The sequence below is a fragment of the Vibrio sp. 1F263 genome, assembly GCF_041439035.1.
Taxonomy (GTDB): Bacteria; Pseudomonadota; Gammaproteobacteria; order Enterobacterales; family Vibrionaceae; genus Vibrio; species Vibrio tasmaniensis_A.
Window position 1 is genome coordinate 57,672 of the sequence record NZ_JBGONI010000010.1, and the last position, 84,139, is coordinate 141,810.

Sequence of the window (84,139 nt, forward strand, 5' to 3'; positions counted from 1 at the left end):
ATCATCAAAGAGCTGGATAAACCGGGGCGAGATCCTCGTCCTGAGTTCAAGACGGCAACGTTCGCCGATGGCGTAAATAGCATGTCTGACTTAGAACCCGGTATGATCTTAGAAGGCGTGGTTTCAAACGTGGCTAACTTCGGTGCGTTCGTAGATATTGGTGTTCACCAAGACGGCTTGGTACACATTTCAGCACTGACCGATCGCTTTGTCTCTGACCCACGAGAAGTGGTGAAAGCGGGTGATATCGTGAAAGTGAAGGTGATGGAAGTGGATGTTCAGCGTAAACGTATTGCACTAAGCATGCGCATGAAAGATGAGCCTGGACAAGATAACCGCGCACAACGTTCAAGTGCACCTCGCACACAAAACCGCCCGAACCAAAACTCACAAGGTGGACAACGCCGTCGTGAGGAACCACAACAAAACGCGGCGATGGGTGGTGCATTCGCTGCTGCTTTTGCAAAAGCGAAAAAGTAATCCGTTAACTCGTCTGCAAAACAGATATGCTTAAAACAGAAAACCTGCATCCCTTAGGGTATGCAGGTTTTTTTATTATGTGTTCAAAAAAGACATCGAAGCTTGGTTGTATTCTTCGTGCTTATACTCAAAATAATTGGAGTTGCAGCTAGGCAACAAGTAAGTTCATCCCTATGAGCATAGAGGTTCTATGTGATTAGGGTGAACTTACGCAGTTAACAACGCTGCAGCTTCAAGTATGAAGAGTATAACTATAATACGACTAACATCTCTGACGGAGCATGAGGCGCAACAGCATGACCATAATGATATTTTATGACCTTACGTCGTTTCTCCATCTGTCCCTCCTGAATCGCCGCATCTAAAACATGCTTTGGCAGGCGGAAACGCATGGTATAGCCCTTTCCTTGATCAGCACTGTATGTTCTCAGAGCCAATAAGCTGAACAGCCTGTCAAAAGGATCTTGTGGCTTTTCATGGCTAACCGAATTGGCCTCTGACTCGTTCTCCATTTCATAACCTGGATGGTCTGAAGGATCCCAAGCCGACTGCTGCCTTCGTTTATCGTCTGATTTTACCTTACGCTCTGCATTGGTTCTCGCCAATGCTACTGCGGGAGCAACAGGTTCTCGGACTCTATTATCACGCGCAACTTGCTCTGTTTGCACATTAACGGACGGGGCGATTAGTGGCACACTTACTGCAGTTGCAGGTGACACAATCATCGCGAACTCTCCTCAAGAATCGCCCATCACTGTTGCCATAATGCTGTCGTACTGAGTCAGCACAACAGGCATAGCCCAACTTACCGCAATCAACTCATGAGAGAGTTAGGTCTGAGTATCATGCAATGCCTTGGTGTTATACCAATCGTAGTAAATAACTGCTCATCCTAGCTTGTTAAAATGCTCGATAACGGCGTTAGAACTTTTGATTGTAGAATAACTACTTATCAAAACTACTTGTCAAAAAAAGCAGCCTTGTTCTCAAGCCTTGTTCTCAAGCCTTTTTCCTACGCTATTTTTGAACACTTACTTACTGTGATTGGTATTAGGTTATATATCGACCAATCCGGCAATAAATTTAGTGATTATTTTTGCGCGAAGCTAACTAGTTCACTGCAAAAGGCATCGGCTTCTGTCATAAACGGCGCATGTGAAGACTGCGTGAATATATATTGCTCGGTATGAGGCAGCGCTCTACCCAGATCTTTTGCTACCTTGATTGGCACCAATCCATCCAGTCGCCCGTATAAACGCAGCATAGGCACTGAAATCTCCGGCAGTTGTTCACGCAAGTCAACATCAGACAGCATCTTTAAGCCAGCCAATAATGAGTCAGGATTGGGTAATGGGCGGGACAACACCGCTTGTTTGAGCTGTTTGACATCTTGTCTTGCTGAAGGGCTACCCATAGCTTGCAATGCCATAAAGCGTTCGATGGTGGTTTGGAAGTCTTCAACCAGCTGCTCGGTGAATGCGCTTAATACGTTTGGCTGGATGCCTCGCCATAAAACCGGTTCTTTTGCGGCGGCGAATTTAGGAGAACTGGCGACAGTCACCAATTTGCTTACGTAATCTGAGTGATGGAGAGCCATGTGCGTCGCGACTAAGCCACCGAGTGACCAACCCACCCAAATCGCTTGCTTGGGCGCGTCGACCAATAGTTGCTGAGCAATCTCTTCCAGATCTTGAGCGTGGCAGTGCGCGCTGTGTCCATACCCTGGAAGGTCAACAACATGCACTCGGAAGTCAGCTTCTAAAGCAGTAACCGTTTGCTGCCATACGGCACCATTCATACCCCAACCATGAACCAGAACTAAATCAGGCCCTTGCCCAGAAACATGCCAATACAACGCATCACTCATTCTCACTATTCCCTACTTTTTTCATCGGCGATTATCTGTGCTTTTCAGTATGGTGGGTAAAAGGAACACCATAACCCAAAAGCATCACGAGCTATGTTATCTGATTGGCTACAAAAACACACACCACGTCTGGTCACACCTCAATGCCATCTGTGCAAGCTAGATAAGTCGCACAGTGATGCTCACCCTCGATGGTGTGATTCTTGTCTTAATCTCTTTGAGTCAGTTCCTCGCTGCCAACGATGTGGTTTAAAAACACTGCTCACAGTAGAGCAGTGCGGACAGTGCTTATCTCAACCTCCACCTTGGCATCGTCTCTATTGCGTTGGGGACTACACCTTTCCAACAGCACGTTACATTCAACAAATGAAGTACGCCGATAAGTTTTGGTTTGCACGCGATCTATCAAAGCTATTGGCTTCACGTATCGAGCATCCTGCTCCGCTGATCACCAGCGTACCTCTGCATTGGCGTCGATATATTCATCGAGGCTTTAATCAAAGTCAGCTGCTCGCTAATTACACAGCTCAAGAACTTGGCGTTAAAGATGAGGTGCTGTTCCGTCGAATTCGCTCAACCGCTTCTCAGCAAGGGCTGACTAAATCCGCACGCTTACATAATCTAAAGAGCGCTTTTACGCTTCGAAAACAAGACTTTCAAGGAACTGTCCCTTCTCACGTCGCGATAATTGATGATGTTGTAACCACCGGCAGTACTGTGTATCAATTATGCCAATTACTACTTGAAGTAGGCGTGAAAAGGATTGATATTTACTGCATCTGCCGCACTCCTGAGCCCTCTGGATAAAAGCTGTGAATTGCTACTTGTACAGCAATCCAACAAAAAAGGGCTGAATTACAAATCTGACAGGAGTAGAATGGCGCTAATAACCTACAAATCTACTCAGGTATTCGTCGTGTCAAATATTACTATTACAGAAACAGCTCAAACTCACTTTGCCAATCTGCTGTCACAGCAGCCTGAAGGTACAAACATTCGTGTGTTCGTGGTAAACCCAGGCACACAAAACGCTGAGTGTGGTGTTTCTTACTGCCCAACAGATGCTATCGAAGCGTCTGACACTAAGCTTTCTTTCGACGCTTTCTCTGCTTACGTAGATGAGCTAAGCCTACCATTCCTAGACGAAGCTGAGATTGACTTCGTAACCGACAAAATGGGCTCTCAACTCACGCTAAAAGCGCCAAACGCTAAAATGCGTAAAGTATCAGACGACGCAACTCTGATAGAGCGTGTTGAGTATGCAATCCAAACACAAGTGAACCCACAGCTTGCTGGCCACGGCGGTCACGTTAGCCTAGTAGAGATCACTGAAGAAGGCGCAGCTATCGTTGCATTCGGCGGCGGTTGTAACGGTTGTTCTATGGTTGACGTAACGCTTAAAGAAGGCATCGAGAAAGAACTTCTTCAACAATTCGAAGGTGAATTGACGGCCGTTCGTGATGCAACTGAGCACGATCGCGGTGAGCACTCTTACTACTAATCATTTTACGACTCAGCACTTTACGACTAGGTACTTCATGATTAACTACTTCACGACCAAGTACCTTACAACTAAGTGCTACTGCGACTAAGTACTCATCCAGTCTTAGCCGGTAGAAAGTTAAAGATTCAATCAAAAGGTTGATGCGCAAGCATCAACCTTTTTTTGTGTTTAAAACAGCAGAGCGCTTTCGAACCGTCTATTTCTCGTTCAATGCCCATAATGACGGGCGCGTTACCATTTGGAGTAAGGTATTCAAGTGATCGCAATCGGTTCCTGATCCAATAATTCTAGGATATGAAAACTCGGATCTAGGAACTCAACTCTATTTCCCCTATATTAGAATGACTTTATAAGAAAGAATTCCAATGAGCTAAGGAGCGAGCGCAATGACAAAAAGGACCAAGCCAGAAATGTTGGGTCAACAAACTGTCGCTCAATCAAAACTATTCTCTATCGAGTCTCTCGATTTACGCTTTTCAAACGGTGTAGAGCGTACCTACGAACGCATGAAGCCCAGCGGCCGCAACGCAGTAATGATGGTTCCGATTACTGAACAAGGCGATATTCTGTTGGTGCGTGAATACGCAGCAGGCACAGAGCGCTATGAACTCGGCTTCCCAAAAGGGCTAATTGATCCAGGAGAGCTGCCCAATCAAGCTGCCGTTCGTGAACTAAAAGAAGAGATTGGCTTTGGTGCCAACAAGCTTACTCCCCTAAAAGAAGTGATCCTTGCACCCTCTTACTTCTCTAGCAAAATGACGCTGTTTATCGCAGAAGAACTCTACCCTGAGAAACTAGAAGGTGACGAACCAGAGCCACTCGAAATTGTGCGCTGGCCACTTGCTCAAGCCGAAGAACTGTTAACGCATCTCGACTTCTGTGAGGCTCGCAGTATTACAGCCCTACTATTAGCCCTTCGTGTATTAAACAATAATTAGAACATTCAGGCTCGCTCGAAGAGTAAGAGAATATTTATGCCAATAACAAAAGATTTGTCTCACCTCCTACCCTCTATCATTGAGATTGCTCGCTCTGCAGGCCAACTCATCTTAGAGATTTACGAGAAAAAGGATTACGAAGAGTTCACTAAGAGTGATGACACTCCAGTAACCAGTGCCGATCTTGCAGCACATAAGCTGATATTAAAAAAACTCAGTGAATTGACGCCTGATATTCCCGTATTATCCGAAGAAGACGCCGACATCAGCCTAGAGCAACGCTCTCAATGGGATCGCTACTGGTTGGTTGACCCACTCGATGGCACGCAAGAGTTCATCGCAAGAAGTGGCGACTTTGCAACAATCATCGCCTTAATTGAGCATAACAAGCCGGTAATGGGCGTCGTGTACGCGCCTGTTTCAGGTGTGAGCTATTACGCTTACAGTGGCAAAGGCGCTTGGAAGATCCCAGACCTCAATGACAGTGTAAAAATCAAAACGCATCGTCACGAGCTGCCAAACCAATCGATCGCGATGGCAATCAGCCGTCGCCAAGACATCAATCGCATCACTAACCGTATGAGCTCTGCTTGGAACTATGATTTGGTTCCTTTAGGCTCTGCTGCGCTGAAGGCATGCTTGGTTGCCGAAGGCGCTGTCGATTGTTATCTACGTATTGGACCAACCGGAGAGTGGGATACCGCGGCAACCCAGTGCATTGTTGAAGAAGCCGGAGGCCGAATCCTAAGCACTCAATTAGAGCCACTCTCGTACAATGAAAGAGAGACGCTTGAGAACCCGAACTTCATTGTTCTTGGTGATGCAGATTTGCCGTGGGCAGAGATCTTACAAGGTAAAGATTAGGCGAGTTTGCTCTCTTTAACCGTCAGGTATCCTCTAGATTCTCAGAACAAACAAAACGGGCACCTCAGTGAGGTGCCCGTTTTTTATAGTTCGCGATTTGATCGCCAAATTTACTTCAGATACTAGCTCTGAAGTAAATACCGGGCTAAAAGCGGCCTTGATAAGTAAATTGGTATTTACCTTGGCTATCAGGATTGCCCAACCACTTAAGCTGACTCTGCATTGCTGGCGGGAATTCAGCGCCTGGCTTAAACCATGCTGCCGAGGTGTAGCGTTGGTTAGGTGTTACGCTCGCTGAGAACTCACTGTCTACCTGATCGCTCTTCTGAGTGCCTTTAGCTGCAATTGTGCTGTCTTCACAGGTTATATCCGCAATCACAGGACCAAGGTCTAACGAGCCAACAGGAGAGTCGACTGCTGCACCAGACCAAGCAAGCGTACCTTCGCCCGATTGGCACCAAGGCTGAGCATTAACCGCATGTTTGATCGTCAGTTCAACTTGCCCTGCAATAGACACAGGCACTGGGATAGCTGGCGCATATTTCATCACGTTGCTGGCTGGCATTGATGCCACTAAGTTTTCCGCGTAAGCACCACTCATGCTATATCCGACACGTCCTTTACCTGATAAGTTCATGTCGCTGTTGCGGCCAAAGCGAACCGCAAGTTCTGCTTTGGCTTGGAATAGTTTAGAGAACTGGAAGTCCCACTGCACTGAGCCGTAATTGACACGCTGCCACGCGATATTGTTAGCGCGACCTTGCCAAACGGTGCCCTCAACACCTTCAATGCTTAAACCACGTACAACGGGCGCATGTTTAAGAACAAAAGAAGCCGGCAAGTGCAGCAACAAACTTACCGAGAAAAAAACGATAAAGATGCTGCTAAATAACAAACCATACTTAAAAGATAAACCGCGTTTCACATTAACCTCATTTAAACTGTAGTCGGTTGACGTCAATAACCCCAAGGCTATCAGAGCGATCAATATCCATAAACTCAACCTCAACACCCTGCTTTTCTTTCAGGTATGTCAGCCAATCAACAAATTGATTAAATGGCAAAGGTTTAATCCACACTTGCAGCATCTCGCCACGTGGTTGCACTCGTATCAATTCAATCTTGAAGCGACGCATAGATGCGGGCACGGATTGATTCAGAGGCTGGCTAGCACTAATGCCACCATTGCCTCTTAGTTCAACCACCTCATTGGCTTTATTGGTAACCCAAGCCAGTAGTTGCTTTTCACTTTGAATGCGACTCTGTGCCAGTTCAGTTCGCTGACTGAGGGGCTGTATTAGCCCCCAATAAATGATACCTACTACCAATAAAATTGAGCAACCAACAACTAATCGTTGCTCTCTTTGACTTATTGAAGTCCACCACGCTTGGAGTGGTTCAATTGTATTTCTCATCACTGATCTCCTTGCGCAGTTACTGACGGGGTTTAAGGGTAAAACTGCCAAATACGGCATCGCCATTACGGTTCAATGGCCCTTGTTCAACGGAAAACTTCTCTTCAAGTTTTACTTTAGCCGTCTCAAAATGTTGAAAATCAGCGCTTTTAGCTTGTAATCGAACTTCAGAACGATTGCCATCATAGCGAATGCTTTCGACTTCGATCGATTTCACTTGTCCTAACGTTTCTGGCAGCAATGCTAACCAACCAAGTAAGGAGTCACCATCGCCTGAGCCGCCGTATTTCTTAGCTTCATCATTCATCTGACGCTTAAGGTAGCTTACTGTCGGAATTCGTTGTTTGCCTGGCAGAACGGCTCTAAAGATACGCTCACTCTCCATGCGATAGGCTTGTGCCTGTGCTTCGTATTGCTGCACCTTCAACACTTGTTGAGTCACAATCACGGCCACCAGCAAGCAAGCAGCAATCGCCACCTTCTGCCATACACGCCAATATTTACTGAAAGAAGATTTGGTTTTAAAGGTGCCCGTCAGTAAATTTACGCCGCTTGTGATCGCTTGTTGGCTCAATAAGGACATCACCAATTCCGCAGGCTTTGCTTGCCATTCCATACCGCTTTGCTGCTGTACATCATCGCTCGGCATTGTGGTATAGCTGAAGATAGTCGTAGGTTGCTCTTCGTCGTCAGCTACAACCCAATCACTTTGCAAAAACATCGCTAACCATGCTTCGCTGATTGATACGGCTTGATAGTTACCTTGACGTTGAGAGTGACCTTGGCGCAATAGCCAATGCTGGTCGATTTGCAACGCACTGATGCCTTGTTCTTCAACAGGCACGGATAATGTATCTGGCAGCACCTTACGGAAAATAATATTGGCTTTGCGAAACTGGTCTAAAGCTTGTTTTAACCATTCGCGATCTACACCACACACAGTAGCGTGCGTTGCATCTTTATCTAAAATGGTTAGATGTAAGTCTTCGATATCTTGTGCCACTTCGTCTTCTAACAAAAATGGCAGCATAGAGTCGAACTGGCGAGCAGCACCTTTCGGAATTTCAACACGCTTAATTAAGCACTCATTTCCCGGCAATAAAGCGATACAGCTACGCTTTTCAGCATAAGGCGTTAACTCATCAAGCTGATCCCAGCTAGACAGCTCACCACTTGCTATCACTTCTTGTTGGCTTGTCGACCAAACCAACCACTGCACTGGGCTTTGTGGTTCGCTATTCAGTCGAACGGTCAGAAACTCGCTCACGGATTCCTCCAAAACGACGGCGAACTACCGTCACTGTTTCTCTATTACTACTATAGAAAAGCGTTCGTATACGTACACGAGACTGCTCAACTAATACCTCTGCATCTAGCTCAAAATAGGCGCTATCTACAGTTAAATATGCTTTCGCTTGTTTGCTGATTTCAGCACTCACACCAACAATAGCAGGCTCAGCCATAAACGCATCCACCGAATCCCAGCCATCAAATGGGCGCTTGTCTATCAGCTGTTTGGCGTCCGATTCACTTAGACCGGGTGTAAACATTGCTTCCAGTAAAGATGCCTGCTTTTCCGAGATGGTATTCACGTTTAATCGGAAATCATCAGTGGGCAAAGCGCAAATAAATGGGTGTACCTTTTCCATTGCCTCACCAGAGACCTGATAAACGGCTCGCAGCTCCGATTCATCTGCTATTAAGCCATTCGCCGCCAAATAAGCTGGCTTCATCGCCTCATAAGTGCTGTCTTCTACACCCGTAGAAGAGGTGGCTCGAGTATCAGAGTCCAGAAATTCCCAACTTGAATTTGCGATAACCTCAGCCTGATAAGGCTCCACATCTTGGTTTTCCAGTAAGGTTTGCCAAACCTTCACTAAATAAGGGGGTTGGTTACTTGATGTCGTCGTAATCCCAGCGAGCGCATTAAGATTGAAACAAGCCTGCGCATCAACGATACGCCCTTTAACTTGGCCATAATCCAATGGGTATACCTGCTCTTCTAACGCCCATGGCTGGCTTAAGTTCACCGTATCACTATCCTTATAACTTTGCCTAATACCGTCTTGGACAAGCGCTTCTACACCAATGCTATACCAGTAAGCCTGTTGGTAATTCAGTTGATTGCCAACGCGCTTGAATTGCGTAAACAGACGCTCCGACATACTGCCAGCTATGGTTGCCATGATCGCCAAAAGCATCAGAATAATGATCAGCGCGACACCACGCTGTTTACGCCCCACAGCAGACCTTGTCAGTGCAGGCTTATTAGTTTGATGAATCATTATTCCCCTCATTACTGCCTGAAGAGTCACTGTTTGAAGAATCATCGACCTGATCTAAGGCGCCACTTGGTGTGAGATAAACACGTTCTATCTCACCGTAATCTTTCAGTGTCAGCTTAAGTCTCACCGCTTTAGGCAGTGATTTATCGGTTTGCCACTCTTTGCCCCAGCGGCTTCCGTCATAAAACTCGAACTCCAGGTTCTCAACATCATCAAGCAGAGGAGTAATCACACCTTGTTGGCCGGCAGGTGTATCGGGGTAACGCCACCATACACGCTCAAGCGTTTCCTCTTTTATGCGGTAGCCTACTTTGGTGACTTCTCCGCGAGGGAACTGCTGCTGTGGGTTGTGCCAACCAAGGCGAGTAAACATGATGCCAACACTGTCGGAATCCAGTAAATACTCTTTCATTAGGATCAGCTTAGATGATGCTTCTTCACCATTGGTACGAAATTGTCGTACCGCCATCTGGCGAAAATCATTATCTAAAATGACTAAACTGCGTTGCAGTTGATTTAAACGAGCACTGCGCTCAATAGAGAGTTCGTTGCTTCGTTGGACCTGATTTACCACCTGATAAGCCGCCATGCTTAACGTGGAAAAGATGGCAATCGAAACCAAAACTTCGATTAAAGTAAAGCCTCTCCCTTTTGAAGATATACCTTGTTTACGCGGCGTATGCTTATTTGCCGACATGCTTTTACTTAGCGATTTGCTCTTCGCTAACGACACGATTTTACTTAACCACACGCTTTTAATTGACCACATAGCTGCGCACCGTGACCACTGGAGAAGCTTTCTTACTTGTTGCCGCACTCACATCAAACGCCTTTAATAAATTATCGCTGGTATCGATGGGAGTCACCTTCCAGAACCACTCTCTTCCTGCTAACTCTTGCGTGCCCTGCGCTTTTTTAAGCTTCTCAGGATGCAGCATGACTAAGGCCATCTGGTTATCAACAACCATCGCCGCGAAGGTTTTTTCTTCTAGATAACTTAGCGTATTGATGTGCTGGGTGACAGCACGAATCACACTGATCGCCGCCGTAGCGAAGATAGCCAGCGCAACTAATACTTCAAGCAGTGTCATTCCTCGAGAACTAAGAGTCATTCCTCGAGAACCAAGAGGCATACCACGAGAACGATAAGGAGAACGGTTATTCCTCTTCATCTTCTTCTCCCGGCTCTAGCAGTCGAATCACACCATTATCCAACACTCGAATACGCCAACCATCTTGTATGGTGTCTCCGGTATTTGGATAAAACGATAATACAAATGGCGTCATTTCAGCACTCGACAAAATGTATATCTGAGGTGGCTTGGGCTTTTTTTCCTCTTCAAGATCCGCAAACATATCTTCATCAAACAAGCTTCCGGGATTGAACAAACGATCATCGTCTTCCCATGCGCCACCACCTAAAGTCAGTGACAACGCGAGTTCTTCCGGTAATTCAGTTGAAGAGGGGATTTTTTCAAATTCGACTTCTTGCCAACCTTCTGACTTAAGCGCCATCAGAACGTAAGTCGATTTCTTTTCATCGACACGAACGCCAAAATCCAAGCCACTCAAAATAGCCTCTTCATTGAGTAATTGAACTCGTTGATAGAAGCTTTGAGCGTATTTTTTAGCGACATCTTTGCTATTGGTCGGAATGGTCGCGATCACCGCGACCGCCGTTACTGACAGTAATACCAACACCAAAAGAATCTCAATCAAGGTGAAACCTGGCTGTGTTTGCTTAGTTTTCACCTTGTAGACTCCATCTGTTTACGTCCTACCATCAATAACGTATCAAGCTCAATAACCTATAAAACAATAAGCCGAAGCTTATTGGAAATCTTGCATGTTCCAGTTACCGATATCCGCAGCGATACCTTCACCACCTTCTTGGCCATCAGCACCAAGCGTAAAGATATCGATAGTACCGTTATCACCTGGGCTTAGGTATTGGTACTCATTGCCCCATGGGTCGTTAGGCAGACGCTTAATGTAGCCACCGTCACGGTAGTTACGAGGCTCTGGACTGCTTGGCTTAGAAACCAATCCATCAAGGCCTTGATCCGTTGTTGGGTAAACACTATTATCCAGTTTGTACATATCTAGCGCGTTCTCTAGCGCCACGATATCCGTGATGGCTTTCTGTTGATCCGCCTTCTCTTTGTTACCCAAAAGGTTAGGAACAACAAAGCTAGCTAAAACACCAAGAATAACCACAACAACCATCACTTCCAATAGAGTAAAGCCTGACTGTTTTTTCATTTTATTTTTCATTATTTTCTCCAAATTACAGATAGCGAGTTGAAGGTAATAATGCCCTTCTTCTCGATAATCCAAAAACTAACGCCTGATGAGCAGTACGTTATCCACTCATTAAATTGTTCATTTCAAGCATCGGCATCAGCGTCGCCATCACGATAAACAGCACCAAACCGGCCATCAACGCGATAAGCGCTGGGGTGAAAATGCCTAACGCGATATTGACCGTCGACTCAAAGCTTTGATCTTGGTTGTCTGCCGCTCTTGTCAGCATCTGTTCCAACTGACCACTCTGCTCACCACTGGCGATCATATGCAGCATCATCGGTGGAAAGAGTTTGGTTTGATCCAACGCTTTACGTAAGCTTGCGCCTTCTCTAACACTGTCTGAAGCCTGTAATACTTGCTGTTTCACATGTTGATTCGACATCACATCAACCGCGACCTTCATCCCTTCAAGGATTGGAATCGCACTCGAGGTACAAATTGAGAGTGTTCGTGCAAAACGAGAGGTATTGATCCCTTTCGCAATCTTGCCGATCAGCGGAATACTCAATAGTTTGCGATCCCAGCTCATGCGAACACCCGGCTTTTTGAGCGCGCTCTTAATCAACACAATCACACCAATGATCAACAACAGTAATTGGATGCCCCAATTCTGGATAAATTCACTCGAGGCTAATAAAAATTGTGTCGACTGAGGAAGCTCTTGGCCCATTTGGATAATAGGCTCGACGATCTTAGGTACCACGGTTGCCAACAGGAACGAAACAATCGTCACCGCAAACACCACCAGCACCACAGGGTAGATCATCGCTTGTAGCAGCTTAGAGCGCATCTTCTGACGATTTTCTGCATAATCGGCCAGTCGCTCCAATACCGCATCTAAGTGACCAGACTTCTCACCCGCCGCAACCATGGCCCTAAACAGCTCATCGAAGATGTGTGGATAATCAGACAAGCTATCCGCTAGCGAATAACCTTCTGTCACTTTAGATCGGACTGCCAGTAACATAGTTCGAATACGTGGCTTTTCAGACTGCTCAGCGACCGCTTTCAAGCACTCTTCTAGCGGCATGCCTGATTGAACGAGCGTGGATATTTGACGAGTAATCAACGCAAGATCTGGCGTACTGATACCACGCTTAAAGTTGGTCGAAGGCTGAGTACCTTTCGCATTTTTCGCCTTAGCTTCGGTCATCTCAACCGGCATTAAACCTTGTTCTTTTAAACGTTGGCGAGCCTGACGAGCATTATCCGCTTCAATCGAACCCTTTTTGCTCTTACCTTTGGCATCCAGCGCTTTGTATTCAAATGCCGCCATACTAGACTTCCTTAGTCACTCGCATCACTTCTTCTAAGGACGTTACCCCTTTCAGAACTTTGCTCAAGCCATCATCTCGAATACTTGGGGTTGTGCCACGAATCGCTTTCTCAATTGCCTGTTCTCCAGCTTCACTGTGAATCAGCTCTTGTACCGAATCGTCAATCATCAGTAGCTCATGAATACCGGTACGACCTCGATAACCTTTATGGCCACACTCTTCACAACCTTTTGCATGGTAAAGTGTGAGGCTCTCTTTCTTCTTCATACCAAACAGCTTTTTCTGTTCTTTATCTGCTTCGTAAGGTTCTTTACAGTCGTTACACAGAGTACGAACCAAGCGCTGAGCCAAAACACCCAGCAGAGAAGAAGAGATCAAGAAAGGTTCAATGCCCATATCACGCAGACGCGTGATCGCACCGATTGCCGTATTGGTGTGAAGAGTCGACATGACTAAGTGACCCGTCAAAGAGGCTTGAACAGCGATCTCAGCAGTCTCTAAATCACGGATCTCACCAATCATTACCACATCGGGATCTTGACGAAGAATCGCACGTAAGCCGCGCGCAAAGGTCATATCAACCTTAGGGTTTACCTGTGTTTGACCAATACCATCAATATCAAATTCGATTGGGTCTTCAACGGTAAGGATGTTGCGTTCGTTACTGTTGAGTTCTTGCAGGCCAGCGTACAAGGTCGTTGATTTACCCGACCCCGTAGGACCAGTAACCAAGATAATACCGTGTGGACGCTGAATAAGTTTACGAAAGTTCTCGTGGTTCTCTGCCGTCATACCCAAACTGTGTAGATCTAGGCGAGTGGCGTTTTTGTCCAACAGACGCATTACTACACGTTCACCGTGTGAAGAAGGCATGGTAGACACACGCACATCAACCGCTCGGCCACCGATACGTAGAGAAATACGACCGTCTTGTGGCACGCGTTTTTCCGCAATATCCAGCTTAGCCATAACCTTGACACGCGAAACCAACAGCGGAGCCAATTTACGGCTTGGTGCTAACACATCACGCAGCACACCATCAATACGGAAACGGATCGACAGTGACTTTTCGAAGGTTTCGATATGAATATCCGAAGCGCCTTCTTTAATCGCCTCACCCAACATCGCATTAATTAACTTGATGATCGGTGCGTCGTCTTCTGATTCAAGCAAGTCTTCGTCTTGTGGAAGTTCTTCCGCCAGAGAGAAAAAGTCGTCATTGTCGGCACCAATGTCTTCCATCAGCTGACGAGCTTCCGACGAGTCACGCTGATACGCGTCCGTCAGTTTTTTATCAAATTCGTCTGCGCTGATCGCTTGTGGCGTGAAGCCATTTTTCACAACACGACTCACTTCTATGATCGCCGCCGATTTCAGAGGTTCAACATAATAAAGTACTGGCGCGCGCTCCGGGTGCTGATATTCCAACACCATCTTGTAGCGATTCGCAAAGCTAAACGGCAAGCGCTGATAAGTACGTGCCGCCCCTACCAATTCAGCCATTATTCTGCTTCCATTTGATCGATGAAGGCTTGGATTTCAGCAGGATGATTCATGCTATCGCCAAACTTAGGAAGTACTGGAATATTATCGTTATCCATCAGTTTCAAGCCTTGCTCTGCCTTGTACAGCTGCTCAGCACGAATAAAGTTGTATTTGCGTTGTGTGATACCATCTGCAGTCATGCCATCACGAATAATGGTTGGCTTGATGAATACCATTAGGTTCTTTTTCTCAACCTGAGTACTGGTTGATTTGAACAGGTGTCCAAGAACAGGAATATCACCTAAGAATGGGACCTTAGACTCACTCTCCAGTGCGCGCTCGTCAATCAAGCCACCCAACACCAGCATTTGACCATCTTGAACAATCACTGACGTATTTAGCTGACGCTTAGCAAAACGAACATCTACTGCCCCGTTTGCCCCTAATACGTTCGATACTTCTTGTTCTATTTGCAGTTGAACCGAGTCACCTTCATTGATTTGCGGCACGACTTTTAGCTTAATACCCACTTCTTTACGTTCAACCGTTTGGAATGGATTATCGTTGCTTGAACCTGCTGTAGAACCGGTTAGAACGGGCACCTCTTCACCAACGATAAACGACGCTTCGCCGTTATCCATCACCGTGATACTTGGAGAAGACAGAATGTTTGAGTTTGAGTCGGTCGCGACCGCACTGATTAAGGCAGTCCAGTCACCCATAACGACACTCATTGCAGCGCCATTAACACCAGAAAGTGCAGAAGCCAAAGTTGAATAGTCACCCTTTTCAGTCGTGGTTTCATTACGTAGGAAGTTGTTATCCTTATCGTAAACCGCTTTAGTGGTTGTCGAGTCTTTTGCTTCCTCTAGTCCCACCATCACACCGCCAATCGATGCACCGGTATTGCTGTACTGAATCATGGCACCCGTTTCTAGGTTGCCCCACTGCACACCCAGGTTAACGCCGTCACCTTCAGCCATTTCAACAATTAAGGCTTCAATCAAAACTTGGGCACGACGGATATCGAGTTGAGCGATCACGTCTTGCAGCGCGTTCATGATGTCTGGCTGTGCGGTAATCACCAACGAGTTAGTATCGCTGTGAGCCGAAATCATCACTTGGTTGCGCTGCGATGAACTGCCTTTGGTTGATGTTTGTTTCTCTGATTGCAGGTTGTCAGACACGCCTTTCAGCACATCTACTAAGTCTTCCGCTTTTGCGTATTTAAGGTAGATAACTTGGTTGTTACCCTTAGTCGCCATTTCAACATCAAGCTGTTCAATCAACTTTCTTAAACGACTGCGTACTTTAGGGTCGCCTGAGATAAGAATTGCATTGGTACGCTCATCGGCAACTAATTTAGGCTGCAGGAAGGCAGGGGTGTTTTTAGCATCTGTGGTTTTACTTAGTGCATCGACTATACGCACCATCTCCGCGGCGGAAGCATTCTTTAGTTCAACGACCTCAATCTCTTTATCACCCGCTTGGTCTACACGCTTGATGATCTCTGCTAAACGGTTTACAACCGCCGCACGGCCGGTAATCAAGATGATATTTGCAGGATCGTAGTGCACCACGTTGCCCGCGCCCGCGTTGTCATTCAGTTGACGAAGCAGAGGAGATAGCTCACGAACCGAGACATTACGAACCGTCACAACACGTGTCACAACGCTGTCGCCTGTGATCGAATCACGGTCGCCAACAACTGGGATTGCCGAGGTTTTAGAATCTTTCGCTTTGATGATCTTAAGAACACCCGAGTCCATTTCAACGACTGCATAGCCGTACACTTCTAATACGTTTAAGAAGAAGCTGTAATATTGCTCTTCATTGAGTACGTCGTAGCTGCGTACATCGATTTTTCCGCGCACCGAAGGGTCGACGATGATCGTCTTCTCTAGATTACGACCAACAATATTAATAAACTCTTGAATATCAGTGCCTTTAAAGCTGGCACTAAAATCACTCGCGATGGCGGCGGGTGTGCAGATCAAGCTTCCTGCCAATAACCATGCACTTTTCTTAAACCAATGCTTCACGTACTTCTCCTACACTTTCGTCCTTCGTTAGACGCAAAGTTTTAAAATTCAATAAACACTTCATGTTGTTGACCATCTCTCTCGACGACGAGATTTAGCTCTGTCAGCTCTGAGATAGAACGGAATATGTTGCCCATAGCGGCGGGGTCAGTCAGGTCTTGACCATTTAACTGAGTAGCAATATCTCCGTTTTGGAGCCCTACTGAGTTAAAAAGTTCTGAATCTTTGCCAGGGCTCACACGATAACCAATAACGCTATCGTCGCGCTTCACCTGAGACAGTCGAACATATTGGAAGATTTGTTGCGGATCTTTCATTATCTTCGCTTTAATTTCATCTAGCTTTTGCTCTGCTGAAGCAGGGTTATTACCACGAACCGAAGAAGAAGCGCGAGGTGGCGCAGGGGCTGAGACAGCTAAACGCTTGTACTCAATACCTTCAAGCATCAAGGTTTCGTCTCGACCTGAGTTATCAATAATCACACGATCGACTAATACGGCTTTAAGCTTAGCTCTAGTGCCTTCTATCTCTTCATTAATTCCGTAGGTCGCCTGCGTACCGCGATTAGCGATCACCGCCAAGCTCCGTTTTGGATTAGAACTGGCAACAGCACCGACCAAAACTAGATTTAATCGTGTCTTTGGCGCATCTTGGATAACTTGCTGTTCAACCACAACTGGCGTGGTTGGGTTATAGGCACCAAAAAGGTTGCTCCGCTGCAAAGAAGAGATATCAAGGGTCGATTGAGGAGTAGAAGACGATGAAGCTGTTGCTTTCCAAGGCACGACGGTTTGCTCAGCAGGTTCAATAAACCATGCAAGCTGTCCTAAAATCCATGCGGAAGCTGCAATCAACATACAACACATCGCTAGGCTTAGTTTCTGCTGAAGTACAAATCCATTTTCTAATAAGCGGCTCAACACAGGAGAATTTCCTGCGCGATTCTTGAGCTCTAAAAAGTTCACTTTCCTTGCCCCTTTTCATGACGACAAATGCTGCAAATCATTAAACTTTCAGCTTTTTTATTCATTCGTTCGATACCAAGCTTATTTAAGCATAAGATCCTGAACTATATCATAGCAAATCTATAAAGCGGCATTACATGGCTATTTTGTATTATGACTTGAAAAAAATGCCAACCGCCTCCACTTTAAGCTTCTACTTAATGTAATTAAAAGCATGTTGCGCACTGTTCATTACAGTTAAACCGCATTCATTTCTCACTTAATAAGGCACAGCCCTATATGAAAACTACTAATGAAGCTGTCAGACTCGATAAATGGTTGTGGGCAGCTCGTTTTTACAAAACCCGGTCTATTGCTCGCAATATGGTCGATGGTGGCAAAGTCCACTATAATGGTCAGCGCAGCAAGCCAAGTAAAATTGTCGAACTTGGAGCAGTGATTACCCTGCGCCAAGGTAATGAAGAAAAGACGGTGACAATCGAGAAAATCTCGGCCCATCGTGGTGGAGCTCCTATAGCTCAGACACTCTATGAAGAAACCACCGAGAGCTTGGCAAAGAGAGAAGAGTTTGCAACACAACGTAAACTGAACGCTCATAGCCCAGCACCAGAACGTCGCCCAGATAAAAAGCAACGTCGTGACATAATCAAGTTCAAGACTCAATAAGCTAGAAGGAATAGCCAAATGGCCAACCCAATGTCTACAAGTAATGTTTTAAATCGCTACCTATTTGAAGACCTATCAGTTCGTGGTGAATTGGTACAGATGGACGAAGCGTACCAACAGATTATTTCTAGCAAGGAATACCCAGCGCCAGTACAAAAGCTGTTGGGTGAGCTACTGGTTTCAACGACGCTACTAACAGCGACTCTAAAGTTTGAAGGCTCTATCACGATGCAACTGCAAGGTGATGGCCCTGTATCTCTAGCTGTTATCAATGGCGATAACGATCAGAAGATCCGTGGCGTTGCTCGCTTTGATGGTGACATTGCCGACGACGCTGGCCTGCACGATCTAATAGGTAAAGGTCACCTAGTGATCACTATCGATCCTAAGAAAGGTGAGCGTTACCAAGGTATCGTTGGTCTTGAAGGTGACACTTTAGCTGAAGTCCTTGAAGGTTACTTCGCAAACTCTGAACAGCTAAAGACACGTCTATGGTTGCGCACTGGTGAGCATGAAGGTAAAGCACACGCTGCTGGTATGTTGCTACAAGTGATGCCAGACGGCACTGGTACGCCAGACGACTTCGAGCACCTAGAGCAGCTAACTGACACAGTTAAAAATGAAGAGCTATTCACTCTAGAAGCAAACGAACTGCTTTACCGTTTGTACAACCAAGAGAAAGTACAACTGTTCACACCACAACCGGTTGAATTCTTCTGTGGTTGTTCACGTGACCGAAGCGGTGCCGCTATCATTACTGTCGCTCAAGAAGAGATCTACGACATTCTTAGCACGGAAGGTAGCGTTGCTCTACACTGCGATTACTGTGGCACAAACTACTCGTTCGACAAGAATGATGTTGACGCTCTGTATGCAGAAGCAGCAGATAAAGGCAGCAATACGGTTCATTAATTTACGGCGTACCAAAAACACGTAATTTACCCCAAAAAGGTCAGCGCAACGCTGGCCTTTTTTGTGATCAAAATATCGCAAACTCCGTAACATCTCGTAATAAAATCACCTCTTAATTTTAATCAATTAATAATGTTCTCTCCTCTAGCGCAAAGGTTTGCGTACAGGATAGACTAGTCAGGCCAATATGTGATGAGGCGCTTAAAACCCCATGGTTAATATGGATATTTTTTGAGCTATATCCCTGTTTCCCCCGAGCCTCGTTGCTAGCATGGTGAGCAGATAACAATAAAAAATTAATACAAAATCCCTACAAAATATCCTACAAGGAGCACCTATGACCGTTATGGAACATACTAAGGCTGCACAAATTGATCTAACTAAGCACGGACTGACTGGCGTTACTGAAGTTCTTCGTAACCCTAGCTACGAGCAGTTATTCGTTGAAGAGACACTGCCAGGTTTGGAAGGCTACGAAAAAGGCGTAGTAACGGAACTAGGCTCTGTTGCGGTTGACACTGGTATCTTTACTGGCCGCTCACCAAAAGATAAGTACATCGTTAAAGATGACACCACGCGCGATACCATGTGGTGGTCAGATCAAGGCAAAAACGACAACAAACCGATTACAACTGAAGTATGGGATGAGCTTAAAGAGCTTGTGACAACTCAGCTATCTGGCAAGCGCCTGTTTGTCATTGACGGTTACTGTGGTGCTAACCCTGATACGCGCTTAAGTGTACGTATTATCACTGAAGTAGCATGGCAAGCGCACTTCGTTAAGAACATGTTCATTCGTCCAACAGACGAAGAGCTAGCAACGTTCGAACCTGATTTCGTGGTAATGAACGGTGCTAAAACAACTAACCCTAACTGGGAAAAGCAGGGTTTAAACTCTGAAAACTTCGTTGCTTTCAACCTAACAGAGCGCGTTCAAATCATCGGTGGTACTTGGTACGGCGGTGAGATGAAGAAAGGCATGTTCGCAATGATGAACTACCTACTTCCTCTGCAAGGCATTGCTTCAATGCACTGTAGTGCTAACGTCGGTGAAGAAGGCGATGTAGCGATTTTCTTCGGCCTATCAGGTACCGGTAAAACAACCCTATCAACCGACCCTAAACGTGAGCTAATCGGTGATGATGAGCACGGTTGGGATGACGATGGTATCTTCAACTTCGAAGGTGGTTGTTACGCCAAGACCATTCGCCTATCTAAAGAAGCAGAACCTGAAATCTACAATGCAATCCGTCGCGATGCGCTACTAGAAAACGTAACGGTTCGTGGCGATGGTTCTATCGATTTTGATGACGGCTCAAAAACCGAGAACACTCGTGTTTCTTACCCGATTCACCATATCGACAACATCGTTAAGCCAGTATCAAAAGCCGGTCACGCTCAAAAGGTTATCTTCCTGACTGCTGATGCATTTGGTGTGTTACCACCTGTTTCTAAACTGACTCCAGAGCAAACGAAGTACCACTTCCTATCTGGCTTCACTGCGAAACTAGCAGGTACAGAGCGTGGTATTACTGAACCAACACCAACGTTCTCTGCGGCATTTGGGGCGGCATTCCTAACTCTTCACCCAACTCAGTACGCTGAAGTACTTGTGAAGCGTATGGAAGCAGCTGGCGCTGAAGCTTACCTTGTGAACACTGGTTGGAATGGCACTGGCAAACGTATCTCAATCCAAGATACTCGTGGCATCATCGACGCTATCCTAGATGGCTCAATCGACCAAGCTGAGACTAAGGTTATCCCTATGTTTAACCTAGAAGTACCACTAGCGTTGCACGATGTTGACCCAGCGATTCTTGACCCACGTGACACGTACACTGACCCTCTACAATGGGAAAGCAAAGCGAAAGATCTAGCAGAGCGCTTCATCAACAACTTTGATAAGTACACAGACAACGCTGAAGGTAAGTCACTGGTTGCGGCAGGCCCTCAACTGGACTAACACAACCATCTGCTCGGGCTTAGCCAAAAGCGAACGTCCAATTTAAAGTGATATTTTTGTAGCAAGCCCCTCTTTTGAGGGGCTTTTTTGTTGCTGCTTGTCCCTTTTTGTTCCACTCTGTTTTGAGACAATTGAAATTTAAGGCTTTCAGGGAATGAAAAAGGTATTCATGGTGTTCGGCATTGCGTTGGCTATCGCCGTTGCAACTATCGCAGCATTGCTATTAAGCCTACAAACCCAATACCGTACGGATATTACTAACTTTTTTATCAAACATGCGATTGAACAACGTGTGCTCATTGAAGATGTTGAGTACCAGGCGCCTTATCACATCACCTTAATGGGCATTACCCAAAGCCAACCTGAAAAACAAACACCGCTGTATATCGACAAGATTGACCTTTGGTTCAGCTCTAGCTCGATTACGGAGGCCAAACTGGTCTTTGAATCCGTTTTAATCAGTGGCCTACAGTTAGAAGCCGACGACCTAGAAACGTTCACCTCTTTATTTACCCAGCCAAGCATTAAGATCCACCAGCTGGCCATCAACAATCTCGACTTTTCAACCCCAGACTTTAACGCGCGAGGCATCGATCTTCAGATCTCCGACCCAACGTGGAACAACGACAACTCACTTCTACCTTATGGAAAAACCCAACTTTCTGCCTCACAGCTGTATTGGCAAGGCGAAGCGTTCGATAACCTGTTGATTGATCTAGATCTTAAACCAAGTGATAGCACCCTGTATGGCGCTTCGTTTGACTGGCGTGGTGCCAAAATTTCTGGTCAAGCAGAGCAGTATCAGCAAAATTGGTCGTTGGTGAATGTGACCGTCGATGGCTTACGACTCAATCAGAAACAGACCCAAAGCCTACTAAGCAAAGAATGGGATGTGGCAGGTATTCAGATCAATCACATCAATAGCTTAGATATTCTGCGTAGCGATGTAGAGTGGCAAGACGGCCACCTCGCAGCTTTTGATGCCTCACTAGAAAATATCCAACTGCCTTTTGAGCTGTGGAAGCAACAGAAAGCCATTTTCTCTCTGCAAGCAGAGGGAGTGACCATTGATGATGACATGTTCATAGAGCCAAGTATCAAGCTCAATTTAGATACGAACCAGATTCTGATTGAAGATTTCTATACTCAATTCCTACAAGGCACTGTTCAACTTAATGGCGAAGTAACCCCTAGCAGCATTCAATTAGCTCAGCTCGACCTGCAAGGCATAAAGTGGATTACGGAAAGCCAAGATAGCCCTCCACCCGCCACTCGCTTGATACCTTGGCTCACGCAGCTCCAGAATGTCGAAATTAGCCGAATTAACATAGAACGCAGCCAACTTATCCAACTCGCACAAAAGCCTTACTGGCAGGTCTCAGGATTACATATCGAGGGGTATCAAGTTCAACTTCTACAAGATAGAAAGCTAGGTCTGTGGCAAGGAAAGCTGATGGCCAGCGCGAATGATGCCAGCTACCAAAACATTATTAGCGCTCAACCAGTGGTTGAGATGAATAGCGAGCAAGGAAAATGGACGCTGACACGCCTGTTTATGCCACTAAAGCATGGCTATGTTGAAGCCAATGCGACACTCGATTTTAACCAAATCAGCAAGCCATGGAGCATAGATATTTCTGCCGATGGATTACCGATAGCTCCCATATTACAGCAACTTGAACTACCGCTCGACGCAACCGGTTATGGCGAGTTTGAACTTCAAGCTGCAGGTTTATACGGCGATTCATTAATGCTCGGCTATTCCACAACAGGTCAACTCACTGGTAGCGTTCGTCAAGGTGTGATGACCTTTAATGACAAGCTTTCTGAAACATCGACTGATAACGTATTTGAAATCCCAGAGCTCAATGCGAATTTTGACCGTGGACGCTTCACACTCGAACCAGCGCACATTATTGGTGCATCGGCAGCAGAGCAAGGCGAACAAAGGATTCAAACGTTAAATGGCGAAATGTCTGGGGAGCTCGACTTGCTAAAAGCAGAGCAACACACTCTCTCTATTTCACTATCCGACCCATGCCACCAAATATCAGGAAAGCTCACCCAAGCTGAGTATTCCGAGATTAACGACTGCCAACAAAAAAGCGCCACGCCACAAGAGTAGCGCCTTCTATCTGTATCTTTATCTGCTAGCCATTGTCAGCTATACGCTTACGTTGGAGTCTGTTGATAATCTCTTTTTGTAGTCAGGGATCAGCATATAGGTTCCCGTAAACTCAACCGCCTCCACGTCGCCACTGTTAATGGTCACGTGAATGATGATACGAGCTTTTCTGCCTGACGCGAGGCGATCTAAATCGCCACTGATCCCATCCAATGACGTGGATGCCACTGGGTTTTGCTCAACTGGATGACGATAACGAATATTACTATCTGCTAGTACGATATCACCAGTCAACCCACGCTCCTTCATTAGTAACCAAGTCATACCCCAACCGGTTAAGGTCGCCAAGGTAAAGGCTGAGCCAGCAAACATGGTGTTATGAGGGTTAAGGTTTGGATTCAACTGAGCACTACACTCGAACTGATAACCCGTGTATTGGTTAATCTTGATGCCCATCTTGTCACTGATCGGGATCTGATGCTCCCAGCGCTGTTGAAGCTCATTACACCATTCTGGTTTGCGCAGTACATCAGCCATTGGATCAAGAGGTTTTACCATCTGTTGGTGACGCACAGGCCCACGTTGGTCGTTAATCTCACCACGACGCTCAAACTCATTCTTCTCATAGAATGAGATCGCATCTTCACGTGCATTACACACCAAACGCTTCGCTCCTTCTTGGCGTGCCAGTGACTCTAGCGCAACCAAGATAAGTGAGCCCATGCCTTTGCTTTGGCGAGAGTTCTTCACCGCCATATAGCGAATCTGCCCCTCTAGATCTGGGGTGATATAGAGACGACCAATCGCCATCGGGCGACCTCGACCATCAACAATCATGCGATGGTGACTCATTGGGTCATATTCATCGCGCTCTGAACCGACCGGCATTCGCCAAGGTTCACGGAGCATTTGCCAACGAAAATGGTAATACTTGTTCAGTTGATTTTCGGTGGTCGGGGTTATGAGTTTAAACATGCTTATTCCTTTAAGCCTAAACCTGCAGCCAGAATGTCACTGGGCCATCATTAACCAAAGACACTTTCATGTCGGCTGCGAATCGGCCACGTTCCGTTGGCAACACTGATTCACATTGGTCAGAGAAGTAGTTGTAAAGACGCTCTGCATCTTCTGGGTGAGCACCGCGAGAAAATCCAGCTCGCGTGCCTTTCTTGGTATCAGCTGGCAGTGTGAATTGAGACACCACGAGTACCTTGCCTTCCACCTGCTTCACGTTGAGATTCATTTTATCGTCTTCATCTCCAAAGACACGATAAGTAGTCACTCGTTCCATCAAACGTTTGGCTTTGGCTTCATCATCACCTTTTTCTACACCTAACAGAACTAATAAGCCTTGCTCAATCTCACCCACTACTTCGCCATCAACACGGACGGCAGCTTCACTTACTCTCTGGATCAGTGCTATCACTGTTGTTTCCTTGCTCTGTAATTTTGTCTTTATCCGACGAGTGTACCATTTCTTGAGAGTCACTCCACTGTTCCTGCTCGCCCAACGCGGCCGTCACTTCAGCACCCACTAACACAATCAACCAGCACAAATAGACCCAAACAAAAAGAATGGGAATCGCCGCTAATGCGCCATAAATCAACTGGTAAGACGGAAACTGAGTAATGTAAGCTGCAAAGCCTTTCTTGCTGAGTTCGAACAACAGAGCCGCCACTAGAGACCCAGCTGCCGCATGAGAAAAGTGTATCTTTTTGTTGGGAACCAACAGGTACAGACCGAAAAACGCAAAGAATGAGGTAATCAAAGGGAGCTTGCGAATCACGGTATTAAAAGCACTCGACACGACTTCGTTTTGTAACAAGTTTAATGATGTCACATACGAGGTTGCAGCAATGCTCGCTCCGATCAAAATAGGCCCAAGAGTTAGCACCATCCAATACATCGAAAAAGACAACACAGCACGTCGCTTTTCCGTTACTCGCCAGATGTAGTTTAGGTTTTTATCAATATTGGAGATCAGCATCAGAGCGGCAATGAATAAGAACACACTACCCACCGCCGTCATCTTGCCGGTATTGGCAACAAACTCCAGTAAAGCACCATGCACCGCATCCCCGGAAGCGGGAACAAAGTTGGTAATAACGAAGTTTTGAATCACTAAACCAACATCAGCAAAAACTGAAAATGACGACAAAATAGAGAGCAAAACCGTCAACATCGGTACGATCGAGAGCAAAGTAATGTACGCCAAGTACCCTGCATTCACATTAACTCTATCGTGCGTCATCCGCGTAAGAAGATAGCGGGAAAACTGGATGCTTCCTGTAGCTGCCTTTTTTATCTTCAACTTGTAACTCCCTGGTAACTCGTTCATAGTCCTAATTAATATTCCGTTATATTAATCACAGTAAGTAAATGTTCAAAAATAGCGTAGGAAAAAGGCTTGAGAACAAGGCAGAGTTTTGTGATAAGTAGTTATTCTACAATCAAAAACTCTAACGCCGTTATCGAGCATTTTAACAAGCTAGGTTGAGCAGTTATTTACTACGATTGATATTATTTAACTATAGGAAACTAGGATGCCTTATTTAATAGTTATAGTCCTCTCTATTTTTACTCTTACTGGATGCCAATCAGCTTATTACTCCGCAATGGAGCAAGTGGGTTACCACAAGCGTGACATTATGGTCGACAGAGTGGAAGACGCTAAAGAGTCGCAACAGGACGCTCAGGAAGAGTTTACTAGCGCACTTGAAGCTTTGAGTAGCCTGACTAATTTTAGTGGCGGCGACCTTGAAGACATGTACAACAAGATTAATGATAAATACCAAGACAGTGAGAAAGCCGCACAAAATGTCAGTGACCGCATTGCTGCGATTGAAGATGTGTCGGATGCGCTATTTGCAGAATGGCAGGGAGAGTTGGACCTTTACACCAGCGATTCACTGCGTCGTTCAAGTGAGAAAAAGCTGCGTGAAACCAAATCGTCTTACCAGACCATGCTTTCAGCGATGAAACGGGCTGAGAAGAAAATGGATCCGGTACTCAACACTCTTCGCGACAACACGCTTTATCTCAAACACAACCTCAATGCGAGTGCCGTTGGTTCATTGCAGGGAGAGTTTATGAGCTTAGAAAAAGACATCGCCTACGCGATAACACAGATGAATGCTGCGATAGCTGAGTCGGATAAGTTCTTAGCACAACTCAACCAAAAATAACGCTTCAGAGACAGAACACGATGAAGCCAATCATTATTACTGGCGGCCCCGGAGCCGGAAAAACAACTCTGATTAATGCCTTGGGTGACATAGGTTACCCAACCTTCGCAGAATCCTCTCGCCAATTGATAGAACAACAGAGCCAACTTGAGAACGGTATCTTACCTTGGTTAGACCTACCGGGCTTTGCTCGCTTGTGTTTAGACGTGATGAGCGAGCAAAAAGAGCAAGCGAAGCAGCACCAAATTGCTTTTCTTGACCGTGCGATTCCAGATATCTGTGGTTACTTAGCTCAGGCTAATCTTGAGATTGATGCGAACTACCGAGAAGCGAGCCAAGGCTACCACTCACAAGTCTTGTTCTGTCGTCCTGAGGCATCGATTTACGTACAAGATGATGTGAGACCTTATCCGTTTGAGGAAGCGTTAGACATTCACCACGCGCTAGTCAGAGTCTATCAAGAGCTTGGCTATGAGGTTGTCGAGGTGCCATTTATATCAGTCGATGAGCGGCTTCAATTCGTTGAGCGTTACTTAGGTATCAAAAGCTAGATCCCCAACTCGGTCGTCCCTCCCTCTTGAGGATGACGAATACTTAAACGCCTTTCGTATCTCGCATCTCGTTTACCCGTATCAACTCTAACACCACATAAAACAAAAGCCCCGAGCAGCTAGGCTACTCGGGGCTTTCTTATTTACTCTAAAACGTATTGCTTGAATAGCTAGAAGCTAGTCAGCTGGCGATTAAGCCTTAGCTGGACGTGCTGCACGCTTACGTTCGTTTTCAGTAAGAAGCTTCTTACGGATACGTACGTTTAGTGGCGTTACTTCTACTAGTTCATCTTCATCGATAAACTCAAGAGCTTGCTCTAGAGTGTGCTTGATCGGTGGAGAAAGAACTTGTGCTTCATCAGTACCAGATGCACGAACGTTCGTTAGTTGCTTACCTTTTAGACAGTTTACTGTCAGGTCGTTTGAACGGTTGTGAATACCGATTACTTGACCTTCATAAACTTCATCCGCGTGCTCTGTGAATAGACGACCACGAGCTTGAAGGAAGAATAGAGCGTAAGTAAGAGCTTTACCCGTTGCGTTCGAGATTAGAACACCGTTGTTACGCTGACCAATGATACCGCCTTTGTAAGGACCGTAGTGATCGAACGAGTGGTAAATAAGACCAGAACCAGACGTCATTGTAAGGAATTCAGTTTGGAAACCGATAAGACCACGAGAAGGCATCATGAAGTCCATGCGAACACGGCCTTTACCATCTGGTGCCATATCTGTTAGCTCACCCTTACGTAGACCGATGCTTTCCATGATCGCACCTTGGTGCTCTTCAACTACATCGATAGTAACCGTTTCGAACGGTTCCATTTTCTGACCATCTTCTTCTTTGATGATTACTTCTGGACGAGATACTGCTAGCTCGAAACCTTCACGACGCATGTTTTCGATCAGGATAGATAGGTGAAGTTCACCACGGCCTGATACGCGGAAACGGTCTGGACTTTCAGTTTCTTCAACACGTAGTGCAACGTTATGAACCAATTCTTTTTCAAGACGCTCAAGGATGTTACGTGAAGTTACAAACTTACCTTCTTTACCCGCGAACGGAGAAGTGTTTACTTGGAACGTCATTGTTACTGTTGGTTCATCAACAGATAGAGGTTCCATTGCTTCAACAGTGTTTACGTCACAGATAGTGTCTGAAATTTTCAGCTCACCAAGACCTGTGATTGCAATGATGTCGCCAGCGTTAGCTTGTTCTACTTCGTGACGCTCAAGACCTAGGTAACCAAGTACAGTACCTACTTTACCGTTACGTTTTTTGCCTTCAGCATTCACGATAGTTACTTGTTGGTTTGGCTTAACCGAACCACGAGTAACACGAGCAACACCGATAACACCTACGTAAGAGCTGTAATCAAGTTGCGAAATTTGCATTTGTAGTGGACCGTCAAGGTCAACTGCTGGTGCTTCTACTGTATCAACAACAGCTTGGAACAATGGTTCCATGTTCTCGCCAGTTTCGCCTTCAGTCATTGTTGCCCAACCGTTTAGCGCTGAAGCGTAAACAACGGTGAAGTCTAGTTGCTCATCTGTAGCACCTAGGTTGTCGAAAAGGTCGAATACTTGATCCATAACCCAATCAGGACGAGCGCCTGGGCGGTCAATCTTGTTGATTACAACGATTGGCTTAAGACCGTGTGCGAATGCTTTTTGCGTTACGAAACGAGTTTGAGGCATTGGGCCATCAACTGCGTCAACGATAAGCAGAACAGAATCAACCATAGACATGATACGCTCAACTTCACCACCGAAGTCCGCGTGTCCCGGAGTATCTACGATGTTGATGCGGTAATCATTCCAGTTGATTGCTGTGTTCTTAGCAAGGATTGTAATGCCACGCTCTTTTTCGATGTCATTCGAATCCATGACACGCTCTTCAGCTTCACCACGAGACTCAAGAGTGCCTGACTGTTGTAGTAGTTTATCAACCAAAGTCGTTTTACCGTGGTCAACGTGCGCGATGATCGCGATATTTCTTAACTTATCAATCTGTGGAGTAGACATGGATTCTCGATTCACTCATAAAAGTAGCCGTCACTTATCTCAAAAGTTTGGATAATAACCGCTAGCTTGATTTAAAAAACGGTCAATAATATACCAGATTCTAGACAAAAACCCAGAAATATGTGATCTGAACCAAGGCTTTTTTCTTTATTAGCGATTCATATCCGCTTAACTTTGGTTCCGTACAGTGTCTAGTCGACTAATTCGTAGGGTTATCGAAAAGTATCACCCGCGAAGTGGGCAACCAAATCTCAGGTAAAATAACAAAAGTGGATTGACAACTTAGGCAATTCATTGCTGAATGGTGTTCGCTTATGTCTCATATTGGTGCATAGATAAATAGTTGCACCAATATCGTGCAACCAAAGATCATTTTGGTGCAAAAGTCAGAGCTCGCAAATCAAGAAAACAAGTAAATCATTGAAATTAATGGAATAATTTTTTTGGCACGTTTTTGGCTATAGATAAATCAGCATCGATTAATGCACGTATAGACATTAATCAATGCTGGTTTCAACCGAATCGAGCTAATACCGAATTAATAACACTGGAGGTTATCCAAGATGTCAGTAGAAAATGTACTATCCCTGATCCAAGAGAACGAAGTTAAATTTATCGACTTACGTTTTACTGATACAAAAGGTAAAGAGCAGCACATCTCTATTCCTTCTCACCAAGTTGATGCAGACTTCTTCGAAGAAGGCAAAATGTTTGACGGCTCTTCAGTAGCTGGTTGGAAAGGCATTAATGAATCTGACATGGTAATGATGCCAGACGCAGCTTCTGCTGTACTGGACCCATTCACAGAAGATGCAACGCTAAACATCCGTTGTGACATCCTTGAGCCTGCAACAATGCAAGGCTACGACCGTGACCCACGCTCTATCGCTAAACGTTCTGAAGAATACCTACGTTCTACGGGTATCGCAGACACAGTTCTAGTGGGTCCAGAGCCAGAATTCTTCCTATTCGATGACGTTAAGTTCTCAAACGACATGTCTGGTTCTTTCTTCAAGATTGATGATGTAGAAGCCGCTTGGAACACAGGTTCTGACATCGAAGGCGGTAACAAAGGTCACCGTCCTGGCGTTAAAGGCGGTTACTTCCCAGTAGCTCCTGTCGATTCATCTCAAGATATCCGTTCAGCAATGTGTCTAGTAATGGAAGAGATGGGCCTAGTTGTTGAAGCTCACCACCACGAAGTTGCAACTGCGGGTCAAAACGAAATCGCAACTCGCTTCAACACGCTAACAACAAAAGCGGATGAGACTCAAATCTACAAGTACGTTGTACACAACGTTGCGCACGCATTTGGCAAAACAGCGACATTCATGCCTAAGCCACTAGTTGGTGACAACGGTTCTGGCATGCACGTTCACATGTCATTGAACAAAGATGGACAAAACTTGTTTGCTGGTGATAAGTACGGCGGCCTATCTGAAATGGCTCTTTACTACATCGGTGGTGTAATCAAGCACGCTCGCGCAATCAACGCATTTGCTAACCCATCAACGAACTCATACAAGCGTCTTGTACCTGGTTTCGAAGCACCTGTAATGCTTGCTTACTCAGCACGTAACCGTTCTGCTTCTATCCGTATCCCAGTAGTACCAAGCCCGAAAGCACGTCGTATCGAGCTACGTTTTGGTGACCCAGCAGCTAACCCATACCTATGCTACTCAGCAATGCTTATGGCTGGCCTTGACGGTATTAAGAACAAGATCCACCCTGGCGAAGCTATGGATAAAGATCTATACGACCTTCCTGCAGAAGAAGCAGCTGAAATCCCAACAGTTGCAGAATCTCTACAAGGTGCTCTAGCAGCACTTAACGAAGACCGTGAGTTCCTAACTGCTGGTGGCGTATTCTCTGACGACTTCATCGATTCTTACATCACACTGAAATCTGACGACGTACAGCGCGTGAACATGGCTACACACCCACTTGAGTTTGAACTGTACTACTCAGTTTAATCCTTAGTCGGTTAGCATGTAATTCTTACTGCAGTAAAAGCTATTGCAACATGTAAGAAGCACTAAAAAATATTAGGCTCGCCTCGCAGGCGGGCCTTTTTTCTATTCTCCCTCCCCCTGCTTCCTCGTACCATATCTTAAACAAAGCCCTCAGAGGCTGTTGCTATAAATACAATAAAATCAATAACAAAACTAACGTCAAACGTGAAAACACCTAACGGTGGAAAGAGGCTAACGATATGAAAAACATACTGTTCCTAATCGGATTAACAGTCGCATTCTCGTGCTCTGCTCAAACGGTGTACACCTGGGAAGATGAGGATGGTGTGCTTCACTTTAGTGATACCCCTACCGATCAAGGTGCGGAGGCTCTTCGCCTACCTGACGTACAAGCTTCCGCACCAGCCCCTAAATTTGAGGCCTCAACGCCTGTTGACGCTGCAGATCCCTCTACAAGTAAAACGGCAACACCAGCTCAAGCTCAGAAAAAAACAGATAACACGAAACGAGAGGTACCCGCTCAGTTAGCCCTCAGCATGCTGACTCCAGTTCATGATCAAACCATCCGCAGCAACCGTGGCTTAATCCCAATAAAAATAAAACTCAACCGCAAGCTTGGTATTGGAGAGCAGTTGCAACTGATGCTCGATGGTCGTCGTTATGGCGCTCCACAAACCCAACCTAACTGGGAATTGAAAGGTATCGATCGAGGCACTCACACCATTGCAATTCAAGCACATAGAAGCGGCAAGCTTATTGCATCTACTAGTCCAGTCACCGTGTATTTACATCGAGCGACGCTCAAGTAAGCCAATGTGTTAAAAGAGGCCAAATTACCTCTACTTTTCACCTGTTCGAAGCAGCTTTCAGCAACTCTAATGAATTATCTTTAGCTTCTGGTTGATATGCGCCATACTTGAACTTAGCTTCGCACCAATTTGGTGCAGTGAGAAAAACACCAGTTCAAGGACGAAATAGTGAATCGATCAGCCAAAAGCGACAGCATAGATACACATCATCTTTCCAGCGCCATTCTCGACAATATGGTGACCTCAACATTGATGCTCGATGAGCAACTGTATGTCCGATATGCCAACCCGGCGGCTGAACAACTCTTTTCGCAAAGTGCACGACGTATCGTTGATCACCCTCTGAGCCAACTTATCCAGCACGCCTCACTGGATTTAGCGCTGTTGACTCAACCGCTACAAAGTGGCCAGAGCATTACCGACAGTGACGTTACCTTTGTGGTTGATAACCGCCCATTAATGCTTGAGGTAACAGTGAGCCCAATCTCTTGGCAGCGAGAAACGCTGTTATTGGTTGAGATGCGCAAGATAGACCAACAAAGACGCCTCAGCCAAGAGCTCAACCAACACGCACAACAACAAGCGGCTAAACTATTGGTGCGCGGATTAGCCCATGAGATTAAGAATCCATTGGGCGGATTAAGAGGAGCCGCGCAGCTACTTGGTAAAATGCTCCCTGATCAGTCCCTTAATGAATATACGCAGATCATTATTGAGCAAGCCGACCGCCTGAGAGCTTTGGTCGATCGCCTGCTTGGCCCACAGAAACCGGGGACCAAATCGGAAGAGAACCTTCACCAAATACTTGAAAAAGTAAGGCAACTCGTCGAGCTAGAATCAGGCTCAACACTCATCATCGAACGAGACTACGACCCGAGCCTACCGGACATCTTGATGGATTCAGCACAGGTAGAACAAGCCATGCTCAACATAGTGAGCAACGCAGCTCAGATTCTGAAGGCTCAAGAATCAGGGAAAATCACCATTCGCACCAGAACGGTGCATCAAGCAAACATTCATGGTCAGCGACACAAACTCGCCGCTCGCATTGAGATCTGCGACAACGGCCCGGGTATCCCCGATGAATTGAAAGACACCCTGTTTTACCCAATGGTCAGCGGACGAGAAGGAGGTACAGGGCTAGGGCTATCGATATCTCAAAACCTGATCGATCAACACAATGGGAAAATTGATGTTGAAAGCTGGCCGGGCAACACCACATTCACGATTTATTTGCCGATATAAGCAAAGCTGGGTCTCCCACTGGAAACAACGTTTCATTAGCAACACCGAATACCGAACAATAAAAACAACAATGATTATCACAATAGATTTGGCTGCAAAGGAATTGAATTATGAGTAAAGGATACGTTTGGGTCGTCGATGACGACAGCTCTATCCGCTGGGTAGTAGAGAAAACACTTTCATCTGCGGATATAAAGTGTGAAACATTTGCTGATGCAGAGAGCGTATTACTTGCTCTTGAGCGCGAGACGCCAGATGTATTGGTATCTGATATTCGCATGCCCGGCATTGACGGTATTGAGCTTTTGCATCAGGTTCATCAACGCTCTCCCGACCTGCCAGTGATCATTATGACCGCGCACTCAGACCTTGATGCAGCGGTCAATGCTTATCAAAAAGGCGCTTTTGAGTATCTGCCTAAGCCGTTCGATATCGATGAGACACTGACTTTAGTAGAACGAGCAATCGCCCACAGCCAAGAGCAAAAGCGAGAACAGGCGAGTGAAGCAGTAGAAGACACCAACGCGCCAGAAATCATTGGCGAAGCGCCTGCGATGCAGGAAGTCTTCCGCGCCATTGGTCGTTTGTCTCGGTCATCCATTTCCGTACTGATCAATGGTGAATCAGGTACAGGTAAAGAACTAGTCGCACACGCCTTACATCGTCACAGCCCAAGAGCGAAAAAGCCCTTTATCGCCCTGAACATGGCTGCGATTCCCAAAGATCTCATCGAGTCAGAACTGTTTGGCCACGAAAAAGGCGCCTTTACCGGTGCTAACAGTGTTCGCCAAGGACGCTTCGAGCAAGCCAACGGGGGTACTCTGTTTCTTGATGAGATTGGCGACATGCCACTCGATATTCAGACTCGACTACTGCGCGTGCTGTCTGATGGCCAGTTTTATCGCGTAGGTGGACATTCTGCGGTTAAGGTCGATGTTCGTATCGTTGCCGCAACCCACCAAGATCTTGAGCGCTTAGTACATGACGGTGGTTTCCGTGAAGACCTTTTCCATCGACTCAACGTTATCCGAATCCATATTCCGGCACTGCGCGAACGTAAACAGGACATTGAAAAGCTGACTCACCACTTCCTAGCATCAGCCGCTGAAGAGCTTGGTGTAGAAGTGAAGACACTACACCCAGAGACCATTCTGAAGCTCAATCAGCTCAATTGGCCGGGAAACGTGCGTCAGCTTGAGAACATTTGTCGTTGGTTAACAGTAATGGCAAGTGGTAGTGAAATACTTCCTTCGGATCTGCCTCCTGAGTTGTTGGAAGAGAAGGTTGTGATCAGCGAAGGTACTGATGGTAATTGGCAACAACTGCTGGCTAATTGGGCCAAGAGTGCGCTTGATTCCGGCGAAAAAGAGCTGCTGACTTATGCTCTACCCGAGTTTGAACGTATATTATTAGAGGCCGCACTCAACCATACTAATGGCCATAAACAAGATGCAGCGAAAGTTTTAGGATGGGGAAGAAATACCCTGACTCGTAAACTCAAAGAGTTGTACTGATCTTTATATGCCTCTATATACATATTTTTTAAAGCTAAAAAAGTGTCGCTTGCTTTGAATAGTATCGGTACAATTACAGTACACTATCTATCCAAACTGTAGCTAAAGATGTCTTTGAAAACACAAATTACCTTGAGAACCGCAGTGGTTCTGCCATTCGTGATGATATTTCTCTTCACTATGGGCGTAATGATTTTCACTCAAAAGCAAAGCTACAAGGAGATGGTGAGTGATATTAGTGCGCGCCAACTAACATCACTCACTGATAACGTTCATCAAAGCCTTGCCGATTTTTTAGAAAAGCCATTTCACGCTAACCTTTCACTAAGTCATAACATCGGTTATCACAACCTTTATAAAGAGGGAAATCTTAGTCAGGTTCAAGACTATATTCTTTACAAGTTTTCTGCGCATTTTCAAGCGATCCCTCAGCTTGATGTAATCGGCTTTGGTTCTGAAGATGGTAACTATGTCGGCTTTCGAAAAGAAACAAACCGCGGCTTAACTTTAATGGCCCGGGATGATCGAACTCAAGGCAAACTTGTCATTTATCGTGGTAATACGATTAGCGGAGACATTCGAACCATAATTTCAGGTTATGACCCTAGAGCTCGCCCTTGGTACACTCCAGTAGTGACACAGAACAAGGCTGTATGGTCATCAATTTATGCCAATGCAGATGAACGACAAGAGATCACTTTATCGGCTCTCGCTCCTATCTATAGTGATAACGAGCTCAAAGGTGTCCTCGCCAGCGATATTAAGATCAACACCTTTAATGCTTTTCTCAAGGATCTCAAAGATAAAACGGATGCCTCTGTTTATATTATTGATAAGCAACAGCGCTTAGTCGCTCATTCGGGCGGAGGCAGCGTGGTCTCTTGGGGAACAGGACAAACAGACAAAGGCCAGCGCTTGTTAGCAACAGAGAGTGCTAACGCGGTAATACGTGAAAGTGCCCGTTATGTAGATAAGTTTCATCTAATCGATGATTTAAATGTGCAGCGCTTTAGTTTTAATTTAGATAACGAACGATATTTCAATCAACTTACCCCTTATGAAGATGAGTACGGCATCACTTGGATTATTGGTATGTCGATCCCAGAAAGTAGCCTACTTGGTGAATTACCAAAAAACCAAAGAAACAGTTGGTTACTCGGTCTAACTCTCAGTTGCATTGGTATTATCGCTGGATTAATTGCCTTTAATCGCGTAACTCAACCCATCACTTCAACTGCAGGGGCAGCAAAGCGCCTAGCCAAAGGTGACTGGGAGACGAGCATGCCAAAAACGGGCAACATCTATGAAATTAGCATGTTAACTGCGTCATTTAATGAAATGACCAACAATTTAAAGGCTTCTTTTCAGGCGTTACAGGCTCAACTTACCTATGACTCATTAACCAAACTGTATAGTCGTGAAGGCTTTATTGATACAGCCAAGAAAAACCCTGAAAACGAAAAAGGTACACTTTATTTAATTGGTATTGACCGCTTTCGAGATATTAATGATAGCCTCGGCCATTACAATGGTGACCAACTGCTTATCATTGCGGCCGCTCGTTTAAGAGGTACGCTACCATCGAACTTCCTGTTAGCTCGAACTGGCGGGGATGAATTTGCGATTTACGCTCCTAACATCAATCAAATAGATGACGTTCAACTACTGACGAGTCGCTTACTTCGAATCTTTACCTCCCCATTTGCCATGGAATCAGAAAGCGTGGTCATCAAAGTATCAATGGGGGTCGTGAATGTCTCGAACGTCAACGACATTACACTGCTGCTACGCAACAGCAGTATAGCCTTGAGCAACGCAAAGCAAGACAAAACCAGTGTCAGTATTTACAACCCAGAAATGGGCAAAGCATCGAGATATCGTACCAAGATGCTGGCACGTCTTAACAAGGCAATTGATCTTCAGCAGTTCGAGCCTTTCTATCAGCCTATAATCGACCTTGAATCTGGAGCTACCATAGGTGCCGAGGCTTTGGCTCGTTGGGTAACGGACGAGGGTATAATCTCACCTTTGGAGTTCATTCCTTTAGCAGAAGAAACAGGATTGATCTACGACATTGGTAAGCAGATTTTGCACAAGTCATGTCGAGATACCGCAATTGCGATTGAATCTGGAAAATGGAATAAAGACTTCTCTATTCACGTTAACTTATCTGTCGACCAACTGAGTGAAAGCGGATTTATTGAATTGGTTAAAACCACGCTGCGTGACACCAAATTACCAGCCCAAAACCTGACGCTAGAGATCACTGAATCACGCATCGTCGACAATGACCAAACCATCATCGATAATATGCTGACGCTAAAAGCACTAGGCATCTCGATTGCAATTGACGACTTTGGTACCGGCTATTCGTCACTGGCTTACTTACACAAACTGCCATTTGATTGCTTAAAGATCGATCGCAGCTTCGTCAGTAAGTTGGAAAAAGAGAACCTAGACAGCTCCATCGTCGCGGCCATCGTCAACATTACCAAGGGTTTCAAAGTGAGTTTGGTGGCAGAAGGCGTTGAAACACAACAACAAGCTGAACTACTCAAGCAGCTTCAATGCCCATTAGCTCAAGGTTTCTTATACAGCCGTCCAGTTCCGTTTGACCAATGGCCTACCGACCTAGGCAGTAAGCTAAATGCCAAGTTTAAAACGAATAACAAAGTCGAATAAAACGCAGAGGCTAAACAGGGCACCAAAGAGAGCCTCGCCTAAATCAGGCAGAAACCGAATGAGTCAGATACAAAAATGCCAGCATGATGCTGGCATTTTTTATGTTTCTATTCTCTATCGAGTTATTAGATGACGCGAGAGAATTGCTGTTGGCGAGCCTTGGCACGTAGGTATTTATCAAAACACATACAAATGTTACGGATCAGCAAACGGCCACGCAAAGTTACGCGGATTTCTTTGTCATCAACTTCAACCAACTCATCGTTGATAAAGGTTTGTAGAAGCTCTAAATCTTCTTTGAAGTAGCGATTAAAGTTAACCGAGAACTCAGATTCGATCATTGTTTTATCAAGCTTGAAGTTACAAATCAGCTGCTTGATCACTTCACGACGTAGAAGGTCGTCACTGTCTAGAGCAACACCTTTCCAAAGTGCATGACGCAGGTCATTCACCTGAGCGTAGTACTTCTTCAGCTCTTTCTGATTTTGTGCGTAAGCATCACCAACCATAGAAATCGCAGAAACACCGAAACCAATTAAGTCAGCTTCACCTTGGGTCGTGTAGCCTTGGAAGTTACGATGCAGAATACCTTCACGTTGTGCTACGGCTAGCTCATCTTCAGGTAGTGCGAAGTGATCCATACCAATGAACTGGTAACCCGCACCGGTTAGCGTCTCGATAGTATCTTGTAAGATAGCCATCTTCTCTTTAGCTTCAGGTAGGTCTTCATCTTTTATCTTACGCTGCGCAGCAAACAGTTGCGGCATGTGTGCGTAGTTAAATACAGATAAACGGCCCGGCTTCATTTCTAACACTTGCTTCAATGTTTCAGCGAACAAAGCTTGAGTCTGCTTTGGTAGGCCGTAGATCAAATCCAGGTTAGTTGAACGGAAGCCTAGCTCTGTCGCACGTTGAACCATTGCAATAATGAACTCTTCATCTTGCTCACGGTTAACCAGCTTCTGTACTTCTTTATTAAAGTCTTGCACGCCAATGCTCAGGCGGTTGAAGCCTTCATTTCGAAGGTGGTCAAGTACGTCTAGCTCAATCTCACGCGGGTCAACTTCAATACTGATTTCAGCGTCAGCGGTGAAGTTAAACTCTTCACGCAAAATGCCCATCAAACGAGTGATTTGTGTTTTGGTCAAGAACGTTGGTGTACCGCCACCGAAGTGCAGTTGAGTCACTTTACGGCCATTCAATAAAGAGGCGCGCTGGCGGATTTCATGTTCAATCACATCCAAGTACTCATCCGCTTTATGCGAGTGACGAGTAATGACTTTATTACAACCACAGTAGTAACAAAGCTTATGGCAGAACGGGATATGCACGTAAAGAGAGAGTGGACGCTCAGGGTACTGAGTACACGCCATGTCGTAATCAGCGACGGTAAACGCTTCATGAAACTCCAACGCTGTTGGATATGAAGTGTAACGAGGTCCCGAATAGTTGTACTTGTTTAAGATCTCTTGATCCCAAACGATTTGCTGATTCGTTGTTACTGGCTTGCTCGACATAGCGGTAATTCCAATTTAGATCCGCGAGAACCTAAGGTCTCTCAAATCATTTTACATACATTAAAATATAGACGGGTTATTTTGCCACACGACCAGTAAGGTCGTTCCAAGACAAAATCAATTTTTCAGACAAAAACTCAGAACTGCTAGCTTGATCACTAACAAAGCGTCGGGATTAACGAGACGCAAAAGGTAAGAAGGCTCATTTAACATCGTCTATTAAAAGACAAGGCGACTTAAAAACAAGATGCATTTAAGATGAAAAGTCTTAAAGGCATAGGTATTAAAAGCAGCACGTCTTAAAAATGGAGTGTTCAACAAGCCTCTATATTAAATAGTCTTAGTGACTAGATCATCTGAATGTTGATTTGGTTGTTGAGAGGCTCAACCTTCTCCTGCAACCTTTTCAAATCTTCGATGACCGCATCATTCAAGCGAGTCTCTGCCTTATGGCGCGTGAGATTCTGCTGCATGCGATCTTTCTTCGTCAGTTCCTGTCTTGCATCTCCGCGAGCCATATCTTTTACGATATGGTACAGCTCAGAAAGAGCAGGATACTCAGAATCAAAATCGACACGCTCATCACCCTGAACGTTATCCATAATGATACACACTCGGATACTGATCTCAGGTAAGTCACACTGGCCTTGAATACCCGCTAAGCACAAAGTATTTACGTTTTCGTAAATCGTCGCGTTACGTTTTTCAATGGCAAGTGCTTGATGCTGCTTTTGCAACTCCGTCTGCTTCTTCACTTGAAGTAGAAGGTAACCTGCGTAAGAGCCCAAGCCGAGAATGATAATTCCACCAGCAATTGCTAATAAGGTTACGTTCATTGGCTATTAACCTTTAAAGCTGTCTAAGTCGAAATCTTCGAATTGAGATAGCAAGTCTTCGTCAGAGCTTGCTTTCTTCTTAGAGGCAACAGGTGCTTCTTCGAAGATCTCTTCTTCATCGTCTTCTGGCTCTAGCAGACCTAAGCGGCCCATTAGGTGTTCGATACGATCAAGTTTCTCATCAACAAACTTCTGCAGACCAGCACCTAGGTTTTCACCATTTTCGATACGATCTAGCAATGTGTTCAGTTGAGCATCATTCTCAAGCATCTCTAACTCTTGTTCGTTAGATAGCTTGCGCTCTTGTTTCGTCGACTTCTTCGCTGGTTCAACAATCAGCGGGATTTTTTTCTTGCTGCCTAAACGAGGGTCGCGAGCTAGTGCAGCTTTACGCTGTTTTGCTTCGCTACCATCAGAGTGACGGCTGCCAGACTTAAGGCCTTTACGCTTTTTAACACGCTTACGTTCACGACCTTCAACATCAGATTCACTACGGTTACGAGTAACCATAGGTTCCGGAGCGCCAAGTGCTCCCGGTTTTCTTGATTTCTTACTACGACCCATTACTGCACTTTCCTCAGTAAAATTACATCATTTCCAAAAAATTCTAGTTCGAGCTTATCCCGCTCTGCCAAAAACTGGAATGTTTGACGACTAAAGAAGACGACATGTGTCGGGTCATTCTTGTAGTGCCAACCAGCAAACGCGTCTACGTCTATTACTAGTTTAGTCATAAGACCAATCCAGCCCTTGGGTTTAACTAAATTCAACCATTGCTGCCACACTTTGTCTGGGTGATAAAGATGCTCTATCACCTCCGTGGCAGTCATAAAGTCATACGTTTTTTCCAACACAGAAGCTTCTGGGTGGTAATAGATATCGTACAACTCCATGGTGTGTCCGGCTTCTTCTAACATAATAGATAGCGTAGGGCCTGGGCCACAACCAAAATCCAACCCTTGTGAGTTAGATGAAATTTTGTCTGTTAGTGGATCCGCGATGCGAGATAGAAAACGGCGATAGCCTGCATCACTAGGATCGTTCTCATGGAGATCATAGTGTGCTTTTTCTTCTTTTGCTTCTAACCTTTGTTCAGGTTTAACAAATACCAGTTCACATTGCTGACACTGCAGATAGGCTCTGCGTTTGTCTTCAAAATAGTGATTCACGCCTTGGTGATGGCATAAGGGACAAGTATACATAGCACATCCTTAAACAGGGATGCGAAACATACCAGAAACTGAGTTTATAGTGGAGAGGTATTGGGTGTTTTTTCATCAAATCAATAAAAAAAGCGATAGGAAAACCTATCGCTCTCTAAATCTGCCTATATCGGCCAAAATTTGCATACTCAACTTGGTACACAAATCTCCATTTGTTATTGGTGCTTTCCATGCCAAATTTGTTTGTTGTTCATCGTCCTGATGAGTTTTGGCTATCCTTTTCTAACACCTTGTTGCTGGGCTGTCCTAGCCTGATCCGTTTCTGTCTATACCGTTAGACTAGATGACCATCCGTATCTAAGTCAGCTCCTAGCTGATGGCGGCTACTTTACCTTTTTACAAAAAGACTACAAGAGTGCGAGCTCACACTTTTGTACACAATTCGAACACGCATTGATAAATTAGACATTAACACAAACCGGATATATAAAATCAATACAAAAGAAAACGCCCCAACCATTACTGATCGGGGCGTCTCTTCAATCTCGCTCGAACGTACATTTCATTGCTCTGGCTAAGAGCAAGAAACCGACATATTAGTGTAAACCACCAACGTACTTCGATAAGGTATCAATATCTGCGTCTGTTAACTTTTTAGCTACATCACGCATCATCGCATTCATGTCGTTATTACGGTTACCATCGCGGAATTTCTCAAGTTGAGCCTTGATGTAATCTGCGTGCTGACCTGAAATCTTAGGGAAACCAGAAAGTTCGGTACCATTACCACGAGGGCCGTGACAAGCAATACAAGCCGTTACGCCGCGTTCTGCGTTACCCGCAGTGTAAAGAACCTTACCTTCATCTACTACATTTTCAGGAGTAGAGTTACTAGAGATAGGGAGAGATGCGTAGTATGCCGCTAGGTCAGCCATATCTTCTTCAGATAAAGGCATCGCCATTGCACCCATTACAGGCTCGTAACGACCTTGTTTACCACCACTCGTCATACCTAGCTTAAGCTCTTTTAACTGCTTCTCTAGATACTTCTCATGTTGACCAGCCAGCTTAGGATACTGAGTGATCAGACTGTTGCCGTCAGCACCGTGGCAGGCAACACATGTTTGTGATTTGGCTTTACCAGCTTCAATACTACCTTGAGCCCATACTGAGCAGCTGGCTAAAAGACTCAAAATTAGCGCTAATTTCTTCATGACATTCCATTATAATTATCAAGCTTCCAGTACCACTCTATGTTGCCACTCATGGTACAATAGGCGACCTTATGCCGAGCACGGTTATTTTACACAAATTCACAAAAAAGTAATCAATCGACTACACAAAGTCGAGATGGAGTTAACAGTGAGCGTAAAAATTCATTATCAAAACACGCATTTCATTACCAGTGCACCTGATATTCGTCACTTACCAGAAGACGAAGGGATCGAAATTGCGTTTGCAGGACGCTCCAATGCTGGTAAATCTAGCGCACTAAACCGCGTTACAAACCAAAAAAGCTTGGCGAAAACCAGTAAAACCCCAGGTCGAACTCAGCTAATTAACCTATTTAAGGTTACCGACGGCTGTCATATTGTCGATTTACCGGGATATGGCTTCGCTCAAGTACCGCTTGAGATGAAGAAAAAATGGCAGAAGTCGCTAGGTGAATACCTACAACGACGTGAAAGCCTAAAAGGTTTAGTGGTATTGATGGATATCCGTCACCCAATGAAGGACCTTGACCAACAAATGATCTACTGGGCTATCGATAGCCGCATCCCAGTACAGGTTTTGTTAACAAAAGCAGACAAACTGAAAAGCGGTGCGCGTAAAGCACAGCTACTGAAAATCCGTAATGATGCGAAATCTTTCGGTGGTGATGTAGCGGTTGATGTCTTCTCTTCAATGAAGGGCATCGGCGTTGACCAACTGCGTGCCAAGATGGATGAGTGGTTTGCACCTGTGTTTGCTGATCAGATCATTGATGAGCTAGCGGACGAAGAGCAAAACGACTCAGAGTAATTCTTCTATCTATAGCTTTATCTATAATTAGAAGTTAAAGCACTTACAGCAAGTGATTTAGCCTTATTAATACCCTTCCTTATATAGGTGGGGTATTTTTTTGCCCAAAAATTAGTGAGTTAAACCTAAGTCTTGAGAATTAAAGACAAGATTAATCAGTTAGAAACGAGAGAAGTGAACCATACTAAAAGACACATCTAAATAAACAGAACAATGAGAAAGGAATACTCATGTGGAAAACACCATTGGCCATCATTGCACTTATGTTGATCTCACTGACAGGGTTTGCCTCTGAAGCAGAACAAGAACAAGTCCCATTAATCAATGTCGATATGACCTTAGACCTAGATGGTATGGAAAGGTACGCAAAAGACGCGAGTGAGTCTCTTGAGGTGATATCGCAATCTTTGCAGGCGATAGTCAACAACCCCAACCTCAGCAATGACCAACAACAAGCCTTGAATCAAACCGTTGAAAGCATCAATCAGCTTGCGAGCTCCACCAAGACATCACTCAATCAACTCCCACAAGTCTTAGACCAATCTCGACTCGCCTTTAAGAAAACCAGTCAATTACTGCTAGATGATATCCAAACTAAAATCATTATTGCGTTGGCAGCCGTTATCACTGTCATTGTTATCGCGTTGACCGCTATCTATCTACTTATCCTAAAACCCATGCAGCAAACCTTGGTGGAAGCGACCAACAATATCTCTTCTATGGCGCAATCTATCCAGATCACGGCCGAAGCTCTGAAATACAGCACAGAGAAACAACAGGAAATCATGGACTACATTGAGCATTCACCCACTCAATATACTGATAAATAAGACGTAAACGATCAATGCATTATGAGTCACTTGTAAAATAAAAGTTATTTTCAAGAATAAAACAATGCACTTAGAGACGGATTAAAATTACCAATTGCTGATTGAATTCCAGATCTAAGGCAATCAAGTGTTTATCACGGAGCTTAGGGAAAGCGTAACAAAAGGCACTAAAAATGGGAGATTTTACGGGGGAATAGTAGGTTGGAGATATTTTTCTTTCGCACAAGAAAAAACGCCCCAGTCAAATACTGACTGGGGCGGCTGAATCAGCCTAATCCAATAACGTGAAACAAAAGGTCTGAAAGATAGAACATCTTACCTCTGTACCCTACAAGATTTAATGTACAACAATTGCTCAGAAATGAAAACCATTTTTGTAGTTTTTTTTCATGAACGTTTTATTAAAACACCCAAAATCTTCTTATGACTTAACTTTATTCGAGACAAAAAAAAGCCAGTGTTTGTGCACTGGCTCATACTAATTTACTCAATAAGGTCAAAAACTGATTAGTGGGCTTGATCCCAGTTGTCACCGTGGCCAGCTTCCGCGACAAGCGGTACTTCTAGCTCTGCGGCGGATTCCATCAATTCTTGTACTTTACTTTCAATTTCGGCTAAAGCTGACTCTTCCACTTCGAAGACCAATTCATCGTGTACTTGCATAAGCAGTTTCACACGACCATCGCCTTCCGCTTGAATCCATTCATCAACCAACAGCATCGCTTTCTTAATGATATCTGCTGCTGTGCCCTGCATTGGCGCGTTGATTGCCGCACGTTCAGCAGCCTTACGACGCATGCCATTTCGAGATTGAATCTCAGGAAGGTGCAGACGACGACCGTAAATGGTTTCAACAAAGCCTTGCTCTGAAGCCGCGCTGCGTGTGTCTTCCATATACTGCATCACACCTGGGTAACGCTCAAAGTAAGTATCCATGTAGTGTTGTGCTTCGCCACGAGGAATACCTAGCTGCTTAGCCAAACCAAAAGCACTCATGCCGTAGATAAGACCAAAGTTAACCGCTTTAGCACGACGACGCTGCTCAGTGGTCACACTCTCAATATCAACACCAATGATCTCAGCAGCCGTTGCCGCGTGGATATCTTTGCCTTGTTGGAATGCTTCCAGCAGCGCTTTGTCACCTGATAGGTGCGCCATGATACGCAATTCAATTTGAGAGTAATCGACCGCTAGAATCTTCCAACCATGTTGTGCAACGAATGCTTGGCGGATACGACGACCTTCTTCATTACGAATTGGGATGTTCTGTAGGTTTGGATCAGTCGAAGACAAACGGCCCGTCGCGGTCACCGCTTGATGATAAGACGTATGAACACGACCAGTCTCAGCGTTGATCATCTTCGGCAGTTTATCTGTGTACGTCGACTTAAGCTTCGCAAGACCACGATACTCAATGATCAACTTAGGTAGCGGGTAATCAAGCGCCAGCTCTTGAAGCACTTCTTCGTTGGTTGAAGGTGCACCTGATGGCGTTTTCTTGATAACTGGCAGACCCATTTTTTCAAACAGGATCGCTTGCAGTTGTTTTGGCGAGTTCATATTGAACTCTTGCTCTGCTATCTCGTAAGCTTTCTGCTCTAGCTCATCCAGACGAACCGCAATCTCTTGCGATTGAGCCCCTAACAACATGTCATCAATGAATACACCTGTGCGTTCAATGCGAGACATCACAGGAATCAGTGGTACTTCGATTTCTTCATAGATGGTTTTTAGCTTTTCATCTTGCTCAATGTTTTCCATCAGGCGGTTATGAAGACGTAATGTCACGTCAGCATCTTCTGCAGCGTATGGAGACGCCTCACCCAGTTCTATCTGGTTGAAAGTAAGCTGTTTCTTACCTTTACCTGCGATTTGCTCAAATGAGATGCAGCTGTGCTGAAGGAAACGCAGCGCTAGGCTGTCCATGTCATGCTTGCCACCTACGCTATTGAAAACGTAAGACGCCAACATGGTGTCATGTTTAATACCCTTCATTTCGATACCGTAGCGCGCTAGCACACTCATATCGTACTTCAGGTTTTGACCCACTTTAGCTTGAGCATCATCTTCAAGAATCGGTTTAAGTTGTTCAAGTACCCAATCACGATCCAGCTGTTGAGGTGCATCTAGGTAATCATGAGCAACCGGTACGTAAGCGGCAACGCCCTCGTCCGTCGCAAATGATAGACCGACCAGGTTCGCCACCATGTAATCAAGGCTGTCTGTCTCAGTATCAAAAGCAAACAATTCAGCTGCTTTAAGCTTTTCTAACCAAACATTGAATGACGCTTCATCTAGAATCGTTTCGTAGTTGCTACGATCAATCGTTACGGCAGACGTATTCATCTCTACAGTAGACGTTGCTGAAGAAGCACTGTTGCGTACCGCACCAGCTCCCGCTGCGGCAGATTTCTCAGCCGCCTCAACCACACCACTGCCACCTTCAAGGAGCTCGTTCAACCAAGATTTGAAGACCAGTTGACCGTATAACTTAATCAGCTCATCGATATTGGGTTGTGCTTTTACCAATGACTCAGGCGTCTCTTCAAGCTCAACATCTAGCTTAATTGTTGCAAGCTCGTAGGACATGTCAGCATTGGCTTTATTATCAGCCAGCTTCTTAGCCATCGTCTTCGAACCGCGGAAACCAAGCGCCGCAATATCATCAAGATTCTGATACAACTTTTCGATACTACCAATGCCTTGTAGTAAAGCCGTCGCTGTCTTGTCACCCACACCCGGAACACCAGGGATGTTATCGACTTTATCGCCCATCAGTGCCAAATAATCGATGATCAGTTCTGGCGGGATACCAAACTTCTCAATCACACCTTCGCGATCCATTACCACGTTGGTCATGGTGTTGATCAGAGTAACGTTGTCATCAACTAACTGCGCCATATCTTTATCACCAGTACTGATAAGTACAGGCATCCCCATCGCAGAAGCTTGAGAAGCAAGCGTACCGATCACATCATCTGCTTCAACGCCAGGAATAGAGATAAGTGGCAAACCCATCGCACGAATCACATTGTGCAATGGTTCTATCTGGCAACGAAGATCGTCAGGCATAGGTGGGCGGTTTGCTTTGTACTCTGGGTACATGTCATCACGGAACGTTTTCCCTTTCGCATCAAAAATAACCGCAATACGATCAGAAGCAAATTGACGCATCATGCTGCGTAGCATGTTAACTACACCATAAACAGCGTTCGTTGGGATATCACCATTGCTCATGGTGCCAGGGTAAGCATGGAACGCGCGATATAGGTAAGAAGAGCCATCGATCAGAATCAATGGATTATCAGGAATACGAGCCATAATATTTGTGAATCCAGTAAGTACAGAAATTATCTGTTAAGAATGCCACGTCTGTTGGTTGGATTCCATGTTGTCGATCTGTATCCGTTCACTCGGTTGTATTCGTTATAATCGATTTGTTGTTATTTTTTGTTCTTAGACGCAAGCGTTCTGTGGATAACTCTGTTTATATTATTTATCCACCCTGTTGAGAAGTAAGGTTAACAAATCAAAAAACACCAGCAATACACTGAAAATAAAGAATAATTTTACAGATCGAACATATGATCAACGATCTTTTTACGATCCTGCATTGTGGAAAAGAATGCTGATGGCGTTTTATTCATAAAAAAACGTGCCACTAAATATGCATATTGTTGAATTGGAGGTATAAAAAAAGCGACACCCGAAGATGTCGCCTAGCAAAAACTGGTAAAGCCATTCAAATTGAATACCACAGCTTTACCTAAAAGCTATAAATTACACTGGAAGCAATGTGAGCAATGTCGTGTCAAAAAGAACTTAGTACAAGTTCGCGAGAATTCTGTTGGGTAACCAAGTTGATACTTGAGTACTTAACATCCTTGTGAACATTTCCTCATTCCCTAAGACAGGGTTAATAATAATGATTCTCATTTAATAGTCAACAACTAAATGATAATAAATCTCATTAAATTCATTTTAAATGATTTATCACCCCGATAAAGCAAATCATTAAGCTGATAATTGCTTCACGAAATGGATTCGATTTTCATTAATCTCTTCTTTTTCTTCCAATTTTTCAATTCGATATCCATTTTTCAATAGTAAACACAGCATCGCAGGAAACTGGTTACGAGATTTTACTTTCAGCTGCTCATAACCCCGCTCTTGTGCCCACTGCTCCTGAACATCTAATTGAGCCTGTGCGACCCCCTTATTTCTTGCAAGCGGTGACACACCACCAAACCAACTATAGAAAGTATTTGAGTTAAGCTCATAACCAATTTTAAAGCCGAGTAACACGTTCGCCTCTTCAGCCACTAAGATCAGGCTCTTTTTCCCTTCAAGCCGAGCTGCCAGTGAAGCGACACTCTCTTTTCTAGCAAATTCAGAGATCTGCTCGACAACAGACACAACCTCTCCCAGTGAACCTTCACGTACTATGACTGACATCTTCTTCCATCCTCATAAGCGAAAGGGCTGACACAATGGCCAACCCTTTTACTGAATATCACTTAAGTTAACGTTAAGTTGTTACTTTTCTTTTAAGTGCTTGGCTGCTTGTGCATTGTCTTCAGCAAGCCACTCTGCAACATCTTTAGCGAAGTAAGTCAGAATGCCATCAGCACCAGCACGCTTAAAGCACAGCAGTGATTCCATAACGGTGTCGCGTTCTTTCAGCCAACCGTTTTGAATTGCTGCTTTGTGCATCGCATACTCACCAGACACTTGATAAGCATACGTTGGTGCTTGAAGTTCATGTTTCACACGACGCACGATGTCTAAGTAAGGCATGCCTGGCTTAACCATCACCATATCCGCACCTTCATTAAGATCCATTGCCACTTCGTGAATCGCTTCATCGCTGTTGGCAGGATCCATCTGGTAGTTCTTCTTATTACCACCTTTCAGGTTCGAAGCACTGCCGACTGCATCACGAAATGGGCCGTAATAACACGATGCGTATTTCGCAGAGTACGCCATAATCTGAGTATGAATATAACCCGCTTCCTCTAACGCTTCGCGGATCTTACCAATACGACCATCCATCATATCCGACGGAGCAACCACATCTGCACCGGCTTCAGCATGCGATAACGCCTGCTGAATCAACACTTCAGTCGTTTCATCATTCATCACGTAACCATCTTCATCGATGATGCCGTCCTGGCCGTGAGTAGTAAATGGGTCCAGTGCAACATCAGTAATCACACCCATATTTGGCACGTGCTCTTTTAATGAACGTACCGCACGCTGCACTAAACCTTCTGAATTATGAGCTTCAGCCGCGCATAAGCTTTTAGCATCTTGGTTCACGACCGGAAACAGAGCAATCGCCGGAACACCCAATTTTGACAGGTAATCCGCTTCTTCAAGCATCAGATCGATCGACAAGCGTTCAACACCCGGCATTGACTCGACAGGCTCGCGGCGGTCTTTACCCATCAGGATAAACATTGGGTAGATGAGGTCATCCACAGACAATTGATTTTCTGCCATTAGGCGACGGCTAAAGTCGTGTTTACGCATACGGCGCATACGGCGACCTGGGAATTGACCTTGAATTGAAACAGACACTAGATTCTCCTTGCCTAGTCTAAGCACCGAAATGCTTAGATATGAAAAGTGCTAAATACAGGCAAAAGCATATCACTGATGGCTCAGGACGCTAGCAGTAAAATATAAAACCCACTCAAAAACAGGGATAAATGGCAAAAAATGACCTTCTCCTCACACTGCCGTATACTCATGACAACTCAGTAAAGACTGCTTTCAGGACAAAATAATGATCGACACCCATGCTCATATTTACGCGAGCGAATTCGATGAAGACCGTGAACAAGTCGTGCAACGCGCACTGGCTCAAGGTATTGATACCATTCTATTGCCGAACATCGATTTAGAATCTATCGAGCCCATGTTAGCGACGGAAGCTCAGTTTCCTGATGTGTGTCGTTCAATGATGGGCTTACACCCTTGTTATGTGGATGCGAATATCGAGCAAACCCTCAAAACCATTCGAGCTTGGTTTGATAAACATGACTTTATCGCCGTGGGTGAGATTGGTATCGACTTGTACTGGGATAAAACCTTCAAGGCTGAACAAGAGATGGCTTTCGTGACTCAACTGCAGTGGGCAAAAGATCTAGACCTACCTGTCGTGATCCACACGCGTGATTCCATTGAAGAGACACTTGCCCTGCTTCGCCAAGAACAAGATGGCAGCTTACGTGGCGTATTCCACTGCTTTGGCAGCAGCTTAGAGGAAGCCCAGGCAATCAACGAGCTAGGCTTTCACTTAGGTTTAGGCGGTGTATCGACCTTTAAGAACTCAGGAATGGACAAAGTGATTCCACATCTTGATATGAATTACGTCATTCTAGAGACAGATTGCCCATACTTGGCACCAACACCGAATCGCGGTAAACGTAATGAGCCAGCCTACACGGAATTGGTAGCAAAACGCATCGCTGAATTGCGCGGGATTAGCCTTGAAGAAGTCGATACCACTACTTCAAAAAATGCTAGCGCTCTATTTAATATATAAGACCTTATTCCACATAACACTTTAGAGCTACTCATTGAAATGCATAGGTGTGTGATTTAATATTGATAATTATAATAGATCAAAATTAAATCGAGCTGATTATGTGTGAACACACTATTCACTTACAACGTCAACATCGAACCCTATGGCATAAAATTTTGGGCATCAAAGAGCTCTATATATGTCAGAACTGTGGCTATCAGTTAAAGGTTCGATAAAATCGACATAATAAAAAAGCGGCCTCGGGCCGCTTTTTATTGTGTGATTTTTGCTGAAGGGCTCTAGCAAATTATGTTCTTACAGCAGAATCAAGACTCAGCTTCTTCCTCTTCATCCGCATCTGGCTTACGCACATAGAAACGTGCGAAGAACAGACCAATCTCAAACAGAATACACATTGGAATCGCCAACAGTGTCTGCGAGATCATATCGGGAGGTGTCAGCATCATACCGACGATAAAAGCACCGACAACAATGTACGGACGCTTTTCAGACAGAGCCTTAGGCGTTGTCGCCCCCGTCCAACATAACAAGATAATCGCTACTGGTACTTCAAAGGCAATACCAAAAGCAAAGAACAGCGCGAGTACAAAATCGAGATAACTTGATATGTCTGTTGCGAACTCTACCTGCCCTAAGGAAATAGCCGTGAAGAAACTAAATACCAATGGGAATACTACGAAGTAAGCAAACGCCACACCACAGTAAAACAGCAAAGAACTTGAAGCCAATAGCGGCATGATCAAGCGTTTTTCATGCTTGTACAAACCCGGAGCAACAAAGGCCCACACCTGATACAAAATAAACGGCACCGCGACAAAAATAGACGCGATTAAGGTTAGTTTTAGCGGTGTAAAAAATGGCGATGCAACATCCGTTGCGATCATCGTCGCCCCTTCAGGCAGACGATCTACCAAAGGTGCTGATACGAATTCATAAATATCATTAGCAAAATAAATTAGCCCGACAAATATCACTAGAACGGCGACAATCGCGCGTAGTAGGCGATTACGTAATTCTAGAAGATGGCTAATTAAAGGCTGTGTCTGCTCAGTCGAAGACATGTCAAACCTCTTAAACAGGAAGATCGAAAAGGAGCCGCGCACCTATCTATCCAGTTGAATTGGTATCCACTTGAATAGTTATCTACTTGAATAGCTATCGATTTAAACATCTAGCGACTCAAGCATCTGGCGACTCCTCCTTGCGAGACTATTCGGCTTTCTTATCTGACGGTGCTGAAGCTTCGCTGTTGACCTGAATGGTTTCAGATTCCACAGTTTCCGTGACACTAGGTTCAGTCTCACTTGGCTTATCAGACTCAGGCTTAGCGTACGGACGTTGAACTTGAGCAGCGGACTGCTTGAGTTCATCGACTGACGCTTTTAGGTCTGGAGATAAATCTTCCATACCCATTTTTTCCGCCTTGCGTAGGTTTTCTTGCAGCTCTTGCACCTTAAGCTCGTGAGAAAGTTCATCTTTCACACTGTTTGCCATGCTTTTCGCTTGTCCAACAAACTTGGAAATACTACGAATCGCCACGGGCAAACGCTCAGGTCCTAAAACCACTAACCCAACGACAGATATTAATACCAGTTCCCAAAAACCGATATCAAACACGATTTACGCCTGCTCTTTGTCTTTCTTTGTTTCAGCAGTTGTTTCAGCGCTAGCTTCTGTCTTCTGCTGTTCAATATTCTTTGGTTCAAAGTCTGCATCTTTCTTATCTGCAGGCTTGTCTTCATCGCTCATCGCTTTTTTGAAGCCTTTCACCGCTGAACCTAAGTCACCACCCATACCGCGCAGTTTCTTTGTTCCGAAAAGTAAAATTACAATTACAGCAATGATTAGAAGTTGCCAAATACTGATACCACCCATTGTCATTGTCCTCGGGTCTGTCTACACATAAAAAATATTAAGAGAGTCTACTGTCTAACGACGGTAAGCTCGCCAACTAAGCAACCAAAATGTGACACCTGCGATGCCACAGCCCATAGATAGCTGCTCATAAGGGCTTGAAACTAATATTGCGGAGCATACGACTAAAGTGGCTCCAACGCCAAACAAAAACTTTCCAGTTGCTTGCTGACGCTTACTATCTCGGTAACCTTGATAAAGCTGATCCATTCTGTGGTTCATCGCTTTACCTTGGCGTAAGCTGTCATAAAGCAGCTCTGGCAGCTCTGGCAGTTTTTCTGCCCAGAATGGCGCGCGCTCTTTTACTGCGTTGATCACAGCTTGCGGCCCTACCTGATTCATCATCCAGGTTTCAAGGAAAGGCTTGGCGGTTGCCCACAGATCAAGCTGCGGGTACAACTGGCGACCTAGGCCTTCCACATACAACAAGGTCTTCTGCAGAAGCACCAACTGAGGCTGAACCTCCATGTTGAAACGTCTTGCTGTATTAAATAAGTTTAGCAACACATGGCCAAATGAGATCTCGCCAAGTGGTTTTGCAAAAATTGGCTCACACACCATGCGAATCGCGAACTCAAAGTCGTTGACGTTGGTGTCGTGTGGCACCCACCCCGAATCCACGTGCAGCTCAGCGACTTTACGATAATCTCGGTTGAAGAAAGCCAGCAGATTCTCTGCTAAATAGCGCTTATCTTCACTGTTGAGTGTGCCGACAATGCCACAATCCAAACCAATCCACTGAGGGTTATCTGGATTTTCAGGGTTAACGAATACGTTGCCTGGGTGCATGTCTGCATGAAAAAAGCTGTCTCGGAATACTTGGGTAAAGAAGACCGTCACGCCACGTTCCGCGAGCAATTTCATGTTGGTGCCGTTGGCGTTTAGCGTTTCAATATCTGAAACCTGAATACCATAGATTCGCTCTGACACCATCAAGGTTTCACTGCTTAAATCAGGGATAACCTCTGGAACATACAGCTCTTCACTGCCTTCAAAATTACGTCGAAGTTGAATCGCATTGGCCGCCTCGCGGCGCAGGTCTAGTTCATCAAGTAAGGTTTTCTCGTACTCATGAACGACTTCAACCGGTTTCAAACGACGTGCTTCAGGAAGCGACTTAGCGACTATACGCGCCATTCGGTGCATCAGTTTTAGATCTGCGTCAATCACCGGGCGAATATCAGGTCGAATTACCTTGAGAACAATCTCACGACCGCTCTTTTTAAGCTTTGCGGTATGCACCTGAGCGATAGAAGCAGAAGCCAGAGGCTCGATATCAAAGTCGGTAAACCAGTTATCTAAACTGCCACCGAGCGCCTTTTCCATATCTTGTTTAGCCAATTGACCATCGAATGGCGCAACTTGGTCTTGCAACAGTGCCAGTTGATCGGCGATATGAGGAGGGAACAAATCGCGACGCGTCGACATCATCTGTCCGAACTTGATCCACACAGGCCCAAGCTCTTGCAGCGCGAGACGTAAGCGATGACCCAACTCTTTATCTTGATGCTTGTTCTTAAGCCAAAACAGCGACTTTCGCGCCAGCAAAGGGGCTTTGGTCAATTGGTGCTCTGGCATCAACTCATCAAGGCCATATTCCAACTGTACCTTGATAATATGATAAAGACGTTTCAGTTCTGTTGGGGTCATGCTTTCTCCAACAGAGCGTTCAACTTAGCTTCAAGACGTGCTGCAGAGCTTTTCACGTCATCAACCTGATCGCAAAAGTGCGCGACTTCTAATGGCGCTGGTGCGATCTTCCACTCTTCAGTCAGAACTTGAGCAACATGGCTTTGATGTTTGGTGGCTTGCTTTGCCACAAAACCACCGACGTTTTTAACGCCTTGGACCAAGGTATGAGCAACCACATCACCCGTTACGCGCGATAACCACTCTTCCAAGTCAGGCTTGCAGTCTGTCATCAGTTGAGCGAATTTCTGAGCCAGTTGAATGTCACCCTCTAAGATCAGCTTATCTTGCTTGATCAGCTTGGTGATGTTCGATTGCTCACGCAGTTCCGGTAACACCGATAAATTCAAAGATAGGTAGCAATCAGGCTGCCCTTCGTATTCCGACAACACATCAATTTGTTGGCTGAAAACGAAAGTGAGTGTTTTATTCAACTCTTTCAAATTAACTTGAATGATCTGCCCCTTTAAACGAGACAAACGACGAACCAAAGCTGGATCATCGTTCACGAAAGTATTTAAAGAGGTTTCAATAACCGCGGTGACCAATGGATCAAATGGCATGACTGTCCTTACCTTTGAAAACGGATAAGCCTTAACCTATCCGTTCTGTCTTTATTCTTATTGTTTAGCACGCTCAACGAGCCTGCTACCAAGTTCGACTAGAACTTGTAACCGCGGTGCAGCGCAACAATGCCGCCCGTTAGGTTGAAATATTTAGTATTCTCGAAACCCGCTTCCTGCATCATGCCTTCCAAAGTCTCTTGGTTAGGGTGCATGCGGATAGATTCTGCAAGGTAACGGTAGCTGTCTGCATCGTTAGCAATCAGCTCACCCATTTTTGGCAATAGGTGGAAAGAGTATGCGTCGTAAACCTTTGATAGTGGCTCAAGCACTGGCTTAGAAAACTCAAGAACCAACAGACGACCACCCGGCTTAAGCACGCGGTACATTGAACGCAGCGCTTGGTCTTTATCGGTTACATTACGCAGACAGAAGCTGATGGTAATGCAATCGAAGTAGTTATCCGGGAAAGGCAACTCTTCAGCGTTCGCTTGTACATAGTGTACGTTGCCAACAATGCCGCTATCACGCAGCTTATCACGGCCAACATTCAGCATTGAGTTGTTGATATCAGCAAGAACCACGTGGCCTTTTTCACCAACGATACGCGAGAATTTCGCAGTAAGGTCACCAGTACCACCACCAAGATCGAGGATACGTTGACCAGGGCGCACGCCACTGCAATCAATCGTGAATCGCTTCCACAAGCGGTGAACACCACCCGACATTAAGTCATTCATGATGTCGTATTTAGCGGCTACAGAGTGAAATACCTCTGCTACTTTCGCGACTTTTTGGTCTTTCGCGACTGTTTCGAAACCAAAGTGTGTGGTTTCTGACTCTACTGCTGAATTTGTCTGCACGCTTGTGTCCATAATGCTGTTATCTACCATGGTAAGTTCTCATCGACAGTACACTCTCTCTTTAGAGGCGCTGCGGCCGATTAGTTTACTTTATCCTCAGCAGGTTGTCTTTCTACTAAGGAGGCATTTTCTGAAAAAGCCTCATTTTGCGCCATTTCAGCCAAACCAATCGAGATCGGTTTCTTCACTTCAACACCCAATTGCTTGAAGCTTTCGGCCTGACGAATCACGTTGCCTCGCCCTGTCACTAGCTTATTCATCGCCCCTTGATAACTTTGGTTGGCTCTATCAAGTGAGCTGCCAAGGCCTTCCATATCATCAACAAACAGGCGCAGCTTGTCGTAAAGCTTGCTCGCACGTTCCGCGATAACTTGTGCATTTTGGTTCTGTCTGTCGTTGCGCCAAAGATTATCAATGGTACGCAGTGCCACCAGCAGGGTGGTTGGGCTGACCAAGATGATGTTTTGCTCCATCGCATCTTTCACCAAGCTAGGATCAGCCTGAATCGCCACTTGGAATGCTGGCTCAACCGGGATAAACATCAACACGTAATCCAGGCTCTGTATGCCTTTGAGCTGATGATAATCTTTCTGGCTCAAGCCTTTAATATGCGCTCGCAATGAAGCCAAATGATCACGCAATGCGGCATCACGCTGTTGATCGGTTTCGGCATTGAAGTAACGCTCAAACGCGACCAATGCCATTTTAGAATCCACCACTACTTGCTTATCTTGTGGCAAATGGACAATCACATCCGGCTGATAGCGCTTACCTGCATCGTTCTGTAGGTTCACTTGCGTTTGGTATTCGTGACCTTCGCGCAGCCCTGATTCAGCAAGCACGCGAGCCAGTACCACTTCACCCCAGTTACCTTGTTGTTTGTTATCGCCCTTTAGTGCTTGAGTCAGGTTAACCGCTTCACGCGTCATGCTTTCATTAAGGCGCTGCAGGTTTTTCAGCTCATGCACTAAGGTATGGCGCTCTTTGGCTTCTTGGCTAAAGCTATCGTTAACCTGCTTCTTAAAGCCTTCCAACTGCTCTCTTAGTGGAGACAACAAACCTTCTAGGCTCTGCTTGTTCTGCTGATCTACCTTGGCGGTTTTACTCTCAAAAAGTTGGTTCGCTAACAATTCAAACTGCTGCTTAAGTCGAGATTCAGCTTGTTCTAGCAACTGCAGCTTTTCGCTATTGGCGAGGTTTTCTTGATCATGCCTTGCTTCTTGTTCGCGCAGCTCGGCTTCTAATTCAGACTTATGATCCTTAAGCACATTGATCTCATCAGCGTACTGCTGGCGCTCTTGCTTTACTGCCTCAAAGTAGCGCAGCTTTTCCATCGCAGCCATCACCTTACCGTGTGCTTGCTTGAGCTCGAATGCCGCTTTGTCTCGGTCATCATCTAACTCATTGAGTTCTTGTTGCGCCTCTGCGAGTGATGATTTGAGCTGAGCTTGCTGAGATTCATGCAACAAACGATCGGACTCTAGTTGCTGCTCGAGCAATCGCTGCTGAAAAGAGAGCTTCTGTTTAATCCACCAACCCACGACGCCACCGCTGACGAGCGCGCCAGAAATTGCAGCAATAAGCGTTGCCTGATGTTCGATAATCCATTGCATGATAATGATTTAGCCTAATTGGAAATAACTCATTAAATGGTATTTTGATACTGGATAAATGTCCAGTTTGCCGTGTTAAAATTCGACAGATAGACTAGGCGCTCCGTATTCTGTCCCATCAAATTAGAATGAGTTGCCATGAACGAACGTCGTGCCTTAGGCTTTGGCCTTTCCGCAGTACTGCTGTGGTCAACGGTCGCTACTGCTTTTAAGCTGACCCTTGCTGAGTTTTCACCTATTCAAATGCTGACTATCGCTAGCATTGTGTCGTCGATTGCGCTGATCGCAGTCTGCGCGTTTCAAGGTAAGCTTTCTCAGCTGAGTACCACGTTTCTTTCAAACCCTTGGTATTACTTACTGCTCGGCTTGGTCAACCCATTGGCCTATTACCTGATTCTATTCAAAGCATACGACCTGCTTCCCGCTTCACAAGCTCAAGCCATCAACTACAGCTGGGCGATCACGCTGACTCTAATGGCAGCGGTTTTTCTGGGACAAAAGATTCGTAAACAAGATTGGATTGCGTGTACCTTCAGCTATGCGGGTGTGGTAGTTATTGCGACCAAAGGCGACGTGTTAGGCATGCAGTTCGATAGCCCACTCGGTGTGGCGCTAGCGCTGCTTTCAACTTTGCTTTGGGCGGGATACTGGATTCTCAACACCAAAAACAAGGCTGATCCCGTGGTGGGTGTACTGCTTGGGTTCTTAGTGGCATTGCCCTTCGCGATCGGTTTAACCATTTACGAAGGCGAGAGTTTTAGCCAAATCACAGCGAAAGGTTGGATGGCTGTGACTTATGTTGGCCTGTTCGAGATGGGCATTACCTTTGTCTTGTGGCTATCAGCACTCAAGCTAACCAACAATACGGCACGTATCAGCAACCTAATTTTTGCCTCACCGTTTATTTCGCTAATGCTACTTTCAACCATCATTGGCGAAGAGATTCACCCAGCGACACTGTTTGGCTTACTGCTAATCATTGCTGGTTTGGTGATTCAACAGATCAAGTTTTCAAAGAAAAACCCTACGTAAATAAGAGCTAAAAGACTCGATTGAGCACGAAAAGCTATCGATATAGTCTAATTTTCTCAATTAGATGTTAGATACAAAAATGGCGAGTCATATGACTCGCCATTTTTCTGTAAGATAACATTAAGTTGTAAGTCTCAATGTTCGATATTCAACCGTTGTTTTTCATATCAAATTTGGACTTAAATATCATGAAAAACAAGATCATAAATATAAAATCATTTACGCCATAAATTGTGTAAAACACGCCAGCCATCGTATCCGCTTCATATACTGGTGATAGCGTATTATTGGAAAGCCAATTCACCCAAACAACCACATAAACCAACTTTTCAATAAAGAAAGCACCAGCAAGATATTTGATGTTCGCATTGATTGTTGCAGCCCCAAGGTACGCTAGACCCCAAACGACGATCATAATCAATCCAAAGTTCGACATTACAACGGGATCGGCTTCGTTAATGGCACTATTCGTAAAAAAGCGTGAAAACAGTAAAACAGCACCAACATTCATCGCTCCTGCTGCCAATAGAATGCTTTTTACTTTTGTCTGATTCATTGCAAACCCCTCATTTAAATAATTAAAACATCAATCACTTATAATCTTTATCATTTGTGACGAAGTCATTCTTTCTACTGACTGAAAATGTTCTAAATGAATAAGCTTAGCCAGTGCTATCGCCAGTATGCTATACGCTTTGGCCTGCAACCCACCCAGACGACCACGTCCATTGGAAGTTATAGCCCCCTAACCAACCCGTTACGTCCATTACTTCACCGATGAAATAGAGGCCAGACACACTCTTACACTCCATGGTTTTCGAAGATAGGTGATCAGTATCCACTCCGCCTAGAGTCACTTCGGCAGTTCGATAACCTTCCGTGCCATTTGGTGCAATTTTCCAGTTCTCTAGGTGCTCAACGATGCCACTAAGCTGCTTTTCGTTGAACTGTTTAAGCGGCTTGTCTTCAAGCTCTTTACGATCAATCAGCACTTCCACAAAACGCTTTGGTAGTGCTTTCGCCAAGGTATTTTTCAGGCTCTGATTTGGGTGTTTCTCGCGAGAATTTTCAAGCAGCTCAGCAACGTCTACTTCAGGTACTAGGTTGATAGAAACCGATTGACCCGCTTTCCAGAATGAAGAGATTTGTAGTACCGAAGGACCAGATAAGCCGCGGTGCGTAAACAGCAACGCTTCTTTAAATAAAGTGCCATCTTGCGCTGTGATCTCAGCAGGAATAGCGATACCAGAAAGCTCAGCGAAAGCTTCTTTGTCTTCTTTATGCAGAGTGAATGGCACTAAACCTGCAGTAGTTGGCATTACAGACAAACCAAACTGCTCGGCAATCTTATAGCCAAATGGCGTTGCGCCTAGCTTAGGCATAGATAAACCGCCTGTCGCCACAACTAGCGAGTCACACTCAACTTCGTCAGTATTGAGGTGCATCTTGAAGCCAGAATCAGTTTTTTCGATAGAGTGAACATCACAACGGTAACGCTGTTCAACTTTCGCCTGCTTACACTCGTCAAGCAGCATGCTCACGATGTCTTTTGCTGTGTGGTCATTCACACAGAACAACTGGCCGTGATCGCGCTCTTCGAACTCAATGCCGTACTTGCTCACCATCGAGATAAAATCCCAGTTGGTGTATTGAGATAAAGCTGACTTCACGAAATGAGGGTTGTTACACAGGAAGTTGTTGGCTGAAACATCATAGTTAGTGAAGTTACAACGGCCGCCACCTGAGATTAAAATTTTTCTGCCTGGTTTCTTTGCATGATCAACCACCAGCACTCGTCGGCCGCGTTTGCCCGCTTCCGCAGCACACATTAAGCCCGCGGCACCCGCACCAATTACGATTACATCAAATTTTTCACTCATGTGGTTCTGCTTTTCTTCACTTGTGCAGCCCGAGTACGCCCTGTTCTCGAAATGCCATCAATAAAAAAGGATGTGCATAAACAGCACATCCTTACTAATTGCTCGCTATTTTAGCGGCAATTTTAAACTTTGCAATTGATGTTCAATTGTACAATTTGCAGACAGCAGCAAGCCACTGTTTGGCTTGGCGAACCAACAACCGAAGCTTTACACCAAAAATCTAAGCTCTACTTCAATCGTACTAAATGACTTAGACGATGAAAGAAGACAGCAAGGTTACACCTAACAGAGCAGAAGAGAGTATGAATAACTGCCTTACACGATCGCACTTCGACGTAAAAACTTCGTCGTGATGGTGGTGATACTCTTTGCTTTTGATGTAACTAAACAGGCGAACCTGTTTGGTCATATTGCCATGGGTTGTGAAAAAACCGCCTCCATCTACTTGTTGATATAGTAGAGGGTGTGCTTCTCGCATAATATAAATGAGTGTTCTTAGCGCAGTAAAGTAACGCGCCCAGTTCACACAAGTCACAACCATTAGTGCAAATAGAATAGTGTCGCCGCTGATCATCCTTTCCTCCTTACATCTTCATAAGAAAACTCAAAAGAAAAAGATAATCAGTGTCTTTCTCGTACTACCTAAACGGCAGGAGCTTCCATAATTGAAGATGAACCATCTTTTGCCAATTGCGCTAGGTCTTTATCAATAAAGAACAGTGCTTTACCGTCTTCACCAACAAGCTCTAGCTTATCCAATACACCTTTAAACAACTTCTCTTCTTCGTGTTGCTCTGCAACGTACCATTGCAGGAAGTTAAAGGTTGAGTAATCTTGTGTGCTGAAAGCAACGTGAGCCAGTTTGTTGATCTTTTGAGTAATCATTTGCTCATGTTCGTAAGTTTCACGGAACACAGCCCCAAGGCTATCAAATTCATGTTTTGGCGCTTCAATCGCACCTAAAATTGGCATTGCACCTGTCTCACTTACGTAAGTAAAAAGACGCTGCATGTGTTCCATTTCTTCGACTGCATGAACACGCAGAAACTCTGCTGCACCTTCAAATCCTTTGTCTTCACACCAAGCACTCATTTGTAAGTATAGGTTGGATGAGAAAAATTCTAGATTAATTTGATCGTTCAGTTGCTCTACCATAGTTTTTGATAGCATTTAAGACTCCTAATTACATCTTCAGTTTTCTCTACTATATCACTATTTTATGAATATCTCGCAGGCCATTAGTTAACCAATATTTCGAGCAAACATTACGCAAGACAGTGGATATGAGATCACTTCAGCAAAAAAAGGCATTGCATAGTGCTAGTCTTTAGTTAGGCAATGAATAGAAGAGGTAGCGATATGAGTTACAAACATATTTTGGTCGCAGTCGATTTATCAGATGACAGCAAATTACTTGTGGATAAAGCGGTAGCATTGGCTAAGCCATTGGAAGCCAAAGTCTCTTTTATCCATATCGATATTAATTATGCAGAGCTCTATACCGGCCTTATTGATATCAACATGGCAGAAACCCAACACAACGCGATGGAAGCATCTCGAGTTCAGCTACAAAATTTTGCAGAACACGCTCAATACCCTATCACCCACACCTTAGTGGGCAGCGGCGACCTGAGTCATGAACTGTGTGACACCATCAATGAATTCAATGTTGATTTAGTGGTTTGTGGGCACCATCAAGACTTCTGGAGCAAACTGCTCTCTTCAACACGACAACTGATCAATGCCTCGCCGGTTGATATGCTGGTCGTGCCTCTAAGAGATTCAGAAGACTAATGAATTAAGGTTAGGTAACATACAGCTCATATCTTATTAACGAAGTTTTTATATGAGCTATTTAGCTAGTGTTACCCTCTTATGGGCCTTCTCTTTTAGCCTGATCGGCGTTTACCTTGCTGGTCAGGTTGATTCTTGGTTCTCTGTATTAATGCGTGTTGCCCTTGCTGGCATTGTATTTCTTCCTTTCCTGAAGTTTCGAGGTATCTCGCGTAAGCTGATCGCTAAGTTGATGACGATTGGTGGTATCCAGCTTGGGCTGATGTACTGCTTCTATTACCAATCTTTCTTGCTGCTATCCGTTCCTGAAGTCCTTCTGTTTACCGTTTTTACCCCAATTTACGTCACACTTATTTATGACTTCCTCAAAGGACAATTCTCTCCGTGGTATTTAGTGACAGCGGCGATTGCTGTATTGGGCGCTGTATTCATTAAATTCGCGGGTATCAACGAAAACTTTTTAGTCGGTTTCCTCGTAGTCCAAGGTGCAAACCTGTGCTTTGCTATCGGCCAAGTTGCTTACAAAGTAGTGATGGAGAAGGAATCGACAGAGTTACCTCAGCGCACAGTATTTGGTTACTTCTATTTGGGTGCGTTATGCGTCGCTTCGGTTGCTTTCATACTCTTAGGTAACCCTGAGAAGTTGCCAACGACCACGCTTCAATGGGGCATCCTGATTTACCTTGGCTTGATTGCTTCGGGGCTAGGTTACTTTATGTGGAATAAAGGTGCATGCATGGTGAATGCTGGGGCACTGGCTGTAATGAACAACGCCTTAGTTCCAGCCGGCCTTGTAGTGAACATCCTGATTTGGAACAGAGACGTCGACTTGGTTCGATTGGCCATTGGCGGCGCGGTTATCTTGTTCTCTCTGTTCGTCAACGAGACATGGGTGAAAAAGCGTGTGCGAGATCCACAAGCAACGCCTAACCGCTTTCACTGAGCTTAGTTAACTAAACTAAACTAAGCTAAATGAACAGAGCTAAATGAATTGGCTCGGATAACCCCAAAAAGCAAAAGAGCGACCTTAGGTCGCTCTTTTTAAATCATCGTTGTAGCAATAAGTTATCCGTACCAGTTTCAGTGAATGTGACTATGGCTCACTACCTGAGTCTTGGTTTCAGTGAAAGCGACGTCATCAAGTTGTAGGTTGATACGTTCAAGGTGACTTTCCAGTTTTTGACTTTTCTTAAACAGCTTTTGCTGCTTCTTAATCATCTTCGCGAGTTTTTTGTTGTACTTCTCTTGTTTTTTGGCCGCTTTCTTCGCTCGCTTGAGATCGGCTTTTTCATCACAACTCGCATTAGCGATTCGTTTTTTCAGTTTGGCTTTTTTCTGTGATGCTTTTTTATCTACAACATCAGCGGCAATATCAGCAACGGCTGGATCGAACATTTGAACAACAGGTTCAAGGGTCTCGTTGATTTCAGCAAGTGATAGCTCGGGTGCAGGTAATGTTTCCGCTAGTAGGCCGCATGCGGCTTTTTCTTCAACGGGTTTATTTTGACAGCCAAGAGGTGGAATTGCGGTTGGTTTGCATAGGTTCGCTTGATCCGCCGAAGAACGCGCACAAGAACGACACACAAATTTAGGTTCAGTAACCAAGCTGTGGATCTCTCCTAGGTGTTCAGTGATATCTCGACGGTTTAACTTACAAAAGCGTTTAGCCATGCTACAACTCCAGCTAAGAATAATAATGATTCTTAGTTAGATATACATCCGTAACGCGACTATCGCAAGTGTTAAATGGTGATTTATCGTATTTATGACGGGAAATTTTCTTAGTGTGTATCTAAGTTATTGATGCTTCAATTAAGTCATTGATGCTTTCACATACACATCAAAACGGTTCTTTTTAGTTTCGATTGCCATGCTCGGTTTTTGCTCGTCTAACCATGCTGCGTAATCCGGTCTTTTGACCACAACGCGCTTCGTTGCCAACTTCATCGCAGGCTCAAACAAGCCATCGGCATCCAGATCGGCGCCAACCAAAGATTGGAATACTCGCATCTCTTTCTTAACCAAAGCCGACTTCTTCTTGTTCTCTGGATGTGGGTACATAGGATCGAGGTACACCACATCAGGCTGTTCGAAGTTAGGGTCGTTGCTAAGTTTATCCAGCGCGTCGTGACTTGAAGCGTGAATCAACTTCATACGTTCGCTAACCCAACCGCCGATATCTGGGTCTTTTTGTGCTCTCTGCAGGCCGTCATCCAATAATGCAGCCACAACTGGATGTCGCTCTACCATCTGCACTTTACAGCCCAACGAAGCCAATACAAATGCGTCACGCCCTAAGCCTGCTGTACCATCAAGAATAGTTGGCGTTGCGCCTTTGTTTAGACCTGCCGCCTTAGCAATTGCCTGACCTTTACCACCACCAAACTTACGTCTGTGACCGACTGCGCCTCCGACTAAATCAACAAAAATAGCGCCAAGCTTAGGTTCATCGACTTTACGTAGCTCAAGTCGCTCGCGAGTCAGTACCAAAGCAAACTCGCTACTTTCATCATGAGATAAATTCCAACGGGTCGCTAAGTCATTTAAATGATCGATTTGGGTAGCATCTTCGCAAATCAGTTGTAATTGCAAGGTCGTCTCCAACAGACAGTGGTATTCAAAATAAAAGAGGCAACCAGTTTACCTGATTGCCTCCACAATACATATTAGCGGTGAAAAGTATTCACAGCTCGGTCGGCTTACCTAAACCAATTACTCTATCTCTCGTTCTTGCCTTAACTCTTCAACAAGCTCGGCCAGTGGCTTCGGTCGGCCAATAACATAGCCCTGAGCGTAGTTAACACCGAGTTCAATCAACTTATCGAGAACCTGAGTATTTTCAACAAACTCAGCTACCGTGTGCTTGCCCATCTGCTTCGCTAAATCATTGATCGAACGAACCATCACATAGTCCATCTCGTTAACATCAATATCACGCACAAACAGGCCATCAATTTTCACAATATCAACAGGTAATGCCTTCAGATATCCGAATGACGACAAGCCTGAACCAAAATCATCCAGAGCAATCAAACAGCCGAGCTCTTTAATTCGAGTAAAGAAGTTGATTGCCTGCTTCATATTACTCATGGCGGCCGTTTCAGTGATCTCTAAACAAATCTTATGGCAAGGCACTGATGAGTTCGCCAAACTTTCAATCAAGAATTCAACAAACTCTCGGTTACCCATCGAGTGACCAGAAAGGTTTATCGAACACATCCCTAAATCATCAACGAGATGTGGGCGTTGCTCCAACCAATTCAACGTCTGACTGACGACTTGGCGATCAATCAAATGCGCGATGTTATAGCGCTCGGAAGCTGGCATGAAGATCCCCGGTGAAATGTACTCACCTTGGACGTTCTTGATCCGCACCAGTATCTCAAAGTGCATTTTGTTGCTATTTTCCTCTAGGCCAAGAATACGTTGGGCAAATAACTCCAAGCGATCATTGGCTAAGGCTTCGTGTACCAAGTTAACGCATTCCATTTCTAAATGGCGACGGCGCAGATCTTCATCATCTAGATGATAAAGGTGATAACGATTTCGCCCTTCCTCTTTAGCGGCATGGCAAGCGGCATCCGCCTGTGCATGCACCATTTGTGATGAAGCGGCAGTATGGTCAATCAATCGAATTCCGATAGAACAAGTAAGATTGAGGTGAATATCACCCCATAAGAATGGATTCTCACTCATCATCGATATAATACTGTGACAGACATTGACAGCATCTCGCTCAGTACAGTCTTTGATTAATACCGCAAACTCATCTCCCCCCATCCGAGCTAACACAGCATTGTAAGGAAGCACATCTTCTATCAGATTAGCGCTAAATAAGATCGCGGCATCACCCGCTTCATGCCCAGCAGTATCGTTCAATACTTTCAATTGGTCCAAATCTAAGAACAACATCGCATGAGTTCTCATATGACTCTCGACCTCTTTCAGCGCCTTTTGTAGCTCTTGCTCAAAGTGGTTGCGGTTGAAAGTGTCTGTAAGCAGGTCATAACGCGCTTGGTATTCTAACTTTTCAGAAAGTTCGCGGGTTTCAGTAATATCCTCTCCCACAATCAACAGCTGACCCGAGTCGACCAATGGACGAATATTTTCACGAATCCAGATCGTTCTACCGTCCGCATGACGATACTCGATATCACGACGCCACACGCCGCGAATTTTGTGCTGTGGTTGCAACAAGATATGACGAGGAATCATCGCGTTCTCATCCACATAAAATTCTCTAGGGCGATGCCCCAAAAGCAGATCAAGTGGATAACCTAGTAATTCTTCAGCAAACTGGTTCACTTGCTGAATGCGATTATTGACATCCAGTGTAATCATCATCACCGGCTGCTTGTCGTAATACAGTTTGAGATTCGCTTCACGTTGGAATAATTTGTTCTCAGCAAGCTTTCGTGAGGTAACATCACGAGCTTCAAATAAGAACTGAATGGTGTCCTCTTCACTGCTCGGCATCGGCTTTAAAGAGATATCTAGCACCATTCCACCACGATCACGGCACCATACCTCCGCCTCAAATCGTAGGGTTGGATAATCATCCCTTTCTGCAAAATACTCCTTCAGCGCTTCGCCAGCGGCATCCTCCCAATATTCTTGGAGAGGTGTTCCTAATTTATAACCTTGATTATAAAGAAGCTCATGCAGCTTACTGTTGCTCGACAGCAGTACACCGCCTTTATCAAGAATACCCATGTACTGTAGACTTTGATCGAATATCGACTCCAGTAATAGCTGGCTTTGTCGGCTAGCACGCTCACTTTTCTTGAGGCGGTTGAGGTAGTAAACCAAGGTCGCAATAACACACGACATAACCAGAAACAGCAAACCTATTGTTCGAATTTCATCGTGATAACGCACCAAGAATGACTGAGGCTTATTGAGAAAAGTAATTGAAGCTTCATTCTCAGTTCCCAGCCCCCAGCGTGACATCTGTTGGTAGTCGAGTTTAATTTCCGATGCGCCAGGTGCGACTAAAGGCAGAGGTTCATTTGGGTTTGCTAATACCTTTAGTAAAACACGTCCCGTATCTCGACCTTGCGTTTCACCACTTTGAATAACACCGCCTATCGCCCCAAAACCCAACCCCAAATCGTGCACCATATACAGTGGCATTTGGGTTTTAATGTTCAATTGTCGCCAGTCTTCAACGCTACTCACGTTACCTTTAGCATCGCGATAATATGCCCAAAAGAGTAAGCTCTGATCTAGATCGGTTCGCTGAGAAAACGCAATTAACTCTTGGTAAGAGTCAGGCACATAGTGCTCCAGCAAATCGGAAAAGTTGGGGTGAGCCTCAATAGAACGATCAATTTGTGAGCGGATAGCCTCACCTGTTACTGAATGGTCAGTAACAATGTATATCTTCTTTACGTTTGTTTGAAGGCGCTTAATTAGCTCAATATTACCCAATAAATCAATATCTTCAGTAATGCCCGTCGCGTTCAAACCTTCAATCATTTCAGGGGAGAAATTGTTGATGCCACCAAAGATTACTGGCGTATCTTTGAGATCGGGCGCAAGGCGCTTCATTAAATTAAGGGCGTTATTGTCACTGACCACAACCGCAGCAAATTCTTCATGCATCAACTTGGTGTGATAAAGCTGATAAACGCGCTCTAAGTATTCTGGGTTTTGAGTTCGTTTACTATCCAAATAAACAACTCGATACGATAGTCGATCACGGTCCAGTTCTTCTGATAATCCTTTGTGGAAATCATCAGTCCAGAAAAAACCCTGATGATAAGAGTGAATAACCAACACATCTTTTGTTTGAGCTGAAACAAAAGCACTCCAACACATAACAATCAAAAACAACGAAAATCGCACTGAATTCACCCTAACACTATAGTTGCTGCTAATATTATCACCCTTGGCTATGATGTGTACTAAAGCCGGTATATTTTTTATTCACCCTAAGGATTATGCATGTCCACAACTACAGCTCGTCTGGATGATCTAGACCGTGCCATTCTCAAAACCTTAATGGAAGATGCGCGCACGCCTTATGCTGAAATGGCAAAGAAATTCGATGTCAGCCCTGCGACGATTCACGTTCGTATCGAAAAGATGAGATCGGCCGACATTATTGAGCGAACCGAGGTTGTGGTAAACACCAAGAAGCTTGGTTACGACGTGTGTTGTTTTATTGGTATCAACCTTAACGCAGCTCGCGACTACCACTCAGCCATTGCAAAACTGAATGCCTTAGATGAAGTGGTTGAGGCTTACTACACCACTGGCGCCTACAACATTTTCGTAAAGCTGATGTGTAAATCGATCGAAGAGTTGCAGTTCGTACTGATCGATAAATTGCAGGCGATTGACGAGGTTCAATCGACTGAGACACTGATTTCATTGCAGAACCCTATCAACCGCAATGTAAATCCATAATCGTTTGATAAATCGATACAAAAAGAGCCTCACAAGGAGGCTCTTTTCACATTCTGACTAGCACAATATTAAGCGCTGATACCCGCATGACGCAGCATCGCGTCGATTTGAGGCTCACGACCACGGAAGCGTTTGAACAGCTCCATTGGCTCTTCACTACCACCCATTTCAAGGATGTTGTTCAGGAAGCGATTACCCGTTTCAGTGTTGAAGATACCCTCCTCTTCAAATGCTGAGAACGCATCTGCCGATAACACTTCTGCCCACAGGTAGCTGTAGTAACCCGCGCTGTAGCCACCAGCAAAGATATGCCCAAAGCTGTGTGAGAAGCGGTTCCAATCAAGGCTTGGCAATACAGAAACCTTAGACTTAACGTCGGCTAACGTTTCTAGTACGCGAGCACCGACTTCTGGATCGTATTCTGTGTGCAGTGTGAAATCGAACAGGCCAAGCTCTAGCTGACGCAGGATAAACATCGCAGATTGGAAGTTTTTCGCCGCTAGCATCTTCTCTAGCATCTCTTTTGGTAAGGCTTCACCCGTTTCGAAGTGACCAGAGATAAATGACAGCGCTTCCTCTTCCCAACACCAGTTTTCTAGGAACTGACTTGGTAACTCAACCGCATCCCAAGGCACACCGTTAATACCCGCAACTGCGCCCGCTTCAACTTGCGTTAGCATGTGGTGGATACCGTGGCCAAATTCATGGAATAAGGTCACCACTTCATCGTGAGTAAACAGTGCTGGCTTATCACCAACTGGCTTGTTGAAGTTACACGTTAGGTAAGCAACTGGCGTTTGCAGCTCGCCAGATTCAGTAATACGACGACCACGACAGTCATCCATCCAAGCACCACCACGTTTGTGTTCACGTGCGTATAGATCTAGATAAAAGCTACCGCGCAATGTGCCTGTCGCATCAACGATGTCAAAGAAGCGCACTGAATCATGCCATGTATCCACACCTTCACGCTCAGTCACAGACATACCAAACACACGGTTTAGTACTTCGAACAAACCAGAAACTGCGTTCGACTCAGGGAAATATGGACGAAGCTCTTCATCAGAGATCTCGAACAAGTTCTGTTTTTGTTTCTCGCTGTAGTAAGCGATGTCCCACAGGTTTAGCTCAGAGACACCAAACTCTTTCTCAGCAAACTGACGTAGCTCTTCTACTTCACGCTCACCTTGCGGTTTGGCTTTTACTGCTAGGTCGTTAAGGAAACCAAGTACTTGGTCTGGCGTTTCTGCCATCTTAGTCGACAGAGATTTTTCGCTGTAAGTGCTAAAGCCAAGCATGCGTGCGATCTCGTGACGCAGCTTAAGTTGCTCAGTGATGATCTCAGTGTTGTCCCACTTACCAGCATTTGGACCGCGATCTGAAGCACGCGTTACGTAAGCTTCGTACAGCTCTTTACGCAGTTCTTGGTTATCACAGTAGGTCATCACAGGTAGATATGATGGGATATCTAGAGTCAGTAGGTAACCTTCCTGCTCTTTAGCTTCTGCCGCGGCTTGTGCTGCTGCCAATGCCGACTCAGGCATACCGGCCAGTTCAGCAACGTCTGTTACCTGCTTGCTCCAACCCATGGTTGCATCAAGCACGTTGTTTGAGAATTGAGAACCTAGCTCAGATTGGCGCTTGCTGATCTCGCCGTAACGGTGCTGCTCGTCTGCAGGTAAGCCAATACCCGACAACTCGAAATCACGCAGTGCGTCAGTAATCGTTTTCTGTTGAGCTTGGTCTAATGCAGAGAATGCTTCACTCGCCTTGATCGCTTTATACGCTTCGAACAAACCTTTGTGTTGACCAACCCACGTGCCGTACTCAGAAAGCACAGGTAAACAACTCTCATAAGCATCACGCAGTTCGTCGCTGTTCATCACAGAATTCATATGGCTTATAGGTGACCAAATACGGCCTAAACGATCATCCACTTCTTCAATCGGAGCAACGAGGTTGTCCCAGCTTGGTGAAGTATTACCTTCAAGTACTTGTTCTATCTTGTTGCGACACTCTTCAATCACTTGCTCAACAGCAGGCTTAACGTGCTCAGGTTTGATTTGTGAAAACGGAGGTAAGTCCGTGAAGGTTAATAGCGGATTAGACATATAAACATTCCTTTGGCTTTAGAGACTTTCGTCTTTTTTGTAATGAGCTCGTCTTACAGTCATCAGGCTCAGGGTCACCCTAAAAAATCACCTGCGAATAGTTATTAGATAGTGCCCAACAAGGCAAATTTCAATAGTAGAACCAATAACTAACTGCATATTGCGAACGACTGTTCCTGAATTGTTTGAGAACTTATGGTCCATTGGGGGTTATAATAGTCAAATTAACCCCACCTACACTAACCACACTCTAATTCGAGAGTGTTACGAGAGTTTAATTTGTTAAGTTATCGCCACAGCTTCCACGCGGGCAACCATGCCGACGTAGTAAAGCATATCGTACAGAGCCTTATTCTTAATTCTTTGAAACAGAAGGATAAGCCTTTTGTTTACCATGACACTCACTCTGGTGTAGGTCGTTACGACTTAACGCATGAATGGTCTGAAAAAACAGGCGAATACAAACAAGGTATTGCACGCGTCTGGGCACAAACAGAACTTCCTGAAGACATTCAAAGCTACCTTGAGTCTATCTCAGCACTCAACAATGGCGAAAAACTGCGTTTCTACCCAGGTTCACCACGTGTTGCACGCGCACACCTACGTGACCAAGACCGCATGGTACTGACTGAGCTTCACCCAGCCGATCACCCGCTGCTTGAGCAAGAGTTCCACCGCGATCGTCAGGTATCTATCTATAAAGAAGATGGTTTTAAGCGCTTGAAGGGCAGCCTGCCACCAAAAGAGCGTCGTGGTTTGGTACTGATCGACCCGCCTTATGAGCTGGCAAAAGAGTATCGTGATGTTGTGACTGCGATTGCTCAAAGCCATAAGCGCTGGGCAACTGGTATCTACGCAATTTGGTACCCAGTGGTAAATCGCTGTGATATCGAAGATATGATCGAAGGACTTGAAGGCTTAGGCATCAACAAAATTCTACAAATCGAACTTGGCGTATCACCAGACACCAACGAGCGTGGTATGACAGCATCAGGCATGATTGTTATCAACCCACCTTGGAAGCTAGAAAGCCAAATGAACGAAATTCTTCCATTCTTGAAGGAAGCAATTGCGCCGGCAACCGGTCACTTCAAAGTAGAGTGGATCGTACCCGAGTAATCTCGAACTTAACGTCATGCTCTGACGAATATTCAGCAGATTGTGACGTACACGAATAAATTTTAAACAGGGAGATTGAGTTCAACCGATCTGCCCTCAATATAATAATTAGACAATTTAAGAATCTATAGGACGTAGGTGTTCAGTGCGCTCACTGTACCCACAGCCTTCAATAAATGGAGAAAGTAATGGCGACTCATTTTGATTACATCTGTATCGGCGGCGGTTCAGGCGGCATCGCATCAGCTAACCGCGCAGCAATGCACGGTGCAAAAGTTGCACTTATCGAAGCTCAAGACCTTGGTGGTACTTGTGTAAACGTTGGTTGTGTTCCTAAAAAGGTTATGTGGCACGGTGCTCAAGTTGCTGAAGCAATCAACCTATATTCAAAAGACTACGGCTTCGACGTTGACGTAAAAGGCTTCAACTGGGGCAAACTGGTTGAAAACCGTCAAGCGTACATTGGTCGTATCCACCAATCTTACGATCGCGTTCTTGGTAATAACAAAATAAACGTAATCAAAGGCTTTGCTAAGTTTATCGATGAGAAGACTGTTGAAGTTAACGGTGAGCACTACACCGCTGATCACATCCTGATCGCAGTGGGTGGTCGTCCAACCATTCCAAACATCCCTGGCGCAGAGCACGGTATCGACTCAAACGGTTTCTTCGACCTGATGGAGCAACCTAAGCGTGTTGCTGTAATCGGCGCAGGCTACATCGCAGTAGAAATCGCAGGCGTACTAAGTGCACTTGGCACAGAGACACACTTGTTCTGTCGTAAAGAGTCACCACTTCGCAGCTTCGACCCAATGATCGTTGAGACACTGGTTGAAGTAATGGAAGCGGAAGGCCCAACACTTCACACGCACTCAGTTCCTAAAGAAGTAGTGAAAGAAGCAGATGGCACACTGACTCTGCACCTAGAGAACGGCAACACTCAAAACGTTGACCACCTAATCTGGGCTATCGGCCGACACCCAGCCACTGACGCTATCAACCTAGCATCAACTGGCGTTGCAACGAACGACCGTGGCTACATCAAAGTCGACGAGTTCCAAGCAACCAACGTTCCTGGCATCTACTGTGTTGGCGACATCATGGAAGGTGGTATTGAGCTAACACCCGTTGCTGTTAAAGCAGGTCGTCAGCTTTCTGAGCGTCTATTCAACGGTCAAACCAACGCGAAGATGGACTACACGCTAGTACCTACTGTTGTATTCAGCCACCCACCTATCGGCACTATTGGTCTAACGACTCAAGAAGCTGAAGAGCAATACGGCAAAGACAACATCAAGGTATACACGTCTGGTTTTACTGCAATGTACACAGCAGTCACTCAGCACCGTCAACCTTGTAAGATGAAGCTAGTATGTGCTGGTGAAGAAGAGACTGTAGTTGGCCTACACGGTATCGGTTTCACTGTCGATGAAATGATTCAAGGCTTCGGTGTTGCAATGAAGATGGGCGCAACCAAAGCAGACTTCGACTCTGTTGTGGCAATTCACCCAACGGGCAGCGAAGAATTCGTTACCATGCGATAAACCACTGTAAGTCAAAGAAATATTATACAAAAGCCGACCTATGTCGGCTTTTTTTGTTTTTTACCGTATGGTCGGGATACTTATTAACCGAACAGCATTTTACATACTTAACTTGGAATCAAGATCAAACTACAATCGCGCGCTATAAAATTACACGCATAAAAAAACAATTAGCTCTAATACATGAAGGATGTACGAGTAATGAAAAAAGTGAGTATTCTCGCAGCAGCGATTGCAGTGGCTTTAACAGGTTGTGGTAGCGACAGTTCTAATTCAGGTGTCACAACACCGACAGGGCCATCCACAACAACCAACAAGTTTATCGATGCCGCTGTTGAAGGTATCTACTACAGCACTAGCTCTGGTTCAAAGGGCATCACAAACAGCGAAGGCGAATTTACCGCTAAGTCTGACGACACGGTGACCTTCTTCATTGGTGGTGAAAATGGCTTGAAAGTAGGGGCAGCATCAAACCGTGATGTACTGACACCATTTGAAGCAGCGGGCAAATACGACCGAGCTCTAAATTTAGCAATTCTACTTCAGTCTTTAGATAACCAATCTGGTAGCGCTTCTGATGAAGTACTGACAATTCCAGATGCGCTGCGCGAACCTGATGCAGCGACGTTAGCGAAGATGAAAAGCCTAAGTCTAGATGACCGTGATTCTGTTACAGACTTCCTGACAGCGATGGGAGTCACTTCAATTACTAGTGAATCTGAAGCATTGGCTCATATGGAGAAAGCATTCGGAGAAAAATCAGGGACTGTTCGCGGCAGCACTGATGCCAATCCATTTGTAGCGAAAAATGGGCAATTCATTCGCTCAATCATGGTGAGACAGTATGATATTAACGATCCAAACAACCGCCCTAACGACAAGACAATGTTAGTTCACGCTGACAAAATGCTCCCTAAAGCTGTGTTTGAACATACACGTGGCACGCCTTACTTCACTTATCAAGATTCAGCCAATGGTCTTATTGCTGTAAGTGACAGCGACTCTTTATTGTCATACGCAGACGCTGAAAAGTACATCAGCTGTGTATTGACGGGAAGTTCTGCAGGCTGCAATCAAACAGCTCACCCAGACTTCACTCTAAACGCTCCGTTTTCTTACCTTCTGCTTGATAAAAGCAAAGAAAATACCACACCTAAGCCAGGACGTTACGATGAGGTACCTTTCATTGAAGGGAATCAACAAATCCTCAACCACTACACGCCAAATAAACTGGAAGATGCTCGAGATGAAGGCGATGCAGACCCTTCATACCAATATGAAACCCTTTCTGGTAGCTATGACCCAATTACAAAAATATACACACAAATTCGTTCAAAAACTGAGTTAAACGACCCATCAAACGAATCTAGTGGAAAGAATCGCATCGAAGAAAGTTTGAATTTCTACTATCACGTAGAAACACCTAGCGACGAAAGGTACGTAGACTTCACTGGGTCTTGGGATACCACTCAGATTTGCGCTGATGGACAAAATGCTGTCATGAGAATGGTATTTGACTCTGAGGGCGCTACCGTATCAGGGAAAGAGTGTAATGCAAACTCACCGGCAGATCTTGAAGACTCAGGCAAGAAGTATACCTATGAAGAGCTTGCTGCGATTGACTATTGGTGGTTTAACATTTCGGGACGTGAATCAAAAGCAACACTGACAGATCTAAACTCAGTTGTGCGCTTCTGTGATGATACTGACAATGGTTATATTCCTGGTTCAGGAGATAAATGTCCTGTTGATGCAAATGGTAATAATCAAGAATACATCATTAAATGGGAATACCAACCTGCTGGTACCAACTGGGATGAAGGGTTGCTAACTCGCCGTAAAATGACTCCAGACGGATCAACAACAGGCCGTGTTAGCATCATGCAGAAAATCAACTAACCTTTGAGTTAATTTGATTACTTATTAATAAACCAGAAGCTGAGCTTCTGGTTTTTTCATTTTTAACACACATGAACCTTCAAACAACCATCAACGTAGATACAGAAACAAAGAACTATCGAGAACAACATGGAGTTTGTTATGAATCTACTCATTGAATCATTTGAAGGCGGGATCTACTTGGCTTACCAAATCATTGGCGAGCAAAAGCAGTTAATCAAAGACGACCACCAGCACCCAATGAAGTTTTTGAGTGTTAACCAAGCACGCGACCACTTTAGCGACCAAGGCGTAGCGTCGGCAATGCTGGTTCACAACAGTGCCTACGACGAAATGTGTGGTGAGCATTGTGGCCACACCCAACCGTTCGAGATTGATTTGAAGTGGAGTTAAATCAACTTCAAATCAATCGCAATAAAAATTGAAAGGCTTGCAGCGATGCAAGCCTTTCTTATGGGAATCGCTTTCCCTATCTGCACTGAAATCAGCGCAATGTTCGTTTCTGCCTGCGTTTGATGTTTTGCTCTTTCACTACAAAGTCGAACAGCGGAGCAAAAAGGTTAGCAAACAAGATCGCCAACATGATGCCCTCTGGATAAGCAGGGTTGAGCACTCGAATACCGACCGTCATCACACCGATCAGAATCCCGTAAGCCCACTTACTCTGATTAGTAAACGCGGCAGAAACTGGGTCGGTTGCCATAAAGAAAGTGCCAAAGGCAACACCGCCCAATACAAAGTGCCAGTAGAACGGCATAGTGAACATCGAGTTGGTATCAGAGCCAATCCAGTTCATCAAACTCGAAGTCACGACGAGACCGATAATCACACCGGCAACAATGCGCCAAGAGGCGAGCTTCATGACAATCAGAATCAGACCCGTCAACATGATAAGCAATGAAGAAACCTCGCCCATCGAACCCGGAATATTACCGATAAAGGCATCCATCCAAGTGATGGCCTCACCAGTCATGTTGTTGATCAGCGACGAGCTCCCCCCCTCATACCATTGGCTGAGCGGTGTTGCGCCAGAATAACCATCAGCTGCCACCCATACCAAGCCACCGGACATGTTGGCGGGATAAGCAAAGTAAAGAAACGCTCGCCCCGCCAGTGCAGGGTTGAGAAAGTTTCGCCCTGTACCACCAAACAGCTCTTTCGCGACAACGATACCAAAGGTGATACCCAAAGCGGCTTGCCACAACGGGATAGTTGGCGGAAGAATAAGTGCGAACAGTACCGAGCTTACAAAAAAGCCTTCATTCACCTCGTGTTTTCGTACAACGGCAAATAAAACTTCCCAGAAGCCCCCGACCACAAATACGGTGGCATAAACGGGTAAGAAGTAGAGCGCCCCCAAGAACATCTGGCGCCCCCAGTCGCTTGCGACTAAGGACTGTGCATCACCAAACGCCCACGATAAGCGCCAACTGCTCTCTATAAGCGAGGTAAGTTCGTTAAGTTGATAACTGGATGTTAGTACCGAGACACTCTGGTGCCCGACGTTATACATACCCCAAAACATGGCAGGGAAAGTCGCTAGCCACACCAAAATCATTATTCGCTTGAGATCGATACTATCTCGAACGTGGGTCAAGCCTCGGTTTACGTTGCCGGGCGTATAAAAGATGGTGGCAAACGCCTCATAGACAGGGTAAAGCTTTTCGTATTTACCTCCGGCTTCAAAACGCGGGGCTACGTCTTCTAATCGTTTCTTCAAACTCATAATCTCAATCACCTTATTGCTTGAGTTATGGTTTTCTACGCACCAACTGCTCTATTTGAACAATTTTTAGCTATTTTTAATCAAATTTGTATTGAAAATCCGAGTATCCGGAAATCGACCTGATATTGAAAAGAAAGGCGTATAAACAACAAAGCCCCAGCAATGGCTGAGGCTTATTTGATATTACGCACGTCTTCGTTATTTCACACACATCACATTAAGTAGTGAGGAGCCTTTAAGCTGGTTTACGTTACCGTTAGTAAACAGGCCTTTTTTGTCTGCGCCCCAATAAGGCAGGTGCATTGGCCAATTCTGATTTTCCATGACCTTCGACCCTAAGAGACTTTGCCACTGATTTTCACTCAACAGCGTCATATTAATCTTACCACATACTAATTCGGCACTGTCGTAATCGAGTCGGCTCCAAGGTTTACCTTGCTCCATATAAAACTGTTGTTCATCACCTAAAAGATAAGGAATCGCATATTTACTACCCGCAACACTCGCTGTCATGCGTATTTCAATGTTCAGATCATTGTCTGAATTTGCACCATGACTAGGGAAAGCTTGAATGGCAGCAGCACTCGCGACTGCAGTTTTTTGAGCAGCAGCTATCGGCTTCGGCGCTGATTTCGCTGCTACTTTAGCCTTAACTGAGGCTTGATGCTTAACCGTTTTTGGCTCTGCCGTTTTTGACTTCATTGCTTTGGTCACGACCGGTTGTGAAGAAGAGGTCTTCGATTTATCAACCATACGAATAAAGGCTTCGCCATACCCAGAAATCTTACGTACCTGAGCTAAGTCTTTTCTCGCATCAGAGAAGGTAGAATAAGGACCAATTAGGCAGCGATAATCTCCACCTTCGGGCTTCATCCATACGTTAGTTGAAATCTTCTCATACAATGGCTTTGCTTTGCTCAGTGACAAAGGCTTATTCAACAAACCACATTGAACCCAAAACAACTCATTATCTGAATGATGTTTAGGCGCTTTACTGCCCCAAACACCTTTACCAATCGGACATGATTGTTCTAGCTGTGGTAACTGATTGGTGCTTGCCTGAGTCGCATCGCATAGAACCGATTCGGCATTAACTTGGCTTGATACCAACAGAGATGCAGCAATAAGCCCCATACGATAATTTCTAACCACAGCACGACATACAACATTCATTGTCAACTTCATAACCACCACTTAAACCCTCTAGGGGTTAATTATTACCGAACAAATGTCGATAAAACATGAATTCCATTTTAAGTACTATTGACTCTATCAATGGTACTAAGTTCCAAATTCATTAAGCAAAAAAAGAGCCGTAATTGCTTACGACTCTTAGTTTAGTGATTTTTTTTACTAAAAATCAAACTGAACTATCACCCTTTATAGATTTTCGGGTTAAACACGTCACGTAACCAGTCGCCTAGTAGGTTGATAACTAGAACCAATGTCACCAAAAGCACACCTGGGAATGCAGTGATCCACCATGCTCCTGAGAAGATGTAGTTAAAACCAGTACTAATCAGAGCACCCAGTGACGGTTGGTCGACAGGAAGGCCTAAACCTAGGAAAGAAAGTGCCGCTTCTGACATGATGGCATTTGCCACCTGTACTGTAGAGATAACCAAAATCGGTGATAAACAGTTAGGCAGAATATGACGGAACATGATACGAGGTGCTCTAAAGCCCATCACACGTGCCGCTTCTACGTACTCTTTCTTCTTCTCTGCTAATACTGATGCACGAATAGTACGCGCATACTGCGGCCATTCTGCGATACCAATGATCACCACCAGCATCACCACAGCGTATTGTGCATAGAAATCACTACCGAAACTTGCCTTAAAGATGGCCGAGACAATGATCGCAACCATCATGGTTGAGAACGAAAGCTGAACATCAGCGAAGCGCATCAAGAAGCTATCAATACGGCCACCGAAGTAACCTGCAGACAAACCAATGATGATACCAAGCGCCAGTTGTAGACCTACCGCTAAGAAACCAATAGTCAGTGATAAACGAGAACCGTAAAGCATAGTCGATAAAATATCACGGCCTTGCTCATCCGTTCCTAGCAAGAAGCGTTCTTCGCCGTCTTCCATCCATGATGGTGGAAGTTCTGAGTCCATGATATCAATCGATGTCACGTCGTACGGGTCTGTTGGCGCTAGGATAGGTGCAGCTAGAGCCATCACTAAGAAGATTGAGAAAATGGCGAAACTCACCATTGCCACTTTGTCGCGTAAGAAGTAATACACAATGTCAGATTGCTTAAAACGTTCCCAGCGAGACGGCACTGTCGATGTCTGTTCCATGATTATGCTCCTTTCCCTGTGATGTTAACGGTTGGGTTGATAACACCGTAAAGCAAATCAACAATCGTGTTAGTCACTACGAAAATAAGACCAACAAAAATAACGTATGCAGTAATCAGTGGTGTATCTACACGGTTGATTGCTTCTAAGAATAAGAAGCCTGTACCTGGCCACTGGAAAACCGTTTCCGTAAGAATGGTGTAAGCCACCATAGTACCAATCTGAACACCACCAACGGTAAGTACCGGTAGCATGGTGTTTTTCAATGCATGTTGGTAATAGATTTTGTTTAGAGCTAGGCCTTTCGCTTTGCCAAACTTAATGTATTCAGAACTTAGAACTTCTAACATTTCAGAACGAACTAGACGAATAAACAGCGGCAGCATGATAGATGCCAGAGCAATACTCGGAAGTACTAAGTGTGCAAGGCCATCTAGCGTTAAGAAGCCAGACTCCCAACCAAACCAGTTGGCCGTATCACCACGTCCAAATGACGGCAGCCAACCGAGCTCGATAGAGAACACATACATCAGCATGATTGCAGTTAAGAAAACAGGAACCGAGATACCGACACTACTGCCTGCCATAATCAATTTGGTAAAAAAGCTTTTTGGGTGAATCGCAGAGTAAACGCCGAGTGGGATCGACATACAAACAATAATTAAAGAAGCACCAAATACCAGCTCCAGAGTTGCCACTAGTTTATCTAGAATCACATCAACTGCAGGTCGCTTAAAGAAGTATGAAGTACCAAGATCACCCTGTAGAGCTGCGCCTACAAAGCGAGAGTATTTTGTAACGAAGGGATCATTTAAGCCGAGTTCATCGCGTAGCGCTTGACGCTCCGCCTCTGAAACAGATTGACCGACTAACTCACGTAACGGGTCGCCCAGGTTATCCTGAATGGCAAACGCCACCAAACTGATCACAAACATCACTATCAGTGCCTGAAACAGGCGCTTGACCAGAAACGTAACCATTCCTTGCCCCTTATCTATCCATGACTATCTAATCGAAATCCGCGACTAGACAAAAAAATTCAGTCTTAAAAAAGGTATTTAGCCAGACTGAAGGAAGACCAAATACCGAAACTTAAATCTATATCTTAATAATATTGAGAGCCTGAAAGCTTCAGGCTCTCGATTCTAGCAAGCTAGATTATTTTACAACTAAGTCGCCGAAGTAAGGCATAACCATTGGGTTTACTACGTCTGCTGCACCTACGTTAGATTTCGCGCCCCACGCTTCACTCTGCCAGTGTAGAGGAACGAAGACTGCATCGTTGTAAAGTGTTGCTTCAACGCCTTTCAGCATCTTAGAACGCTTAACTGGGTCAGTTTCAGTGTTAGAAGCTTCTACAATCGCATCCATTTCTGGGTTTGAGTAGCCAGAACAGTTGTATTGACCACGGCCAGTCTCTTCGTTACGAGTCATTGTTAGGAACTCGTTGAAGTTAGCTGAATCTTCAGTATCTGAGTGCCAGCCGATCATCATCATGTCTGCTGAACATAGATCAAATTCTGGCCAGTACTGTGCTTTAGGCATTGTCTTAAGATCAACTTTGATACCAATCTTAGACAGCATTGCCGCAGACGCTTGCGCAACTTTCGCATCGTTCACGTAACGGTTGTTAGGCGCTGCCATAGTTAGTGTAAAGCCGTCTTCGTAGCCCGCTTCTTTCATCAGCTCTTTCGCTTTTTTCAGATCGTAACGAGGAACTAGATCTTCGTTGTGACCCGCGTAGCCTGTTGGGCTCTGCTGACCAGCAGCTGTCGCGAAACCTTTCATGATTTTCTTAACAATACCTTCATTGTTAATCGCATGAACGATTGCTTGACGAACGCGCACATCTTTCAGTGCTTCGTTGCTGTTTTGGTTCATTTGGAACGTAATGATACGAGTACCAGGTAGCGTTACTAGATCGATGTTCTTAGCTTTTTTAACACGCTTGTGATCGTTTGGCGCAACAGGGTGAATCATATCAACGTCGCCAGAAAGAAGTGCTGCTACACGCGTTGCATCTTCTTTGATTGGCACAAGTGTTAGCTTGTCTACGTTACCTTCAGTTTCTGTGTCCCAGTAATCGTTGAAACGCTCGAACGTTACTTTAACGCCTTGCTCACGCTGCGTTACGATAAATGGACCAGTACCAGAAACGTTAGTCGAAGCAAACGAGTTACCGTGCTTAACTAGCTCAGATTTGTCATTACCTTCCGCTGTTTGACCAGAGTAGAACTTGCTGTCCATTGGGAAGATGTAGGTTGCTGTTTGTAGTACTAGTGGGTAAGCCGCTTTTGATACTAGCTCAACTGTGTAGTCATCCACTTTTACCATTTTTTCGTATGGCGTGAAGATAGACTTAAAGTCTGGAGAAGCTTGTAGACGTTCAAAAGTCCACACAACATCATCAGCAGTCAGTTCGTTACCAGAGTGGAATTTCACGCCTTTACGTAAGTTAAAGCGGAAAGTCGTTTCATCAACACGCTCCCAGCTAGATGCTAGGCGGCCTTCAAAATCCATCTCTTGAGTGAAACGTACTAGAGGGTCAAACACCATGTGAGACATTTGCAGTGTGCCACCAGACAGCTGCTCGTGCGGGTCAAGTGATACCGGGTCAGCTGCGTAGCCAACGGTAATATCTGCTGCTGCTGCACTAAAGCTTAGGCCAGCTGCCATTAAAGCTACTGCTAATTTGCTTTTCATGGTTTTCATTGCATAACTCCTTCATGCGGGAATCCAGATCCCTAGTTGTTGTATTTGCGTCTGTTTATTGTTTTTAGCAAGCTAAACTCCAGCCTACTGATTTTTATACCGCGGCTTGTGCCACTGCTTTTTCTTCTCTTAAACCTGTAAATTCAGGCATTAAAGAAATTAGGTGTTTGCTGTATTCATGCTGAGGCGATTGAAATAGCTGCTCAGTTGGCGCTACTTCCAATAGTTCTCCCATTTGCATCACACCAACACGATCACACATTTGGCGAATAACCGGTAAATCGTGACTGATGAACAGCATGGTTAGGTTGAGCTCGTCTTGTAAATCTTTTAATAGGTTAAGGATCTGAGCCTGAACCGACACATCCAGCGCCGAGGTAGGTTCATCACAAATCAAAAGACGTGGACGAGTTGCCAAGGCGCGAGCGATAGAAATACGCTGACGTTGGCCACCTGAGAATTCGTGTGGGTATTTAACCCCAGCCATCTTGCCTAAACCAACGTGCTCTAGCAGGTCGTTAACGATCTGACGAGTTTCATTCTCGTTACGCGTAAGTTTATGGAATCGGATCGGCTCAGCAATGATGTCGAATATCTTCATTCGAGGGTTCATTGATGTATAAGGGTTTTGGAAAACCATCTGCATTTGACGACGCATTGGGCGACGTTCTTTTTCAGATTTAAGTCCCGTAAGATCAACGCCTTCAAACGTTACCTTGCCTGAGTTAGGTGCGTACAAACCAGCAATCACACGAGCAATCGTTGATTTACCCGAACCAGATTCACCAACAAGACCAAAAGTTTCACCTTCATGTACTTCAAAGCTCACGTTATTTGACGCCTGAACGTACTCACGACGACTCTCAAAGAAAGAATCCTTGGTAGTAAAGCGTAAGTTTACATTTTCAACATTCAACAGTGGACCAGTGTAATCACGGTGATCTTGGCTTTGACCCAACCAATGGTTTTTCACATCAAGTGGTTCCATCTCATGTGCTTCTTCGATATAGCTCACAAGAGGGAAACGATCAAGTTTACGATCTGAACGCGGAACCGCGGAGATAAGACTGTGCGTGTAAGGGTGTTCAGGAGTACCAAGGACCTTCGCCGTCGGACCAAACTCAACCAAATCACCACGATACATAACGGCTACGCGATCGGTAACATTAGATACCACACCCATATCGTGTGTTACCAACATACAACCTACATTCTTCTTAATACATAGGTCGCGAATCAAACCCAAGATCTGATCTTGAATAGAAACATCCAGTGCGGTTGTTGGTTCATCAGCGATGATTAGGTCAGGTTCACCTGCCAGTGCGATCGCGATAACAACACGCTGACGCATACCGCCAGAGAATTGGTGTGGGTACTGCTTTAAACGGTTTTCTGGTTGCGGAATACCAACTTGGTTCATCAAATCTAATGAGCGCTGGTAGGCTTCTTGATCCGAAACCTTCATGTTGGCATGAATCGTCTCTTTTAACTGCTGTTCTACTGTGAATAGAGGGTTAAGAGAAGTCATTGGATCTTGGAAGATAAAACCAATCTTTGAGCCGCGAACAGAACGCATCTGTTCAGGAGATAAGCCTGAAACTTTTTCACCGTCCAGAAATACCTCGCCGCTAGCAATGCGACCAGGAGGGCTCAGCAAATCGATCACAGCATTACCTACTGTTGATTTGCCTGCACCAGACTCGCCTACAACGCCAACAATCTCACCACGTTCAATGTTGAACGAAAGTGATTTCACTGCGGCGTGAACTCCATGACGAGATGGGTATTCGATACGAAGATTTTTTACTTCTAAAAGTGACATTACCAGACCTCTACTGCTTTGGCAGCTTTCTGCCCTGTCTGCAAAATTGAATCCATTCTTACCAGAATATTGTTCTGATATTTTATACGGTTGACAATTTGGCAAATAATTCACAGAAAAGCAACAAAAATAGGATAAAAAGTCGACATTAAACGCTTAATAAGTAAAAATGCCACATAAGTATTCACTCAAAGAGCATATAGTAATGAAAGGCAGCATTATATTTCCAATAATAAATACTCACAAACCCCTTACTACTGCGTACTTGTAGAGTTAAACATATCATTCAAAGCACATATCCCCACCAGCAACCAAGATCAAATAATTATTCCAAAAAACAATTAACACTATAGAAACAAACGCTAACTTTACCAATTTAAGCAAACAAAACAACCAGACAAAACCAACCTAGCCACACATTCAACCATATGAATTATTTTGATAAATACAAACAAGAAAAACGAAAGACTCAATAAATCAAAGGATTTTTTAAACAGCAAGATTCGAAGAAATCTGTCAAATACAGGCCTTAGAGAACATATTTAACGTCAAATTTCACTTTTCATAAAAACCCTTAGACCAAACCTATTAATTTGTCGAATGATTGGTGGTTAGTTTTATATAAAATTAGATATCGATCTGCACATTTGATAAAGCAAATCGCTCCGTATAAGCACCATAATGAAGATAAAGGGTAAGAGCCTGCCTTGTTATATGGAGGGGGAGATTTACGGAGGTGACATCAGGCAAGATGTCGAAGCGGTTGAAGTCCCAGCATTCAAAATTGAGGATTACTGAAACGAGAGATGTAAAAAAGCCCCGTCATTTCTGACACAGACGTCTAGTTGAGGCTTCTTAAGATGTTCAGTGAAGAGACATCCCTTGAACATCAGGTGAACCCCACTTGGGTTCCAATCTAGTGATCTACAGATGAAAAAAACTCATCATTTCTGATGAGTCTTCTTAAAGGCGGTCAGTAAAGAGACATTCTTTGAACATCAGGCGAACCCCCACTCTGTTCAAGTTATCTAAATTTCAGATGCAAAAAAGCCCTAGTCTTTCGACTAGGGCTTCTTAAGGTGGTCGGTGAAGAGGGATTCGAACCCCCGACCCTCTGGTCCCAAACCAGATGCG

The 84,139-nt window shown here is 44.9% G+C and carries 74 protein-coding genes (1 of these 74 running past the window's edge); 27 read left to right on the forward strand and 47 right to left on the reverse strand.

Annotated elements, in window-relative coordinates; genetic code table 11:
• Nucleotides 1–480, forward strand: partial view of a Tex family protein gene (locus tag ACED25_RS09300; protein ID WP_371695145.1) — the end only. The gene continues 1,851 nt to the left of window position 1, outside the view; the window shows 480 of its 2,331 coding nt (coding positions 1,852–2,331); its start codon lies off the left edge, out of view; it ends in the stop codon at nt 478–480.
• 251 nt (nt 481–731) lie between these two features.
• On the opposite strand, the gene ACED25_RS09305 is transcribed toward ACED25_RS09300, so the two are convergent.
• Both ACED25_RS09305 and bioH read right to left on the reverse strand, forming a co-directional pair.
• Nucleotides 732–1,205: a hypothetical protein gene (locus ACED25_RS09305; protein WP_009848010.1), complete on the reverse strand. Its 474-nt coding sequence runs from the start codon at nt 1,203–1,205 to the stop codon at nt 732–734.
• 365 nt (nt 1,206–1,570) lie between these two features.
• Nucleotides 1,571–2,347, reverse strand: coding sequence for a pimeloyl-ACP methyl ester esterase BioH (gene bioH / locus ACED25_RS09310; RefSeq protein WP_371695146.1), 777 nt, complete (start codon nt 2,345–2,347; stop codon nt 1,571–1,573).
• A 93-nt stretch (nt 2,348–2,440) separates the two neighbouring features.
• Here bioH and ACED25_RS09315 point away from each other — a divergent pair, with 93 nt between their 5' ends.
• From ACED25_RS09315 to cysQ, 4 genes are all read left to right on the forward strand, one after another.
• Complete coding sequence (locus tag ACED25_RS09315; RefSeq protein ID WP_004735613.1) at nt 2,441–3,154, forward strand: ComF family protein; 714 nt, start codon at nt 2,441–2,443, stop codon at nt 3,152–3,154.
• 109 nt (nt 3,155–3,263) lie between these two features.
• Nucleotides 3,264–3,848 carry a Fe-S biogenesis protein NfuA gene (gene nfuA / locus ACED25_RS09320; RefSeq protein WP_004735612.1) on the forward strand — a complete coding sequence of 195 codons (585 nt, stop codon included), beginning with the start codon at nt 3,264–3,266 and terminating at the stop codon, nt 3,846–3,848.
• 389 nt (nt 3,849–4,237) lie between these two features.
• A complete protein-coding gene (gene nudE, locus ACED25_RS09325; protein ID WP_371695147.1) occupies nt 4,238–4,789 on the forward strand; it encodes an ADP compounds hydrolase NudE in 552 nt (183 codons plus the stop codon).
• Between the two features lie 36 nt (nt 4,790–4,825).
• Entirely contained in the window at nt 4,826–5,653 is an 828-nt protein-coding gene (gene cysQ, locus ACED25_RS09330) for a 3'(2'),5'-bisphosphate nucleotidase CysQ (protein WP_004735610.1), read from the forward strand.
• A 145-nt stretch (nt 5,654–5,798) separates the two neighbouring features.
• On the opposite strand, the gene ACED25_RS09335 is transcribed toward cysQ, so the two are convergent.
• From ACED25_RS09335 to gspC, 12 genes are all read right to left on the reverse strand, one after another.
• Nucleotides 5,799–6,578 carry a type II secretion system protein N gene (locus ACED25_RS09335; protein ID WP_371695148.1) on the reverse strand — a complete coding sequence of 260 codons (780 nt, stop codon included), beginning with the start codon at nt 6,576–6,578 and terminating at the stop codon, nt 5,799–5,801.
• Between the two features lie 7 nt (nt 6,579–6,585).
• Nucleotides 6,586–7,068 (reverse strand): type II secretion system protein M, encoded by a 483-nt coding sequence (locus ACED25_RS09340; protein WP_371695149.1) that lies wholly within the window; start codon nt 7,066–7,068, stop codon nt 6,586–6,588.
• 19 nt (nt 7,069–7,087) lie between these two features.
• Nucleotides 7,088–8,335: a type II secretion system protein GspL gene (gene gspL, locus ACED25_RS09345; protein WP_371695150.1), complete on the reverse strand. Its 1,248-nt coding sequence runs from the start codon at nt 8,333–8,335 to the stop codon at nt 7,088–7,090.
• Nucleotides 8,304–9,353 (reverse strand): type II secretion system minor pseudopilin GspK, encoded by a 1,050-nt coding sequence (gene gspK / locus ACED25_RS09350; protein ID WP_371695151.1) that lies wholly within the window; start codon nt 9,351–9,353, stop codon nt 8,304–8,306. The genes gspL and gspK overlap by 32 nt, the downstream gene beginning before the upstream one ends.
• Nucleotides 9,337–10,122, reverse strand: a complete 786-nt coding sequence (gene gspJ, locus ACED25_RS09355) for a type II secretion system minor pseudopilin GspJ (RefSeq protein ID WP_371695152.1) — start codon at nt 10,120–10,122, stop codon at nt 9,337–9,339. The genes gspK and gspJ overlap by 17 nt, the downstream gene beginning before the upstream one ends.
• Nucleotides 10,109–10,525: a type II secretion system minor pseudopilin GspI gene (gene gspI, locus ACED25_RS09360; protein ID WP_065679095.1), complete on the reverse strand. Its 417-nt coding sequence runs from the start codon at nt 10,523–10,525 to the stop codon at nt 10,109–10,111. The genes gspJ and gspI overlap by 14 nt, the downstream gene beginning before the upstream one ends.
• Entirely contained in the window at nt 10,512–11,105 is a 594-nt protein-coding gene (gene gspH, locus ACED25_RS09365) for a type II secretion system minor pseudopilin GspH (RefSeq protein ID WP_009848022.1), read from the reverse strand. The genes gspI and gspH overlap by 14 nt, the downstream gene beginning before the upstream one ends.
• Before the next feature lie 78 nt (nt 11,106–11,183).
• Nucleotides 11,184–11,627 carry a type II secretion system major pseudopilin GspG gene (gene gspG / locus ACED25_RS09370; protein WP_009848023.1) on the reverse strand — a complete coding sequence of 148 codons (444 nt, stop codon included), beginning with the start codon at nt 11,625–11,627 and terminating at the stop codon, nt 11,184–11,186.
• Between the two features lie 88 nt (nt 11,628–11,715).
• Entirely contained in the window at nt 11,716–12,936 is a 1,221-nt protein-coding gene (gene gspF / locus ACED25_RS09375) for a type II secretion system inner membrane protein GspF (RefSeq protein ID WP_371695153.1), read from the reverse strand.
• 1 nt (nt 12,937) lies between these two features.
• Complete coding sequence (gspE, locus tag ACED25_RS09380) at nt 12,938–14,440, reverse strand: type II secretion system ATPase GspE (RefSeq protein WP_009848025.1); 1,503 nt, start codon at nt 14,438–14,440, stop codon at nt 12,938–12,940.
• A complete protein-coding gene (gspD, locus tag ACED25_RS09385) occupies nt 14,440–16,464 on the reverse strand; it encodes a type II secretion system secretin GspD (RefSeq protein ID WP_009848026.1) in 2,025 nt (674 codons plus the stop codon). Before gspD ends, gspE begins: the two co-directional genes overlap by 1 nt.
• 41 nt (nt 16,465–16,505) lie before the next feature.
• Entirely contained in the window at nt 16,506–17,429 is a 924-nt protein-coding gene (gene gspC, locus ACED25_RS09390) for a type II secretion system protein GspC (protein ID WP_017099260.1), read from the reverse strand.
• Nucleotides 17,430–17,708: 279 nt separating this feature from the next.
• Between gspC and hslR the strand changes: the two genes are divergently transcribed.
• The 4 genes from hslR (at nt 17,709) to ACED25_RS09410 (ending at nt 23,095) form a co-directional block, all read left to right on the forward strand.
• Nucleotides 17,709–18,095 (forward strand): ribosome-associated heat shock protein Hsp15, encoded by a 387-nt coding sequence (gene hslR / locus ACED25_RS09395; RefSeq protein ID WP_012603005.1) that lies wholly within the window; start codon nt 17,709–17,711, stop codon nt 18,093–18,095.
• An 18-nt stretch (nt 18,096–18,113) separates the two neighbouring features.
• Nucleotides 18,114–19,007 carry an Hsp33 family molecular chaperone HslO gene (gene hslO / locus ACED25_RS09400; protein ID WP_009848029.1) on the forward strand — a complete coding sequence of 298 codons (894 nt, stop codon included), beginning with the start codon at nt 18,114–18,116 and terminating at the stop codon, nt 19,005–19,007.
• Between the two features lie 337 nt (nt 19,008–19,344).
• Nucleotides 19,345–20,970: a phosphoenolpyruvate carboxykinase (ATP) gene (gene pckA / locus ACED25_RS09405; protein ID WP_009848030.1), complete on the forward strand. Its 1,626-nt coding sequence runs from the start codon at nt 19,345–19,347 to the stop codon at nt 20,968–20,970.
• A 154-nt stretch (nt 20,971–21,124) separates the two neighbouring features.
• Nucleotides 21,125–23,095 carry an AsmA family protein gene (locus tag ACED25_RS09410; RefSeq protein WP_371695154.1) on the forward strand — a complete coding sequence of 657 codons (1,971 nt, stop codon included), beginning with the start codon at nt 21,125–21,127 and terminating at the stop codon, nt 23,093–23,095.
• A gap of 39 nt (nt 23,096–23,134) precedes the next feature.
• On the opposite strand, the gene ACED25_RS09415 is transcribed toward ACED25_RS09410, so the two are convergent.
• Genes ACED25_RS09415 through ACED25_RS09425 form a run of 3 tightly spaced genes read right to left on the reverse strand, consistent with a single transcriptional unit; the run spans nt 23,135 to nt 25,434 of the window.
• Nucleotides 23,135–24,070: a bifunctional GNAT family N-acetyltransferase/hotdog fold thioesterase gene (locus tag ACED25_RS09415; RefSeq protein WP_009848032.1), complete on the reverse strand. Its 936-nt coding sequence runs from the start codon at nt 24,068–24,070 to the stop codon at nt 23,135–23,137.
• A gap of 16 nt (nt 24,071–24,086) precedes the next feature.
• Entirely contained in the window at nt 24,087–24,521 is a 435-nt protein-coding gene (gene dtd / locus ACED25_RS09420; protein WP_004735590.1) for a D-aminoacyl-tRNA deacylase, read from the reverse strand.
• Nucleotides 24,493–25,434 carry a virulence factor BrkB family protein gene (locus ACED25_RS09425; protein WP_012603002.1) on the reverse strand — a complete coding sequence of 314 codons (942 nt, stop codon included), beginning with the start codon at nt 25,432–25,434 and terminating at the stop codon, nt 24,493–24,495. The genes dtd and ACED25_RS09425 overlap by 29 nt, the downstream gene beginning before the upstream one ends.
• Nucleotides 25,435–25,639: 205 nt before the next feature.
• Between ACED25_RS09425 and ACED25_RS09430 the strand changes: the two genes are divergently transcribed.
• Together ACED25_RS09430 and ACED25_RS09435 are read left to right on the forward strand one after the other, a co-directional pair.
• A complete protein-coding gene (locus ACED25_RS09430) occupies nt 25,640–26,281 on the forward strand; it encodes a DUF2959 domain-containing protein (RefSeq protein WP_017099568.1) in 642 nt (213 codons plus the stop codon).
• 20 nt (nt 26,282–26,301) lie between these two features.
• The gene (locus ACED25_RS09435) at nt 26,302–26,832 is read left to right on the forward strand and encodes an AAA family ATPase (protein ID WP_371695155.1); all 531 of its coding nucleotides are present in this window, start codon (nt 26,302–26,304) and stop codon (nt 26,830–26,832) included.
• Between the two features lie 192 nt (nt 26,833–27,024).
• On the opposite strand, the gene typA is transcribed toward ACED25_RS09435, so the two are convergent.
• Entirely contained in the window at nt 27,025–28,857 is a 1,833-nt protein-coding gene (gene typA / locus ACED25_RS09440; protein WP_009848036.1) for a translational GTPase TypA, read from the reverse strand.
• Between the two features lie 563 nt (nt 28,858–29,420).
• Here typA and glnA point away from each other — a divergent pair.
• The 5 genes from glnA (at nt 29,421) to ACED25_RS09465 (ending at nt 37,080) form a co-directional block, all read left to right on the forward strand.
• Nucleotides 29,421–30,830, forward strand: coding sequence for a glutamate--ammonia ligase (glnA, locus tag ACED25_RS09445; protein ID WP_009848037.1), 1,410 nt, complete (start codon nt 29,421–29,423; stop codon nt 30,828–30,830).
• A 239-nt stretch (nt 30,831–31,069) separates the two neighbouring features.
• Nucleotides 31,070–31,639 (forward strand): DUF4124 domain-containing protein, encoded by a 570-nt coding sequence (locus tag ACED25_RS09450; RefSeq protein WP_012602998.1) that lies wholly within the window; start codon nt 31,070–31,072, stop codon nt 31,637–31,639.
• 168 nt (nt 31,640–31,807) lie between these two features.
• A complete protein-coding gene (gene glnL / locus ACED25_RS09455; RefSeq protein WP_017099571.1) occupies nt 31,808–32,884 on the forward strand; it encodes a nitrogen regulation protein NR(II) in 1,077 nt (358 codons plus the stop codon).
• A 110-nt stretch (nt 32,885–32,994) separates the two neighbouring features.
• Entirely contained in the window at nt 32,995–34,398 is a 1,404-nt protein-coding gene (gene glnG, locus ACED25_RS09460; protein WP_009848040.1) for a nitrogen regulation protein NR(I), read from the forward strand.
• A gap of 108 nt (nt 34,399–34,506) precedes the next feature.
• Complete coding sequence (locus ACED25_RS09465; RefSeq protein ID WP_371695156.1) at nt 34,507–37,080, forward strand: EAL domain-containing protein; 2,574 nt, start codon at nt 34,507–34,509, stop codon at nt 37,078–37,080.
• 125 nt (nt 37,081–37,205) lie between these two features.
• Here the strand turns inward: ACED25_RS09465 and hemN are convergent, their stop codons facing one another.
• The 5 genes from hemN to ACED25_RS09490 all read right to left on the reverse strand — a co-directional run bounded on the left by hemN (nt 37,206) and on the right by ACED25_RS09490 (nt 41,810).
• Nucleotides 37,206–38,597: an oxygen-independent coproporphyrinogen III oxidase gene (gene hemN / locus ACED25_RS09470; RefSeq protein WP_017099251.1), complete on the reverse strand. Its 1,392-nt coding sequence runs from the start codon at nt 38,595–38,597 to the stop codon at nt 37,206–37,208.
• A gap of 347 nt (nt 38,598–38,944) precedes the next feature.
• Nucleotides 38,945–39,433, reverse strand: coding sequence for a DUF2489 domain-containing protein (locus ACED25_RS09475; RefSeq protein WP_017099250.1), 489 nt, complete (start codon nt 39,431–39,433; stop codon nt 38,945–38,947).
• A 6-nt stretch (nt 39,434–39,439) separates the two neighbouring features.
• On the reverse strand, nt 39,440–39,997 hold the full coding sequence (gene yihI / locus ACED25_RS09480; RefSeq protein ID WP_004735577.1) for a Der GTPase-activating protein YihI: 558 nt from the start codon (nt 39,995–39,997) through the stop codon (nt 39,440–39,442).
• A complete protein-coding gene (locus ACED25_RS09485) occupies nt 39,997–40,635 on the reverse strand; it encodes a class I SAM-dependent methyltransferase (protein WP_012602994.1) in 639 nt (212 codons plus the stop codon). Before ACED25_RS09485 ends, yihI begins: the two co-directional genes overlap by 1 nt.
• A 557-nt stretch (nt 40,636–41,192) precedes the next feature.
• Nucleotides 41,193–41,810, reverse strand: a complete 618-nt coding sequence (locus ACED25_RS09490; RefSeq protein WP_009848044.1) for a cytochrome c — start codon at nt 41,808–41,810, stop codon at nt 41,193–41,195.
• Nucleotides 41,811–41,958: 148 nt separating this feature from the next.
• Here ACED25_RS09490 and yihA point away from each other — a divergent pair, with 148 nt between their 5' ends.
• A complete protein-coding gene (gene yihA / locus ACED25_RS09495) occupies nt 41,959–42,618 on the forward strand; it encodes a ribosome biogenesis GTP-binding protein YihA/YsxC (RefSeq protein WP_009848045.1) in 660 nt (219 codons plus the stop codon).
• Between the two features lie 230 nt (nt 42,619–42,848).
• Nucleotides 42,849–43,448, forward strand: coding sequence for a GTP-binding protein (locus ACED25_RS09500; RefSeq protein ID WP_102249026.1), 600 nt, complete (start codon nt 42,849–42,851; stop codon nt 43,446–43,448).
• Nucleotides 43,449–43,955: 507 nt separating this feature from the next.
• Here the strand turns inward: ACED25_RS09500 and polA are convergent.
• From polA to hemB, 3 genes are all read right to left on the reverse strand, one after another.
• The gene (gene polA / locus ACED25_RS09505; protein WP_371695157.1) at nt 43,956–46,769 is read right to left on the reverse strand and encodes a DNA polymerase I; all 2,814 of its coding nucleotides are present in this window, start codon (nt 46,767–46,769) and stop codon (nt 43,956–43,958) included.
• 693 nt (nt 46,770–47,462) lie between these two features.
• Nucleotides 47,463–47,903, reverse strand: a complete 441-nt coding sequence (locus ACED25_RS09510; protein ID WP_009848048.1) for a GNAT family N-acetyltransferase — start codon at nt 47,901–47,903, stop codon at nt 47,463–47,465.
• Between the two features lie 81 nt (nt 47,904–47,984).
• Nucleotides 47,985–49,028: a porphobilinogen synthase gene (gene hemB, locus ACED25_RS09515; protein WP_009848049.1), complete on the reverse strand. Its 1,044-nt coding sequence runs from the start codon at nt 49,026–49,028 to the stop codon at nt 47,985–47,987.
• A gap of 208 nt (nt 49,029–49,236) precedes the next feature.
• On the opposite strand from hemB, the gene ACED25_RS09520 reads away from it, so the two are divergent.
• Nucleotides 49,237–49,998, forward strand: coding sequence for a TatD family hydrolase (locus ACED25_RS09520; protein WP_371695158.1), 762 nt, complete (start codon nt 49,237–49,239; stop codon nt 49,996–49,998).
• A 308-nt stretch (nt 49,999–50,306) separates the two neighbouring features.
• Here ACED25_RS09520 and tatC read toward each other — a convergent pair whose 3' ends face one another.
• The 7 genes from tatC to rmuC all read right to left on the reverse strand — a co-directional run bounded on the left by tatC (nt 50,307) and on the right by rmuC (nt 56,643).
• Nucleotides 50,307–51,062, reverse strand: a complete 756-nt coding sequence (gene tatC / locus ACED25_RS09525) for a twin-arginine translocase subunit TatC (protein WP_009848051.1) — start codon at nt 51,060–51,062, stop codon at nt 50,307–50,309.
• A gap of 148 nt (nt 51,063–51,210) precedes the next feature.
• Complete coding sequence (tatB, locus tag ACED25_RS09530) at nt 51,211–51,618, reverse strand: Sec-independent protein translocase protein TatB (protein ID WP_371695159.1); 408 nt, start codon at nt 51,616–51,618, stop codon at nt 51,211–51,213.
• 3 nt (nt 51,619–51,621) lie between these two features.
• The gene (gene tatA, locus ACED25_RS09535; protein WP_009848052.1) at nt 51,622–51,876 is read right to left on the reverse strand and encodes a Sec-independent protein translocase subunit TatA; all 255 of its coding nucleotides are present in this window, start codon (nt 51,874–51,876) and stop codon (nt 51,622–51,624) included.
• A 54-nt stretch (nt 51,877–51,930) separates the two neighbouring features.
• Nucleotides 51,931–53,565, reverse strand: coding sequence for a ubiquinone biosynthesis regulatory protein kinase UbiB (gene ubiB / locus ACED25_RS09540; protein WP_371695160.1), 1,635 nt, complete (start codon nt 53,563–53,565; stop codon nt 51,931–51,933).
• Nucleotides 53,562–54,167, reverse strand: a complete 606-nt coding sequence (locus tag ACED25_RS09545; protein WP_052880271.1) for an SCP2 domain-containing protein — start codon at nt 54,165–54,167, stop codon at nt 53,562–53,564. Before ACED25_RS09545 ends, ubiB begins: the two co-directional genes overlap by 4 nt.
• A gap of 98 nt (nt 54,168–54,265) precedes the next feature.
• The gene (gene ubiE, locus ACED25_RS09550; RefSeq protein WP_029222994.1) at nt 54,266–55,045 is read right to left on the reverse strand and encodes a bifunctional demethylmenaquinone methyltransferase/2-methoxy-6-polyprenyl-1,4-benzoquinol methylase UbiE; all 780 of its coding nucleotides are present in this window, start codon (nt 55,043–55,045) and stop codon (nt 54,266–54,268) included.
• A gap of 65 nt (nt 55,046–55,110) precedes the next feature.
• The gene (rmuC, locus tag ACED25_RS09555) at nt 55,111–56,643 is read right to left on the reverse strand and encodes a DNA recombination protein RmuC (RefSeq protein WP_102432215.1); all 1,533 of its coding nucleotides are present in this window, start codon (nt 56,641–56,643) and stop codon (nt 55,111–55,113) included.
• Nucleotides 56,644–56,781: 138 nt separating this feature from the next.
• On the opposite strand from rmuC, the gene ACED25_RS09560 reads away from it, so the two are divergent.
• Nucleotides 56,782–57,675 carry a DMT family transporter gene (locus tag ACED25_RS09560; protein ID WP_371695161.1) on the forward strand — a complete coding sequence of 298 codons (894 nt, stop codon included), beginning with the start codon at nt 56,782–56,784 and terminating at the stop codon, nt 57,673–57,675.
• 148 nt (nt 57,676–57,823) lie between these two features.
• On the opposite strand, the gene ACED25_RS09565 is transcribed toward ACED25_RS09560, so the two are convergent.
• The 4 genes from ACED25_RS09565 to ftnA all read right to left on the reverse strand — a co-directional run bounded on the left by ACED25_RS09565 (nt 57,824) and on the right by ftnA (nt 60,725).
• Nucleotides 57,824–58,231: a hypothetical protein gene (locus ACED25_RS09565; RefSeq protein ID WP_017099239.1), complete on the reverse strand. Its 408-nt coding sequence runs from the start codon at nt 58,229–58,231 to the stop codon at nt 57,824–57,826.
• Between the two features lie 130 nt (nt 58,232–58,361).
• Nucleotides 58,362–59,555, reverse strand: a complete 1,194-nt coding sequence (locus ACED25_RS09570; RefSeq protein WP_371695162.1) for an NAD(P)/FAD-dependent oxidoreductase — start codon at nt 59,553–59,555, stop codon at nt 58,362–58,364.
• Nucleotides 59,556–59,805: 250 nt separating this feature from the next.
• The gene (uspB, locus tag ACED25_RS09575; protein WP_009848060.1) at nt 59,806–60,129 is read right to left on the reverse strand and encodes a universal stress protein UspB; all 324 of its coding nucleotides are present in this window, start codon (nt 60,127–60,129) and stop codon (nt 59,806–59,808) included.
• 68 nt (nt 60,130–60,197) lie between these two features.
• Nucleotides 60,198–60,725, reverse strand: a complete 528-nt coding sequence (gene ftnA / locus ACED25_RS09580; protein ID WP_004735556.1) for a non-heme ferritin — start codon at nt 60,723–60,725, stop codon at nt 60,198–60,200.
• A gap of 189 nt (nt 60,726–60,914) precedes the next feature.
• On the opposite strand from ftnA, the gene uspA reads away from it, so the two are divergent.
• Both uspA and ACED25_RS09590 read left to right on the forward strand, forming a co-directional pair.
• On the forward strand, nt 60,915–61,349 hold the full coding sequence (gene uspA, locus ACED25_RS09585) for a universal stress protein UspA (protein ID WP_009848061.1): 435 nt from the start codon (nt 60,915–60,917) through the stop codon (nt 61,347–61,349).
• Between the two features lie 52 nt (nt 61,350–61,401).
• A complete protein-coding gene (locus tag ACED25_RS09590) occupies nt 61,402–62,292 on the forward strand; it encodes a carboxylate/amino acid/amine transporter (protein WP_371695163.1) in 891 nt (296 codons plus the stop codon).
• Between the two features lie 137 nt (nt 62,293–62,429).
• On the opposite strand, the gene ACED25_RS09595 is transcribed toward ACED25_RS09590, so the two are convergent.
• The 3 genes from ACED25_RS09595 to ACED25_RS09605 form a co-directional block, all read right to left on the reverse strand.
• Nucleotides 62,430–63,020, reverse strand: coding sequence for a hypothetical protein (locus tag ACED25_RS09595; protein WP_371695164.1), 591 nt, complete (start codon nt 63,018–63,020; stop codon nt 62,430–62,432).
• A 141-nt stretch (nt 63,021–63,161) separates the two neighbouring features.
• Nucleotides 63,162–63,941 (reverse strand): class I SAM-dependent methyltransferase, encoded by a 780-nt coding sequence (locus ACED25_RS09600; protein ID WP_269337751.1) that lies wholly within the window; start codon nt 63,939–63,941, stop codon nt 63,162–63,164.
• 120 nt (nt 63,942–64,061) lie between these two features.
• Nucleotides 64,062–67,169 (reverse strand): EAL domain-containing protein, encoded by a 3,108-nt coding sequence (locus ACED25_RS09605; protein WP_371695172.1) that lies wholly within the window; start codon nt 67,167–67,169, stop codon nt 64,062–64,064.
• 126 nt (nt 67,170–67,295) lie between these two features.
• Here ACED25_RS09605 and asnC point away from each other — a divergent pair, with 126 nt between their 5' ends.
• A complete protein-coding gene (gene asnC / locus ACED25_RS09610; protein WP_009848066.1) occupies nt 67,296–67,760 on the forward strand; it encodes a transcriptional regulator AsnC in 465 nt (154 codons plus the stop codon).
• A gap of 68 nt (nt 67,761–67,828) precedes the next feature.
• On the opposite strand, the gene prlC is transcribed toward asnC, so the two are convergent.
• A complete protein-coding gene (gene prlC / locus ACED25_RS09615; protein WP_371695165.1) occupies nt 67,829–69,871 on the reverse strand; it encodes an oligopeptidase A in 2,043 nt (680 codons plus the stop codon).
• Nucleotides 69,872–70,150: 279 nt separating this feature from the next.
• On the opposite strand from prlC, the gene ACED25_RS09620 reads away from it, so the two are divergent.
• From ACED25_RS09620 to ACED25_RS09635, 4 genes are all read left to right on the forward strand, one after another.
• Nucleotides 70,151–70,990 carry a 23S rRNA (adenine(2030)-N(6))-methyltransferase RlmJ gene (locus ACED25_RS09620; protein ID WP_371695166.1) on the forward strand — a complete coding sequence of 280 codons (840 nt, stop codon included), beginning with the start codon at nt 70,151–70,153 and terminating at the stop codon, nt 70,988–70,990.
• Between the two features lie 188 nt (nt 70,991–71,178).
• Nucleotides 71,179–72,534 (forward strand): glutathione-disulfide reductase, encoded by a 1,356-nt coding sequence (gene gorA, locus ACED25_RS09625; protein ID WP_009848069.1) that lies wholly within the window; start codon nt 71,179–71,181, stop codon nt 72,532–72,534.
• Nucleotides 72,535–72,735: 201 nt separating this feature from the next.
• Nucleotides 72,736–74,433, forward strand: coding sequence for a hypothetical protein (locus ACED25_RS09630; protein WP_371695167.1), 1,698 nt, complete (start codon nt 72,736–72,738; stop codon nt 74,431–74,433).
• A gap of 141 nt (nt 74,434–74,574) precedes the next feature.
• The gene (locus tag ACED25_RS09635; RefSeq protein ID WP_017091425.1) at nt 74,575–74,826 is read left to right on the forward strand and encodes a DUF6482 family protein; all 252 of its coding nucleotides are present in this window, start codon (nt 74,575–74,577) and stop codon (nt 74,824–74,826) included.
• Between the two features lie 91 nt (nt 74,827–74,917).
• Here ACED25_RS09635 and ACED25_RS09640 read toward each other — a convergent pair whose 3' ends face one another.
• From ACED25_RS09640 to ACED25_RS09665, 6 genes are all read right to left on the reverse strand, one after another.
• A complete protein-coding gene (locus tag ACED25_RS09640; RefSeq protein WP_371695168.1) occupies nt 74,918–76,159 on the reverse strand; it encodes an NADH:ubiquinone reductase (Na(+)-transporting) subunit B in 1,242 nt (413 codons plus the stop codon).
• Between the two features lie 198 nt (nt 76,160–76,357).
• On the reverse strand, nt 76,358–77,344 hold the full coding sequence (locus ACED25_RS09645) for an SPOR domain-containing protein (protein ID WP_371695169.1): 987 nt from the start codon (nt 77,342–77,344) through the stop codon (nt 76,358–76,360).
• Between the two features lie 188 nt (nt 77,345–77,532).
• On the reverse strand, nt 77,533–78,471 hold the full coding sequence (locus ACED25_RS09650; protein ID WP_371695170.1) for an ABC transporter permease: 939 nt from the start codon (nt 78,469–78,471) through the stop codon (nt 77,533–77,535).
• A gap of 2 nt (nt 78,472–78,473) precedes the next feature.
• The gene (locus ACED25_RS09655; RefSeq protein WP_009848074.1) at nt 78,474–79,451 is read right to left on the reverse strand and encodes an ABC transporter permease; all 978 of its coding nucleotides are present in this window, start codon (nt 79,449–79,451) and stop codon (nt 78,474–78,476) included.
• Between the two features lie 178 nt (nt 79,452–79,629).
• Nucleotides 79,630–81,183 carry an ABC transporter substrate-binding protein gene (locus ACED25_RS09660; RefSeq protein ID WP_009848075.1) on the reverse strand — a complete coding sequence of 518 codons (1,554 nt, stop codon included), beginning with the start codon at nt 81,181–81,183 and terminating at the stop codon, nt 79,630–79,632.
• A gap of 94 nt (nt 81,184–81,277) precedes the next feature.
• Nucleotides 81,278–83,005, reverse strand: coding sequence for an ABC transporter ATP-binding protein (locus tag ACED25_RS09665; protein WP_009848076.1), 1,728 nt, complete (start codon nt 83,003–83,005; stop codon nt 81,278–81,280).
• Nucleotides 83,006–84,139 lie beyond the last annotated feature (1,134 nt).

What these genes read in the sequence shown, in the direction of transcription:
- ACED25_RS09560 (WP_371695161.1), top strand. Translation starts at nt 56,782, where the DNA reads ATGAACGAACGTCGTGCCTTAGGCTTTGGCCTTTCCGCAGTACTGCTG.
- ACED25_RS09490 (WP_009848044.1), bottom strand. Translation starts at nt 41,810, where the DNA reads ATGAAGAAATTAGCGCTAATTTTGAGTCTTTTAGCCAGCTGCTCAGTA.
- gorA (WP_009848069.1), top strand. Translation starts at nt 71,179, where the DNA reads ATGGCGACTCATTTTGATTACATCTGTATCGGCGGCGGTTCAGGCGGC.
- ACED25_RS09425 (WP_012603002.1), bottom strand. Translation starts at nt 25,434, where the DNA reads ATGAACGAGTTACCAGGGAGTTACAAGTTGAAGATAAAAAAGGCAGCT.
- hslR (WP_012603005.1), top strand. Translation starts at nt 17,709, where the DNA reads ATGAAAACTACTAATGAAGCTGTCAGACTCGATAAATGGTTGTGGGCA.
- tatC (WP_009848051.1), bottom strand. Translation starts at nt 51,062, where the DNA reads ATGTCTTCGACTGAGCAGACACAGCCTTTAATTAGCCATCTTCTAGAA.
- ACED25_RS09635 (WP_017091425.1), top strand. Translation starts at nt 74,575, where the DNA reads ATGAATCTACTCATTGAATCATTTGAAGGCGGGATCTACTTGGCTTAC.
- nudE (WP_371695147.1), top strand. Translation starts at nt 4,238, where the DNA reads ATGACAAAAAGGACCAAGCCAGAAATGTTGGGTCAACAAACTGTCGCT.
- ACED25_RS09430 (WP_017099568.1), top strand. Translation starts at nt 25,640, where the DNA reads ATGCCTTATTTAATAGTTATAGTCCTCTCTATTTTTACTCTTACTGGA.
- rmuC (WP_102432215.1), bottom strand. Translation starts at nt 56,643, where the DNA reads ATGCAATGGATTATCGAACATCAGGCAACGCTTATTGCTGCAATTTCT.
- typA (WP_009848036.1), bottom strand. Translation starts at nt 28,857, where the DNA reads ATGTCTACTCCACAGATTGATAAGTTAAGAAATATCGCGATCATCGCG.
- gspG (WP_009848023.1), bottom strand. Translation starts at nt 11,627, where the DNA reads ATGAAAAATAAAATGAAAAAACAGTCAGGCTTTACTCTATTGGAAGTG.
- hslO (WP_009848029.1), top strand. Translation starts at nt 18,114, where the DNA reads ATGGCCAACCCAATGTCTACAAGTAATGTTTTAAATCGCTACCTATTT.
- asnC (WP_009848066.1), top strand. Translation starts at nt 67,296, where the DNA reads ATGTCCACAACTACAGCTCGTCTGGATGATCTAGACCGTGCCATTCTC.
- ACED25_RS09650 (WP_371695170.1), bottom strand. Translation starts at nt 78,471, where the DNA reads ATGGAACAGACATCGACAGTGCCGTCTCGCTGGGAACGTTTTAAGCAA.
- gspF (WP_371695153.1), bottom strand. Translation starts at nt 12,936, where the DNA reads ATGGCGGCATTTGAATACAAAGCGCTGGATGCCAAAGGTAAGAGCAAA.
- ACED25_RS09660 (WP_009848075.1), bottom strand. Translation starts at nt 81,183, where the DNA reads ATGAAAACCATGAAAAGCAAATTAGCAGTAGCTTTAATGGCAGCTGGC.
- tatA (WP_009848052.1), bottom strand. Translation starts at nt 51,876, where the DNA reads ATGGGTGGTATCAGTATTTGGCAACTTCTAATCATTGCTGTAATTGTA.
- ACED25_RS09590 (WP_371695163.1), top strand. Translation starts at nt 61,402, where the DNA reads ATGAGCTATTTAGCTAGTGTTACCCTCTTATGGGCCTTCTCTTTTAGC.
- ACED25_RS09485 (WP_012602994.1), bottom strand. Translation starts at nt 40,635, where the DNA reads ATGTATACTTGTCCCTTATGCCATCACCAAGGCGTGAATCACTATTTT.
- ACED25_RS09510 (WP_009848048.1), bottom strand. Translation starts at nt 47,903, where the DNA reads ATGTCAGTCATAGTACGTGAAGGTTCACTGGGAGAGGTTGTGTCTGTT.
- ACED25_RS09570 (WP_371695162.1), bottom strand. Translation starts at nt 59,555, where the DNA reads ATGAGTGAAAAATTTGATGTAATCGTAATTGGTGCGGGTGCCGCGGGC.
- ACED25_RS09465 (WP_371695156.1), top strand. Translation starts at nt 34,507, where the DNA reads ATGTCTTTGAAAACACAAATTACCTTGAGAACCGCAGTGGTTCTGCCA.
- ACED25_RS09305 (WP_009848010.1), bottom strand. Translation starts at nt 1,205, where the DNA reads ATGATTGTGTCACCTGCAACTGCAGTAAGTGTGCCACTAATCGCCCCG.
- gspK (WP_371695151.1), bottom strand. Translation starts at nt 9,353, where the DNA reads ATGATTCATCAAACTAATAAGCCTGCACTGACAAGGTCTGCTGTGGGG.
- gspE (WP_009848025.1), bottom strand. Translation starts at nt 14,440, where the DNA reads ATGGCTGAATTGGTAGGGGCGGCACGTACTTATCAGCGCTTGCCGTTT.
- bioH (WP_371695146.1), bottom strand. Translation starts at nt 2,347, where the DNA reads ATGAGTGATGCGTTGTATTGGCATGTTTCTGGGCAAGGGCCTGATTTA.
- ACED25_RS09645 (WP_371695169.1), bottom strand. Translation starts at nt 77,344, where the DNA reads ATGAAGTTGACAATGAATGTTGTATGTCGTGCTGTGGTTAGAAATTAT.
- ACED25_RS09450 (WP_012602998.1), top strand. Translation starts at nt 31,070, where the DNA reads ATGAAAAACATACTGTTCCTAATCGGATTAACAGTCGCATTCTCGTGC.
- ACED25_RS09605 (WP_371695172.1), bottom strand. Translation starts at nt 67,169, where the DNA reads ATGTGTTGGAGTGCTTTTGTTTCAGCTCAAACAAAAGATGTGTTGGTT.
- ACED25_RS09500 (WP_102249026.1), top strand. Translation starts at nt 42,849, where the DNA reads ATGTGGAAAACACCATTGGCCATCATTGCACTTATGTTGATCTCACTG.
- polA (WP_371695157.1), bottom strand. Translation starts at nt 46,769, where the DNA reads ATGGCTCGTATTCCTGATAATCCATTGATTCTGATCGATGGCTCTTCT.
- ubiB (WP_371695160.1), bottom strand. Translation starts at nt 53,565, where the DNA reads ATGACCCCAACAGAACTGAAACGTCTTTATCATATTATCAAGGTACAG.
- ACED25_RS09595 (WP_371695164.1), bottom strand. Translation starts at nt 63,020, where the DNA reads ATGGCTAAACGCTTTTGTAAGTTAAACCGTCGAGATATCACTGAACAC.
- cysQ (WP_004735610.1), top strand. Translation starts at nt 4,826, where the DNA reads ATGCCAATAACAAAAGATTTGTCTCACCTCCTACCCTCTATCATTGAG.
- ACED25_RS09665 (WP_009848076.1), bottom strand. Translation starts at nt 83,005, where the DNA reads ATGTCACTTTTAGAAGTAAAAAATCTTCGTATCGAATACCCATCTCGT.
- hemN (WP_017099251.1), bottom strand. Translation starts at nt 38,597, where the DNA reads ATGTCGAGCAAGCCAGTAACAACGAATCAGCAAATCGTTTGGGATCAA.
- gspI (WP_065679095.1), bottom strand. Translation starts at nt 10,525, where the DNA reads ATGAAGAGGAATAACCGTTCTCCTTATCGTTCTCGTGGTATGCCTCTT.
- ACED25_RS09340 (WP_371695149.1), bottom strand. Translation starts at nt 7,068, where the DNA reads ATGAGAAATACAATTGAACCACTCCAAGCGTGGTGGACTTCAATAAGT.
- ACED25_RS09520 (WP_371695158.1), top strand. Translation starts at nt 49,237, where the DNA reads ATGATCGACACCCATGCTCATATTTACGCGAGCGAATTCGATGAAGAC.
- ACED25_RS09565 (WP_017099239.1), bottom strand. Translation starts at nt 58,231, where the DNA reads ATGAATCAGACAAAAGTAAAAAGCATTCTATTGGCAGCAGGAGCGATG.
- ftnA (WP_004735556.1), bottom strand. Translation starts at nt 60,725, where the DNA reads ATGCTATCAAAAACTATGGTAGAGCAACTGAACGATCAAATTAATCTA.
- glnA (WP_009848037.1), top strand. Translation starts at nt 29,421, where the DNA reads ATGTCAGTAGAAAATGTACTATCCCTGATCCAAGAGAACGAAGTTAAA.
- ACED25_RS09475 (WP_017099250.1), bottom strand. Translation starts at nt 39,433, where the DNA reads ATGAACGTAACCTTATTAGCAATTGCTGGTGGAATTATCATTCTCGGC.
- prlC (WP_371695165.1), bottom strand. Translation starts at nt 69,871, where the DNA reads ATGTCTAATCCGCTATTAACCTTCACGGACTTACCTCCGTTTTCACAA.
- ACED25_RS09630 (WP_371695167.1), top strand. Translation starts at nt 72,736, where the DNA reads ATGAAAAAAGTGAGTATTCTCGCAGCAGCGATTGCAGTGGCTTTAACA.
- ACED25_RS09410 (WP_371695154.1), top strand. Translation starts at nt 21,125, where the DNA reads ATGAAAAAGGTATTCATGGTGTTCGGCATTGCGTTGGCTATCGCCGTT.
- ACED25_RS09640 (WP_371695168.1), bottom strand. Translation starts at nt 76,159, where the DNA reads ATGAGTTTGAAGAAACGATTAGAAGACGTAGCCCCGCGTTTTGAAGCC.
- ACED25_RS09655 (WP_009848074.1), bottom strand. Translation starts at nt 79,451, where the DNA reads ATGGTTACGTTTCTGGTCAAGCGCCTGTTTCAGGCACTGATAGTGATG.
- uspB (WP_009848060.1), bottom strand. Translation starts at nt 60,129, where the DNA reads ATGATCAGCGGCGACACTATTCTATTTGCACTAATGGTTGTGACTTGT.
- pckA (WP_009848030.1), top strand. Translation starts at nt 19,345, where the DNA reads ATGACCGTTATGGAACATACTAAGGCTGCACAAATTGATCTAACTAAG.
- ACED25_RS09315 (WP_004735613.1), top strand. Translation starts at nt 2,441, where the DNA reads ATGTTATCTGATTGGCTACAAAAACACACACCACGTCTGGTCACACCT.
- gspJ (WP_371695152.1), bottom strand. Translation starts at nt 10,122, where the DNA reads ATGTGGTCAATTAAAAGCGTGTGGTTAAGTAAAATCGTGTCGTTAGCG.
- ACED25_RS09415 (WP_009848032.1), bottom strand. Translation starts at nt 24,070, where the DNA reads ATGTTTAAACTCATAACCCCGACCACCGAAAATCAACTGAACAAGTAT.
- glnG (WP_009848040.1), top strand. Translation starts at nt 32,995, where the DNA reads ATGAGTAAAGGATACGTTTGGGTCGTCGATGACGACAGCTCTATCCGC.
- yihI (WP_004735577.1), bottom strand. Translation starts at nt 39,997, where the DNA reads ATGGGTCGTAGTAAGAAATCAAGAAAACCGGGAGCACTTGGCGCTCCG.
- ACED25_RS09545 (WP_052880271.1), bottom strand. Translation starts at nt 54,167, where the DNA reads ATGCCATTTGATCCATTGGTCACCGCGGTTATTGAAACCTCTTTAAAT.
- ACED25_RS09435 (WP_371695155.1), top strand. Translation starts at nt 26,302, where the DNA reads ATGAAGCCAATCATTATTACTGGCGGCCCCGGAGCCGGAAAAACAACT.
- uspA (WP_009848061.1), top strand. Translation starts at nt 60,915, where the DNA reads ATGAGTTACAAACATATTTTGGTCGCAGTCGATTTATCAGATGACAGC.